Source organism: Proteus sp. HMSC14B05 (genome assembly GCF_001808035.1).
Classification (GTDB): domain Bacteria; phylum Pseudomonadota; class Gammaproteobacteria; order Enterobacterales; family Enterobacteriaceae; genus Proteus; species Proteus mirabilis.
In genome coordinates this window covers 1-115,343 of the sequence record NZ_KV791997.1, presented here as the reverse complement: position 1 = coordinate 115,343, position 115,343 = coordinate 1, and the positions used below count along the sequence as shown (strand labels likewise).

The window sequence follows — 115,343 nt, the reverse complement described above, 5'->3', positions numbered from 1 at the left end:
GGTTTATGGGGTAACCATCCTCGCCAACGGGCGCGCTTTTTCGAGAAAGGCTTAACACTAAAAATATCAGGATTGTGCTGCAAAATGCAGGCACTGCGTTTATGCGCCAATACATGAATACGCGCATTCGGCCAACGCTCTTTTAGTGCGTGGATCACCGGCGTGATCAGTAACGTATCACCAAAACGCGCAATTGCTATAACCAATATGTTTTTTGGATCCATACACTTTTTATTTAGTTTAAATGATACATTTACTTTCCAGACTATACACTAAAAAGCATTACAAATATTCATAAACAGAATGAAAATATAACATCAGATACAGGATAATTAGCCCTTAGCGACTTTATTGGATATCAATTATCGTGATTTATCTTTAAGGCTAATGGCGTTAATAAATATTTTTTCCATTTTATCTAGCATGTTATCTAAACCAAACTGAGCTTTGGCATGGGCTAATGACGCTTGCCCCATTTGTTGACGTAACTCATCAGAGGCCATTAATTTAGCAAGGTAATTAATTAAGGTTTCTTGTACTTTAGGTGCCAATGTAAAGCCGGTTTTACCATCAATCACCGCTTCACTAATTGCACCTACTGTGGTTGATACCACCGGTAATCCGCAAGCCATCGCTTGCATAATACCTTGTGGCACCCCTTCGTTACCAAAAGAGGGTAAGGCAAATACATCCATTGCATTTAAGCAATCCGGCACATCATTGCGGTTGCCTAAGAAAAAGACACTCTCTTCTAACCCTGCAAGTTTAACCATCGGTTGTAAATTTTTACGTTGTGGACCATCTCCGACGAGAAGTAGTTGCCAGTCAGGAAATTGTAGATGCAATGTTTTCCAAGCTTCTATTAGGTATTTATGTCCTTTCCATACCCGCATTGTTGCCACAATCCCTAATGTAGGTTTATTAGGCACACCTATTTTTTCTCGTGCTTGCTGTTTATTTTGTGGCGAGAATTTTTCTAAATCGATCCCCGTAGGAACTGAGGTCATTTGACTAAGCGGAAAACGATTATATTGATGTAAGGTTTGGCGTAATTTTTCACCAGTAGTGACAATATGGGCACTTGAAGACAGATAGAGCCAACGCGTGGGCAGTGAACGTGATACATCGGTAGATACATGGCGAGTACGTACTATGGCGGGAGAGTGGCGTAATGAAGCACAAGATAGCGCAACTAACCAAGCATCTGTCGAGCTATGGGTATTAATCACATCAAATTGCTGACGATGGACTTTTAACCAATTACGCAATGCCATCAGTGCAGATCCGCGTTTTTTTTCAATCGGTAATGTGACAACCTCAATACCATAGTCAGGGGCTGCTTTGGCAATTTTTGAGTTTGGACAGCAAACCAGTGTCACATGGTGCCCTCTTTGCACCATGCCTTGAGATTCTGTCAAAATGCGGATTTCTTGACCACCCCAACCACAAGACGACTCTGTATGTAAGATAGATAACACCGATTTACTCATCTGCAACTATTCACTCGATAGATAAAAAGGGCACTAGTATAACGAAAGAGTCAATAAAGATCATAATAGCTTTACTTTGTTATACTTAGCGCAAGCCAGATAACAAAAAACCCGACGCTAAGGTCGGGTTTTTTTTCAGAGAACTAAAATTATTTAATTTTAGCTTCTTTATAAGTCACATGCTGACGAACAACTGGATCGAATTTTTTCATTTCCAGTTTTTCTGGCATAGTGCGTTTGTTCTTCGTAGTGGTATAGAAGTGACCTGTACCAGCAGAAGAAACGAGTTTAATTTTCTCGCGAATACCTTTAGCCATTTTTCAGCTCCTTAGTACTTCTCACCACGGGCACGTAAATCTGCTAATACAGATTCGATGCCTTTCTTATCGATCACACGCATACCTTTAGCAGATACACGCAGAGTTACGAAACGTTTCTCAGACTCAACCCAGAAACGGTGAGAGTGCAGGTTTGGCAGAAAACGGCGTTTAGTCGCGTTTAATGCGTGAGAGCGGTTGTTTCCACTCACAGGACGCTTGCCGGTAACTTGGCAGACTCGGGACATGTCTATTCTCCAAAAATCTAATCAGCTCGAGCTTTAGTATCAGGTTTGGCCGCCTCGTCAGGCTTTGGAGCCCATCTCAGCAACTTTTAACGATTGAAAAACTGTGTAAACACCTCAGAAAAAACTTGCTGAGATAGGCTCTTCTCGCCAAACCCAAGATCCTCAAAGGTGGCGTAGTATACGCCCAATGGCCTCAACGCTCAAGACCCGTACAATAAAGATTGTCAATAATTTTAAAAAATATTGGCTATAACCAACCTCGCTCAGCAAAAGAAACACAGTTATCATGCCCTACCACAAGGTGATCAAGCACTTTTATACCGACTAATTGACAAGCTGTAAAAATTTTTTCTGTTATTTGCTTATCGGCAAGACTTGGCTCAGACAGACCTGAAGGATGATTATGGGCTAAAATAATCGATGCTGCGTTCTTTTTAATCGACTGGCGAATAATTTCTCTGGGGTGAACTTCAACACGATCCACCGTTCCTTTAAACATTTCCTCACAATCGATCATTTGGTTTTGGTTATCTAAAAATAGCACGACAAATACTTCTCTATCACGCCAATTAAGGCGTTTTTGCAAATAACTTTTGGTTTCTGCGGATGAGGAGAGGATATTTTTATGCATAAACTTTGTTTTAATAAAGCGTTGAGCCATCTCATTAATGGCTTGTAATTGGGTAAATTTACCCACACCTATCCCCTTAAAACAGCCTAATGTTTCATAATTCGCATTAATCACATGATAGAGAGAACCACACTTTCTAAGTAAGAAGTCGGCTAATTCTAATACCGATTTTTCATAGGTGCCTGTACGTAAAAAAATGGCCAATAACTCTGCATCCGTTAACGATTCTACACCATGCAACAGCAGTTTTTCTCTCGGTAAGAGTGTCTCTATGGTTGCGTTTTCCATTCTTTGTGCTCTCCCTTTTCGCCAAGCATTTAAACATCAATACGTTATAATTGGCCTATGTTGTTATTTTATCTTTCAATTATTTAATTTTATCTTTCATGCAATATTTATCACAAAACAACTGTTGTTATATACAGTTGATTTACTATAAACTGTACAAGTTGAATGAAAAAACCACAGATAAAATTTGTGCGAGGTAATACACAATAATTTATTTTATAAAACATCGTATTACATAGAATGCCTAACTCTGGCTTAGCTTGTGGTAAAATTATGGACATTTATTTATGCAATTAGGCATTTCATCATGACTACACTTCACGACAAAAAGATTATTCTGGGTATCAGTGGTGGTATTGCGGCCTATAAAGCGCCTGAGCTAGTCCGTCGTTTACGTGATAAAGGCGCTATTGTGCGCGTCGTTATGACGCCTGCAGCACATGCCTTTGTCACCCCGTTATCGCTACAAGCGGTATCAGGCTTCCCTGTTGCGGATGATTTGCTTGATCCTGCCGCAGAAGCCGCAATGGGACATATCGAACTAGGAAAATGGGCTGATCTGATTTTATTAGCCCCTGCTACCGCGGATTTGATTGCTCGTTTACGCATGGGGATGGCAAACGATCTATTAACCACACTCTGTTTAGCCAGTGCAGCACCTATTGCGATTGCCCCAGCGATGAATCAACAAATGTATCGTGCAGCAATTACACAAGAAAATTTAACGGCTTTGGCACAACGAGGTTGTCTTATCTGGGGGCCTGACTCTGGTAGCCAAGCCTGTGGTGATGTAGGACCCGGTAGAATGTTAGATCCTCTTGAATTGGTGGCATTAGCAGAGCAACAATTTGCGACTCAACACGATTTTAAAGGTAAAAAAATCACCATTACTGCAGGCCCAACACGTGAAGCCTTAGATCCAGTACGCTTTATCAGCAACCATAGCTCAGGAAAAATGGGCTTTGCTATTGCGCAAGCGGCCGCTCAACGGGGGGCAGAAGTGACACTCATTGCCGGCCCTGTCACATTGCCGACACCTGCTTGTGTTAAACGTATCGACGTCGAAAGTGCCCAAGAGATGTATCAACAAGTGATGGATATTGTGCCATCCCAAGATATTTTTATTGGTTGTGCTGCCGTTGCCGATTATCGAGCCAAACAGGTTGCCCCTGAAAAAATTAAAAAACAAGGTGATGAAGTAACGATAACTATGATAAAAAACCCCGATATTGTTGCCAGTGTCGGAAAAATGGTTGAGCATCGCCCATTTGTTGTCGGATTTGCAGCCGAAACCCAGAATGTGGAAGAATATGCCCGCCGTAAACGAGAACAAAAACAACTCGATTTAATCTGTGCTAATGATGTATCACTAAAAGATGCTGGTTTTAATAGTGATAACAACGCATTACACCTTATCTGGGCAAATGGAGAAACGCGTTTACCACATAGTAGTAAAACGCAACTGAGTCATCGCCTACTTGACGAGATAGCCAAACATTATGATGAAAAAAATTGACGTTAAAATCCTTGATCCACGAATTGGACAAGAGTATCCACTCCCTGCGTATGCAACAACAGGCTCTGCTGGTTTAGATTTACGTGCTTGCCTTGATGCTCCACTGGTATTAGCACCAGGACAAACTGAGCTGTTACCTACAGGTCTTGCTGTACATATTGCTGATGAAGGGTTAGCGGCAATGGTGCTTCCTCGCTCAGGCCTCGGCCATAAACATGGGGTGGTACTCGGTAACTTAGTGGGATTAATTGACTCTGATTATCAAGGTCAACTGATGGTATCGGTATGGAATCGTGGTCAACAAGCGTTCACTATTGAACCCGGCGAACGTATTGCCCAGATGGTTATCGTACCTGTTGTTCAAGCAGAATTTAATATTGTAGAAGATTTTACGGCAACAGAGCGTGGTACAGGCGGTTTTGGACACTCTGGTCGCCAATAAGCACGACGTCTTGCATTTATTTTAATATCAATGACGATATCACTCCCTTTGCACTAACACTTTTATTTAGTGCAAAGGTTTACTGATTTGTTTTGCTTTTAGCAGGGGCCTTATCAGTCATGGCAGAAGAAAAAGAAACCAAAAAGAAACGCAGAAATAGACGGGATGAAATACTACAATCGCTCGCTCAAATGTTGGAGTCTAGTGATGGTAGTCAACGTATTACTACAGCCAAATTAGCGGCTACCGTTGGGGTATCTGAAGCAGCACTTTATCGACATTTCCCCAGTAAAACAAAGATGTTTGATAGCCTAATTGAGTTTATCGAAGATAGCTTAGTTTCGCGTATCAACCTGATTTTAAAAGATGAGAAAGAAACTATCGCACGCATTCGCCTTATTCTTATCTTGATCCTTGGCTTTGCAGAGAAAAACCCTGGGCTATCTCGCATTCTTACCGGACACGCATTAATGTTTGAGCAAGATAGATTACAAGGGCGCATTAACCAATTGTATGAGCGAATTGAAGTACAACTTCGCCAAGTGATTAAAGAGCGTAAAATTCGCGAAGGAAGTGCCTTTTTACATGATGAAGCACTACTCGCTTCACAACTGCTTGCGTTTTGTGAAGGTATGCTAGCACGTTTTGTACGTACTGAATTTCGTTATCATCCTACACAGGAATTTGAAGCACGTTGGCCATTAATTCAGGCACAATTACAGTGAGCAAGTAACAATGAAAGAGTGGACTCGTGACTTAACTCAATAATTTGAAAATGACATATATGCCGTTTTTTTCTTATTTGTGTTAACATGCGCTCTATTGATATCAGAGTATCTAAATAGATTTACTGGGAATGGCACTAAGCGATCCCCAATCTGTGACAGTGGCAACGCGCCTTGTCCCTACTGTAAAAGTCCTTTTTATCTTTCAATATCTGTGATAATTATCGCAGAAAATTCATTGTACTACTCACCCCGCCCATTATTGGGCGAGGGCTTTTTTTTACAGCTATTGAGCGATTTTATTGTATTTTTGCTTTTTTAATTAATGCCATAACGTTCACGATAGGCTTTTACTGCTGGCAAATGTGCCGATAATGTCTCACTTTCAGTTAAGTAGCTAATTAAATCATCCAAAGTAATAATTGAATAAACTTGGCATTGATAATCGCGCTCTAATTCTTGTATTGCAGAAAGCGAACCATGCCCTTTTTCTTGTCTATCTAAACTAAGCAATACCCCTGACAGCGTCGCATCATGTTGTTTGATTATTTCCATCGATTCACGAATAGCAGTTCCAGCGGTAATAACATCATCAACAATCACCACATTCCCTGTTAATGGACTGCCGACTAATGTCCCCCCTTCACCATGATCTTTAGCTTCTTTACGATTAAAGCAGTAAGGAACATCCATATCATGATGTTCAACTAAGGCCACTGCGGTCGTTGTCGCGATGGGAATACCTTTATAAGCCGGTCCAAACAGCACATCACAAGGCACATGATTATCTATTAATGTTTGTGCATAAAACTGTCCCAATAAAGCCAAGTCACGCCCAGTATTAAATAAACCTGCATTAAAAAAATAAGGACTAACACGACCTGATTTCAGCGTAAACTCACCAAATTTTAATACATTTTTTGCTAATGCAAGTTCGATAAAGTGGCGCTGGTAGGCTTTCATTTTTTTCTCCTATTAAGATTGCTTAATGACAGATTTTAGACATAAAAAAAGCGACTTTTCAGTCGCCTTAAAAAATAGAATTTATTGCTTCAGCGCCTCTTTTTGCGCTTCAAATATCTTTTCCAATCCCCCTTTCGCAAGGGCGAGTAAAGCAAGTAACTCTTCATGACTAAATGGTGCACCTTCTGCCGTACCCTGTACTTCAATCATACGGCCATCATCGATCATCACCACATTCATATCCGTTTCGGCTGCGGAATCTTCAACATATTCCAAATCGCATAATGGTTGACCATCAACGATACCCACAGAAACAGCAGCTACCATTGATTTAAGAGGGCTCTTTTTCAGCTTACCTTCTGCAACCATTTTATTTAAAGCATCCACTAACGCGACACAAGCACCAGAAATAGAGGCGGTGCGAGTACCCCCATCGGCTTGAATAACATCACAATCAACCGTGATAGTAAATTCACCCAAGGCCTTTAAATCCACAGCGGCGCGTAGTGAGCGAGCGATTAAACGTTGGATTTCCATTGTGCGGCCAGTTTGTTTACCGCGAGCGGCTTCACGAGCATTACGACTGTTAGTGGCGCGAGGAAGCATGCCATATTCTGCAGTCACCCAGCCTTGCCCTTGTCCTTTAAGAAAACGAGGTACACCCTCTTCTACAGTGGCATTACACAAGACTTTGGTATCACCAAATTCAACTAATACAGAACCTTCAGCATGTTTTGTATAGTGACGAGTAATGGTAATCGGACGTACTTGGTCTGCTTGTCTGTCTGCTGGACGCATGGTGTTATCTCCGCTTTCTCTGACATATTGGGGGCGCATTATACGACCTAAAACGGCTTATGCCTATCCTTGTGTTGATACCTAGGGTTATAATCGTTACATCATTTACAATATTGAGACCCTATTATGATCCGTAGTATGACCGCTTTCGCTCGTCGAGATATCAAAAAAGAGTGGGGTAGCGCCGCATGGGAACTGCGTTCCGTTAATCAACGTTACCTTGAAACATATATCCGTTTACCTGAGCAATTACGTAGTTTAGAGCCTGTTATTCGTGAACGTCTACGTAATCGCTTAACACGCGGTAAAATAGAATGTAACTTGCGTTTTGAACTCAATGCTCACTCACAAGGTGAACTGACTTTGGATGAAAATTTAGCAAGGCAACTGATTGTTTCTGCTAACTGGGTAAAAAGCCAAAGCCATGAAGGTACTATCAGCCCATTTGATATTTTACGTTGGCCTGGGGTTATCTCAGCCCAAGAGCAAGATTTAGATGCCATTGGTAGCGAACTATTAGCAGAGCTTGATGTAGCTATCGATGCCTTTATTGCAAGTCGAGAAGCTGAAGGCCAAGCACTCAAAACGCTGATTGAGCAACGTTTAGATGCCGTAAGTGCTGAGGTCGTAAAAGTAAGAGCACAGATGCCAGAAATTCTCCAATGGCAACGTGAGCGCTTAACCAGCAAATTAGAAGAAGCACAAGTTCAAGTTGATAATAATCGTTTAGAGCAAGAATTAGTGATGTTAGCGCAACGCTTAGATGTCGCTGAAGAGCTTGATAGATTAGATGCCCACGTTAAAGAAACACGCAAAATTCTCAGTAAAAAAGAGGCTGTCGGTCGTCGCCTTGATTTTATGATGCAGGAGTTTAATCGTGAATCCAATACACTAGCATCCAAATCAATTAATACGGATGTCACCAATTCCGCTATTGAATTAAAAGTATTAATTGAACAGATGCGTGAGCAGATCCAGAATATTGAGTAAATTATCGCTTATATTTATTCAGTCTCACGACATCACCCAACGCAGTAAGCCAGTGTAAATGCTGGCTTTTTAAGTTACTTAAGTCATATTTTGATATCACTAAATAAAAGCGCAAGAGAATTTGGACGAGTTTAAAAAGCTTGTTTGGTTATACCTTAGCGCTGTAATCCCTCACCCAATATAAACTACATCAACAAATAGTTATCTCTGATCACTGAGTACAATTGCATATTTATTATTTAAAATGTACACTTAAGATGTACATTATAGGAGAAATATTATGCGTACATATACCTCGACACAAGCCCGAGCTAATATTTCAGAAGTATTAGATATTGCGACCCACGGTGAACCTGTTGAAATCACCCGCAGAGACGGTTGTTCAGCGGTTGTTATCAGTAAAACTGAATTTGAGTCATACCAGAATGCTAAGCTAGATGCAGAGTTTGATATGATGATGCAACGTCATGGACATACCGTAGAGGCACTGACAAATCGATGATATGGGTTAGCGCACAGGAAGTTATCGCTTTCCATGATCGTATATTACAACGTTTCCCAGGTGTGGCCGGTATGCCCGATCCTGGCAGAGCGGAAGCTCTTATTTACCGGGTGCAAAACCGTAAACATTATGAAGGCATTACAGATGTGTTTGAACTGGCAGCAACTTATTGGGTCGCTATCGCTCGAGGGCACATATTTAATGACGGTAATAAACGTACCGCATTTTTTGTGACCATGACATTTCTCTATCGTAATGGCATCAGGATCCGCGATACTGGCAATATGCTGGAAAACTTAACAGTAGAAGCAGCTACAGGTGAGAAAACCGTCGACCAGTTAGCAAAACATCTACAAAACTTGGTAGAGAAAACTAACTAAAATAGTTTTCATTAGCAAAATAAAGGCTCCTTTCAATATTTCATACCAAATATGACAAGGTGGCACAGCCCACTTCCCCTAAAATGAGATAGCTATAATTAGTTTTACCGCATTAAGGACAGCTAACAACTTTACCTCTCAATACCTCCCAATCCCAGTCCACTGAAAACTTAATTTTTACAATGTACACATTCAGCAAAAAAGCCTCTCCAGCACTGATTTCTGAAGTAACTTAATTTTACGACGCAACTGGGTAAAAGTGAAACTATAATTTCCTTATTCGATTAAAAATGAAAGCATTATTTCACTTTAATCTGTTTGAGAATATCGAACAGTCACTTTACTCAAAGCCAAAAGTGAAGCTATACTTTCACTAACTGAAGATTTAAGAAAATATAGTTTCACTATGAATACCATCGAATCAACAACAAAGCGCACTGCTGTCGTTTTTCCAAAACATAAAAAGGTGTTAAGCATTTTGGGCGAAAACTTAACTCTAGCAATGAAGCGACGTGGTATTACCCAAGAAATGATGCATAATCGAACAGGATTGTCTAAACCAACGCTACGAAAAATCCTAAAAGGCGATCCTTCCGTTTCGCTTGGTCACTATGTCAACGTATTAGCCTCCTTAGGCCTCTTAGAAGACTTAACCAAAGTTGCCTTTGATGACGAATTGGGAAGAAAGCTGCAAGACATCCAATTGCTGAAAAAAAAATAAGGGTATCGCATTATGGAAATCTACGTTTATGCTGATTGGACTGAATCAACTGACCCTGTATTAGTTGGTACATTACGATCATCAGAAATTAGAGGCAAAGAACATTTCAGCTTTAGTTATGACAAGACATGGTTAACCTCCGATTATGTCCGCCAGATTGACCCTTCTTTAAAACTATTCGTTGGCGAGCAACATGCGCAGGACGATAAGAATTTCAAAATATTTCTCGACTCATGCCCTGATCGTTGGGGTCGACTATTAATGCAACGCAGAGAAGCGGTGGTGGCTAGGCAAGAAAAACGGCGAGCGAAAAGCCTATATGAGACGGATTACTTACTAGGCGTTCACGATTCATTTCGCATGGGAGCACTGCGCTTTCGTACATCTCCAAATGGTCCATTTTTAGATGATAACCATGAGCTTGCAGCACCCACAATAACCAGTTTACCCGAGCTACAACATGCCGCCAATAAAATCGAATAAACTCCGGATTTAGATAATCCAGATTATCTGAAGTGGCTCAATATGTTGATCTCACCGGGATCATCACTAGGCGGAGCCAGACCAAAGGCATCAATAAGAAATCACGACGATAGTTTGTGGTTAGCTAAGTTCCCTAGCCGTCACGATGATTACGATATTGGCTTATGGGAGTTCATTGTTTATCAAATGGCTATTGAATCTGGGATCGAAATGGCTGAATCAAAAGCTGAGGCTATTGGCAAACATCATATTTTTTTAACAAAAAGATTCGACCGTACCAAAACAGGAAAGCGACTACACTTCAGTTCAGCGATGACTCAACTAGAGTACTTTGATGGTCAGGATAATGGCGCAAGTTACTTAGAGCTGGCTGAGTTTCTGATCCAAAACGGCTCGAATACTCAGTCAGATCTTGAACAACTTTGGACTAGAATACTGTTTAATATCATGGTATCTAATTGTGATGATCATCTTAGAAATCACGGATTCATTCTAGAGCCTACTGGTTGGCGACTATCTCCCGCCTACGATATTAACCCTATGTTATACGCCTATGGTCTACACCTTAATATTGATGACGTCAGCAATGCGCTTTCTACCGACTTGGCATTTGACGTCGCAGAGTATTTTCACGTTACCAAAAGTAAAGCGAAGTCCATATACCAAAGATTGTTCAAAGCAATTTCACAATGGGAAAGCCTTGCCCAACAAGCGGGTATCTGCAAAGAAGAAAGAGAATTATTGAGGGACTGCTTTCGACTCGACTAGAACGCCATCGCACTTTTATGCGCATAAAGTGTGAAATGCAAATTGATTACTGAACCATTCTTTTTACTAAACGGAGAAATACAGCGGCCAGAGATCTACACAAAGTTACTTTATAGGTAACAATTGATAGGGTTACTTCACGACACTCAGGCCTATTATTTTTTGGATACCAGAGTATTCATATTGCGCTTATTTCTATAAACATGGACATAAAATAAAGGATCCTTTCAATATTTCATACCAAATATGACAAGGTAGTAACATATTGAATTTTCGCTGATTAACATTGCGACGGATCACTCACCAATGCGAAGATAGCATTTATCATTCCGTTTAAAAGCAAATCTGTAACACTATCATTTAGCTAGAGCTTGTCTAATAAACCCTTTATTTTGCGCCAACAACTGTGTTGCTTGTTGTGCATTTACGCCGGCTAAAATCATCAAAATCGCTGTTTTACAATGACGTTGGCATTGTGATAGTGCGTGTTCAGCAGTAGCTCGATCACACTCTGTTGCTTGCATCACAATACGAATTTGGCGCTCAATTAATTTGGCATTAGTGGCTTCAACATCCACCATTAAATTACCAAACACTTTACCCATCTTTATCATGGCACCTGTGGTTATCATATTTAATATCAGTTTTTGTGCCGTGCCTGCTTTCATACGTGATGAGCCAGTTACCACTTCAGGCCCCACAATCGGCGTAATAGCAATATCGGCACGTTGCGCTATGGGACTATCAGGATTACAGCTAATTGCCCCTGTCACCGCACCTAGTGAGCGTGCATATTCTAATGCGCCAATCACATAAGGCGTTCGACCACTTGCTGCAATCCCAACTAGCACATCCTTGGCATTAAAATTAAGCTGGCGTAAATCTTCCGCCCCCAATTGGACATTATCTTCTGCATTTTCAACCGCTTGTAAAATGGCTTTGTGTCCCCCGGCAATTAAGCCAATCACCATATCATGGGGGGTTCCATAGGTTGGAGGACATTCACTGGCATCTAAAATTCCCAAACGACCAGAAGTACCTGCACCGCAATAAATTAATCGACCACCTTGAGAAAATGCTGTTACGACCTTATCCACCAGCCGTGCAATATGGGGTAATGTGGCTTCAACCGCAAAAGGCACTTTTTTATCTTCATTATTAATGACTTTTAGCATTTCAAGTGTTGAAAGTGTATCAATATGTTCACTGTGATGATTGCGACTTTCTGTCACCAGATGACCAAGGTCGATTGCCATTTTAAGTCCCTAAATTGCTATTTATCTGTTAATCTCAAAAAACATCAACGATTATACACCCAATTATGATAGGTGAGTTTTTCAAAATCATGACTTAGGCGACTTTACATGACATTGCGGCATGATATTTCGATATTTATCAGACTATAGATACATTTTTTCGTCTTTTTTATCTTACTATTTAAATTAAAAAATAAGATACATACTTTTATTGATACACAATATTTGCGTAAAAATAGAGAGTCACAATAATGACAATTTAAGATGTAATGTTATTACACTATTTTTGGGGTGCAATAATAAACCCAAGCAGGCGGTACATTTAACATCACACGTTTTTTCTCTAAATGAAAATAACGAGATAATGTTTTTTCATATCGAGTGGTATATTGAAACAACACAAAACAACCTTGGGTTTTTAATAATTCGCTATGTACTCGCTTTAAGATTTTTAACCCTAACCTTCTGTTAATAGACAAGAAAGGCAACCCAGAAATAATCATATTATAATGACTATCTAACTTTTCAGCCGACGCTGTATAGATGGTTAAACGGGGATCATTAATCTTATTCAGCTCATTAGCGAATGCTGGCTCTATCTCAAAAACATCTAATACCGAGTTTGATGACATACGTTTTAAGATCTGTTGCGTAATCACCCCAGTACCCGCACCTAATTCGGCGATTTGGATATCTTGTTGCCAATTTAATTTATTGAGCATTTCATAACATAACCAACGTGATGAAGGCGCAATAGTTCCCATTGTAGTAGGAGACAGTACAAACCGCTTTAAATATGAATAATAGGTTGATAATGGAAAGTAGGTTGATAAATCCATCTTGCGCCCCCTAAAGCTTTTATCTAGATAAAATAAAAATCAGATAAAATGAAGTACATTCATCGTTATTTTTTATTTATGAATTTATGTCATCTCACTAATGACGGATTTCAGTATAAAGCTTGGAGCTATCTCTAAGTAAATACGTTTTTCTTATATATTACACTATTTTACATTTTTCTATTTTTATCATTGTTTATTAGACAAGAATATAAATTTATTTATCAAAAAAATGAAATAAGTCATAACGGAATCATCTTAATCTTTTTTATAAATGATTTATGCTTAATGTTCACTTAATTAATGGCGCATTATTTTTAACAAATTCGTGATATTTGTTCGTTCTGTGGTTTCCTTTTGTTAACTCTATGCAGACTATTAGAAACACTTCTAATTCTTTGGTAAATAATCAATAAATTCACTTGCACCTCTCTCTATATTTTGTCAGGTTAGTGTGAAGTCTCTCACTATTCCTACAGACAAAGACAGGGTAATTACAATGAAAAATGTTGGTTTTGTGGGCTGGCGTGGTATGGTCGGCTCCGTTTTAATGCAAAGAATGGTTGAAGAACGTGATTTTGATGGGATAAACCCTGTTTTCTTCACCACTTCTCAATTAGGTGAAGCAGCACCTGCTTATGGCAATCATCGTAGTACACTGCAAGATGCTTATGATATTGATACGCTCGGCTCACTCGATATCATTATCAGTTGCCAAGGGGGTGATTACACCCATGATATTTATCCCAAATTACGTCAAGCGGGTTGGCAAGGTTATTGGATTGATGCAGCATCTGCACTACGCATGAATGATGATGCGGTGATTATTCTTGATCCCGTTAATGGTCAACATATCCAAGATAGCCTCAATAAAGGTATTAAAACCTTTGTGGGGGGGAATTGCACCGTAAGCTTAATGTTGATGTCTTTGGGCGGACTTTTTGCTAACGATTTAGTTGAGTGGGCTAGTGTCTCCACTTACCAAGCCGCATCCGGCGCCGGTGCGCGTCATATGCGTGAATTATTGTCACAAATGGGTGCATTACATAACCAAGTGGTTAAAGAGCTAGAAAATCCAGCTTCGGCAATTTTAGATATTGAACGCAAAGTCACTAACTTTACTCGCAGTGGTACTATGCCGACAGAGCAATTTGGTGTTCCACTGGCAGGTAGCTTAATTCCTTGGATTGATAAACAATTGGAAAATGGCCAAAGCCGTGAAGAGTGGAAAGGCCAAGCTGAAACCAACAAGATCTTAAACACCGGTTCAAATATCATTCCTGTGGATGGTCTTTGTGTTCGTATAGGTGCATTACGTTGTCATAGCCAAGCATTCACCTTAAAACTGAAAAAAGATTTACCGGTTAACGAAATTGAGCAATTGCTTGCCCAACATAATGATTGGGTAAAAGTAGTGCCGAACGATCGTGAATTAACAATGCGCGAATTAACCCCAGCAGCCGTAACGGGCACATTAAGTACCCCTGTAGGACGTATTCGTAAACTGAATATGGGACCTGAATTTATTTCTGCCTTTACAGTGGGTGATCAGTTGTTATGGGGTGCCGCAGAGCCACTTCGTCGTATGCTGAAGATTTTAGCTTAAAACACAACGAATATTATAAATATAAAAACCCGCTAACCTATTGAATTAGCGGGTTTTGTTTGACTCAAGAAAACGTTATTAGATATCGATATTTTCTGCTTTTAGTGCATTTTCTTCGATAAAAGCACGACGAGGTTCAACAGCATCACCCATTAAGGTTGTGAATAACTCATCGGTCGCAATCGCATCTTTCACAGTGACTTGCATCATACGACGTGTATCTGGGTTCATGGTGGTTTCCCATAATTGTTCTGGGTTCATTTCACCAAGACCTTTATAACGCTGTACAGCAAGACCACGACGTGATTCTTTGGTTAACCATTCCAGGGCTTCTTCAAAGCTTGAAATCGCCTGACGACGTTCTCCACGCTCAATATAGGCCCCTTCTTCAATCAGGTTACCAATAATATCACCCAAATTAGTAATACGTTGATATTCACTACTATGAATAAAATCGTAATCCAATTTATAGTCTGTATCGATACCGTAAGTACGAATGCGTAATACTGGCTCAAATAAACGATTTTCTTCGTTTTGTGTGATGGTATAGCTGTAAGTACTGCTTTGCTCTTCCGCGTTATTTAAACGGTTCACCAAGCCACTCATCCACTCTTCCACTTTCGCTTTATCAGAGAGATCATCTTCTGTCAGCGTTGAGTGATAGACCAAGCTATTTAACATACTCAGTGGATAGAGACGCTCCATACGACGAATAATTTTATGCGCAGCATGGTAGTCAACAACCAGTTTTTCTAATTGTGCACCATGCATAGCAGGGGCATGTTCACTGACGTAAAGCGCTGCACCATCAAGCGCAATAGACATCAGATATTCATCCATCGCATCATCATCTTTAATGTATTGCTCTTGTTTCCCTTTTTTCACTTTATAGAGAGGTGGCTGAGCAATAAAGATATGACCACGTTCGATAATTTCTGGCATTTGGCGATAGAAGAACGTCAGTAATAATGTACGAATGTGAGAACCATCGACGTCCGCATCCGTCATGATAATAATGCTGTGATAACGCAGTTTATCTGGGTTATATTCATCACGGCCAATACCACAACCTAATGCCGTGATAAGCGTTGCCACTTCTTGAGATGCCAGCATCTTATCAAAACGCGCTTTCTCAACGTTTAAGATCTTACCTTTTAACGGTAAAATCGCTTGCGTTTTACGGTTACGCCCTTGTTTTGCCGAGCCACCCGCAGAGTCCCCTTCCACTAAGTAGAGTTCAGAAAAAGCAGGATCACGCTCAGAGCAGTCCGCCAATTTACCCGGTAAACCGCCTAAATCGAGTGCGCCTTTACGACGCGTCATCTCACGTGCTTTACGCGCAGCTTCACGGGCACGAGCGGCATCAATAATTTTACCGACAACAATTTTTGCGTCAGTCGGATTTTCTAATAGATATTCCACCAGCTTCTCATTCATCAGCGTTTCTACCGCTGTTTTAACTTCAGAAGAAACCAGTTTATCTTTCGTTTGTGATGAGAATTTCGGATCAGGTACTTTAACAGAAATAACCGCAATCAGGCCTTCTCGAGCATCATCACCCGTTGCACTGATTTTCGATTTCTTATTAAAGCCTTCTTTATCCATATAGTTGTTTAGCGTACGAGTCATCGCGGTACGGAAACCAACTAAGTGAGTACCACCATCACGTTGTGGAATATTATTGGTAAAGCAATAAACGTTTTCTTGGAAACCATCATTCCACAGCATCGCCACTTCAACACCAATGCCATCTTTCTCTGTAGAAAAATAGAATACATTTTGGTGAATAGGCGTTTTATTACGGCTTAAGTATTCAACGAATGCTTTGATACCACCTTCATAGTGGAAATGATCTTCGCGGTTATCACGTTTATCAATTAAACGAATAGAGACTCCTGAGTTTAAGAAGGAGAGCTCACGCAGACGTTTCGCTAAAATATCATATTGGAATTCAGTCTCACCTTTAAAGGTATCAAGACTTGGCCAGAAACGAACAAAGGTTCCTGACTTATCTGTTTCACCAATCACTTTTAAGCGATCGTCAGGTACACCTGAACGGTAAATTTGTTGATGAATTTTACCATCACGATGGATAGTCAGTTCAAGTTTTTCAGACAACGCATTAACAACGGAAACCCCTACACCATGCAGCCCACCAGAGACTTTATAGGAGTTATCATCGAATTTACCACCCGCATGCAGAACCGTCATAATCACTTCTGCTGCAGAAACGCCCTCTTCTTCATGAATACCCGTTGGAATACCACGGCCATCATCGCGAACAGAGACTGAGTTATCTGAATGGATAGTGACAATAATCTCATCACAGTAACCCGCGAGGGCTTCGTCGATAGCGTTGTCGACCACCTCGAAGACCATGTGATGCAGACCGGTTCCATCATCTGTATCCCCGATATACATCCCCGGGCGCTTACGCACCGCATCCAGCCCTTTTAATACTTTGATACTTGAGGAGTCATATGTATTCGACATCAACGTTTCTCGCTTTATTCCTATGGTTTAACCTCTATTTTGCCATGTTCTACGCTAAATAGCCTGCTATTTACATCTAGCATATCTTTAACTTGCCCAGAAGTGATTGCACTGACAAACACTTGAGCTTGCGTAGACTTTAAACGCTCGGCTAACAACTGGCGCCGATTTGCGTCTAATTCAGAAGCAAAATCATCGAGCAGATACAGGCATCTTTGCCCATTCTTACGAGTGAAATATTCACCTTGTGCCAGCCTTAATGCACACATTAACAACTTAAGCTGACCCCGTGACAACATATCTTCTACCGGAGTGCCGTTAGCACGAATACGTAAATCCGCTTTATGAGCACCTAACGAGGTATATGATAACACTTTGTCACGTTCAAATTGACGTTCTAGCAACTGTGCATAATCGGTTTCTTTATCCCATCCTCGTTGAAAACTGACTTTCAAGGTAAATTCAGGGAGAAATAATTGGCACGTTTCTTCAATATCTTTGGCGATATCTTCTGTATATTCAGCTCGCCATTGGCTTATCTGTTCTGTCAGTAAGATAAGCTCTTTATCCCAAGGTAAGAGTTGTCGATAAGACGACGCTTGCCTGAGTGCTGCATTACGCTGTTTTAAGACGCGTTTTAAATCTGACCATGCAGCAAAAAATCGAGGCTCATTATGAAAACAACCCCAATCGATAAAAGCACGACGATATTTAGGCCCACCATTAAGTAATGTGAACCCCTCAGGGGTGATTAATTGCATCGGTAATAACTTCGCTAACTCTGCAATTTTATGCCCATCGCTACCATCAATACGTACCGTACTGTTACCCTCGCGATCTTTACTTAAACCAATTGAGTAACCGCGACTTTCTTCATCAAGGCCACTTAAACGCCCATGTAAAATAAACGCATTTTCATCATGCTGGATCACTCGATTCGCTTGGGCACTACGAAATGCTCGTCCATGGCCTAATGTGTAAATCGCTTCAAGTATACTGGTTTTCCCACTCCCGTTTGATCCTACAAGAAAATTAAAACCATCCGCTAATGGCAAATCAGCCTGTTCAATATTTCTAAAATGGCGGATCAATAAACGGGATAAAATCATATTAATCGTGATTACAAGCGCATCGGCATAACAACATAAGCTGCGGCTGCACTTGCCACATTCTCAACCTGTACACTTGAAACAGCATCAGTTAGTAATAATTTTACCTCTTCACACTTGAGTGTGTTTAACACATCAAGAAGGTAGCTCACATTAAAACCGATCTCCATCTCTTCCCCCTGATACTGAACATCGACAATTTCTTCTGCTTCTTCTTGTTCAGGGTTGTTAGCGGTAATTTTTAATTGTCCATTAGTGAGGTTAATACGCACCCCACGGAATTTTTCATTCGATAAAATCGCCGCACGAGAGAACGCTTGTTTGAGGATATCACAACCTGCGATAACTGTTTTAGTCGGATTTTTCGGTAATACGCGGCGATAGTCAGGGAAACGACCATCAACCAGTTTCGAGGTAAAAATAAAGTCGCCTACATGAGCGCGTAAATTATTACTGCCAATTTGTAACTGTAATAAACTCTCACCACTGCCATCAAGTAAACGCATCAGTTCAATAACACCTTTACGTGGCACAATAACAGAATGTCCGGGTAAAGATTGTCCAATATCCATGGCACAGACCGCTAAACGGTGACCATCAGTAGCAACCGTGCGCAATTCCGTGTTTTCCGTTTCAAATAACATACCGTTGAGGTAGTAACGCACATCTTGATGCGCCATTGAAAACTGTGTGGATTCAATCAAACGTTTTAGAGTGGCTTGTGGCAAAGTAAATTCAACCTCACTTTGCCAATCGTCTAAATTCGGGAAATCAGATGCAGGGAGTGTCGATAAAGAAAAACGACTTCTTCCTGAACGAACGAGTAAGCGATCACCGTCTAATTCTACGCTGATTTCTGCTCCCTCAGGTAATCCGCGCCAAATATCAAAAAACTTACGCGCAGGAACAGTCGTTGCACCGATTTCATGAGATTGGCTAAGACTCACTCTTGCCATCATCTCCATCTCAAGGTCTGTACCTGTTAGCGATAAGGTATTCTCCGTCACCTTAAGCAACAGGTTGCCTAAAATAGGTAAAGTTGGGCGACCGCCTAAAGGGCCGCTGACTTGTTGCAGCGGCTTTAGCAGCTGTTCTCGTTCAATGATAAATTTCATAGCGCTAGGATGATAATGTTCTGATTAAGTTAGAAAAATCTTCTTTGATATCGTGACTTTCTTCACGCAGTTGCTCTATTTTTCGGCAAGCATGCAGTACCGTAGTATGGTCACGACCACCAAAGGCATCCCCGATTTCAGGCAAGCTGTGGTTTGTTAATTCCTTTGCCAGCGCCATTGCCATTTGCCTCGGACGGGCAACCGATCGGGATCGTCGCTTCGACAACAAATCCGCTACCTTAATTTTATAATATTCTGCTACAGTTTTCTGAATATTATCGATAGTAACGAGTTTCTCTTGTAATGCGAGTAAATCACGTAATGCTTCACGCACAAAGTCGATGGTAATAGCTCGACCGGTAAAATTTGCGTTAGCTATTACTCGGTTTAATGCACCTTCTAGTTCACGGACGTTAGAGCGGAGTCGTTTAGCAATAAAAAACGCCACTTCATCAGGTAACTGGATTTGATTTTCGTCCGCTTTTTTCATCAAAATCGCCACACGCGTTTCTAATTCTGGTGGTTCAATGGCTACGGTCAATCCCCAACCAAAGCGCGATTTTAATCGATCCTCTACCCCGTTAATCTCTTTAGGATAACGGTCTGAGGTTAAAATAATTTGCTGATTTCCCTCTAACAAAGCGTTAAAGGTATGAAAAAACTCTTCTTGTGAACGCTCTTTATTGGCAAAAAATTGAATATCATCAATTAATAGCGCATCTACAGAGCGATAGTAGCGTTTAAAATCTTCAATAGCATTATTTTGTAACGCCTTTACCATATCTTGCACGAAACGTTCCGAATGCATATAAACAACTTTAGCATTGGCTTTACGTTCCATAATACTGTTGCCCACCGCATGCAATAGATGCGTTTTACCCAGACCCGTTCCCCCATATAAAAACAGTGGGTTATAAGCTCCTCCAGGATTATCAGCAACTTGTCTTGCGGCAGCTCTAGCAAGTTGGTTCGATTTACCTTCAACGAAATTATCAAATTTATGTTTAGGATTCACATTAGAACGATAATTAAGTTCAGGTAACTGGGATTGCGGTTGATTATCCCAGCTAGGACGCACAGGCTGGCTGTTAGTCGGTGTGGAATTAACCGCGGGATGTGTCACGGTTTTGGGAACACTCTCGGTGGTACGTGCTGATACAGGTTTATTCCCCACTTCAAAACGCAACGAAGGGACATCAGAACCACAAAAGTCGACTAATAACGCATTAATATTATTAATGTACTTTTCTCTTACCCAATCTAACACAAAACGATTAGGTGCATACAGTGCCAGCGTGTTATCGCTTAGTTCTGCCTGCAAGGGACGTATCCACATACTAAATTCAGTGGCAGGTAACTCATCCTGCAATCGGGCAAGACAATGCTGCCAAAGCGAAAGTGACACGGCGGACTCCCCTCAAAAACAAGACTAAAAAATAAACAGGAAAAATGTGATTAAACACTTAGGTACACAACACCGTTCCTCTTCAATTCTTAATAAGGAACAACTTTGATGACCACGATTTTTACATCGTGCTTCACGATCGCAGACTGGTTGTTCTGATCGTGACGGGGGATCATATCGCAAAATGAAACGAAGATCCTCTTTCTTTTACACAGTTTTTATGGTTTTTATCCACAGGCTTACCTATTTGTGATAATTCTCCGAAATAAATAGGTAAGGGAGTTCTAGTGTACTTGAGTCACCCTATAAATAGCAATTGGGGATAACTTTCTGTAGGTAAATTTCTGCTCTTCTTATAAAGGATGATCAATTATCTGCATGATGATCCACCAAAGATCCTTGCGCTTTCACCCTGAGTCCGTATAATCTTGCACCCTGCGTGCTTGTACCAACAATTCGCCCTTTATCTTCCCTTTTTAGGGTGTCGATAAGAGCGAGCGTTGCGCATAAGTAAGGATTGATAATCGGGTTTGCTAAAAAAGACGACAAAAATCGGTACTTAAAACGTCATCTTCATTGACGCATTTGAGTGATTTTATTACAATCCCGCATCTTTCCATCATTGATGCTGCGATTGAAGTACTGGTTTGTTTATTTATTGCACTCCTGTCTGTCAACGCATTTGCTGAATCAGTAATAATATAAAGTAGGTAGAAATCGCTATGAAACGCACTTTTCAACCGTCTGTACTGAAGCGCAACCGTAACCACGGCTTCCGCGCTCGTATGGCCACTAAAAATGGTCGTCAGGTTCTGGCTCGCCGTCGTGCGAAAGGCCGCGCTCGTCTGACCGTTTCTTCGAAATAATAAAAGCTAACCATTCCGTGGTTAAGCTCGCTTTTCCAAGGGAGTTACGTTTGTTAACTCCCAAGCATTTCAATTTTGTTTTCCAGCAGCCACAGCGTGCGAGTTCACCAGAAGTTACAATTTTGGGTCGCCAGAATGAGCTGGGGCATCCCCGCATCGGTCTAACTATCGCAAAGAAAAACGTTAAACGTGCTCATGAGCGTAATCGGATTAAACGATTAGCCCGTGAATACTTTCGTTTACATCAGCATCAATTACCTGCTATGGATTTTGTGGTATTAGTAAGGAAGGGGGTAGCTGAACTTGATAACCACCAATTGACGGAAGTGTTGGGTAAATTATGGCGTCGTCATTGTCGCTTGGCTCAAAAATCCTGATCTTGCTGATTAGGGGCTATCAACTGGGGATTAGTCCTCTGTTGGGGCCTCGTTGTCGTTTCAATCCTACGTGCTCTCATTATGGTATTGAGGCATTGCGCAGGTTTGGAATGATAAAAGGTAGTTGGTTAACAGTGAAACGCATATTAAAATGCCACCCTTTACACGAAGGTGGTGATGATCCTGTCCCACCTAGAAAAAACGACGATAACAGAGAAAATTAACGATGGATTCGCAACGCAATCTTCTATTCATCGCTTTACTGTTCGTTTCTTTCCTGATCTGGCAGCAGTGGGAGGGTGATAAAGTATCACAAAACACCACCACTACTACTCAGGTCTCGCAACAAGCGGACATGCCAAGCAGTGATAGTCTTGCTGTGACTGGTAACAGCAATGAGCAGGCAAAATTGATTACCGTAAAAACTGACGTACTTGATCTTCGTATCAATACTCAGGGCGGTACTATCGATGAGGCTGATTTGTTAGCCTATCCCGCCGAGCTTAATTCAAAAACCCCTTTCCGTTTACTGGAAACTACACCTCAATTCCTGTATCAGGCTCAAAGTGGCTTAATTGGCCCTGATGGTCCAGATCAGAAATCTCGCCCTGTCTACAGTGCCACACAACAAGAATTTATCTTAGGTGAAAACCAAGATGAATTACGTGTGCCTATGACTTTTGTGAATGAAGAAGGCGTGAAATTCGTCAAAACCTTTATTCTGAAAAAAGGTCAGTATGACATTGGTATTGAATACAAAGTTGAGAACCCAACAGATAAAACACTGACAATGAACTTTTATGGTCAGTTAAAACAATCTGTTAAGTTACCAGAACACCGTGATACTGGAAGTAGCAACTTTGCGCTACATACCTATCGTGGTGCGGCTTATTCATCAGATGAAACCAACTATAAAAAATATAGCTTTGGTGATATCGAAGATAAAAACCTTTCTATCACAACCAACAATGGTTGGATTGCGATGTTACAACAATACTTCGCAACCGCGTGGATCCCAGCTAAAGATAGTCAGAATAACAACTTCTACTCTATCACTTTAGATAATAAATCTATCGCACTGATTGGTTATAAATCAGCACCTATTACTGTTGCACCAAATAGCACACAGGATATCACTTCAACATTATGGGTCGGGCCTGAGATCCAGTCTGAAATGTCTGCAATCGCACCACATTTAGACCTATCTGTTGACTATGGTTGGTTATGGTTTATCTCTCAGCCACTGTTTAAGCTGCTGAAATTCCTGCACAGCTTTATCGGTAACTGGGGTTTCTCCATCATCATGATCACCTTTATCGTTCGTGGTATTATGTATCCACTCACGAAAGCGCAATACACCTCTATGGCGAAAATGCGTTTACTGCAACCAAAACTGGCGGCACTTCGTGAGCGTATTGGTGATGATAAACAACGTATGAGCCAAGAAATGATGGCGTTATACAAACAAGAGAAAGTTAATCCTCTTGGTGGTTGTTTACCGCTGATTATCCAGATGCCAATCTTCCTTGCCTTATACTATATGTTAATGGGCTCGGTTGAATTACGTCATGCACCATTTATATTATGGATCCAAGACTTATCAGCACAAGATCCGTACTATATCCTGCCATTATTAATGGGTGTGACGATGTTCATCATTCAGAAACTGTCACCAACAGCAGTCACTGATCCGATGCAACAAAAAATTATGACCTTTATGCCGGTTGTATTTACTGTATTCTTCCTGTGGTTCCCATCAGGTCTGGTTCTGTACTATATCGTCAGTAACCTAGTAACCATTATCCAGCAGCAGTTAATCTACCGCGGTCTGGAAAAACGTGGGCTACATAGTAGAGACAAAAAATAAGGTCACATCAGGAAAAACCTCTTCTTTGGTTACATTCAAAGAAAAGTGACATAAAATAGTGAAGGCGGTCTAATAGGCCGCCTTCTGTTTTTTTATTTTTATACGATTAATGATTATTCTGATTAAGCGAGTTCACCATGCATAGCACTGATACTATCGTCGCTCAGGCCACACCTCCTGGAAGAGGCGGTGTTGGTATCCTACGCGTTTCTGGCCCTAAAGCGGCTGTTGTGGCACAAACTATTTTAGGCAAAGTACCTAAGCCACGTTATGCCGACTATCTTCCTTTTCGCAATGAAGATAACTCAGTGCTTGATCAGGGTATCGCCCTTTTCTTCCCTAATCCTAACTCTTTTACGGGTGAAGATGTTTTAGAACTACAAGGCCATGGTGGCCCAATTATTCTCGACTTACTCTTAAAGCGTATTCTACAAATTCCCGGTATACGTATTGCTAAGCCCGGTGAGTTCTCAGAGCGAGCCTTCTTAAACGATAAACTCGATTTAGCGCAAGCTGAAGCGATTGCCGATTTAATTGATGCCAGTTCAGAGCAAGCGGCACGCTCTGCGATTAACTCTTTACAAGGTGCTTTCTCCTCTCATATTAATGAGATGGTCGAGTCCTTAACCAATTTGCGTATCTATGTTGAAGCGGCTATTGATTTCCCTGATGAAGAGATAGACTTTCTTTCTGACGGGGTGATTGAGGGCAAACTCAATACGGTTATCAGTCAATTAGACGATGTTCGTGCGCAAGCGCGCCAAGGCAGCCTATTACGTGAAGGAATGAAAGTCGTCATTGCCGGGCGCCCTAATGCCGGTAAATCAAGCTTATTAAATGCATTAGCGGGAAGAGAAGCGGCCATTGTCACCGATATAGCGGGTACGACACGAGATGTATTACGCGAACATATCCATATTGATGGTATGCCATTACATATTATCGATACAGCAGGTTTACGTGAAGCCAGTGACGAAGTAGAACGTATTGGTATCGAGCGTGCATGGCAAGAGATTGAGCAAGCAGATAGAGTCCTCTTTATGGTTGATAGTACCACCACCGAGGCGACGACACCGGAAGAGATCTGGCCTGAGTTTATGGCTCGTTTACCTAGCACACTGCCGGTCACCGTTATTCGCAACAAATCAGATTTAACGGGTGAACCTGCCGAGATCACCTCGCAAGGTGACTATCCGATGATCCGTTTATCTGCCCGTGATGGAATGGGCATTGAATTACTACGCTCACACCTTAAAGAAGCCATGGGCTTTAACAGCAATACTGAAGGGGGCTTCTTAGCGCGCCGTCGTCATTTACAAGCATTAAACACAGCCGCTGAACACCTACAACAAGGCTATCAGCAATTGGTTTATGCCAAGTCAGGTGAGCTATTAGCAGAAGAGTTAAGACTTGCTCAACAAGCATTAAGCGAAATTACTGGTGAATTTACATCGGATGATTTATTAGGGCGAATTTTCTCTAGTTTCTGTATTGGGAAGTAACGACCAAACTTTACCTGCTATAGCGTGTAAATATTACTTTACCGGTTATAGCAGGTAATTATAACTCTACACGCTATAACCATTAAATCTTGATCTACACGCTATAACCGGTATATTAGATATTAACGCCTATAACCGGTAGAAGATGATGATCATAATTAATGCCTATCAACTCAGTGTGCATCTAAAAGATGTCCGATTAACAAAAAAACTGTCTCAAAGTAAAGTCGCCCAAAAAGTAGGGATCCGACAAGATACCGTGTCCAATTTTGAACTTAATCCTAATTCCACCAAACTAGAAACCTTTTTCAAACTGCTCTCCGCACTAAATTTAGAGATGGAAATTCATCCTAAAGATGCTAAAAATAATTTAGCACACAAAAGTGAATGGAAAGAGGAGTGGTAAATGGCGAGTCTTGATGTATATATGAATGAATACTATGTGGGCATCTTTACTAAAAAAAGCTCAGGTGCGCATTCATTCCAATATACTGAAGATTGGGTTAATCAACCAGGAAGTCGTCCCATCTCTCTTTCGATGCCATTACAGCTTCAAGAATATCAAGGAGACTGTGTCTATAATTTCTTTGATAATCTGTTACCTGATAATACTGAAATTAGAAATCGTATTGTGAGTCGCTATAATGCGAACTCAAATCAACCCTTTGACCTATTAGCGGCTATCGGTGCAGATACTGTTGGTGCATTAAGGTTACTTCCTAGTGGCAGTACGCCTGCGGATATCAAAAAAATAGAATATCAAAAACTCAATGATACTGAGCTTGAAAAAATTCTACTAGGATATAAATCCAATACTCCACTCGGTATGCTTAAAGAATATACTGATTTCAGAATTTCCATCGCTGGAGCACAAGAAAAAACGGCATTACTTTTAAAAGATAATCATTGGTGTGTGCCACATAATAACACACCAACTACCCATATTATTAAACTGCCAATTGGTGTTATTGAAAGTCATTCTTATACAATGGATTTATCCAATAGTGTAGAAAATGAGTATCTTTGTACCTTAATTGCCAAAGAATTTGATCTTCCCGTCCCCCACTGCTCTATTATTAAAACAAAAAATGTTAAAGCGCTTGCTGTAGAACGTTTTGATAGAAAATATTCATCTGATAAATCGTGGATAATACGTTTACCTCAAGAAGATTTTTGCCAAATTTTAAATATACCTTCTGCGCTAAAATATGAAAATGAAGGAGGGCCTGGCATTATCGATATTATGAAATATTTACTTGGTTCATCAAATGCCGATCAAGATCGTTTTCATTTTATGAAGGCACAAGTGCTATTTTGGCTTTTGGCTGCAACGGATGGACACGCAAAGAATTTTTCTGTTTTTATCAACCAAGAAGGACGTTTCCATCTCACTCCCCTTTATGACATTATGTCCATCTATCCCAATTTCGGAGGACGAGGACTTAATCCACGAGATGCAAAACTTGCTATGGGATTAAAAGCAAGCCGAGGCAAAAAATACGCAATAGAACAAATTTTTCCTCGTCATTTCTACCAAACAGCTGAAGCTGTCGGTTTCGATCCTTCATTAATGAGCGATATTCTTCGTTATTTTTATCAAGAAATGGACGATGTCATACAACGCGTAAAACAGCAATTACCCGAGGATTTCCCTTCTGAGATTAGCAATACAATATTAGATGGAATGAAAGCACGCGCTGTTAGATTAGCTAACATTTAGCCATTTACCTGCTATAGCGTGTAAATATCACTTTACCGGTTATAGCAGGTAAAAATTGCATATATACGATATAAAGTTAGGTAATGCTTTTTTCAAAAAGAGTGTCATAAATTAATTATTTTTATTTCTTATATTATTTATATACTCGATTTTAATTAACCTATTAATAATATATATCAAACAACATACTTGGTTATTTTTTATTTAACGATAAATCTAATAAAGCAATCGTTTACTTTATCTTTTTATTTTTCAATAGATAAATAGATTTCAGATAGCAAAAAAATTGTTATTTAAATGATGATGTTTAATGATCTAAATATAGTAAATCAACTAATGACAATGCTAAACTTCACCTTTAGTTAACAGGGTAAATATCCCCACTACTTTTAAGAGTCTATCGTGAGAACGCTTTATTTTACTGCGCTGACAACAGGCATTCTTTCTGCCATTTGGGCATTTGTTGCTAGCCAATTTGACTTATTAAGTTGGGCTGGTTTTTTAGGTTGCACGGCTTATTTCGCCTACCCTAAAGAAGGTTTTAAAGGCTTAGTCGTGACGATTGCGACTATTATGAGTGGTGTTATTTGGGCATTAGCGATTATTTATGGTAGCCAACTGTTTAATGATAGTGCGATTTTTGGCTACGCCGTCACCGGTGTAATTGCCTTTGTAATGTGTGTGCAAGCTAAAAGTACATTACTGGCTTATATTCCGGGTACTTTTATTGGCGCATGTACTATTTTTGCCGCACAAGGTCATTTAACACAAACTATCCCTTCACTCATTCTCGGTATTTTATTTGGTTACTCGATGAAAATGAGCGGACTGTGGATCGCGAATAAATCACAGAAGAAAGCCATTTAATCAATTTACCTCACCATGAAAAAGCGGTAACTCTATAGGTTTTATTTCTAGAGCGCCGCTTTCTCTTTTTCACTACTTTCTCCAATGTTTCGCACAGTCCACTAATAAACTTTGCAATTGTAGTTTATGGCTATTTAGGTCAAAAAGGAGGCTAACCCATAAAAATGTAACAAGGAGTATCGCAATGACAACAACACAATCTACTGATTACAATATTATTGTCATGTCAGATCCACAACCTTGGCGTCTAGATCTAGATAATAATGACCCCAATAATGATCAATCCCGTTGGGAAACCACCGTAAAAAGCGTTAGAGACAGTATTCAAGCATTACACCGTGAAAAATCTTTTGCTTTTGGCATTATAAATGGTGACTTAACAGAATTTGGCCGTCGCTCCCAACGTGAAAGTTTTCGTGCACTGTTTGCTCCCTCACCTTTAGGATTTAATACCTATGTTGGACTTGGTAATCACGACTATCAAAACAATGTGGGGGACTGTGCAGAGCCGAGTAATGCCGATTACAGTATGAATGCCTGTGCAAGAGGCATGGTTTTTGATATGCACTACCGTATTGAAGAGTATCGTAATTATGCGACTTCAGGTAATTTTAGATACGATAGTAGCGAATATTCAGGTAGTAAGGCTTACTCTTGGGAATATGGTGATATCCATTTTGTGCAATTACAAAATTATCCCACTTATCATGTGGTGCTCGATCACTGGTCAGCTTCAACTATTAATGTCACAGATTCTATTGATTGGTTAGAAAAAGATTTAATTCAGGCGCGAAATAGCAATAAAACCATCATATTAAACTTCCATGATGGAAACCAACACTTCCCAGAAAAATCATCTCAAGAAGAGCTGACCTTCTTTAAATATATGCTAGAACATTACGGGGTAAAGGCGGTATTTGTTGGGCATACCCATTATGTTGGTCAAGATAACCGTTATGGTGGCAGTGAGATCTTCGGCGATGTCCCAGTTTATAATAGTGGTGCGCTATTTAAAGGAGATTATTTAGCCGTAGAAATCCGTGGTACAGAATTATCTATCACTGTTTATAACGGCTTATCAGGTACACCTCAATTAATAGAAAAATGGAATTAAATAATACTACGTCAGAGAAGGAGTCTCTTTTATGCATTTAAATCCGTTAAAAATATCAATAAGTCCTTCGTCACTCCCCTGCACTCAACCTTTAACCTGCATTGAATATGAGGACTTAAAGGATGGGATGTTAGATATGATTAATCGCAACAGTAATATATTACCCACTGTTGTGGATGAATTTAATCAACAAGATCCGCTTAATGCGCCTATTATGGTGGGTGAAGTGGTCGTGGGTCATATCATTGGTCTAATACCCGTTGTTGGGGGGGTACTTTCAAAAATTACTTCCGCACTTTTTGGCCTCATGAATAAAAATATGAAAGATAGCTCTTTAGCTGAGCAAATTATTGCCCATGTCTCTCGTATTATTGATGCTAAAATCACTGATAACAATATAAAAATCATTAAACTCACCACAGAAGGTATTAGCGACGTTTATCAATTATTTTCAGATTCTCTCGCTCGTTACCTTGACCCCAATGTGCATTATTCAGAAGAACAATTACGAGATTTACGGGAACAAGTTCTTAACCGTTTTGATGATGTGATTTCGACAATTATTGCTCAACAACCATTAGTATTAAATTTAGCACAATCAGCAGGATTGCCCTTTTATTGCCACTGTTGCGCACTTTTTGTCGCCGCCCATTGCGATATATTAACCAATAAAGAAAAACTTGCTCTGGAAGAGGATTATTTCAAAAATAATCTAAAAACATTAAGAAACAGCATTGATAAATTTAACGCCAATATTCATAAAGCCATTTATCAGCAGACCTCCCAAGTTTTTAAAGATGATTATAATAAATGTAATACTTTTTTAGTGGGTATCTATACTTCTGGTTTATCTTTCTATCAAACTTGGGTTAAACGTAGTTTTGAAATTGAATTTACAACCCCCTTTGCTCGTTGGAATAGCTTAGAGCTTTATGGAAATGACTATAGCCATGATCCAAAAATCAGTTATTACAAGACTTACGTTGAGATGGGAAAAGATATATTACATAGAACATCCATGCTACAAAGTATTGAATCCTACTCTCATATTGATGCAGTGATCCGTTTAAAACAGAACTACTTAACACCTGAAAAAGAGGTAGATAGTTTTCAATATGAAGGCTGTAATGGCGTGGCAGGAGATAGCCATGATGTTATAAAAAACGACACATTTTTTACCCCAGACAGTCAGAAAGCCTATCTGTCACCAACGCAAATTTTACCCTCCGTTCGCTATATTTCTGACACACCTTGGGGAGGGTTAAAATATATGGTACTTGATGATGTTAACAATAATAGTTTTACTATCGGTCAAGGTAATCGAGATAATAAATCGTATCTTAATATTCCTGGCTACTGCTTTAATGGCGTAAATCTTTATTTAAGTCGTCACAATGGAAAAAGCTGTCAAGCTAACTCAGGAGCTTGGTTAACCGAATCTGCACCTATATTTCGTTTTTATGATGGTTATGCATCCTTACCCCTTGACACTAAAAATCATTTACCCACAGCAAAAAAGAGCTATGAACTCGATTTAAATCATGGATTTATGACTCAACTAAGCAAAGCTCAATATGGCTATAGTGATATGTTAGTGGGGAAAAATTGTATTTTGTTAAATCACGATGCTTATTTTTGCTTACCATCAGAAGAGCCAATTGGCAAAGTGGGTTTATCACAAAAAATCACCTTGTTATTACAGTGTGCAATTACGCAGGAACAATCATTAGCTATAGTGGCAAGAACGGGCGATGCGACCCAAGGCACTATTATTGGTTCTGCTGAATTTAAGCTCACCACAGATCAAGATAATATTATTTATAAAATAACCCCATTACTTAATCATCCTATTTCCGATAATAAAAGTTATTTTTATACTTATCAAATTGATTTATCTTGTATTTTTAGTCAAGAAGATCAAAAAAATCTCTATTTTCATCTCTATTTTTTTGAGCCTAATACCTTGTTGGCTGATATGACTGTTTTATTCTAATGTTTTATTTCCATAAAATACCTAAGTGTAATATTGACTTAGGTATTTTTTATTCAATTTAATTGAAATTTTAACGAGATAGTTAAAGGATCAGATAAGTTATTAGGTTTCGGGCCAATTGGTTTTACCCGTTTTACCGCGGCAAGTGCAGCATTATCAAGAGATGCCACCCCTGAGGTCTGCTCAAGTACAACGGATGAAATATAGCCTTCATCGGTTAATGAAAAACGCACAACAACCAGCCCTTCATCTTGCATACGACGAGCTTGCGCAGGATAGCGCTTATGACGCTCAATTTCTCGGCGCAATAAACTGATATAGTGATTTTCAGACTCTCCCTGCCCAATACCATTTTCACTTAATGCACGACTGCTCCCTGCCAATGAACTCGCGGTATGCTGTGTTAAGTTTTCTGCTGATGGTTGTGATGTACTTTGAACTATGTTGTGATTTGTTAAATCAGGTAGTTTTATAGGTACTGTTTTGTCTACTACTGGCTGTTTTTTTACCTGTTTTATCGCTTTAGGTGTTATTGGGGCCGGTTGTTGTTGACGCTTTTTTGCGGGTTGTTTGGGCGCTTCAATAAATTCACCGTTCTCACTTCTTGGTAGTGCAATAGGTGGTTGTTGTGACTCGATCTTTATTCTCGGTTCAATCATGGTAGTAGATTGTTTAGGTGGCGAAAACATCACCTGATAGACCGATAATGTATTTTGCTGTTGCTGATCAATATGGTGCGCACTTTCTGTCATAGACCATGAATTAAGTACCCAACTCAATAAACTGATATAAACTAATGATATCGCAATGAGCCAATAATAAATATTAAGTGGCTGTCTGACAGAAAGTGCCAACATAAATAAAACTCCTATTTTATCCTTGTATTAAAATTGGGCTGTTACACCTAATCGCAAACTTCTTCCTGGTGCCGGCATACCAGAACGGGTCAGCGGATCAATGTAATATTCCTTTAATAAATTACTTCCTGTTATTTCAAAAGATAAGTTGGGGCTATATTGATAAGTTGCATAAGCATCAATAGTAAATACTTTTGCCCAACGCATCGGATTATTATTTATGCCAAAATAGCTATTAGGTAAATTTTCTTTAAGCCATTTCTCATCTTTATTTTCAACTTCTGATGAATAGAGCCAGCGACTACCTAATTCTAATTTATCATTTAGCCAGCGCGTGCCTAAATGTAGGTTAACTGAGTATTTAGGCTGCATTGAGGTGCGCAAAAATCCGCCAGGGTATCCCCCTGTCATACAGTTTTTAATACCCGATAATCCTGATGCATCAAGCTCATAAAAAGCATTTTCATCACAGACTTTATTTTTATGGCTATACACTAATGCGGTATCAAAGAAAATAAATCCATTATCAAACCGGGCTTGTAACTCTACACCTTCTAATATTTGTTTTTCTAACTGTCTAATTTGCCAATTAGCATCTCTATCAAATACATTTTCAATGTTCGTTTTAAAGTAATTAATTTTAATATCAGCATGGCGCTCTATATTCAACCAATGCGTAAAATCAACAACCACACCAAACTCACTGCTTTTGGCACGCTCTGGCTTTAACTTAAAACCATAATAGCGAGCTTTAGAGCCTGAAAAACCACTGGTATCTTCAAATAAGTTAGGCAAACGCAATTGCTCAGTATAACGGCCATAAAAACGCACCATATCGTTGGCATAAAGGGTGGCAGAGATTAAAGGGGAAAATGCGCCATGCTGATAGCTAGGCTCCAGTGCGTAGGGATCTTGAATATCTTCTGATAGAGAAAATGCCTGAGGATTAATAACATCTTTTTCAAAGCGATAAACTAACTCCCCCGTCACTGGATGAGGGACTTTTTCCTCCATATCAAGAAAACCATTAAGTAAAATATTCTTACTCTTAGATAGCACGCCATTTTCATCAAATAACCAAAGGCTAAACTCTCTTTTCATCGGGATAGCTTTAGCGTTTTTTATTTGCATCTTTCCATGGTTATTACGAAGAAAATCTTCATGCTCCATATCATGCTGTATTCTCTGAAGATATGGCCTAACTATCTGCTCCTTGATTTCCTCTAGCAAAGCGCCACCTTCAGGGTAAACTAAATCCGCTTGTTGAAAGTCTCTAATTTTTTTACTCAGCTCAGCAGAATTTCGGTAATTTTTTAACTCGTCAGGTAAAGTATCGACATCAATTTTATTAACCGCGCGATAGAGTAAATACTCTTCTGGCGTTAATACTCGTCGATAAGAGATCAGATAACCGCGGATAGGGGCTGTTTTCTCGTAATTTTTAACCCTATTCTTCCGTTTATTATTTAAAAAGGTATCCGTCAGATGATAGTAATGATATTTACCGCCAATATTCATCGCAAACCAGGGTAATGGTTTCCAATCTGTGGCTAACGCTAAATTGACTTCATGACGTTGCCCTGCTCGCCCCTCGGTCACGAAATCAAAACCCATGGGAAGTTCAAGCTCATGACTATCTAATTTTTCCAATTGATATTGACCGGAAAAAGAAATAGAAAACTGAGGTGATAATTTAAATAACGATGAAAAATCAACACCATAACGATTATTATCTTGATATAGAGAAGCTGTATCTAAAAAACGAGTATCAGTGTCATAACTCATACCACTTTCAGATTTTGATTTCATAAATAAATATCGATCAAAATCATTAGTTATATCTCTATTCTTAGGTTGTCGAGGTGCTCCTCCTCGAGTATTAGTATTTCCTGTCGTTAAATTGCCCCATAAACGCAGTAATAAATCTGTTTTTTTATCTTCTGGTTTATATTGATAGGTTAATATGCCTGCTTGTTGTGTAATATTTGCCAAAGGCCATTGATTAACTAAATTTTCTTCATAACGAGCCCAACTTAAACGTAATGGCATAATGTCGCCAAATAATAAATCGGTGTATCGATAATTAATGGAGAAACGATGCGCTTGTTGTGGAAATAGAGTTCCTTTTACTAAAAAAGAGCGGTTACGATTAGATGTATTTGGCACTTCATTACCAGGTCGATAAATATGAGCAATAAAAGGCACATAAGGTGTTAACCTGAATTTATGATCTGTAGCATGTATCTCATGCATGTAATCTGTTTTAAGATAATCGTCTTTATTTCTTTTACCTGCTAAATAATTTCCCTTTTCACGTAATGCATATGCAAAGAGTAAATTAAATTTTTCATTCTCAAATCCTATTCCAATACGAAACGCATAATCATTAAACTTTAAATCTTTATTTTTTTCAGGTGTTATTTCTAATGCGGGATCAGTTAAAAAAGAATATTTATGATAGAATTTTGGATAATTACGATAATCTTCAATCATATTGATATAAATATCTTTATAGCCTGTGGCATTATTACTAATATCCCCTTTAAAATTAATGCCAAAAGACTCACCAATGGGTACAATATCACGTATATCTAATGTTTTAATGGCAACCCCTCCGCCAATCCCTGTTTTTATATTAGGATTAAGTGAAGGGCCTTTTTCTATATAGATACTGCTTATCAAATTTGAATCAATATAGTTACGATTAGATGCACCGCTATAACCACGATAAACCGTAATCGCCTGCTCAGTACCATCCACAGTAACGGGGATACGCCCTTGGCCTTGAATACCACGAATATTCGGATCCAATGCTCCTCCATTACGGGCTTCACCACTATAAACACCTATCGCGCTTTTAAATAAATCTGCAGGCGATACCCCTTGATAACGTTCAATAAGGGCTTTACCTAAATAAATATTAGCCACATCCTTTTCATAGACTTGAGCATAACCTTGTTGATCTTTTTCTACATTATCTGCAACCTGAATTTGTCCAAGATCGGTTGTATTATCCTTAGTCTTGGAATAACTATTGAGAGAAAACAAGGAGAGTGAAACCATTATGGAGACTAACGTACGTTTGTGAAAAAGCACTACATGCATTGTGTTACCTACTTAATTAATAAAGAAGTCATGCATTAAATTAATTAAAATTGTTTTTCTAATTTAAATAAGACTTCATGCTGCTGATATTGATATAACCAATCCACATTGCTTAATCTACGGGTATAACTTAATTCTATTGCTGGATAAAAACCCCAGATAATAGGTGCTTTATTTTTAATAGTTGTTGTAAAAACAAAGCCATTATCTTCTCTTTTCTTATTTAATAATGGATTATAATTATTAAAACTTTTAAATTGATATTGTAAAAAAAGAGAAACTTGCCAATTTTTTGGTAATAAGTAATAAACACCCGTTTTTATATCATATTGTTGATAATTTAATAAAGTGTTTTTTTTACGGCTACTATAATAATTTAATTGATTAACTAATTGAACATTCTCTGCTAATTTATAGTAATAACTAATAGCATATAGCTGCTTATGATTATTTAAGTTTATTAATTCTTTATTATATTTCTTTATATAATAATTTATAGATAAATTAATAGAATGATATTTATTAATGGAGAAAAATAGCCCGGTATATACCCCAATAGATTGATACTCAAACGCCTTTTTAGGTGATTTTATTTCATAATAGGGGGATAAAGTCCACCGATAATCCTTTTTTTGGTACTGATAACTTAATTGAGTATATAAATGTGTAAAATTAGCTTGTTTATATGCAAAATAATCACGATAGCGTGCTGAAAAATAGCCTGATAGGGTATTATTAGCGTAAATAAAAGTGGGCTGATAGAAAGAAAAAAGATGACTAACCCCCATCGATGCTATAGGTTGAGCGCCTTTTCTGGTCATGATGACTTGCGTTGATTGCGAAACAATTTGCTCATCAAGATAAGGTGCATGATTAATATTATCATCATAAAAAAAACTGATTTGATAAAAACGCCTAGCTTTAAAATAATCGTTAAGCTGTTTCTGATAATAGATAATTGCTTGATTAATGGTAGGTGATAATCCCGATAAACGACTTAATTGATTTAGCTGGTATTGTGCTTTTTTATATTCTCCTTGAGAAAAGTAGAGCTGAATTAGGCCAGTTTGTGCCGGAATAAAATCTGCTTGCTGCTTAAGTTGCTGCTGATAATAAAATTCAGCTTGTAAGAAATTACCATTCTTCTGTGCTAATAGTGCTTGAGCATAATAGACTAATAAAGTTTCGTGTAATGGTAATTGCTGATAATTAACTAATAGTTTTTCCGCTTGATACCACTGCTGTTGCTGTAAATGATGATACAGTTGTTGACCTAATTGAGCGACCTTCTCTTTATTAAGCTGCTCTTGATTAGGTTGTGTTGCCGCCCCCTGTGACGAATGAAATAAGATATTAATAATAAATAATGACTTTATTAGCCTTTGATAATAACGCATGGTTTATCCTTATAATAACAATAGATCTATTCCTTACAATCCGTTTTTTAAGGCAAAAAAAAACAGATAACCGTATATTTGATTATCTGTTGCTAAAAACTAGCTTAATGACCACTAATACCACGTATGTAAAAGGACTAAATTGTTTTTAAGCTCCGAACTTAAAACCTAACGTTAAGAGGCTTCTGCACTATCTGTTACGCTATCTGTTGCAGTATCTACTTCAGCACTATTTTTGCTTCCCCCAAAACCAATATCTTTAGTATGATCGGTGTGGAAGACGACAATACCAGCCAATGTTTCAGCATTTTCACCAAAGAAAGCCCCTTCAACAATACCTGATGTAGTATCTTCTTTTGCATCTGCAGAGAAGGTTACTTGGTTATTTGCGGTATAAATATTGCCACGTTCTAACTCGACAGTACGTAGGTTATTAGCCAGTGAACCACCAATTGTCTTTTGTGAAAAATCAACATCAAAAGTACCAGACAGTAAATTATCACCACTATATTGACTGATACCTGTTACGGTATAAGTTGCACTGTCTGTCGGTAGCGTACTAGTAACCTCTTTACCTACATAATAAGACTGATGAGTGATATCTGTAACAGAGGCTGTTTTTGCCCAAGTACCAAAATAGACATTGGCATCAGTCACCTGTGAAAAATGAAAAACGCCAAGATTATTATGATGATGATTAGATTGGACAGTATAAACACCATGGCTATCCGCCCCACCACTCATATTATTTGGTGTTAATGACGCAAAACCAATTTTTTTCCCTCCATATAGATTAGAAATACCAACACCCGGCTCCCCACCTGCTGATTGATGAGGGCCATGAGTCACGGGATCACTCGCCCCCACACTCATGGTGGTTAAAGGGCCACTTTGATTAGAATGGATTTCTGCTTGTGCCATACTTATGCTAGATAAAACAAATAGAGTACCCGTAAAAATGTTTATTTTTGTCATAATAACTTCCTTATTATTTATTACATAAGATCATAATTTATTATCACTAATAAATTATCCATGAGAGAGATATTTTAATTCTCTCTTTCTTACTCAATATTAAAACAAGGCAAGTACCTTTCTTGAGTTGACTGCCCTTTGATATTAAACATTCTTATTTTATTGTAAATAGATCTTTTAAAGCACGCTAATTCCCATTAAATACATTTAACAAAACAAAAATCATTTAACTTAATGTTTTAAATTATTTTTTATCATAAAGCTTAAATAAAACCTTTATAAACTTATGTTTATTTTTTGTGAGAGTGATCTCAGTTGATTATTCCTATTTATTTTAAAACTAATTAATATTTAATAGAGACTAAAATTTGAAATATAATATTTATATTAAAAGAAATAAAGAAAGCTAATTGTTTATTTAATATCAATTTTTTCAGTAATTATTTTAATAAAAAGATCACGTTCTTTATTTTTAATATTACTATTCCAAATTACACCAATTTTCCATTGTGTGTATAACCCAGATAGAGGTAACAATGTGACTCTTTGTTTATCACAAATTAATTGCGCGCTTTTAGGCACTAATGCTATCCCTAATCCAGCCGCGACTAGCGCTAATTGGGTCTGAATATCTTGAGATTGCTGTAATAAACGCGGTGCTAGTTTATGCTGTTGTAAAAAAGCATGTATCTGCTGATACAGTTTTTTCCCTTTTTCTGGAGCAAGTAAAATAAGCCCTAATGAGTCGAAATAATGTAATGGGTTATAATCTGCCTCCAACACCGTAATATGTTGTGTTGCAATAGCTAACATCAGTTGCTCTTGTGTCAACGCTATCCCTTGTAAAGGGGGCATAACGGGTAAACGAGAAAAAGCCACATCAAGTTCACCCATTAATAATTTTTCTTCCATTTTATGAGAAGACATATCATCAATATTGACGCTAATATTTGGCTCAATTTGATTAAATCTCGCCAATAGTGAAGTAATAAAACTTAATGATGACAGACCGAATCCCGCATAAAGTGAGACTTTTTGTGGCTCAACTAATTGACGAGCTTGTTTTTCTAAAATATGGGATTCCCGTAATACCACTTGAGCTTGATTGAGTAAATATTGTCCTTCTTGCGTGAGCTTTGCACCATGGCGACCACGCTCAAACAACACGATATCCAGTTGTGATTCCAACGTTTTAATTTGTTTAGTTAATGCGGGCTGGCTAATACAAAGCTGTTTGGAGGCTTCACCAAAGTGCCCCGTATCAGCTAACACCACAAAAGCATTTAATAAACGTGTATCCATTATTTATCATCAAACCTATATTAGTTTCTTTTATTATTCTAACATAAAATAAATTAGTAAAATTAATATTAGGTGTTAATCTTTTGTCTGATAAATAATTATGCTCTTTTTATAATTATCTCTATTAGTCCTTGTTACCAAAACGAACGGAAATCGGATCTTGTTCATTACCTTGTCGAGTGGTGAGGATCTGATATAGCTCTGGTCTTCTGCCCGTTAACCAGCGTCTCCCTGTTGATTCAGGCAAAAGCGTTAAATCAATATCCGTGACGACCATATCGTCTTCTATCGCACAGCTTTCTTTTACAATACGTCCATAAGGATCGATAACCATCGCATTACCCGTTCTCACCTCTTCTTCATCACGCCCAACCCCATTACTGAAGATGATAAACATACCATTATCGTGAGCTCTAGCAGGTAACCAGCGCATTAGCCATCCTTTGCCATGTTCACCTTGAAAAGCAGCTTGTAACGCTTGTGGATCTTGCTGACGATTTTCCCACAACGCCATTGGAATAGGTTTCATGCTGTGTGGACTACGAGAGTGGGTTCCGCCAGTTTGATGAGGAGCCAATAAAATATCTGCCCCTAATAACGCCGTCGCCCGTGCGTTCTCAACTAAATTATTATCCCAGCAAATTAAAATACCCATTTTAATCCCCCATGGGGTATCAAATACGGTGTATTGATCTCCGCTACAAATAACCGGATGTTCAAATGCATGCAATTTACGATGTTTTTGTAATGAACCATCAGGCATACAAACAACCCAAGTATTATACAAATTATTATTGTTATCCCGTTCAATTAATCCAACACCAATAGCCATTGCATACTGTTGTGCTTTTTGTTTAATGGATTTTAATGATGCGCTATCAGCCAGTTTTTCACTTAATGCATAAACCTGTTGCGCCGGTAATTTAGGGACATGCCAGTATCCCGTGATACACATTTCAGGAAATACTAGAAGATTCACTTTTTCACTGGCAGCCATCTCAATAAACTGATGTATTTTGGCTAAATTATAATCTTTATCATTAGCCTTATGTTGTAGTTGTACGCTTGCAACACGTAATGTCGTTAATGGGTTCATAAACTGTTACCTCTACACTGTCTTATTTATCACCTTTTCACCTTTATTATCTAAACGTTTTTTTTGTCCAAAATATAATCAATTATTTTCTGTTTTTAATAACCTTTTGGAATGGAAAGAGATAAGCATCAGAAATGGCACGCTGTTATAGCGTTATTTTACGGAATAACACCCTAGTTTTCTGGCATCATAATAGTAATAAAAAGGAGTATTTATGTTGGCTAGAGCCTTGTTTATCCCTCTTTCATTCCCTTTACTCGCCTTATCTTGCTATTGTTGGGCAGGAAATGGTCTGGTGGATAGAACATGGACAGCTTCAGGAATGGATAGCTATAGTTATCGCCAAGCGCTAAGGCAGCCAACGGTTGGCTCACGTTATACTCTTTTTAATATTACACCCGATATGCCAACGCCAGGTGGCACGAGTCCTGTTGGTACTAAAGGAATTCGCTATATTGCGATGAAATATGGCCCTTATGGGCAACCTGAACACTATAAAACCTACCAAGTGATGTTCTCTCACTATTCCACCACCACCACACGTAAAGTTCGTTATTTAGGTGAGTTATATACCGTTGTCGGTGATATTTATTTAATCGATCCTGCTGCTACCACCAATGAATGGCAACGCGGTCGTAGCCAAATAGTTGAAGAGTATTATGAGATTTTAGATACACATGGAAATAGGACAGGCAAAGGATTGCGTTTTAACCGCTGGGATAGACCTATAAATATAACAAATTGGTCTACATATTAATATATATTTAATTTCTCATCTTTTTATTAATTCTCTCTTAATGTCAATATTGCTTTCTCTTCTATAATAGTTTTTTTATTCTATAAAGCTTATCTAGAAAGCCATTGATTCTATATAAAAAAATGATAATACAACAAAGAATATATCTGTATTCTTTTGTATTTTTGTTTTCTATAAATACATAAAAACATTAAGGCTAAATTAATAAAAAATTAATTTCTCCTAAGGCAAGATTATATAAATAAAAATTTATATTTATCTTACTTAAATATTTAAAATAAACAGTTGCATATGAAAATTTTAGAATATTATTTCAAACAATTACGCACGCTCGCACAGCCAGATCGTGTTTATCTAAAAAATAAATTTATTCGTAACTTAGGTTATCAACCTAATTTTCGCCACCCCATGTCATTGAATGAAAAAATCAATGCACGTATGTTATTTGATAGAGATCCTATCTATACACGCTTAGCAGATAAAATCAGTGTCAGGGAGTATGTAAAAGAAAAGATAGGCGAAAAATATCTGGTCAAAATCCTTAATACTTATCGCCATCCAAATGAAATCGAACTTAATACACTACCTAACCGTTTCGTATTAAAATGTAATCATGACAGTGGCAGTACTATTATTTGCCTTGATAAATCTCAATTTGATTTGGAGATGGCAAAAAAGAAACTTAATTTTCATTTAAAGAGAAATCTCTACCACGTTACTCGTGAATGGCATTATAAAAATATTAGTGCGCAAATTATCTGTGAAGAGTATATCGACCTTTTTGATACTCAATGTCCGATGATCCCAACTACATGCCGTATCCACTGTTTTCATGGTCAGCCTCATTATGCGGAAATTGATATTTCGGATACAAAGGGATGCGAGTATATCAATGTTTATGATACACAATGGCAATTACAGCCTTTTACTTTAGAAGATCCCAATACCCCAGAATATATTGAAAAACCGCTACAATTTGACAATATGCTCACATTAGCCAACAAATTAGCTAACGGTTTTGCCTATTGTCGGGTCGATTTTTTAATGTCAGAAACCACACTACTGTTTAGTGAAATGACCTTTACCCCCAATGCGGGGCGCATTCCCATTAAACCAAAAGAGTGGGACTATAAATTAGGTGAACTATGGACACGTATTGCTTCTTAACAAAAGGTATATGTATATCATGAATATATTTATCACCGATTTTTACCATCGCAACGATTTGTTAGATAAAGCAGAAGCCATGATAGCCAACCATTGGCCTGCTTTTATGATGGGAACTTCTGTTGATGATAGCTATTGGGAACGCTTATATGATGTGCCTTTTTCCCATTACCAATTTATGGCGGTATTAAAAACGCAAACAGAAGAAAAGGTTATCGGTGTAATTAACTCCATTGCGTTACCTTGGCAAACCAACTCTCTCAACGATTTACCGGATGAAGGTTGGGATCGTGTTTTTCAGCTAGGCATGGAGGCTGAAGAACAACAATTACCTTGCCATCTTATTTCTGCTTTGTCGGTTACTATCGATCATCATTATCGGGGGAAAGGTATTGCTCAACGCTTAATTAATACCTTAAAGGAGCATGCAAAAAAACAAGGTTACCTCGGTGTTGCTGTACCTGTACGCCCTACATTAAAACATTGTTATCCATTGCACTCTTTTGCTGAATATTGCCAATGGAAAAACGATAATAATGAGCCTTTTGATCCTTGGATACGTACACATTGGCGCTTAGGTGCCACCACGATCAAAATTGCCCCACAGTCTATGAAAATTGAAGCACCGACAGAAAAATGGCAACAATGGACTTCATTACGATTTCCTGTCAGTGGTGACTACACCATTCCTATGGGGCTGGCACCGTTAAATATCGATATTCAACGTCAATATGGTGTCTATCTGGAACCCAACCTTTGGATGTTTCACCGCATACGTTAATCAGTGAGTCGTTGTGGATGAGTAAAAACAGTTGCTCTTCCACGGCGACAAAAACCCACCAGCGTCAAATTATATTGATTCGCCACTTCAACGGCGAGTGAGGTAGCAGCGGAAACCGCAAATAAAATTTCGGCACCACACATTGCTGATTTTTGCACCATTTCATAACTTGCACGACTTGATACTAATATTGCACCCTCTGTCCACTTTTGTTGTGTTTTTAAGCCAATCAACTTATCAAGAGCTACATGGCGCCCGACATCTTCGCAACCGCCTTGTAATTGCCCCTCAGGAGATAGCCAAGCTGCGGCATGAGTACATCCTGTTAGCTCGCCAATTTCCTGTACGGTTTTTAGTTGCTCAAGTGCGTTATCAAGCAAAGAGAGTGAAAATGTTTGTGTAAAAGGTAATGGCGCTATAGGGCGAAAAATTTCTGCTAATTGTTCTGTACCACAAATACCGCATCCGGTGCGCCCCGCCATACTACGACGTCGCTCTTTTAATTGCATAAAGCGCCGACTTGATAATTCTATTTGTACTTCTGTGCCACCATGGCAACTTTCAACGATTTCAATACTGCGAATTTCGTTAGAAGATCCTATAATGCCTTCAGATAAGGAAAATCCGACAGCAAATAACTCTAAATTTTTAGGGCTTGCCATCATAACAACGTGAGATATTCCGTTGTACACTAATGCAACTGGAACTTCGAGTGCAATATAGTCCTGCTCTGCTTGGTTAAGGGAGCCTTTGTGTTGCACAGTTGTTTGATCTATGCCAACAATTACACGTTTAGTTAACAAGTTTGTCGATTTTGTTTCATCCATAAGATGAATTCCTAATTTTATTAATACATAATAACAATACGGGTAAAACGATTTTACACTACCTATCAGGCAATGAACCTGATCCTATTAAGGATAATAGGAATAAAAAAACAATCAGCTCCTGTTTTCGTGAAGAAAATCAGAGTCAGTAAAAGCAATATATGATGAGGAGAGACCCCATGCAGGTCAGCAGAAGACAGTTCTTTAAGATCTGTGCTGGCGGTATGGCAGGTACTACAGCGGCTGCCTTAGGTTTTGCACCCGCTGTTGCGTTAGCAGGCTCACGTCAGTATAAATTACTGCGTGCCCGTGAAACTCGCAATACCTGTACGTACTGTTCTGTCGGTTGTGGACTATTAATGTATAGTCTGGGCGATGGCGTGAAAAACGCAAAAGAAACCATATTCCATATTGAAGGTGATCCTGACCACCCAGTAAACCGTGGTGCACTTTGTCCTAAAGGTGCTGGTCTCGTTGATTTTATCCATAGTAAAGGCCGTTTACAATATCCTGAATATCGTGCTCCCGGCTCAGATAAATGGGTAAAACTTTCATGGGAAGAGACCTTTGATCGTATCGCACGCTTAATGAAAAAAGATCGCGATGCCAACTTCGAAAAATTCAATAAAGAAGGTGTTGAAGTAAACCGTTGGTTATCAACGGGGATGCTTTGTGCCTCCGCAGCAAGTAACGAAACAGGCTTTTTGACCCAGAAATTCTCAAGAGCACTTGGGATGCTGGCTGTCGACAACCAAGCGCGTGTCTGACACGGACCAACGGTAGCAAGTCTTGCTCCAACATTTGGTCGCGGTGCGATGACCAACCACTGGGTTGATATGAAAAATGCCAACCTTATCGTCGTTATGGGCGGTAATGCGGCTGAAGCACACCCTGTCGGTTTCCGCTGGGCAATGGAAGCTAAAATCCATAATAAAGCCAAGTTAATTGTGATTGATCCTCGCTTCACACGTACTGCGTCTGTTGCGGATTTCTATACGCCTATTCGTTCAGGTACAGATATCACCTTCTTATCGGGGGTTATCTTATATCTGCTCGAAAATAAAAAATATCAAAAAGAGTACGTTGAGGCTTATACCAATGCCAGCTTGATTGTGCGCGAAGATTACCATTTTGATGATGGTCTCTTTAGTGGTTACGATCCTGAAAAACGTCAATATGATAAAACCACTTGGAATTACGAGATGGATGAAAATGGTTTCGCTAAACGCGACACCACGCTTCAACATCCTCGTTGTGTCTGGAATCTATTAAAAGAACACGTTAGTCGCTACACACCTGATGTGGTCACTCAGATTTGTGGTACACCAAAAGAAGATTTCTTAAAAGTCTGTGAATATATTGCTGAAACAGCGGCGAAAGATAAAACAGCCTCTTTCCTGTATGCATTAGGCTGGACTCAACACACTGTTGGTGCACAAAACATTCGTACTATGGCGATGATCCAATTACTGTTAGGTAATATGGGTATGGCAGGTGGCGGTGTTAATGCTCTACGTGGTCACTCTAATATTCAAGGTTTAACAGATCTTGGTCTGTTATCACAAAGCTTACCGGGTTACCTAACCTTGCCTTCTGAAAAGCAAACATCGTTAGAAACCTATTTAGCAGCCAATACGCCAAAACCGACCGTCCAAGGGCAGGTTAACTACTGGGGTAACTATCCTAAATTCTTCGTCAGTATGATGAAGACATTTTATGGTGATCATGCTCAACGTGATAACGATTGGGGATTCTCACTATTACCTAAATGGGATAAACCATACGACGTTCTGCAATATTTCGAAATGATGGATAAAGGTGAAGTCAATGGCTATATCTGCCAAGGCTTTAACCCTGTAGCTTCATTCCCGAATAAGAACAAAGTGATCCGTTCATTATCAAAACTGAAATTCCTTATCACCATGGATCCGTTAAATACAGAAACATCTTGTTTCTGGCAAAACCACGGTGAAGAGAATGATGTGAAAACAGCAGATATCCAAACTGAAGTTTTCCGTCTACCTACGACCTGTTTTGCTGAAGAGAACGGCTCTATTGTTAACTCAGGACGCTGGTTACAATGGCACTGGAAAGGTGCTGATGCCCCAGGAATTGCACTGCCTGATGGTGAAATTCTCTCAGGTATTTTCCATCGTTTACGCCAACTTTATAAAGAAGAAGGTGGCGCAATGCCTGAGCAGGTGTTGAATATGACTTGGGATTACTTTGATCCTAATAATCCAACATCTGAAGAAGTGGCTCAAGAGAGCAATGGTAAAGCCCTTGTCGACTTAAAAGACGCTGATGGCAATATCATTTTGAAGAAAGGTCAGCAACTAAGCTCATTTGCTCAGTTACGTGATGATGGTACAACGGCAAGTGGCTGTTGGATCTTCGCGGGTAGCTGGACAGAAAAAGGCAACCAAATGGCTAACCGTGATAACTCAGACCCATCAGGTTTGGGTAACACATTAGGTTGGGCGTGGGCATGGCCTTTAAACCGTCGCATTATTTACAACCGTGCATCAGCAGATCCACAAGGTCAACCATGGGATCCAAAACGCAAGTTAATCGAATGGGATGGTAGCAAATGGACAGGTATTGATGTACCTGACTATAGCAATGCCGCACCTGGCTCTGATGTTGGTCCATTTATTATGCAACCTGAAGGTATGGGGCGTTTATTCGCTATCGACAAGATGGCAGAAGGTCCATTCCCTGAACACTATGAGCCAATTGAAACCCCATTAGGTACCAACCCACTGCATCCAAATGTTGTTTCAAACCCAGCAGCACGTGTGTTTAAAGATGACTGGAAAGAGATGGGTAAAGCAGAAGAGTTCCCATATGTAGGTACGACTTACCGTCTGACTGAGCATTTCCACTTCTGGACAAAACATGCGCTGTTAAATGCCATTATTCAGCCTCAACAATTTATCGAAATCGGTGAACGGTTAGCGGCAGAAAAAGGTATTTCTCAAGGTGATACCGTTAAAGTCAGTTCCAAACGTGGTTACATTAAAGCAAAAGCTGTAGTGACCAAACGTATTAGAACACTTGATGTTGATGGTCGCAAAGTGGATACCATTGGTATTCCGATCCACTGGGGTTTTGAAGGGGTTGCGGTTAAAGGCTTTATTGCTAATACCCTAACGCCATTCGTCGGTGATGCAAATACACAAACGCCAGAATTTAAAGCGTTCCTTGTTAATGTGGAAAAGGTGTAAGGAGATAAATTATGTCACTGCAATCACAAGACATTATTCGTCGCTCTGCCACCAATTCCCTTACTCCCGCACCACAAGTGCGGGATTACAAGGAAGAAGTGGCAAAACTTATCGACGTTACCACCTGTATTGGTTGTAAAGCCTGTCAGGTTGCTTGTTCTGAATGGAACGATATCCGCGATAAAATTGGTACTAACGTCGGTGTTTATGACAACCCAACGGACTTAACGGCTAAATCATGGACAGTGATGCGTTTCTCTGAAGTTGAAGAGAATGGCAAATTGGAATGGTTGATCCGTAAAGATGGTTGTATGCATTGTGCTGATCCGGGCTGTTTAAAAGCATGTCCTGCAGAAGGCGCTATCATTCAATATGCTAACGGTATTGTGGACTTCCAATCTGAGCACTGTATCGGATGTGGTTACTGTATTGCTGGTTGTCCTTTTAACGTACCGCGTATTAATGAAGAAGATAACCGTGCTTATAAATGCACCTTGTGTGTAGACCGTGTTGAAGTGGGTCAAGAGCCGGCTTGTGTTAAAACCTGTCCGACTGGTGCTATCCATTTTGGCTCAAAAGAGTCGATGATTAATCTTGCCAATGAACGTGTTACAGAGTTACAAACTCGTGGCTATGACAACGCTGGACTCTACGATCCACAAGGCGTTGGTGGCACACACGTTATGTACGTGCTTCATCACGCGGATAAACCCAACCTGTACCATGGTTTACCAGAAAACCCAGAAATTAGCTCAACGGTTAAATTCTGGAAAGGTATTTGGAAACCATTAGCGGCGGTTGGTTTTGCTGCTACATTTGCAGGTGCTATCTTCCACTACTTAGGTGTTGGCCCTAACCGCACCACCGAAGAAGATGAAGAAGCGGCACAAAAAGAGATGGAAGCATCTTCTAAAACACAGACCTCTGTGAATAAGGAGGAGCAAAAATGATGAAGAAGAAAGGTGATAAAATTCTTCGCCATACCGCATCAGAGCGAATTAATCACTGGGTTGTTGTGATTGTATTTCTATTCACAGCCATCAGTGGTTTGGGTTTCTTCTTCCCATCTCTGAACTGGTTTATGAACATTTTAGGTACGCCTCAACTGTCACGTTTACTTCACCCATTTGTGGGGAGTGCGATGGCGATTTTGTTTATCTTTATGTTCTTCAGATACCTGAAGTACAACTTTATTGATAAAGATGACTTAGTTTGGGCTAAAAATATTCATAAAGTGCTAAAAAATGAAGAAGCGGGTGATATTGGTCACTATAACTTAGGTCAGAAAGGCATTTACTGGGCATTATCTATCAGTTTGATCCTGCTGACGGTCAGTGGCATCATCATCTGGCGTCCTTATTTTGCTGAATATTTCTCCATTCCGGTGATTCGTATTGCATTGCTGGTGCACTCATTTGCCGCAATCTTACTGATTATTACCGTTATCGTTCACGCTTATGCAGCGTTTTGGGTGAAAGGCTCAATTCGTAGCATGGTTGAAGGTTGGGTGACTCGCGGTTGGGCGAAAAAACACCATCCTCGCTGGTATCGTGAAGTACTGGAAGAAGAGAAAAAAGAAGCCGAAAAGCAGTCACAGAAATAATGCACTAACGCTAATTTGCTGAACAAACGGAGGCTGACTGTTGCCTCCGTTTTTATTTTATTTACCCGATCATCTTCAAGCGTAAATAAACAAGAAATTGACTATATCCTTACCTGCTGTCATGGCTTCAAGTAAAATTTTGCATTATTCTGATGCCAATATTTGTAGGTAATACACTATGAAGGAAGATAGAACGTTATGAGTATTCGCATCGTTCCTAAAGAGCAATTAGGTAAAGAGCCATCAGAAAAAAGCATCAGCTTTATTCCACCGGTGTTATTCCCGAATTTAAAAAACCTCTACCAACGTCGTGCTGAACGTTTTCAAGCATTAGCCAAAGACAATCCTTTCGCTGATTATCTTGAATTTGCTGCCGAAATTGCCTTAGCACAAGAAAAAGCATTACATGATAACCCGCTTGAATTAGATTTAACCCCGTTACTTTCTCAACAAACGGGTATAGCGCCGTTAGATAAAAAGACCTTTAAGCGTAGTAAGCATTGGCATGCATTACTCGCCTCAATCATTGCGGAATTACAATCCGTTGTACCTGAAAGTGCTAAAATTGCCTTAGAAAATCTCTCTAAAGCCTCTGAAACCGAATTAGAAGAGATGGCAACAGCACTATTAAACGATGAATACTCAAAAGTTTCCGCTGATAAATCAGTGTTTATTTGGGCGGCATTATCACTTTACTGGGCGCAACTGGCGGCAAACATTCCCGGTAAAGCGAAAACAGAATATGGCGAAAATCGCCAATTTTGCCCCGTTTGTAACAGTATGCCTGTATCGAGTATGGTACAAATTGGCACCACTCAAGGACTGCGTTATTTACACTGTAATTTATGTGAAACCGAATGGCACGTGGTACGTATAAAATGTACTAATTGTGAACTAACGGGCAAATTAAATTACTGGTCTCTTGATAGTGAAAATGCGCCAGTCAAAGCAGAAAGCTGTGGCGATTGTGGTAGTTATTTAAAAATTTTATACCAAGAAAAAGATGCTAACGTCGATGCTGTAGCTGACGATTTAGCCTCCCTTATTCTTGATGCAAAAATGGAAGAAGAAGGTTTTGCACGCAGTAGTATTAACCCCCTTCTATTCCCCAATGAATAATAATTAGGTATTAACATGACACATGATACGCGTTCACTTTACAGTCAACTGTCATCGATAGACAGTTTGCTCCATCAGGTTGACATTCAAACTTTAGTTGATGGTTATGGGCAGACCTTTATCGTTGAACATTTACGCAAACTACAAGAAGAAGCGCGTATCATTATTCGACAAAATAATCAGTTACCGCAATGGCATGATAATTGGGCGGAAGAATTAAAAAATCGTATTGCATTACAACGAAAAGCCGCCATAAAACCGGTTTTTAATTTAACAGGGACGGTATTACACACCAATTTAGGTCGTGCGTTAATGGCAGAGTCAGCGATTGAAGCGGTAAGCCAAGTCATGCGCTCTCCGGCAACATTAGAATACTCCCTTGATGGTGCTTCTCGAGGACATCGTGATCGAGCCATTGCCGATCTGTTATGTGAATTAACTGGCGCCGAAGATGCTTGTATTGTTAATAATAATGCAGCTGCCGTTTTATTAATGCTGGCCACCGTCGCACCAGATAAAGAAGTGGTTGTTTCTCGTGGCGAATTAGTTGAAATCGGCGGTGCTTTTCGTATTCCTGATGTGATGTGCCAAGCGGGATGTCGTTTAAAAGAGGTGGGAACCACTAACCGTACCCATCTAAAAGATTACCGTAACGCGATTAACGAAAATACTGGGTTGCTAATGAAAGTTCATACCAGCAACTACAGCATTCAAGGCTTTACCGCTGAAGTTGAAGGTGCACAACTTGCTGCGCTGGGTAAAGAGATGAATTTACCCACCGCCATAGACTTAGGCAGTGGCTCTATGACCAATTTGGCTGCACTGGGTTTACCTAGCGAGCCGATGCCACAGGACTATTTGCAACAGGGTATAGATTTAGTCACTTTTTCAGGAGATAAACTATTAGGTGGCCCACAAGCAGGAATTATTCTAGGTAAAAAAGCGTGGATAGAAGCCATCCAACATCACCCTCTAAAACGAGCGTTACGTGTCGATAAAATGACATTGGCAGCATTAGATGCCACCTTAAGACTTTATCAACAACCTGAAAAAATGATCAAGGATATCCCGACATTACGTTTACTCACTCGTACACAAACCGAAATTCATGATATGGCGCAACGGTTACTTCCTCATTTTCAGGCATATTATGGCGATAACTACCATATCACAATATCCTCATGTGCTTCGCAAATAGGAAGTGGCTCGTTACCGATTGAAAGCTTACCCAGTGCAGCCCTTACCTTTGCTGCCAAAGATGGGAAAGGAAGTCAATTAGATGCCCTTGCGGCACATTGGCGTAACCTAGAAAAACCTATTATCGGCCGTATTACGGATGGTCGCTTATGGCTCGACCTACGTTGTCTTGAGGATGAAAATGCATTAATACAGGCTCTATCACTATGATTTTTGCGACAGCCGGTCACGTAGACCACGGAAAAACAACATTAATACAAGCGATCACCGGTGTAGATACGACTCACTTACCTGAAGAGAAAAAACGCGGTATGACCATCGATTTAGGTTATGCCTATTGGCCACAAACCGATGGATCAGTCATTGGTTTTGTCGATGTCCCCGGTCATGAAAAGTTTCTTTCTAATATGTTGGCAGGTATTGGGGGAATTTCTCACGCCTTATTAATTGTCGCTTGTGATGACGGTGTGATGGCACAAACTATTGAACATACAGCTATCTTACGTCTTGCCGGTTGTCCTAACATCACCGTGATCCTCACCAAAGCAGATCGTGTAGAGCCACCACGTATTGATGAAGTTAAACAGCAGATAACCACACACTTACTTAATCTAGGTTGGTCAGCACCACAAATCTTTGTCACTTCAGCCTCAACTGGCGTGGGTATCGCGCAATTACGAGACTATTTAGTTACCCTACATCAGCAAGAGCAACAACACCCTCAATGGCATAAGCGTTTTCGCTTAGCAATTGATCGTGTATTTAGTATTAAAGGTGCGGGTTTGGTGGTCACAGGTACTGCACTTGCCGGGCAAATTGCGCTAGGTGATACTTTTTGGCTAACCGGTGCAGACAAACCGGTAAGAATTAGGGCATTACATGCGCAAAATCAGCCAGTAGAACAAGCTGGTGCAGGTATGCGCATTGCGATAAATATTAGTGGTGATGTCAGTAAAGAAACGGTTTCTCGTGGTGATTGGTTACTATCACAAGCACCACTTTATCCTTCACACAAAATATTAGTCAGTCTAACAGCTGATGAACCTATTAAACATTGGCAACCGGTTCATATTCATCATGGTACACGCCATATTACAGGACGTATTGCACTATTAAATAATACCGATGAAACACCGCTATTAACAGAGCTTATTCTTGATGAACCCTTGTGGTTGGTGGATAACGATAGACTGATTTTACGCGATATCAGTGCACAACGAACTTTAGCGGCGGCCAAAGTGCTCTGCTTACACTCTCCTCGTCGGGGTAAACGACAAGCTGAATTTTTATCTTGGCTAAGTGCACTTGATAAAGCCAACACGGTGAGTGATAACCTCGCACTCTATTTACCCAAAGGTGAATTGTTATTGACACAATTTGCTTGGGCACAGCAACTGACGGAAACCGCACTTGATACGCTATTAACCACCTTTGATGTTATTTCTATTTCCGGCGTCGTCATTTCGAAAGCCAATGCCGAACAGGCCAAAGCAAAACTATTACGCACACTAGAAGAATATCACCAGCAACATAACGATCAAATGGGTGTGGGGCGTTCCCGTTTAAAACGTATGGCTCTTCCTACTTATCACGATGAGCTGGTTTATCACTTAATTGATCAGTTACGCCAAGAAGGTGCTATTAAGCAAACTCGAGGCTGGCTACATCTACCAACACATGGGTTAGCCTTCTCAGCAGAGCAAGAGGCACTATGGCAGATTGCCAAAAACTATTTTCAACAATCAGAGCCTTGGTGGGTTCGTGATCTCGCCCATGAAATGAAACATGATGAAAAAGTCATACGAAGCTTATTACGCAAAGCTGCTCAACTAGGTCTTATTATCCCCATTATTGCCGATCGCTATTATACTCATGATTCGATAGAAAAATTTGCCGCTATCATCGTAAAATATAACGAAACCAACGGCAGTGTGACCGCAGCCGATTTTCGTGATGAACTGGCCGTAGGTCGCAAACTTGCCGTACAAATTCTTGAGTATTTTGACCGAACAGGGTTCACTCGACGTAAAAAAGATCTTCATATCTTACGAGATAAAGGGTTATTCTAACTTAACTGGTTACTCTTTATGATTGGCTGGATGTGAGCATTCAGCCTATTAAGGTATTCTTCGCTTGTCTTTATCAATAAACTTTTAATCACTATGCTCGGAAGAGATATGAAAAAATTATCAGGGCGTATATATCTTGCGCTTGTTCTTATTGCTTCATTATTTATTGTCTTTGAGAAAGCTTCTCTAATTTATACCGCACTACTATCTGTCAGTGTTTATTTTATTATTTTTACGCTGTGTTTTGTTTTATCGTCCCGCGCGCTATTCTCGGCAATCACAACAGGGACACTCTTTATCATTATCAAGTTTATCAATCAGCTTAAAGTCCACTATTATAAAGAGTCACTGCTATTTTCAGATTTTAACCTTGCTTTTGATAGCTCAAATTTAGGCACCTTAACGCAGTATTGGGAAGCCGGTGTCGCGATTATTGCCATGGCTATTTGGCTAATCATTAATATGGTTACCGCGTGGCGTTTCTCCCGTAAATCACCTATTGCTACACGCCTAAGTAGCTTATTGCTCATTATTATTGGCCTTACAACTATTCATTTTACAGTCAATAAATGGCAATCGGAGTGGGAAGGTACGCTTCCCGGTGGTCGAGGAACTGTGACTAATCTAATTATGTCGGGTTATCAAACGGCTTATCATCCCCCTTACTATGCACAAAGTGCAGACTACTTTATCGAGCAAGCCAACCGTGTGGTCTTACCGGAAACACAAACCGAGGTAAAACCCGATATTGTTGTATTACTACAAGAATCTACCGTAAACCCAAGCATTTACCAATTTGATAAAAACGTGGATTTGCCCGATCTTTTTATGTTTAAAAAAGATGAAGGTGTCAGTGCCCAAAGCCCATTACGAGTACAAACCTTTGGTGGAGGAACTTGGCTTTCTGAATTCTCAGTATTAACCGGTCTAAATACCGATGATTTTGGTGCACGTAAAAACTCTGTGTTCTATTTTGTGGTTGATAAACTCAATGAAAGTTTATTCCGCCAACTCAAATCTCAAGGGTATTACACCGTACTGCTCACCCCTTTTAATCGTAACGCCTATCACGCGGGATATGCTTATGAAAAATTAGGGGTAGATGAGATTATCCAGCCACAAGAATTGGGTTATCCGGGGAGTTTAGAAGAGAATTTATGGACTATCCCTACCCAAGATATGATTAATTATCTAAAAGAAATCTTAAAAACACATACAGATAAGCCATTATTTATCTTTTCTTTAACTATGTATGAGCATGGCCCTTATAAAGGCTCACATAGTGATGATTATCAATTAGCTGGTCAGACAGAAAGCCCTGATGCACCGGGTAAATTTAGCCACTATATGGAAAAAATTATTGCCAGTGATCCGGCTATTGAAGATTTTTCTCACTTTGTCGCAAATAGAGAGCGCCCCACCCTGTTTCTTTATTTTGGTGATCATCAACCTAATATTGACCTAAAAAATTATCAATCACCTTTTAGTGATCCAGCACATATTACTCAATTCACCTTAAGGGATAATTTAACGCAAGGTGCAACCCTTTCTACTGGAGAATTAACGGATATTAATTTCTTAGGGGGAATGTTGTTAGAGCGCGCTCGTTTACCCTTATCACCTTACTATAAAGCGAATATTCAAATGCGCCATTTATGCCAAGGCAAATTAAATGATTGTGAGGATGAAAAATTAGTTAATAGTTATAAGAACTATATTTATGACAAATTAAACGTTGCCGGTGGCAAAGATAATTAATTTTCAAATTTACTGATAAAAGGTGATCGGGATTACTAATCTGTAACAACACGATTATTGACTCGTCCTGATATCGAACAAAAAAGAGGCTAATAACTGGCCTCTTTTTATTTTAATGGTTATATCCACCGGGGCTAATTAATAGTCATTGTGATTATTCTGCGCAAAGGCGGCTAATAAATGTAAGGCTGAAGAGTAATAATCCGTATCCTTAGTTAAATCGACATTTTCAATTGCTGTTTTCATTGTCAGATCTCTTACCGCCATCATACCTGGCGTTAAGTTATAATCGGCGCGCTCTTTACCATCAATGCTGATCCACGCAGGCGTCTTATCACGATCAAATTTTTGCCAATAATTCACAAAAGGTTGTAATGCGAGTTTATCTTGTGCCCATGCTAAATAAAGAGGAATGCGAATAGCATCAAAACTAAATCGTGCTGGCCATTTTTCACTCGGGGCAAGATGACCATCAGGGTATAAACTTACCCAATCACTTGGTAATTTATATTTACCAAAACGCATTTTTCTTAATAAGGATTGGCTATCGTTAATTAAATTTTTCCAGCGACTATCATGACTAACTCGATAGAAATCTTTCCATGCCGGAAAGATAAAATAGGAGGGGTTAATGATAATTTCTTCGGGGGTTTTAAAACCATTAATTCCCGGTAAGAGTACACTGTAGTTTTCTGTCTTCACTAAAGTGTGTTCAAGGATCGCATGCTGAATAGAATCTGACGCTGAAAGATAGCTTTCATCATGCCATTTTTCCCCGGCCTTTAATAATGCCCAAGCAATTAAAATATCACCATCTGTTGCATTATTAGGATCGGGTGTATGTTGGTTATTTTCGGGTTCATAACGCCATTTAAATAAGCCAAGATCACCACGATACAGCGACATTGCCGTCCAGTGCCATAATTGTGCAAAGGTTTGGCGATCGTCACTCATAACCGCCATTAACATGCCATATCCTTGACCTTCTGAGTGTGAAATATTTTGATTAGCACTATCAATGACACGCCCCTCGGGAGTAATGTAACGCGCTTTAAATTGTTGCCATCCTGCTTGGGTTTCTGTCGCTTGTGTCATTGGGGATATCATTAACATCACACTTAGTGTTAGCAAAATACCAAGTCGATGAGTCAATCGAGATAACTGTCTTATGGACATTGTCTCTTTCTCCTTCTTTTGCCGACCGCTAAATGAACTCGGTCGGCATACTACTGATTATTGCAAAATAGCCTCAAAAAATTGTCATCACACTGTTATCGACTTCTTTTAGTGTTGGGCGATTATTGGCCATAGTTTGGGATAATACATCTTTTGCATATAACTCTTGTATCCAATGAGCGAACTCTTCTTTCAGTTCGCTATTATGTAAACCATACTCAACAAAGGCTTTCATATAACCGAGTTTATTACCACAATCATGAGATTTACCAACTAAGGTGTAAGCTTCGGCAACCTCTTTTCTCAATAAGAGATCAATAGCATCCGTTAATTGGATTTCGCCACCAACACCCGCAGGCAACCCATCGAGTAACGGCCAGATTTCTGCAGAGAAAACATAGCGCCCCACCACAGAAAGATTAGAAGGTGCTTGTTCTGGATTAGGTTTTTCCACAATACGACGAATAGGCGCCCAGTTACCTTGTGGACAAAAAACACCTTGGCAATCAACAATTCCATATTGATGTACTTGAGTGAGTGCGACAGGTTCAACCATAATTTGGCTACGCTCTGTTTTTTGGAAGCGTTTGATCATGGCAGATAAGTTATCATGGCAAGGATCACAGTAGTGAGAATTTAATAGCACATCGGGGAGTAACACAATAAAAGGATTATCACCAATGACAGGGTGAGCACAACAAATGGCATGCCCTAATCCTAATGCTTGCCCTTGGCGAATTTGGATAATTTTTACATTTTCAGGACAAATAGAACGAACTTCTTTTAATAATTTATTTTTTATTCGTTGCTCTAACATATTCTCTAATTCAAAGCTGGTATCAAAATGATCAGCAATTGAATTTTTAGATGAATGTGTCACTAAAATAATTTCTTCAACGCCCGCTTGTGCACACTCTTCAACAATATATTGAATTAAAGGACGATCAACTATCGGTAACATTTCTTTTGGAATGGATTTAGTTGCAGGTAACATACGTGTGCCTAATCCAGCGACAGGAATAACAGCTTTCATCATAATATACTCCTCAAATAATTATTTATATAAAAACAATACATTGTTATTAATTGAAAATGATTTTCTTTTATTTTCTTTTCTAAAAAACTCTCTATTTAAAATATAAGTATCCCTCTCCAGATAAGGAGATTTTTATTTATTAATAATGATTTTTATTTGAAATATAGTGTTATTTAATACTCTGAATAAAAACCGTATTTATTTCCTCCTTTCTCTTTTATTGCATAAAGCTGTTTATCTGCTGACTTTAATAGTTCAGATAATGTCTTGCCATCCTTAGGGTATTCAGCAATACCTAAGCTAATAGAAGGAACGATTATTTTTTCTTTATTGATTTTTATCGGTTTTTCCATCCCTCGCCATAGCGATTCGATGATCTCCAATAACAATAAAGAGCAAGAACGTAATCCAGCAGGGAAAAGTACCGCAAATTCATCGCCACCAAGTCGCCCACAGTAAACCTGCTGGCGTTCTAAGGCTAATAAACGCTGCGCTATCTCACATAAAACATGATCACCAATAGCATGGCCATATTGATCATTAATCGTTTTGAATTTATCACAATCAATAATCCCAAGACAAAAAGATGAAGGTGTCGCAATATTTAATCGCTCCTGTTCAATTTTCTCAATAATACTTAGACGGTTAGCCATTCCAGTTAAAGAGTCAATATAGCTTTTATTTAATAAATCATTTCTTAACTTTACTTTATCCGTGATATCTAAACTTAAAAATGCATAATGAGAAATTAGATTATTTTTATCAAAAATTGGAACGATATTAATATCTTCCCATACTTCTTGTTTATTTTTATTTGGGTGTTTTGCCTCTAATCTTATTACCTCTTTATTATCACTAATGTTAGAAAACACATCTTGATTTTCATCAACTAAATAAAACAAGTTATATCTTTTATTTTTTATACTTTCAAAATTAATATGATTAAATTGGCAGTATTTTTTATTAGCGTAGATAATATTACCTTTTATATCTGTTACTATCATCATAAATACATAATTAGTAAATTGCTTCATTAATAAGTCATTAACAATATTATTATTAATTACTAATTCACTCATTTTTTCCTCCTATGCTTATCAATAAAGCATAGTTTTTATTATTTATTTGATGAACTATTCGCATAACGAAAAATAAAGGCATCTTTTGCATCTGTAGCTTGACGGTGCACATGCATTTTATCATTTCCCCCTTGATGAGTAAGCCAGCCTTCATATAGCCCTTCTAATACACTGGCACTCGCTGCACGCCAATTAGCTTCCTCTTCATTTGCTGAAAAATGTGGCCATGCACAGTGCACTAATAGCAACTCACTCATTGCTGGAGAGATAGTCACAAAGCCCCACTTAAACAGTGTTAAAACTTGATTGATATGTGATTCTAATGACTGGATATTTTCGCTATCAGGTAATGGGTAACGTTGAGCGATATCTTTCCCGATATCCCTTAATTTATTTTCGGCCTGCGTAATATCGTTATCACTAACTATTTGAAAAAATAATAGTTGTGTCAGATCTTGCCAACCGCTTTCAAAAGGTAACTGTAATATATCGCTATCATGTTGGTTCATTACTTATCTCCTTAATTATTTAGATAAAAAGTCTGGGGTGTATTTTAGATATAACCACATATTATCTTCAGCATAATCACCCGATGTATCATGAGATAAGCTGAGTCCTAATTCTGACTCTTTATTTAAATAATATTTAGCATCGAGCCCTAAACGATAGGTAATATTGGTTTCATCTTGCTCTTCATAACGAGATTTAATACGTGAGTCACTCGTATGACGTTTGTTTAACGCATTTTGCATATAAGCATGGGTTGGAAAATAATCACTCCCCTTTTGCTTGTAACTCTGTACCCCTATCGCACCATTTAGCGATACCTCTCCTTTTTCAAAACGACGGGTATAAGCAACAGGCAAAGAGACAGCGACATAATCTTGTGGGCTGAAGTACCCCCCATGCCCTAATGAGAAGTAATTTTGGTTGTTTTTAAAGTTCATATAGTCCACATGAACACCTGCTTTGACTTCTTGTTGCTCATCTTTGTAGAAGTTTGCATAAGAGCCAAGCCAAACTTTTACCTCTTCATTACTTTCAACACTTTTCCCTTGGTAGTTATAGTATCCCCCACCAATATAAGCACCGACTTTGCCATCATCCCATGCATATTGCGCTTTAGCACCATTACGCGTGACCTGTCCCCAGGTTTCTCCCGTTATAGGATCGGTACGTCCCATATAGGAAAGTAAGCTATCTTTAATCGCTCTACGCTCTGCGGTTAATGTTAACTGTCCATTTTGGCCAATTTTTGGTGAGTAAGTCAGTCCACCAACAATAGTGGAACTATCTTTATTCAAAGGTGTTGTTCCAACATCAAAACGTGTATTGTGATCAGATAAAACCAATCCTAATTCAACACCTGAAGCCCGCTGGCTTCCCGCATCATCTGCGTTTATTTTGTTCTTTTCATCATGATTCTCACTGTTTTTCGCAAAACGTTCAGCATGCTGCAATTGCCCCGAGCCAAAGCGATTAGCGCGCTCTCCAGAAGCCGTACCGCTGGTGATTGAAACGGGATTAATATTAAATTGCCAGCGCCAATCTTCACCAGGAACACTTGAGATAGAAATCGGTGCCGATATTTCAGTCAAATTTGATAATCCCTTATCACCATTACGATGACGAATAGCAATACCACCTTGTACCCAAGGAGATATCTGCTGCTCTAATTGACGAATGGAGCGTTGAACAGCAACCATCTGTTTATCTTCATTTATAGAGCCAGTCATCACACTATTTTCACTCTCTAGTGCCATTAACTGCCCTGCTGCGGTATTCACCGTACCTGTTGTGTTATTTGTCGTTTGCCATTGTGCGCTACGCAATAACGCCAATGCCTGACGATTTTCACCGTTTAATTGCGCTACTTGTGCTGCTTGTAATAGATAAGCAGGTTGTGAAGATGTCGGTATTTGTTGTAACAGTGTTTTGGCTTTACGACCGTCTTTTTGCGCCAAAGCAACTTCAATTTGTGCTTGAAGTAATTTGCTATCTCTCCCTTGCTGTTTTTCAAGGTAAGAGAGAATTTTATTTGACTGCTCTGGCATAGATTGCGCTAAATACACACGACTTAATGCCATTAATAAGTCTGGATCATCAGGACTTACCTTTAATGAGGTGACGAGAGTTTGATAAGCGGCTTTGATTTCACCTTTTTCCCGTAAACTATCCGCTTGCGCAACATTTGTCAGTATAGCTAAACGTTGTTTCTCGGCTGCTGGCGTTTGTTGCTGTAATGCGGGATCATTAATCAAGCTCGAGGCTTGTGCATAACGTCCTAACGCATTAAACACATTGATATGCCCTGCATAATTTCCCACGGAGCCTTTAGTCCCTTTAGCCAGATCATTTTCAATCAATTGCAGTGCTTCATCTTGTGCACCACTATTTACCAGTTTTTCAGCTAATTCCCCTACATCATTTGGATAATCAGCCACTTGGTTGATTAAAGGACGTAGCGTATTGCGCATCGCAACGAGATTGCCCGTTTTATAGTAACGCTCAGCTTGTGTCAGTTGACGATAAAAACGCGCTCTCTCTAATAACGCTTTTTCCGCCTCAGTTTGTTGAGGTTGATTGTTCAGTAGGGTAAAAACTTTATCCCACTGTTTTTGTTCAACATAAAAGAGAGCTGCAATATAATTGGCATCACGTGTTTGACGACGTTCAAGTTGTAAAATGAGCTGATCCGCTTGCGTTTTATCACCTTCGGCTATCATTAAACGGGCTAAATCAAGGTATACCCAATTATTTTGCGGGTTTTTACGTTGTGCCTGAGTTAATAATTGTCTTGCCTGAGTGCGATGACCATTTTCTAACGCCTTTTGCGCATCACGACGTAATCTTTCTGATGGATCAGTATTTGCCGTTAATTTTTGTCGTAAAGATGCGGGTTGTTTTGCTACTAACTGCTCAGCTTGGCTGTTTTTTCCTTGTTGAATAAGCAAGTAGTAATATGCGGAAATAACTTTTTCATTTTTACTATGCTGTTGATATAGTTCAGATAATAGCTGATAAGCAGCAGGTAAATTACCTTGTTTGCGCAATAAATCCGCTTGCAATAAATGTGCTGATAATCCTTTTTCACCCGATGAGTGAGTTAAAGGTAATAATTTATCCAGTGCTTGCTGAGTATTACCTTGCTTAGCTTGTCGTTGCACTTCTCGTAATTGAGAATAAAAACCCGCATCCTCTGCTTGTTGTTTCCATTTTTGCCCTTGTTCCCCCCCTGACTGAGAGGCTTGGTTTAATAACTTTTGTCCGGTTGCCAAATCACCTGAACGTAGAGCCACATAACCTAATCCTGCTAACGCTTGAGCATCTTGACTATCGACCGTTAATGCTTGTTTAAAGTAAGTTGTTGCTTGCTTTAGGTTGCCTGTGTTTAGCGCTTCATACCCCGCTTGTCGGGCATTACCTTGTATTGCTCCTTGGTAATGCTGTGCAATGGCTTTATCGTTAGGATTAGTTTGTAGATAAGATTGATACAGCCCTTCATCATCAGGACGTACATTAAGCCATAGTAAGGCTTGTCTTAATCCATTTTTCGCCGTTTCATCACCAGAAATCTTACTTAAAATAGCAATCCCTTCACGACGAGTTTCTTCGTTATAAGTTAATGTTAATCCTAATGCTTTTTGTGTTTCTTTATTATCTGGCATCCGCTGAGCACGTTGTTTTAACCCAGCAATCGCTTGTGGCAACATTGCCGGTATTCCAGCCATAGTTTGATAATATTCAAGTGATAGCGTATCAGGTGGTTCATGTGTGACAAATAAGCGCTGATAGGCTTTTATTGCCTCTTCATGTTGCCCTTTTTGAGCTAATTCTCTCGCGTAACCCAATTGCTGTTCACTAAATTGAGATGAGCGAATATTTTTTAATCCCGCAATACGCGGATCTTGAGGTGCAATCCGTGCCAGTTTTTCACGCCAATAGCTGGCTTGTTTTTCATTTCCTTGTTGCGCAGTAAAAAAAGCCATTAAATACAGCGCATCTTGATTATTATTTTCCATGATCAGCACTTTTTGTAGCGCTTCAATGGCTCGTTCATCATGCGCTTTTCCATGCCAGTAATTTGCTTGCTCTATTAACGAGCTGACAATATTCGCATCTGTTGCATTAGCAAGCGTGGAATGGGTAACGCCTAATAAGCAACTGGCATAAATCACTTTAACAATCATATTAAGTGTCTGTTTTTTCATTTTATTCCCCCTATTTATCAACATGACGCTTTGATATTTCACTCAGGCGACGCGTTGAGCGACGTTGTAACCAGCAATAAACCACGCTCCCTGTTAGCGCACAAAAACCGACTGCCAACATGCCAAGCAAATAGACATGTCTGGTGCAATACCAAAGAAATTGCTGTAATAGAGGCAGGTCTCCCTGTGAAAAATGTTCTCCTAAATGGAAGCTCATCACCGTATCTTGACCACTAATTAAAGTCAGATCCCCTTTAATAGCGGCATTGACATTTGCATGCTTCAAATCACCAATGATGTTTTTAATTGAGTCATTACCTTTTGCAGTCACTAAAACAACCACACGATCTTTAGCCCAAGGAGAGATAAAACTCATCATTCCCCGCCAATCATTTAACGGAGCAAGATAATTTGCCGCATCACTACTTGGTGATAATGGATCACCGGCTAACCAACTTTTAGCTTTATCTATCAATGAGGGAGATTGGATCTCAAGTTGGTTATTTATAAAAGAGAAGGTTTTTTGTGAAAAAGCACTTGGCAAAAAGCCGTTACTACCTAACTCTCCAATCGCCAAGATATCTTTTTGTGCTAACTGATTTTTTTCTAAGGCTTGCGCACCAAGAAAAACAGAAATATAAGAAACAGGTGTACCAGTTGAATAGCCCGATCTCGCCATTAAATTAACTAACGTATATAGCTCTTCAGTTGTGGGATTTTCTGGCAATAATAATGTGGTTTGAGAAAAATCTGCCCGGCGACTAAATGGGAATGATGCACCTGAAAAATAGGCTAAATTAGGCATTCTGGAATAGTGCCACGTATTTTTGAATTGTAAGGTTGATTGCGGATCAATACGACTAATCAATCCTTGGCCATCCGTTAAAATACAGGGGGCATCATCATACTCATGTAAATCAAAATAGAATTCTAATTGATTTTGACTGTAGATTTGTCGTGGATCTAAATAAAGCGTACTACTTTGCTGTGCACTCTCCATCCCTAACCACTGTCTTAATATTCCTAATGGCTCTGAACGAGAAGGATATAACGCACCAATAAATTGATGGTTTAAAGAGGCAATTAACGAAGAGCGACGGCTATTTATTTTATCTGAATGAGGAAAAACATATTGCAGATCTAAAGGTAGCGCATCTCCATCCCACCAAAAGAGATCGGGTGAGACACGAAACGAAAATTGATTAGGAGCATGATTTATTCCTTGGCGAGTAAAATCATCACGACCATGAGCTATCTCACCCAATGTTACAGGATGATTGGTATTTAACCAACGTGGGGCATCATAATCCTGACGTACCGGAATATGTTGAGCAGCAACCGTTAATTGGTCATTTGGTGGTAATTTGCCACTATTTAATGCCCATGCAGCTTGACGTAATGTTTTTTCATCATCACCGCTAATCAGTAATAATTTAAATACGGGATCAACAGGGTTATCGACTATCGTGAGCTGCCCATTTTTTCCTGATGGTAAGGTAATACCTGCAATAGTCTGTCCGGCATAACCAATTAAAACACCATCGCTATCAGGTAGTTGATTCATTAATACAGGTAAATCTATTTGTTTAATATCATGACTAAAACTACCAAACCAAGAAGCAGCAATAGCGGCAGCTGTTACCTGCCCATTATCTGGTTTATCGGCTAAAACAATAGGTAACGAGGTCGCTGTCATTCTGTCAGGATCAAAGAACGGTAGGGGCAGTCGTTCCAAGCTATACCCGCCATTAATCCAACGACCTCGATAATTTAATGATGAATCGGGCGAAATCACCAAACTTAACTCATCAGCTAAAGGAGGCATACACTGCTTTTCATCTAAAGCATCGCGACTGGCAAGGCGAAAACTCAAGTTGTTTACATTGGTCAACATCATTTCAGGGATCTCTAACATATACTCATGTTCTTGCTCACCTTCTTCTAAAGGCAAAAATCCCATAGGTTGACCATTTAGCATCAAATGTAACGTTTGATCGGCTTGCACTAATCCCGATGAAGCTTTCACTTTCATGGTGAGTGTCGCACTATCGATAAACAGATCATTTGCCATACGAAATGTCACGCCGGATAATAAACGTCGACCGGATAATACTATTGGTGATGGACTCCCCATTTGAGCTAATGTTAACTGCTCTTCAATATTACGTGCCTCGGAGAGTGCAACATTATCAAATAGTTGCGTACTTACTGTGGGTTGTAGTGGCGGATGAGTATAAGATGTTGGCTCTGGTAATACTTCACCATCTAGCTCTAGCATTCCTGTTGTCGCATAGCAAAAATGAATACTCGCCATGGCAATAACCGTCAGACTTAGTATTGATGTCAGTTTCTTTTTCATACCTAGTCATCCCCATTAATAGATTGCACAGAGAGAGAGGTTTTTGTTCTTTTTACCGGTGCTTTTACTTTTTGACGACGACCAAAGAACAACTCAAAAATACAGCCAGTGATAGCACCTAACTCTTTTAATGGTTTGTCTTGATATTGTGTTTGATGAACCCAAGCATCTGCTCGACCAAAGATCACCCGTACTAACTTACGGCGTAGATTTAAATCCATTGGTAAAAAAGCGAGACGTAACTGGCTATTTTCTAAACTGACCATTTCCACAGGAAGCGTAACAACATCACGTTGCACCATTAACGTAATGCTATTAACAGTACGCTGGCGTAATTCAGCTATTTTATTAATCGCAATACGCACTCCCCCCATAGAAATATCTTCGGTGGTAGTTTGTAATTCAGCGCCATCATCAAAATGTAAAGTGATAGGAAGTGATGCCTTAATGCGGGTATTTTTACGAATTTGGCGTGTTTCTTTACCTACTGCGATCGATGCCAACACAATAAATAAACTATAAGTTGCCCAAACCAAATTCAATACAATGACTAAAGGGTCGATGCCTTGAAAATCATTTAATAAATAACGAATGATGACCCATGAAATACCCATAACTAGAAGCAGTGCAGTAATAATCAAAGGTCGTACCGTTAGATAATCCATATAGCTTTTATCAAGCAAATCGCCTTTATCAGTGACATTAAATTTACCTAATTTAGGCGAGACTAAACTGAGCAATGTAGGCAGTACTAAACTAAATGCCATCACTGTTTCATAGATTTCTCCCCAGAAAGAATAGCGATATTTACCAATATTTCGTGAGTTTACATACACCGACATAATTAAATGTGGTAATGCAAAGGCAAAAATCATACTGGCAGAAGAGGCGATAATATTGAGGTTGAATAACATAAACAGTAAAGGTGCGGTTAAAAAGATAATCCGAGGCAACCCATACTGAAAATGCATCATCGCATTGAGATAACATAACCGCTGAGGAAACGTTAAGCCACGGCCTAACATAGGGTTATCAACACGAAAGATTTGTGTCATTCCTCTAGCCCAACGAATACGTTGATTAACATGTAATGCTAAACGCTCTGTTGCTAGACCTGCAGCTAAAGGAATATCAATAAATGCCGAATTCCAACCTAAACGTTGTAATTTTAATGCCGTATGGGCATCTTCTGTGACTGTCTCAACCGCAATACCACCAATTTCTTCTAGGGCGCTACGACGCATTACCGCACATGAACCACAGAAGAAGGTTGCATTCCAATTATCATTACCTCGTTGAACAGGGCCATAAAAAAGTGCACCTTCGTGAGGGCCGTTTTTGGCGGCACTTAAATTACGTTCAAAAGGATCGGGTGAATAGAAATAGTGTGGTGTTTGCACCAAAGCTAATTTTGGATCTTCAAGGAAATAACCCACCGTTGCCTGTAAAAATATACGGGTAGAGATATGGTCACAATCAAAGACGCAAATAAGCTCACCATCAGTTAATGCCATTGCGTGATTTAGATTACCTGCCTTAGCGTGATCGTGCTCTTCACGCTCAATATAAGTCACACCAACATCATTGGCGAATTGCTTAAACTCTTCACGGCTACCATCATCCAAAAGATAAATTTTCATTTTATCTTTTGGATAATCAATACCTTGTGCAGCTAAAACCGTATCACGTACCACATCTAAATTTTCGTTATATGTGGGTACATAAATATCCACTGTTGGCCATAACGAGATATCTTTTGGTAATGGCGCTATTTTTCTATTTAATGGCCAAGCTGTTTGGAAATAACCTAAAACTAAAATAATCCAAGAGTAAATCTCAGCTAAAAATAATCCTGTACCCAATATCCCTTCAATAGAGGTATTAAAATTAAGTGTGTGGGTTGCTCGCCAATACAGATAACGTGTAGACATTAACAATGATAAAAAAATCATTGTTAATAATCGTTTTTTTGATTTTTTAGAGCCAATAATAAATAACAGCAGAATATTAATTATACCAAATATATATTGTTGTTTAGCACTCATTGGCATAACAATAAGCGAAAACATTGTTATTAATAAAAAAGCTGTTATTAATAGTTTAAATAATTTATTCATAACCCCGTACCTTGCCATTGCTATTATTTTCTTTTTTAAGAAAAAATTCATTCTTGGTACGATAGACCAATAAAATTTTTTAAAAAAATAAAATACCAATAGCTATAAATTGACACAAGTCAATATCATTTATATATAAGAGCTTGTTTAATTAGCTGATGCAATAAATGAAAATATCTTTTGCAATGAGAGCTTTTCATTTACTTGGCACTTATCTGTGGTTTTTTTTTCAAATAACTGATTATCTAGCAAACACTTACTTTGCTTATTAACTCTATTTTTTTCTTTTACTTCCGAGGCTAAATCTTGTGAATAAGAAAGAGAAGTCGCTATATTAGCTGTTTGTTTTTGTCTCTTTTTAACTTTAGATATATTCAATAACTCTTCATTATCCCCTGATAGGGAGCCTTTATTATCCTGTTGATTTATAACACTATTGCCAATATTACAGGCTATATTACCTGTCGTTTGAGAAGAGAAATCTTGAAAAGTAAACCCCTCTTCCTGAAACTTATTTTTTAAATTATCTATATCATCATACATAATATGAACCCTTAAATAATCGCACCTAATACCTTGTCAAACAATTAAAAACCTCACCAAGATAAGGATACAAAAACAATTAAAATAAGCTTATTTAAAAGCTAACACCTAAGAGTTGCAGGACAACTTTCATTTATTTATACAAACCTAAATCAGGCAGAGTAATTTTACTTGTAAAATATTTCATCTAATAAAAAGGACACTGTCTAATTGTAAGTAATGATTATTTAATTTGAATTGTATAATTATTTTAATAGGAAATACAACGCCTTCAAAATAGCTATTTTTCACTCAGCTTGTATTTTATTTTATCTAACTGTGTATTTTTACTTAATACAATGTTAATGAAAAACACAAAAAAAAAAGTCTCTTTTTAACGTAAAAAAGCAGGTTAATTCCCCATCTAATAACGTAATAAAACTAATAACAAATTGTATAAATTTTATAAAAATAAAATCCTGTAATTATTACCTTGTAATATAATTTATTCTAAGAAGAAAAAACATTGAGAAAAGTAATATGAAAATTTTCAGCTACTGATCTTTTTTAAATGTAAAATATGGCTCACAAAGCAAAATGCGATGTTGTTTTTTTGTGTTGATCATCATCAAAAAAAGACACATTTTTATAAGCGAAAAGTGTATTTTTTTCATAGAGTAGCTAACACATTGTCATGCTATAAAAAGAAAATAACTTTATTTATTCAGACCCATTAAGATAATCTAAAAAAAATAACTTAAAAGAGATGATTTAATAACAATATTCTTTATTGTTTATTAATAGGAAAAACAACTATCATTAACCATAAAATCAGGATAATTAACTAAGATTATATTTTACGTATTAAATAATATTGTTAATAATACTTAATAAAAAGAATAAATATACTAGATACGAATACATTAATTAACTTTAACACTATAATAACAATAAATTTTTAACCAACTGATTTATAATAAATAATGCACACCTTGTAGATACTATTACTATATACACGTATTAATACGTATATTTTTGTTTTTTTATATCATTAAATAGCACTTAACTACGTTTTTATACTAATAAAAATACATCAAATAGCAACCATCTATTTTAGATGTGATGTTAACGATAACATTTTTAAAACCACTCCTTTTAAGAGTATTCCTATCATATTAATCCATATTTTCTTTATTAAAATCTAAAAACCAGTCATTTTATGATAGTTTTTCTATTAAAAATGGGGTTAGAAAAAACGTTTCACCTCCTGACAAGATCACAAAATGCGCTTATCTACGATTGTTTCTATGCTATCTTTAATAAATAGTGATAAATCTTATAATCTGTGGAAGTAATAGACAGAGAAAAAACGCATTAACTGAAGTGATGACCATTAAGCACCATAGCTTCTTCTCTATTTAATTAAGCTACGGATTACATTTACAGGATAACTAAGAGACTGATATGTATTATGGTTTTGATATGGGCGGCACAAAAATCGAGCTCGCCGTTTTTGATAAAGATCTGACTCAAGTATGGCAAAAACGTGTACCAACGCCAAAGAATGATTATCAAGCTCTATTAAATGTTTTTAAAACACTCACTTTAGAAGCTGATAATGATTTAGGCTGTAAAGGAAAAATAGGTATCGGTGTTCCTGGCATCGTCAACGCAAAAGAAGGAACTGTATTTACCACCAACGTGCCTGCTGCCAAATATAAACCGATGATCCACGATCTGGCTAATATTCTTGAACGCCCCGTCAAAGTTGAGAATGATGCTAACTGTTTTGCCTTATCAGAAGCATGGGATCCTGAATTTCGTCATTATCCTTCAGTACTGGGTTTAATATTAGGTACGGGTGTTGGCGGTGGTTTTGTCATTGATGGCAAAGTACTCTCTGGTAAAAATGGTATTGCCGGTGAAATAGGTCACATGAATCTTAATGTAGATGCTGATAATGTGATTGGTGAGACCATGCCAAAAATATTATGCGGTTGTGGTAGAAAAGCCTGCTTTGAGACTTATTTATCTGGTCGTGGTTTTGAACGTATGTATAAAGCCTTTAATGGTTCACCACAAAGAGCGGTAGATATCGTTGCACAATATTATCAAGGTGATGAACAGACCCAACAGCATGTTGACCGCTATATGAAAGTATTAGCCATTTACCTTAATAATATTCTGACTGTACTTGACCCACATTTAATTGTCATTGGTGGCGGTTTATCGCAATTTGACGCACTGTATACCCTATTACCCGATTATCTCTCACATTGCGTATACGGTAATACGCAAATTCCAACAATAGAAAAAGCACGTTATGGTGATGCGGGTGGAGCAAGAGGTGCTGCCTGCTTAAATTTATTAGACTGAATATAATAGAAGAAGAGCCATCTAACAGAAAGGCTCTTCTCTTTACAGTAGATTCAGAAATAAAGGTTATCACCTACAATAAAGGCTTATCGTTATGGATCGTCTCTGGCTAAAAAGAAGAATTTATATTCTCAGTGGTTTAACTATCCTTCTTTTCTTATTACAAATTATAGGGAGCCTCTTCCCAGTCCATCTTCTTCAATATGGTATTATTCCAAGAAGCAGCGAAGGTTTATTCGGTATCTTTATTTCACCTTTTATTCATGGCTCATGGTCTCACCTTTTTAGTAATTTATTACCTTTTCTTATACTTAGCTTTTTATTGATGACACAGTCATTACGAGAATATTGCTATTCAAGTATTTTTATCATTATCATCAGTGGGTTATTAGTTTGGTTATTTGGGCGTAACGCTATTCATGTCGGTGCAAGTGGGTGGATCTTTGGATTATGGTCACTGCTAATTGCCCATGCTTTTACTCGCCATAAAATTATCGATATCGTCATCGCCTTATTTGTGCTGTTTTATTACGGCTCTATGGCTTATGGATTAATCCCCGGGCAATTAGGAGTTTCTACAGAATCACATATCGCAGGCGTTATCTCTGGGTTGCTTTATGCTTGGTGTGCAAGAAAAATCATTCGTCGGAAAAGCCGTGTAGTAGAAATAATAAAATGAAATAATTACACCATCATTTATCAATAACAAGTTGATAAAATTGATATATTAATACCAATATTTACTTTAATATGCATTTTTATAGGAAGAATTGAACTAGAATTAATCTATCTCTAAGTGAATGTTTAAACCAATAAGCGAGCCTATTATGAAAAAAATACTAGTTTTATTAATTGGTAGTACATTGGCTTTTGCATCTCAAGCCAATTCAAACCAACAAAATAGTGGTGGTTTTGTTGCCCCACAAAGCGCTATCACCACCACAGAGCAAGGTGGATTTAAAGGCCCTTCAATTAGCGAAACGACCGTTGCTAAAGCAAAAACACTTTCAGATGATACTTGGGTTATCTTAACAGGCAAAATCACCAAAAAAATTGGTGATGAGCTTTATGTTTTTGAAGACACAACAGGTGCTATTAATGTTGAAATAGACCAAAAAAGATGGCGTGGTCAAACCGTTACGCCTGAGAATACCGTAAAAATTGAAGGTAAGATCGATAAAGAGTGGACAAGTACTGAAATCGATGTAAAACAACTGAGCATTGTTAAATAACTATACTCTTTAAAAAGACACATAAAGATTAAAACATTATGTGTCTTTTTATTTATTCCCTTCTTTTATCCTTATCCATTGATGCTTCCTTCATCAATTTACCATTGAACTATGAACAATATAGCGCCACCATTTTATTGTTATCTCCGCCACAAAAGCTTTTTTGATTGTTTTTATTTTAAGTAAGAAAAAATACTCAAATTACGTAATTATTAAATATTTTTTATAAAAAAACAAAACGCATCAAAAAATGACGGCTATAATTTGATAAATTACTATACCGCCATAGGAGGATGTATGTTTAAAAAATATTTATTAGCAATTTCTTTATTAGCATTATCCAGCGGTACTACTTTAGCAGCTAACCCTATTGCTAAATTAAAAATCACAGGAAGGATCAAGCCTCCGACTTGTACTATCAATAATGAAGAGCAAGAAGCCACAATCATCTACAACTTTGATATCACTCCAGGTCTTTTCCCTGAAAAGGGTGACTTAAAGTTAGCAGGTCAATCAAAAAACATTGTTATTTCTTGTGATTCAAGTACTTATTTAGCTTTTGTTGCAACAGATAATAGATTAGGAACACAGAGCCAAGAAAGTGAAGCCTTCTTTGGTTTAGGTCACTATCAATTTAAAAATAAAGATGATGGAAAAAATGCAGAAACAAAAGTAGGCTATTACACCATCAATATCAGCAATGCCACTGTCAAAAAAGAAGATGGTAGTAAGTTTGAAAAAGCTTATATCAAATCTAACAACGCCACGACATCAGTTCCTAATACATTAATTCATAAACAAAGTGAGTATGGTTGGGCTTTGCCTGGTAAGACATCTGTTGCAGGAAAATCTTTTGCTGCTGACTTTGAAGTCAAACCCGTCATTAATAGCCAAATGAAAAAAATCGAAGGCGAAGCTGAATTAGATGGCTTAGCCACTTTGACATTTCAATTTGGTATTTAATATTAATAAAGTGTAAGGTATTTAACAATTACCTTACACTTTTTATTATATGTTTTTTCATTCATTATAATAAGACTCGTATTTAAATACTCAAACAAAGAAAGTAATTTATTAATTATCTTATTTTGATTTAAATAACATTTAATGACTATCTTATTAAGATTAAAATATTTAATTCTTATCTTTTTTATGCATTTAAAGTTTATTTAATTATAAATACTATTTTTTATTTTTTATCAGCGTATAATTATTTGTAAGGTATTCTTATTAAGATAATAATATAAATAAGCAACTTAAAAAGTTGAGAGCATTTTATTATTTTTGAAAAAATAAAGTGCATTAAAAAGGTATATATGTATCGAATTAAGATATATATATACTTCCACTGGAGGATGTATGTTTAAAAAAAGTTTATTAGCTGTTTCTTTACTTGCTCTAACAAGTAGTGTTGCCTTTGCTGCTACACCTACTGCTAAACTAAAAGTTATCGGTACTATTCAAGCCCCTACTTGTACAGTTAATGGGGAAACAAGTGAGACTACTGTTGAATATAAATTCGATGTTAGCCCAGGCCTTTTCCCAGCAAAAGGTAATCTAACATTAGAACCAATTTCACACAACATTACTGTTACTTGTGATGCTAGAACCTATTTAGCTTTTGTTCCTACAGATGATAGAGCAGGTTCAGAATTAGAAGCAAATGCGGCTAACTTTGGTTTAGGTACACACCACGAAACAAACAAAGAGGGTGAAGCTGTAGATACTAAAGTAGGTTTCTATGGTATTACCATGAAAAATGCGACAGTAAAACCAACTGCTGATGCAGAAGAAGCTAAAGTTTCTGTATTCTACAATGGTGCTGTAAACAGTTCTCAAAGTCTTCAAAAAGAAAAAGTGTTTGCGTGGGCTAAAAGCTCTAGCGATTTCTCTGCCGGTGAAGTATTTGCAGCTGATTTCGAAATCAAACCAACTATCAATAGTGAACTAAAAAATAGCGGAGGTGAACCTAAATTAGATGGTTTAGCAACTCTTGCTTTCCAATTTGGTATCTAATTTAATTAAATTAATCTAAATTAATTTAAAATAGAATGTAAGAAATTAAACAAATTTCTTACATTCTTATTTTCCACAAAAACAACCTTCTCGATAATATCAAAAAAAAACCATCAAGAAAAAATCTATATTTTAGGTATAAAATATAGAAACACCATCAAATAAAGAAAATCATTTTCTGATAAATTATATTATATTTAATCTTTTGTTAAATTATTAATTCAAAAAATTTAACCAAGGGTGTTAATATTTATATATACGAGTATAATATATAAATGCAATCTTATTTAGATGATTTTTATATACTTTGAGTCACTCTAAAAACTTGAGATTTTTATTATTTAAAATCAAACGATATGAGAGGTTATAAATAATCTTTTTAAGATAGTTTTATATCGCTCATGGAGGATATATGTTCAAAAAAAGCTTATTAGCTATTTCTTTACTTACTTTATCAAGTAGTATCGCTTTCGCTGCGACACCAACCGCTAAATTAAAAGTAAGTGGGGATATCCAACCACCAACTTGTACAATTAATGGCGAAACAAGTGAAACTACTGTTGAATATACTTTTGCTGTAACTCCTGGCCTTTTCCCTGCAAAAGGTGATTTAACATTAGAGCCTCAATCAAAAAATATTGTCGTAACTTGTGATGCAAAAACTTATCTAGCTTTTACTCCTACTGATAATAGAGCTGGGACAGAAAAAAAAGAAGGTGATTCTTATTTTGGTTTAGGCAGTTATAAGATGGCAGTCGATGGAAAAGAGGCTGTTGATACTAAAGTAGGTTACTACACAGTTTCAATGAAAAATGCCACAGTAAAAGAAGATTTGACTAGTGAAGAAAAGAAAGTCTATGTAATGGATTCTAGATATGGCAGATCTACTTCTAAGACACTAGTAAAAAATGATTCATTAGGTTGGGCTCGTAGTAATGCTAATGATTATGCTGACGGTCAAGTATTTGCGGCAGATTTTGAAGTCACACCAACCATCAATAGCGCACTAAAAAATAGTGATGGTGATGCTAAGTTAGATGGTTTAGCCACATTAACATTCCAATTCGGAATTTAATTAAAAAAAACGTAAGAAATCATTTGGGTTTCTTACGTTTTTATTTAAATATTTTTATAAATTATCAGATATAGAAAGTCTTTTATTAATTATCTTATATAGACTATATATTTTAGAGTAGCCGATTTGATATAGAATATAAAAACCCATTTTAAAATCACCAATTAAATTACAAGACTGTTTTTTATTTTCTATAAGCGTATAATTAATTAAAAATTATTATAAAGGTCGAATTAGTTAAATACATCAGAAAAAGAAACTACACTAGCTGGCTTTAGGTTATTATGAATATTATAAAATCTTTTTATTTTACCTTACCATTTTTAAGTATTTCATTAGTATCAACATCTGCTTTTGCAGATATTTATAACGATCTAGCACCATCATTTAATGATGATTGTTTTGTGTCACAAAAAGATATAACCATAGAGTATCATAATCTTAAAGCTTATATGTTTAAATCTAATGAAAATAATAAGTTAGATGATCGTTATACATTAATAAATATAAGCTGTCCTTCACCTGTTTCACCTGTACTATTTTCAATAAAAGCAGATGAAAAAATGGGAACAACCACAGATAATGATCAAACTCATTTTGGCCTTGGCACTATAAATACAACAGGTAAGATTGGTTTTTTCCAGGTATCTATTGAAAAAGCAACAGTAGATGGCATTGATGTTAATATTTATGAAACAGATAACGAAAATAATATTGGAATAATAAAAACAAGCCCACAATTAAAAATAGGCACTCTAAACGGATTTAGTCAAGATGGTGTAACACCTTCGAAAGGGAATAACTATCAATTAAAGTTAAAAATTTCACCAACAATTTATAGTTTAAAAGAAACAAATGGCCCTCTTGTCGATGGTGGAGAACTTTCAGGCTCTCTATTATTCGATTTTTCATTTGGATCTTAAAATTTAAAAACGCGACGTTTTACTATGGGGTTCATTATGCATTTTCGATATCGTAAAATGATATTTTTATTATTAGCTTATCTAATTAACAATAATTTAGCATTAGCTGATAATAAAAATATCGAGTTTGATATTGACTCACTTAAATCTCTTGGTTATGGCAGTGAAATCGCTGATTATTTTAAAGAAGGAAGTCATTTTCTTCCTGGTTATCATGATGTAACAATTATAGTAAATAGTAGCCTTAACTATTCTGATAATATTCTTATTAATGAATCAGGTAATCTTTGCTTAAATAATCAATTAATAGATAAGCTGAAATTAAAAAAAAAGAGATAAATTCAGATTGTGCTGATTTTTTAGAGATATATCCTAAATCAGATATTACCTATCACCCAAATAACAACTCTATTGATATCACTATTAATGATGATTACTTCGATCAAAGTGCCTATGGTAATGAATTAACCTATGGTGGCTTAGGGGTATTCAACAACTATAGAATCTATGGTATGAAGTTAAATGGCTCTAATAATAGGAATTTTTATCAAGGTGATTTTAAAACAGGTATAAATTTTTATAATTGGATTTTACGTAATAACAGTAGCTTTTCTTCAGGTGATGGGAAAACTTACTATAGATTTAATGAAACAACGCTTTCACGTACAATAGAACGCATCAAAGCCATTTTACAATTAGGCCAAATTACATCTAATAGTGAGTTATTAGATAGTGCTGATGTGAATGGTTTTCAATTATATTCAGATAGTAGCTATCAAAACAGTAAGTTGACAGTTCCTATTACTGGGATGTCTGAAAAACCGGCTACCGTTGAAGTCACACAAAATAATCGATTGTTATATAGAACGATAATACCTGCAGGCCCTTTCCAATTAAATAACATTAGTGGTGTATCATCAAGTCAACCATTACATGTCAAAGTTATTCAAGATGATGGTACTATTCAAGAATTTGATGTTATTACATCAAATAAAGACTTAAAAAATCCACAGAGTAGTACCAGCTTTAACTTTTTTATGGGGAAATATAGAAAAAACTCAAGTGATGAACGCATACATACTCCTTTTATTACCGGTTTTGAAGGTGGCATTAATTATTTAAATCATAATTTTCTAGGGGGTATGGAAATATCATCAAAATATAAGTCCATTGTAGGTAGCGTAAATAGCGTTTTTGGTGAACATCGTCCTTTATCTACTGGCTTTGGTATTAAATATGCATCTTCTTCTAATAAAGGTGATGGCTTCCAAGCAAATGCTAATTTAAGTTTACCTGTATCAGTATTCTCTCTAGGCTTATCAACAATATATCGTTCACGCAACTATTCCACACTCTATGAATCTCTACAAATAGATAATATAGAAGACCCATTAGATGATAATCTTGCTAATAATCAGACAAAAACATCAAGCTCATTATCTCTAAGCTTAGGAAATCAACGTTATGGATCACTGAGTTATAGCCTTAGCTATAGCCAATATTATGGTGATAAAAAAGACAATTATTCAAATACCATTTCTTATGGAAAAAGATTTCCATTTATGTCTTTTAATATTAGCTATCAAAAAAGTAGTAATTTTGAAGATCGTACATTTGTAAACATCAACGTACCTATTAATAATTCATCATCATTTAGTACTCAATACCAACATTATAAAACATCATCTTTAACAACAAATTATAGTAATTATCATAATGATTTATTTAGATATTCTATCGGGGCAACTGCTGATAAAGACAGTAAAGATAAGAATATTAGCGGTAATATCAATGCAACAACCGCTTACAGCCAAATTAGTGCGACAGGCTCCTTTAGTAATAGTAATCAAAAATCGGCGATGCTGACAGCATCTGGTGCTATTGCTTATAGTGATGGATTTTTTGCTACTTCTCCTGTGGAGTTAGGAGATACTTTCGGTATTTTACGTGTTCCAGGACAATCTGGTATTTTAGTTAACTCTATGGGTGGTGGTACGACAATAACTAATCACTTTGGTACCGCCGTTATTCCTAACTTACCTGTAAATAAAAAAACAACTGTTCTATTAAATACTAAAAATTTACCACTCAATGTTATGTTAGGCACAACATCCTTTGATATTGCATTGGCAAAAGGTACTGTTTTTTCTCGTGAGATCCCTGTCAATACAATGAAGCAAGTTTTATTAGAAATAAAAAAACCAGATGGTAAACCTGTTAATACAGCAAATAGTGTTATTGATGATAAGGGAAATCTAATAGGTGTTATTATGGGGGACGGTAATGTTATAATAAGTAATGAGCAAATCGGTAAGCCACTAAAAGTAAAATCAGATAATGGTGACATCTGTTCTGTTGATTATTCAGTTCCAGAAGAATTTAATCCAGACTTTTTATATGAAAAAGTTGATGCAATTTGTAAGTAATACAAAGAGGATAGTCTAATTATGAAAATACTAAAAGGAATGATTTTTCTCATTCTATTAATAAGTCATTTTTCTCATGCTAGTTTTCAATTGGAAACCATGACTGTTATTTTAGATTCAGAAGAACCAAGAAAGATTTTTAATGTTAAAAATACGGGTAGTGAACCTATTTTATTATCAACAAAAGTCAGCGATTTAGATAAACAACACGAAATAGCAAAAAATATTATTATAACTCCACCTATTACAAGAATAGAGCCAGATCAAAGTCAGAATATTAATTTTATTTTAAAAGACGGTATTGAATTTGATGATGAACAAATTTTAAAAGCCTCTTTCCAAGGTATTGGTGTTGCAAAGGTCAATTCAACAAAAATGCCTATCAGACAAGATATTGCGATGTTAATTATTCCAAAAGGGTTAACCATAGAACGTGAACCTTGGAAAAATCTAGAAGTAAAACAGGTCAATAATCAATTAATATTAAAGAATAATGGTAAACAAGTTATTCGTATGGCTCCCGCTTTTAGCTCTTTACCAAGCAATAACGGTTATAGTATTGGTCAATTTTATATTCGTCCTCAAGAAGAAATTAAAGTTGATGTAAAAGAAAAGTTAACAGAAATAAAAATATCACCTTTAAGTCGTTATGGATTTAAATTAGCAGGTGACATTAAAATGAAAGTTAATAATTAAAATAATTAATATATAAAGCCTTGATATGTTATATCAAGGCTTTTTTATTTATGTAGACATTTATATTATTAACCCTATATATTTATTTTTACAAAAATCTACACGCTTATACTTTATTTGAATTGACCTTCCTGTAGGGGGAAAGATTATTGTTCTCTGTATTCGTATCTATAAGGAATACATGATGAAAAAATTACTTTTTCCCTCTCTCTTAGTATTGTCAACGGTTAGTGGTACTGTACAAGCGGCAAATCATGCTGTAGTTGAAGTTTATAAAACCGAAAATTGTGGTTGCTGTAATTTGTGGGCTGATGGTGTAAAAGAAGCGGGCTTTGATGTTAATGTCAATATTGTCTCTGAAACAGAATTAATGCAAAAATATCAGCAAGCAGCAGTCCCTGATAATTTATTAAGCTGTCACTATGCAACATACCAAGGCAAAGACTTAGTCGGACATATTCCTATCGATAGCTTAAAAAATATAGACTTAATGGATAAAAAGCAAACAGGCATTGCTGTTGCAGGTATGCCAGCGGGTAGCTTAGGTATGTATGCAGGGGACTATAAAGAACCTTATCAAGTCATTGCTTTTGATAAAGCAGGTAATCAATCACTATTTAAATCATACAATTAATTTTTACGCTCATCATATTGATGTAACAAGAATATTTCTCTCCTATTATATTATTCTTATTTTATTTTCTGCCTGTACTAAAACAGGCAGTTTTTTATTTTACTAGCCTTGGGACTACCGGATTTTCTGGTGACGATTTTAAAAATGACATACAAAGAGCACCTAAAATAACCAAGAGCATAATCAAATCAAAACCATCAATAAAAGAGGCAACATGTGCTTCTCTTATTACTAATGCCATCGTTGTTTGATAATGTTCAGCAATATTCCCTGCTAATTTTTGCTCACCAGTTTGTATGTATCCTCTTAACAAATCATAATGAGTATCATATGAGATCCTCAAATATGTATTGATAATAGCTCCTGCAAGGGCTGGCATTAATACTCTCGCTATCGAAATATATGCCCCTAAATGTAACGCTTCTTGTGGCTTGATATTAGTAACAAATGAGGCAATTAATCCGATAAGTAGCAAACATTCCCCCATTGCTTGCATAGATATGACAATAAAGAAATCATTAGCTCGCCACTGATAATCAATTTGATGACCGATTAAACATGCTCCTCCAATAATCATAATACCTATTAACATCATTAATCGTGGCTCTAAACGCCGTGCAAGAAAAATAGCTATTGGACTACATAATAGATAGATAAAGAAGGCAAGATTGGTAACTTGACCTATTTGTAGTGGTTTCAACCCACCAACAACACTCAAAAATGAAGGTATAAATAACGAATTAGGTAACATCAAAAAGCCATATAAACAGGCAATAATAAAGCAGAGCCGTAAATTACTATCTTTGATCCAATTTAAGTGGCCAAAGCTTTGTTTATAAATACAAGCTCTAATAATAAATGTCCCCATCAGTATAGCGCTACCGATTAAGCAAGACACGACCAGCCCAGAATCCCACCAACCTAACAATTCACCTTGAACGACACCAATATATAATAGCGTTAATCCTAAGCATTTAAGCGCCATTCCTCCCCAATCACTTTGAGCGAGCAATGATTTATTAATAGGTGAGAGTGGCATTCCCCACCAGGTAAAAAATAGGATGACTAAGGTGAAAATAGCGGATAACCAATAAATCCAACGCCAATTCAATATTTCAACAAATTCTCCTGAGATCCCTACTCCCGCATCCATTCCTACAGAAACACGTAAGCTATAAGCCGCCATAACGATTAGCCAAACACTGGGATTTAAACTTTTTAAGGCTAATGAAATCGTCATCGGCAAATAGACTCCGATACAAAATCCAATCATAAAATGAGCAATAAAAAGTCCGCCAAAACCAATCTGTTGTCCTATTATGGGAACCGCTAATCCACAACAAAAAAGGATAAAACTCGCACTGATTAATATTTTTTCTGCGCCATAAACCACCATAAACCAAGGTACAAGAGTCATACTGATCAATTGAGCTATATTAAGAGCCACATTCAACCAAGATCCTTGGGCAACATCTAAACCAAACACGCCTCTTAAATCCGCTAACGAGATAGAAAACATACGTACAAAGAGTGTTGATAAAATAGCCCCGGTAAAAACAGCCATAACAACAAAAATAGGACGATGATTTTGTGCTGCTGATAATAATTTAATCACTGCGCTCCCCCTCCTCTACAGGAAGGCTTTCTGTGTCAATTTTCACTTGCACAGACATACCCGCTCTTAATTTAGCTAAGTGTCGGTTATCACTATTGAGCGTGATATAAACCGGAATACGTTGTACTACTTTAGTAAAATTACCACTGGCATTATCAGCAGGAATAAGTGCTGATTCACCACTACTTTGTGCGCCGATATATCTCACTTTTCCTGAAAAAACATCGGTAGGAAAAGCATCAACTTTGATAGCAACAGATTGTTCTGGCTGTACTTTTTTTATTTGTGTCTCTTTTAAATTGGCAATAATGTATACATCGTTAATCGGTGTTAAAGTCACAATTTCGCTACCCGCAGTCACAAGGCTACCGATATTGACTTTTATTTTATTTAATTGCGCATCGAAAGGAGCCTTAATAGTCGCGTATGAAAGCTCCGTTTCAGCCTGCTGATACTGTGTTTGAGCGATATCTTTTTGTGCCAGACGTATTTTTTCTTGAGATTTTAGTAATACCAATGCTTGTTTAGCCTGATCCCACTCATTTTTCGCAGCACTTTGTAATTTCATTAAACGTTGCAAATCAGATTGAGCATCTAAATAATTTTGTTGTGTGATTGCCCCACTATTAATTAAATCTTTACGCAACATTGGACTGCGCTTAGCTTGGGTAACATCAATAACTGATGCTTGATAACGATTAGCTAATTTCTCAATATTTAATTGATATTCTTTAATTTCTTCAGTGAGATTATCTAAAGCTAATTGGGCTTTTTGATACTCTGCTAATGCCGCTTGCCGATTTAATATTTGTTCTTTCTTATTAATTTCAGCAATGACCTCACCACGTTTTACTACTTGGTAATCCTCTTTATTAATCTGAGAAATAAACCCAGTCATTCGTGATTTCAATATCGTTGAGTCCGCTTTTATGTAAGCGTTATCTGTTGTTTGATAACGAGCATCACTCCACCAGCGATCCCAATCTGCAGTCGCTATACCAATAAACGCAACAACACATATCACAGTGATCCAAGGTGTATAAACCATAACTAACTGCATGATTTTTTCTTTTTTTGATTGAATATTTTCCATCTTTCTACTCCTAAGCGAAGCTTAGTGATATTTAACTTTTGCTTTAATCTAACATTGTTAGGTTTGATAAATATGTTAAACTAACATTGTTAGATAGAAAAGAGGAAAATGAGAATTATTTATGAAAAGCCCTAAAATTGATCGATTAAATGTGTTGGATACGGCGCTTTCTTTGCTGGAAAAAGAAGGGATTGAAGGCTTAACAATGCGAAAACTGGCAGATGCATTACATATAAAAGCCGCCTCTCTCTACTGGCATTTTGATAATAAACAAACGCTTATTGAGGGAATGGCAGATCGTATAGTCAGTGAAGTCGCTGTTGATTTTCACTATAGCCAAGATTGGAAAGCGGATCTAAAACGTCTAGCAACAGAGCTAAGAGAAGCTTTTTTACAACATCGTGATGGTGCTAGAGTTTTTGCCGGAACCTATGTGATTTCTGAGAATGTGTTACGTATAAACAATACGCTTATTACTTTAATTATGCAGTCTGGTGCATCTGCTGAATTAGCGAGCAATATGTCGATGACCTTACTCTATTTTATTTTAGGGTGTTGCATTGAACAGCAAGCTATCACGCTTATTGATAGTGAAATTTTAATGCAAAAACGACTCGCTTTTGAACAAATTGTACGTGATAAATACCCTCAAACTTGGCAAGTAAGAGAAATTCTTTTTGCTGATGATTTTGCCATGCGTTTTAATTTTGGCTTAGAGCAATTAGTCACAGGGTTTGAACACCAATTGATGACACCATGAGGTTGGTTTAAAAAGGCCGTTTGTAACTAAACAAACGGCACTTTATTTATACTTAATAACCTATTTATCGTTAATAATCCGTTAGTACAAAGCTACACTGGTCCATAACTTATTGCGGTAGCAATACCAATTGCAGCCATACCTATCACGACCCAAATCATTAAAATAGGGAATACAAATTTAACCCAACGCGTCCACGGCACTTTACCTACCGCCAGTACCGCCATAAGTACACCTGATGTTGGGGTAATAATATTGGTAAAGCCATCACCGAGTTTTAAAATAAGGACACCGGTTTGACGTGTAAGATCAAGAATATCGAGAATAGGCACCATAATAGGCATAACAATCGATGCTTGTCCCGTTCCTGATGTGACTAGCAAGTTAAACAGTAAATTAAAGAAATAAAGTAATTGAGCGCCCCAAAAGTGAGAGGTTTGCTGTAATGGCACTAATGTGGCTTGTACAATAGAATCAAGCACTCGTCCTTCATCTAAAATAACAATAACCGCTCTGGCGATCCCCACCACCAATGCCCCATACACTAAAGATTGAGCACCTTTCATAAAGGTTTTGATATAGTCATTAGGGGCAATTTTAAACATAGCCGCCACAACAATGCTCATCATAATAAAAATGGCTGATAGATGTTCAATCCCCCATTTATATTCAAAAGCGCCATATAAAAACAATCCTATAAACGCTATAAATACCACCAAACTCAATTTTTGCCTCAATGAGAAGGTGCTATCTAATGATTGAGTGTGTGGCTGTTCATAATCAGGATCATCTTTAGCTATTCCATACATATAACTGGTCGTTGGATCATTCGCAATACGTCTGGCATACCAGACAATATAGGCAATAGTGACAACAATTAAGATAGCGAATAATACAACTCGAAAAATAACACCAGAAAAAAGAGGAACTTCAGCTAATGTTTGTGCAGTACCTAAAATAGTTGGATCTAATACACCAACCGCATTACCTGCATAATAGCCTAAATAAACAACTGCAACCCCCGTAATAGCATCAAGTTTCATTGATCGCGAAAGGGCTATTCCTATAGGGATAAACGCAATAACGGCATTGGCCGCAAGCCCAAGGGATGACAACATACCAAAAATAAAAGCAACCGTAATAATAAGAGCTTGATAATTACCTTTGGTTTTAACAATAAGCGCATTAATACCTGAATCAATAGCACGGGTGCGATCATAAATGGCAATCGCGCCACCAATCATAAAGATCAAGAAAATAATACTGGCAGATTGTTTTAACCCTACAGGGATTGCATAAAACACATCCATCAATGAAGCTGGATTTTGTGCAACATAATTAAAGCTATTAGGGACAACGCGGTTTAATCCATTAACGGTTTCCCGCTGATAACTTCCCGCGGGGATCAAATAGGTGGCGATGGCCGCTAAAATAACGATGCCAAAAATAATAATAAAGGCATCAGGCATAGCCCATTTTATTTTTTTACTCTTTTCCATACATTCACCTTATTGAGACAGACGCTTAATAACATTTGCAAATAGCACTGTCCTTTCGGTCAATGACGGTAAATCGAGATATTCTTTATCACTATGTTGATAGCCACCAATAGGGCCTAAACCATCAACACTTGGCGTACCGACACCGGCAGTAAATGAGGCATCAGATCCTCCCCCGGTTGAAATATCTTCAATAGCTAAGCCAATTAAATCCGCTTGCTGTTTAATGATTTCTATTAAATTGGCACTTTCAGGTGTTTTCACCATTGGAGGGCGATTAATGCCACCTTTTAGCGTTAATTTAACCCCCGCTAACACAGGTTGACTACAAACTTCTCTGACTTGCTTATCAATTTCAATACCCTGCTCATCCGTTGAAATACGCACATCGATTTCAGCTCGTGCATGGGGTGCAACCGTATTGACAGATGTACCACCAGAAATCAGTCCGACATTAACGGAAAGACCTTCATCATGGCGAGAAAGCGCATGTAGGGCCTGAATTTTGTATGATAGCTCTTGAATAGCACTAATTCCTGCTTCTGGTGCAATACCTGAGTGAGATGCTTTACCTTCAATCAACAGCTCATAAGTTCCAACACCTCGACGAGCGCTAACAATGGCACCATTCGCACGAGCAGGTTCCATAATTAATGCATAAGCTTTACTTTTGGCATATTTTTCAATTAAATGACGCGATGTTTTTGACCCTATTTCTTCATCACAGTTAAGCAATATTTCAACATTTTGATAAGAGAGATCGCCACTTTGTTTGAGTGCATTAATCGCATAGTAAGTTAAAACATGGCTAGCTTTCATATCAATAACACCGGGGCCATAGGCACGGGAGCCATCGATACTAAATGGACGCTCTGCTACTGTTCCTTTAGGAAATACGGTATCTAAATGTGCAGCAATAAAAATTTGTGGGTTTGTGGCATCTTTATGAACTAAACGGTAGTTATTCCCTAGTTGTTCATTTTCAAATACTTCAACAACAAAACCTAATTTTTGGTAGCGTTGAATTAAAAGATCAGCGACTGCATCAACCCCTTGTTTATCATAAGAGCCGCTATCGATATTCACTAACTCCTTTAGAAAATCAACCATTTCATCATATTGTGAATTAATTGTGTGTTGCATTTTATTTACCTCTTGTAATTATAATTTGTCTTTTTTAGCTAGATATTTAAATCAAGATGGCCTTTATCAACTGCAATAAAATGCTTGATAAAAAGCATTAGCCTTAAAATAAAATGTGGATTTATTTATCAATAATATCACATTAAACTTTACATATATTTAATATGATTGCATCTATTTTTTAAAACCATAATAACAATTAATTAAATAGAATAAGATCTGCTAGAAATCACATGATAGAAATAGATAAAATAATCTAAAGCTAATAAGAACATTGAAAAATAGAAAAGAGGTTTAAGATAAAATACTTTTTACTATTTTATCTTGTTTTTAGAGAGCATTATTTTAAATAGATTTATTTTATTTTTTGATAAAACCTAAAAAAACAAAATAAAACCAAATTATTTTTTATCAAACAAACAATAAAACCAATAAAATAATTTTTTAACACACTGGATTAAGAAAAATCGCTCTATTATTAAAATAAAAACATTTATTTTCAATTTTATTTGATAAAAGAACAATACAATAAAACTCGGTAATAAATTTATCATACAATATAAAATATGTATGATAATAAAAGGTATTTTATCTTATCTAATAAAATTTATTGATTAATAAATAAAACCACTCTTTTTTTTATGCGTTAAATGATGATCTTAAAATCGTGTTTTATATTAGTTTTATTTACTTTTTTTAGTATCTAATGTTGAGAGCCAAGCTGCTTTTGCGGTGGTATTTATTGTGATGACATACCTATGTCATAAATCCCCCTTAAAATTGACATCACAATAACCCATTTTTTTAATGGTAGGATGTTCTACATTCTTCCCATTCGCCGTTAATAATGATTTCACATAGTAGGTCTAAACATATGAATAAATCGGTTGAAGCAGTAATTTTAGATTGGGCTGGTACAGTAGTCGATTTTGGCTCTTTCGCCCCCACACAAATTTTTGTCGATGCCTTTGCTCAAGCCTTTAACTTTAAAATAAGTTTATCAGAAGCACGAGGGCCGATGGGGATGGGGAAAATCGATCATATTCGTGCTTTACTTAACGAGCCTAATATTCGCACTCGCTGGACAGCCCAATTTGGTCACCCACCAAGTGAAGAAGAGGTACAACACATTTATCGCACCTTTATGCCGTTACAAATTGCACAAGTGGTACATTTTGCTAAACCGATTGAAGGAGCACTTGAGGCTATCACGACCATAAGAGCACAAGGAATTAAAATCGGCTCTTGCTCAGGTTATCCTAAAGCCGTCATGGATGTATTAGTACCGAAAGCCGCTGAATATGGTTATCAGCCTGATTGCGTGGTTGCTAGTGATGAAATTGCCGCCGGCTCTCGCCCAGGCCCTTGGATGGCGTTAAAGAATGTGATTGAACTGGGTGTAATGAGTGTAGCACACTGTGTTAAAGTCGATGATGCAGTAACAGGTATTGCCGAAGGGTTAAATGCCGGTATGTGGACTGTCGGGTTATCTGTTTCAGGCAATGAGTTTGGTGCCACCTTTGAACAATATCAAACAATGGAACAGGCAGAAATAGAAAACCGTAAGCGCATTGCTGAAAATAAACTACGTACCGCTGGTGCTCATTATATTATTGATACCCTTGCCAATTTACCTGCGGTGATAGAAGATATTAATCAGAGGATCGCTAATAATCAAAAACCGTAACTATTATCCAATACCAACGCCCAATAAAGCAGTAATGGGCGTAATTGGTAAATAGAGAATATAAAGATATATCTAGGTATTCTTTAATATGAAAATAATACTCCGCACTTTTATATTTCTATATTTTATTTTTTTATTAATATTGATTAATATTCTTTCCATATCTGACTATGAATGGATGATTGGTGAAGGTGATATTGATAATCTTTGTCAACTGCCACTCAATGGTAGATATGTTATTGAACCTATATTGATATTAATACCTTGTATTACATTACTTTTTTTAGAAAAAAATAAAAAGCTAAGATGGGGTTATGTTACAATCACTGTTATGTATATCATATGGTCATTTTATTTACGTTTTAATTTTTGCTGAAAACTGAAAAGTAGGGAAACTTTAGTCATGGTTAAAATAAACTCTCTAAAAATGTATTTAATTGCAATATTCCTTTTTTCTTTAGCTTTGTTTTGTTTCTATGACTCCATAATCTACTACAAAAACTATTTTATGATGAAAGATAGAATTCTATTCTCATTTCAAACAGGGTTGTTTTTTTTGCGGCCCCTTTGATTATCTATTTTTCTTATCTAATTTTTATTTGTGGATACACAAAAAAAACACAAAGAATGAATAATAAAGTAGCGGGTATATGCGCAGGAATAGCAATAGTTGGTATCGTTTTTAGCTTTTTCTTTTCAATTTATGTCGCTCTCGATTTAACCTCTAAAGGCTATTTTAGTTGTTATAAATCATCTGCTTTTGCACCAAATGAATATGTTATTGCAAAAGAGATGTGTAAAAAATAGACATCTCTTTTTTATTCTCTCTTCGTAACCTGTACATTATAATTAAAAAATAACTTCACATCCCTAATGCAAGATTAATCAAATAGTTGACGAATATTTTGTTCACCTAAACCAGGCCCAACACTCATTCCTAAACCCGTTCGCATCAATACTGCAGTGACTTTTTCACTCGGCGTTAAAATTGAAATCGGCTCCTTTCCTTTTGCCCCATAAACCCCTTGCCAACGCTCTTTTACTTGAACCGAACAACCTAATGTGTGCTCAGCTAACTCTATCAGGAGGTTATCAACCTCTTCGCTGTTAAAGGGCTGTGCATCTAAGCTATATTCGTGAGAATCACCAATAATAAGATCGCCATAAGGAGTCGGGGTAATTAATAAATGAATACCATACTGCTCAATCAACGGCGATTGCATTTTAATTTCTTTCGCTAAAGCCTGTGCCTCAGGTAAATCGGCAAATGCACCATAGTGAGTACAACTTAATCCCGTCATTAGCGCATGCGCCAATCCAATATTTTGCTCTGCTGTCACTCGCAACATCTGTAAGCGGCAAACTATAGGATCAAGCTTTTTTATTTCGTCAGCCAATAATGTTTGATAATCGTGCCCTGAGCAGACAATGATCTTTTCTGCACTAAATGTTCCATTACTGGTGATCAATGTCCCTGTATCTACATCAATATCCCGTACTAATGTGGAAAAATAACTCGTTACATTAGCTAAGCTGCCTAGATAAGCCGCTAACTGTGGGATCGCTTCTCGCGAAAATAGCACCTGATCTTCTTTGCCATGCAACGCCGCTTTATGGTGTTGTAATTGACCACCATAAACCATGGCTAATTGTGTTTTAGAAAGTAATTCACAATCATAACCATAGGTTTTAGCTCGACCATCGACAAAAGCTTCAAGAACAGCTTGCTCAGATTGTGTACGTGCTAATAGATAAGTCCCTTTTTGACGCGTTAAAAATTTAGCCTGTTTGGCCATAGTTGCCCAAATTTCACGACTATTTTTCGCTAAATCTAGCATTTTTCCCGGCGCTTGACCCAAAATTAATCCGTGACCAAAATTACGTACAGAAGCGCCCACAGGCGTGTAACTGCGCTCAAAAATAGCAACACGTAAACCTCGCTGAGCCGCTGCATACGCATGAGATAAACCAATAATGCCCGCACCAATAACCGCAATATCAAATTTCATATGACACCCTAAACCAGATAGAGTGCATCGCACCCTATCTATTAATTAATAAAGTAAAAAATAATTATTTTGCACTCTTACCGTCATAGCGCTTACGCCATTCAGTTAAAATGGTGTCGCGCTTTTCAGCAGCCCAAATAAAATCATTTTTAATTAAACGTTGAGCATAATCGCGAGGTAATTCTGTTTGGCTTACGGGTACACTGGTATTGGCTAATACAGCAAAATTAGCACTATAAAGCTTCATCGCTTCCTTTGAGGCGGAAAAATCAGCCAATTTTTGCGCGGCATCTCGCTTATTAGTTCCTTTGATTATCGCCGTTGCTTCAATATCCCAACCCAATCCTTCTTGCGGTAATATGATGTCTAGTGGTGCCCCTTGTCGTTTCAATTGGATCGCCGGATATTCAAAGGATATGCCTATCGGGTATTCCCCCGATGCAGCCATTTTGCAGGGTTTGGAGCCAGAATGAACATATTGACCAATATTCTGATGCAACTTGTCCATATATGCCCAACCCTCTTGTTCACCAAATATTTGTAACCAAGCACTTACATCTAAAAACCCAGTGCCTGATGATGCCGGATTTGGCATAACGATTTTGCCTTTGTATTCAGGCTTAGTGAGATCTTGCCAAGAAGTGGGTTTAGATAACCCCAATTTTTGTGCTTCTATCGTGTTGTAGCAAATCGTTGCCGCCCAGACATCCATACCAACCCAAGTTGGCGGGTTGTTGCTATCACGAAATTTCACATCAATATCATCTAACTGCGCCGGAGCATAAGGCTCAAGCATATTTTGCGCTTTTAATATTGCTAAACTTGATGCAGCTAATCCCCACACAACATCGGCTTGAGGACGATCTTTTTCTGCTAATAATTTAGCGGTGATAATCCCCGTTGAATCTCTTACCCATTTTATTTTTATATCGGGATATTTAGCCTCAAATGCTTGTTTATAAGCTTGTAATTGTTCACTTTCTATTGCGGTGTATACCGTAATTTCAGTCGCTGCAAAGACCGTTCCCGCAGAGAATAATAAGCTGGTGGCAAGTATCAGTTTTTTTAACATCATGCGATTTTCCTAGTATTGCTATGTGAGAGAATTAAACCTTTAAATTTATTGCTTAGCTTCACGCTGATGCCACGCTTGTGTTCGGCGAATAACACCTTGCGAAGCAATAGATAACAATATCGAAACCCCTGCCGAGGTGGTTAAAATCAATGTCGACATAGCCGCCGCGCCACCAATATTGCCCGCATCATCCATATTCAATACCGCAACCGCGGCTAAAATAGTGTCTGGGCTATAAAGGAAGATCGCCGCGGAAACCGTTGTCATAGCAGAAACAAATAGATAACGATAAATATCTAATAATGCCGGCAAACAAAGAGGAATAGTGATACGCCAAAAGTGACGATATAAAGGCGCTTTTAAGGATAATGAAGCTGCCTCGAATTCTTTATCTAACTGGCGCAGTGCCGTGCTCGCAGTCATATAGGCAGTAGTGAAAAAGTGTGCAATGGAGCACAGCACTAATAACACCATACTGCCGTATAAAAAGTTCAGTGGATTATTCGGTAAGTTAAAGAAAAATACATATCCTAATCCCAACACTAACCCCGGAACAGCCATCGGTACAAAACTTAGCATACGTAACAGATTGTTAAGCCAAGAGTGAGAAGCCGTTTTCTCTATTAAGTAAGCGCCCATAAAGATCAGAAAGCAGCCGATAGTGGCAGTGTAAAATGCCAAAATAATACTGTTGGTATAGGCGAGCCATCCCCCGGGCAATCCTTCAAAATTATAATGACGTAACGAAAACGATAAGTTATAAGGCCAGAACTGAATAAAAGAGGAGTAAATGGCCGTACCGAATACCAATAAAAATAGCGCGCAAATAAGCATCACAAATATTAGATAAAGCGTGTCACGCTGAAAATTAGCTTTTGGTAAATAGAATTGGGCACGCGAGCTCATTGCATCACGTTGACGTTTACGTAACCAAACATCGACACCGAAGGTCAACAATGCAGGTAGCAATAACAACATACCGATTAAAGCACCGCGGCCAAATTGTTGCTGACCAAGCACGGCTTTATAGGCTTCTAACGCCAGTACTTGATAATCTCCGCCGACGACAACCGGAATACCAAAGTCAGTAATAGTTAACGTAAATACCAAGCACAATGCTGCGAAAATCCCATGTCGGCTCGATGACCAAGTGACACTACGAAAAGTGCGCCAAGAAGAGGCCCCTAAGCTAGATGCAGCATCAAATAAACGAGCATCAGACATGGATAATGCGGAGAGTAAAATCATTAGCGCATGAGGAAAAGTGTAGATCACCTCACCAAGCACTAATCCCCAATAACCATAAATACTCTCTGTGAGTAAGCTACGCAATAGCCCTTGGTTACCAAATAGATAAACCAATGCAATACCCGGTAGCATAGAAGGAGCGAGTAAGGGTAATAGTGATATTCCACGCCACAAGGATTTAAAAGGGATCAAGGTGCGATGTAGAGCATAAGCAAACAGGTAAGCCAGTGGCACTGTAATAACAGCAACGCTTAACGAAACACTAATACTGTTACCCACCAACCATAGAAAATTAGCACTGGTGAACAAATCAATTGCGGCCTGAAAACCACCACCTTGTGATATATCAGGCGTAAAACCTCGCCAGAAAATAGCCAATAAAGGCAATAAAACCCCAAGAGTAAGTAAGCAAATAATAAATAACTTACCACCAGCAACAAACAAACTATCTAAACGATTAATAGATTTGGTAGGTACTATCACTGACATTATCTCGCTACCTTACGCAAATATGTGTAGTTCATTAGCCGGTAAAGTCACTTTAACTTTACCGTTTTGAATACTATGTAGCTCAGCAGCAGAGATCTCGGCTTGTAATAAATGTCCCGGTAAATGGTCTAATTCAAACTTCATAATGCAACGACTTCCCAAAAACACCACATTTTGTATATTGGCATCGTATTGATTATGTTTGTTTTGTATTGGGTTAATTTTGATTGATTCAGGTCGACAAAAGAGACGCCCTTGATTATGAGGTATTGCAGTATGTTTTAATTGGACTTCTCGTGAGCCAATCATCGCCTCACCGTGCTGATTTCTATTGAAAGGTAACCAGTTACCTTTTCCTACAAACTCTGCAACAAATGGTGTTTGTGGATGGTTGTAAATCTCTTCACTACTGCCGTACTGTTCAACCTTGCCGTTATTCATTACAGCTATCCTATCGGCCATCAGCATGGCTTCATCTTGATTATGAGTGACCATTAGCGTAGTGATATTTAAGCTTTGCTGTAAATTACGTAGCTCCACACACAAATGTTCACGCACTTGTGCATCTAATGCCGACATTGGCTCATCCAGTAATAGTAAAGAAGGGGCAGGAGCCAAAGCACGAGCCAATGCCACGCGCTGTTGTTGACCGCCAGATAATTCTCCTGGATATTTTTTCTTTCGATCTTGTAAACCAACTAACTCCAGCATTTCATTAACGCGATCTTTAATCACATTACGAGGCTGACCGGCTAAACCATACGCAATATTTTGCTGTACCGTCAGGTTAGGAAATAATGCATAGGACTGAAATAAGATCCCATAGTCACGGGCTTGAGGGGGAAGGTGTGAGATGTTGTTATCGTAATTAAAGATACTACCGTGATCTTGTGTTTCTAATCCTGCAATACAACGTAATAATGTGGTTTTTCCACATCCAGAAGGCCCTAATAGGCAGACTAACTCGCCTTGTTTAATCTCTAAAGAAACACCATCTAAAGCAATAAATTGATTAAATCTCTTTTGAATATTCTCTACACGAATATGTGGCATTGAGCCATTTTGTGAGTTTATATTGAACTGTAACATATCGCTTACCACGCCAATTTATGATGATTGACTAGAGATTAAGCGACAATGATTAAAGTTTTATGAAAATTTAAAACTGATTTATATTTTTTTAAATGGCTAGTCACTAGACTATTATTACAAAGATAAAATATAGATTTTAAATTTATATTGTAGAAAGATTATTAATAACATCTCTATTATTTTTAGACGTTACATTAAAAAGACACCTTATTTATTTTAATTTTCATCGATATATTTATAGTAATAATATATTTATCTGATAAAAATAAAAACTTACGTGATTTTTAATCTATTCACTTTTTACACTCGTATTTATCTTTGTAATGTTTTTTAATAACAAAGAACTTAAAAATAATAGTGAGTTAAAAATGCCCCGCACCTAAAATTAAGATACGGGGCAAAATTGGCAATAAACTATTAAATAATATTACTCAACAGTCACTGATTTAGCCAAGTTACGAGGCTGATCGACATCAGTCCCTTTAATTAACGCCACATGATAAGAAAGTAACTGTAATGGTACAGTATAGAAAATTGGCGCAATTAACTCTTCAACATGAGGCAGAGAAATTAGTTTCATTGTTTCACTTTCTTCAAAGCCAGCATCTTGATCGGCAAACACATACAGTAAACCACCACGAGCGCGCACCTCTTCAATATTAGATTTTAATTTCTCTAATAATTCATTATTTGGCGCTACGATGATAACGGGCATATCAGCATCAATTAAAGCAAGAGGTCCATGTTTTAATTCACCAGCCGCATAAGCTTCTGCATGAATATAAGAGATCTCTTTTAACTTTAATGCGCCTTCTACCGCTATTGGATATTGATCACCACGGCCTAAGAAGAGTGCATGACTTTTTTCTGAGAAGTCTTCTGCTAAAGCTTCAATCACTTTATCTTTCGACAACATACTTTCAATACGGCTAGGTAGTGCATGAAGCGCCATTGCAACTTGTTGTTCAAGGGCTTCAACACCTTTAATGCGTCCCATATAGGCCACTAGCATTAATAAAACGGCCAGTTGCGTTGTAAAGGCTTTGGTTGAGGCAACTCCAATTTCAGCCCCTGCTTTAGTCATTAACACAAATTCAGATTCGCGAACTAAAGAAGAGCCAGCCACATTACAAATTGCCAGCGATGATAAATAACCTAACTCTTTTGATAAGCGTAATGCTGCTAGAGTATCTGCCGTTTCACCTGATTGAGATAAGGTTATCAGTAAACTATTGCGACGAGTCGCTGGTTTGCGATAGCGATATTCTGATGCAATTTCCACATCACAGGGGATCCCCGCTAAAGATTCAAACCAATAACGCGATACCATACCTGCGTTATAAGATGTACCGCAGGCAACAATTTGAATATGTTCCACTTGAGATAAGATCTCTGGTGCTTTAGATCCTAACTCACTAAGATCAATACTTTCTGCTTTTAAACGCCCTTCAAGGGTGTTTTTAATGGCTAAAGGCTGTTCGTAGATCTCTTTTTGCATATAGTGACGATAAATACCTTTGTCACCCGCATCATATTGCACATTCGATTCAATAATATCACGATTAACTTCTTCGCCATTAACATCATAAATATGCACATGACGACGAGTAATTTCGACAATATCGCCTTCTTCAAGGTAGATAAAGCGGCGAGTAACAGGCAATAAAGCCAGTTGGTCAGAAGCAAGGAAGTTTTCCCCAACACCAAGACCTACCACCAGTGGGCTTCCTGAGCGTGCTGCCACTAATAGCTCTGGTGTACGACTATCCATAATGACAGTACCGTAAGCACCACGTAATTGAGGGATCACACGCTGTACGACTTCACGTAATGTGCCGCCTTGGCGCTGTTCCCAATTGACTAAGTGAGCAATAACTTCAGTATCAGTTTGAGAGGCAAACTGATAACCCCGGTTAATTAACTCAGCTTTTAGCTCTTGGTAGTTTTCAATAATCCCATTATGTACCACGGCAATAGTGCCTGAGACATGAGGATGAGCATTATCTTGACAAGGTTCACCATGGGTTGCCCAACGGGTATGAGCAATACCTGTACCACCAATAACTTGTGTTTTTTCTGCTTCTTCTGCCAGCATCTGTACTTTGCCAACTTCACGCAGACGTGTCATATGACAATCATTATCGACAACAGCTAACCCCGCTGAATCATAACCGCGGTATTCTAAACGACGTAAACCTTCAATTAAGATTTCTGCGATATCGCGTTGTGCAACTGCACCTACTATTCCACACATTGTGTTATTCCTAAAACTGTGCGTTTTTCGCACTTGATGTCTTTATACCTGATTATTTTGTTCCCCAAGCCATGGTAGAAAACGGGGATATTTTTGTTTTTAGAATAATAGCGTACAAGAAAAGGGCGATAATGAAATATACGCCCTTATCTTAAAATTATTGTTTTTTCTTCACCGGACGTTTCCAGCCAGAGATATGTGTTTGCTTCACTCGGCTAATGACTAATTCGTTTTCGTTGACATCTTTTGTCAATGTTGTACCCGCACCAATTGTTGCGCCATTGGCCACGCAAACGGGGGCAACAAGTTGAGTATCAGAGCCGATAAACACATCATCACCAATGATAGTTTTAAATTTATTTGCACCGTCATAGTTACAAGTGATAGTGCCAGCGCCAATATTCACATTAGCACCCACTTCAGTATCACCTAAATAAGTAAGATGGCCCGCTTTAGAGCCAACGCCTAAACTGGCTTTTTTCATCTCAACAAAGTTACCAACATGTGCTTTGTCTGCCAGCTGTGCGCCGGGGCGAAGACGAGCAAAAGGCCCAACAGTACACTCTTGCGCTAAATTTGCATCCTCGATCACCGTATAAGGGCTGATAATCGAACCATCACCGATCACACAGTTTTTCAGTACACAACCCGTACCAATTTCAACGTTATTACCTAAAGTGACTTCACCTTCAATAATAACGTTAGTATCAATCACCACGTCTTTTCCGTGAGTTAGCGTACCACGTAAATCAAAACGAGCCGGATCAAGTAACATTACCCCTTCAAGTAATAAGCGTTCAGCTTGTTCTGTTTGATAAATACGCTCTAATGCGGCAAGTTGTAAGCGGTTATTAACCCCTTCCATTTCGCTATGACGAGTAGGGTGAGCAGTTTCGATTTTACGACCTTCTTGGTGTGCAAGCGCAATAATATCAGTAATGTAGTACTCTTTCTGAGCATTGTTATTATCAAGCTTCGCTAACCAGCGTTTTAAATCGCCCCCATTAGCAACCAATATACCAGTATTGATCTCTTTAATTTTTAATTGTTCTTCAGAGGCGTCTTTTTGCTCTACGATACCAACAACATCGCCATTTTCGCGAACAATACGGCCATACCCCATAGGGTTATCTAAAATAACGGTTAATAAACCAATGCCACCAGCAGGTTTTACCGCAATTAAACGCTCTAAGGTTTCTTTAGTGATAAGCGGTACATCACCATAAAGCATTAGGATATCTTCATCATCAGCAAAGAAAGGTGCGGCTTGTTGCATAGCATGACCGGTACCTAATTGCTCAGCTTGTAGCACCCAATTGACAGGTTGTGAACCTAATGTTTCTTTCATAAGTTCACCACCGTGCCCATAAACAAGGTGGGTTTGTTGAGCACCAAGGGATTTTGCAGTATCAATGACATGTTGCACCATGGATTTGCCCGCAAGTTTATGAAGAACCTTAGGTAACTGTGAATACATACGGGTACCTTTTCCCGCAGCAAGAATAACAACACTTTTAGCTGAATTAGACATAATTAACCTGATAACTCCCGTAAAGAATGGCAAGTAAACCTGTTTATGCCAAATAATACTACATATTTCGTTACACAAAATATTTCTGAAAGCAAAAAAGCCAGTTAGCTATAACTAACTGGCTTTTTATTCATGGACTGCCTATTTACATTAGCGTCTAGTCAATTCGATTACACGTAGTTTTGCAATCGCTTTGGCTAATTCTGCTGATGCTTGAGCATAATCAACATCACCATGAGAGGATTGAATGTGTTCTTCAGCTTTACGCTTAGATTCCAACGCTTTCGCTTCATCCAAATCACGACCACGGATAGCTGTATCTGCCAGTACAATGACGCCTGTAGGCTGAACTTCGAGAATACCACCTGAAAGGTAGATAAACTCTTCTTCACCCGATGTTTTTACGACACGTACCATGCCCGGTTTTATGGCAGTTAATAACGGGGTATGCTGCGGATAAATACCGAGCTCACCTTCGCTACCAGTTACCTGAATATGTTTGACTTCGCCGTCATATAAATGCTTTTCAGCGCTGACAACTTTCAGGTGGAACGATGTATCGGCCATATCAACCTCCCGTCAGCCGTATTAAAGCTTCTTAGCTTTTTCTACTGCTTCTTCGATAGTACCAACCATGTAGAACGCCTGCTCTGGCAGGTGGTCATAATCACCGTTCAGAATACCTTTAAAGCCACGGATTGTGTCTTTTAGGGAAACGAACTTACCTGGTGAACCGGTAAATACTTCAGCAACGAAGAATGGCTGAGATAGGAAGCGCTGGATCTTACGCGCACGCGCAACAACCAGTTTATCTTCTTCTGACAGTTCATCCATACCTAAGATAGCGATGATGTCTTTCAGTTCCTGATAACGTTGCAGGATAGACTGAACACCACGAGCAACATCATAGTGCTCTTGGCCAACTACCAGTGGGTCTAACTGACGACTGGTTGAATCCAGTGGGTCAACCGCAGGGTAGATACCTAACGAAGCAATTTGACGGCTCAGTACCACTGTCGCATCTAAGTGAGCAAAGGTGGTTGCTGGGGATGGGTCAGTTAAGTCATCCGCAGGTACGTATACCGCCTGAACAGAGGTGATAGAACCTGTTTTGGTTGAAGTGATACGCTCTTGCAGAACACCCATCTCTTCAGCCAATGTTGGTTGGTAACCTACCGCTGATGGCATACGACCTAACAGTGCTGATACTTCTGTACCGGCTAAGGTGTAACGATAGATGTTATCGACGAATAACAGTACGTCACGGCCTTCATCACGGAATTTCTCAGCCATAGTCAGACCAGTCAGTGCAACACGCAGACGGTTTCCTGGTGGCTCATTCATCTGACCGTAAACTAACGATACTTTGTCAAGAACGTTAGAATCTGTCATTTCATGATAGAAGTCGTTACCCTCACGAGTACGCTCACCAACACCAGCAAATACAGAGTAACCTGAGTGCTCGATCGCGATATTACGGATCAATTCCATCATGTTAACTGTTTTACCAACACCCGCACCACCGAACAGACCGACTTTACCACCTTTAGCAAATGGACAGATTAAGTCCATAACTTTGATACCGGTTTCAAGCAGTTCTTGAGAGTTTGATAACTCTTCGTAAGTTGGTGCTTCACGGTGGATTGACCAACGCTCTTCGGTTTCAATCTCACCTTTCATATCAATAGGTGTACCCAGAACGTTCATGATACGTCCTAAAGTCGCTTTACCTACTGGTACTTCAATTGGGTGGCCTAAATCTTCAACTTTTAAGCCACGGCTTAAACCGTCTGATGTACCCATTGCGATACAACGAACGATACCACCGCCTAACTGTTGCTGAACTTCCAGCACCAGTTTTTCTTTACCATTCATAACCTCAAGAGCGTCGTATACTTTAGGGACGCTATCCTGAGGGAACTCGGCGTCCACTACGGCGCCGATTACCTGGACAATCTTTCCAGTAGCCATCTTGAATCCTCTACGTAATTCGTAAACCTAGCTGTTATACCGCGGCTGCACCAGATACAATTTCTGTCAGTTCCTGAGTAATGCTTGCTTGGCGTGCTTTGTTGTACACCAATTGCAGTTCTTTAATCAGATTACCACCGTTATCTGTAGCGGCTTTCATCGCGACCATTCGTGCTGCCTGCTCACTCGCTAAGTTCTCTACGACGCTCTGATAAACCTGCGATTCAATATAACGACGCAGTAAAGTATCCAGTAACGTCTTAGGATCAGGTTCGTACAGATAATCCCAAGATTTTTCTTTCAGTTCTTCATCATCACCTGGTGGTAATGGTAAAACTTGCAGAATTTTAGGCTCTTGGGCCATGGTATTGATGAACTTATTTGCCACCACATACAGTTTATCTAAACGACCTTCGTCATAAGCCTGCAACATGATATTGACTGGGCCGATAAGGTCAGATAGTTGCGGATCATCACCCATACCTGTTACTTGACCGACAACATTCCCACCTACAGAGGCAAAGAATGAAACGGCTTTAGAACCAACAAGGGCTAAATCTACTTCTACACCTTTATCAGACCACTCTTTCATGTCTGCCAGCAGTTTTTTGAACAAGTTAATGTTCAAACCACCACACAAACCACGGTCGGTCGAAACAACCAGGTACCCGACACGTTTAACTTCACGCTCTTCGAGGTATGGATGTTTATATTCCAGATTCCCTAACGCAAGGTGACCAATCACACTGCGCATGGTTTCTGCATAAGGACGGCTGGCTGCCATGCGTTCCTGCGTTTTACGCATTTTCGACGCGGCGACCATCTCCATCGCTTTAGTGATCTTCTGTGTGTTTTGCACACTGGCGATCTTCGAACGTATCTCTTTTGCGCCGGCCATTTCTGCTTCTCCTCATGAACCAGACGGCCTAATGATCATTATTAGGCCGAATAGTTATTACCAGGACTGAGTCGCTTTGAAGTTGTCTAGCACGCCTTTCAGCTTCGCTTCGATTTCTTCGTTATAAGTACCGGTCTGGTTGATTTCTTTCAGTAAATCAGCATGTTCACGAGAAGCATAAGCTAATAAAGCCGCTTCAAATGGCACAACTTTTGAAATTTCAACATCTTCCAGATAACCACGTTCTGCAGCAAACAGAGATAAAGACTGTTGTGCGACAGACATTGGTTCGTACTGTTTCTGTTTCAGCAATTCAGTCACTTTCTGACCGTGGTTCAATTGTTTACGGGTAGCATCATCCAGATCTGAAGCGAACTGAGAGAATGCTGCCAGCTCACGATACTGCGCAAGTGCAGTACGGATACCACCAGAAAGTTTCTTCATAATCTTAGTCTGAGCTGCACCACCTACACGAGATACGGAGATCCCTGGGTTAACAGCTGGACGGATACCTGCGTTAAACAGGTTAGATTCTAAGAAGATCTGACCATCGGTAATAGAGATTACGTTCGTAGGAACGAATGCAGAAACGTCCCCTGCTTGCGTTTCGATAATAGGTAACGCAGTCAGTGAGCCGGTTTTACCTTTAACTTCACCGTTAGTAAAGTTTTCTACATACTCAGCGCTAACGCGCGCTGCGCGCTCCAATAAACGGGAGTGCAGATAGAAAACGTCACCAGGGTAAGCTTCACGTCCAGGTGGACGACGAAGTAACAGTGAAATTTGACGGTATGCGACAGCCTGTTTAGACAGGTCATCATAAATAATCAGAGCATCTTCACCACGGTCACGGAAGTATTCACCCATTGCACAACCCGCATAAGGAGCAAGGTATTGCAACGCTGCTGATTCTGATGCAGAAGCAACAACAACAATGGTGTTTTCTAACGCGCCATGCTCTTCTAATTTACGAACAACGTTCGAAATAGTCGATGCTTTCTGACCGATAGCGACATAAATACATTTAATGCCAGAGTCACGCTGATTAATAATCGCATCGACAGCCAGAGCAGTTTTACCTGTTTGGCGGTCACCGATGATCAATTCACGCTGACCACGACCAATTGGGATCATGGCGTCAACGGATTTATAACCCGTCTGTACAGGTTGGTCGACTGATTGACGGTCGATAACACCTGGAGCAATCATCTCAACAGGTGAGAAGCCATCATGCTCTACAGCACCTTTACCATCAATAGGTTCACCCAGTGTGTTAACTACACGACCAAGTAGACCACGGCCAACTGGAACTTCCAGAATACGACCTGTACATTTAACTTTCATGCCTTCTGCTAAGTCAGCATAAGGACCCATCACAACCGCACCAACAGAGTCGCGCTCTAAGTTTAATGCGATAGCGAAACGGTTACCCGGCAGTGCGATCATCTCACCCTGCATAACTTCGGCTAAACCGTGGATACGAATGATACCGTCACTAACGGAAACAATCGTACCTTCATTGTGAGCTTCACTCACTACATTGAACTGAGCAATGCGCTGCTTGATCAGTTCGCTGATTTCAGTGGAATTCAGTTGCATATGCTCCAGTCCCCTTAAGACTGCAAGACGTCAGTTAATCGCTCTAAACGGCCACGAACACTACCGTCGATGACAAGGTCACCGGCGCGTATAATCATGCCTGCGATAACGGACTTATCAATTTTGCAATTCAGCTTCACTTTGCGTGATAGACGTTTTTCCATCGCTGCAGAAATGTTAGCTAGCTGCTGTTTAGTTAGCTCAATGGCAGAAGTGACTTCAACATCAACCGTTGACTCGAGTACTGCGCGCAATTGAATAAATTGGCTCAATACTTCCGGCAATGTTGATAAACGGTCATTCTCAGCCATAACACGAATTAAGTTCTGAGCATGTTCATCAATTTGATCGCCACAAAGGTCGATAAAGATGTCAGCCAGTTTTTCTGATGCTAAAGAACCAGAAAGTAATTCGGTTACCTGCTCATTGCGTGCAACTTCAGCGGTGAATGCCAGCATAACCTGCCATTTATCGACAGCCTGGTTTTCCACAGCAAAGTCAAAAGCTGCTTTGGCGTAGGGGCGAGCTACCGTTGCTATTTCAGACATGCCCCTCCCTCCTTACAGTTCAGCGACCAGTTTATCAACGATGTCGCTATTAGCAGCTTCATCCACGGAACGTTCAATAATTTTCTCGGCACCAGCGATAGCCAGCATAGCGACTTGTTTACGAAGTTCTTCACGAGCACGTTTACGCTCTGCTTCCAATTCGGATTGAGCTTGTGCAACGATCTTACTACGTTCTTGCTCTGCTTCAGCTTTAGCTTCTTCAATCATTTGAGTGCGTTGTTTATTCGCAGACTCAATGATTGCTTGTGCTTCAGCTTTTGCTTTCGCTAACTGTTCGCCTGCATCGGCTTTCGCTAAATCTAAGTCCTTTTTCGCACGTTCTGCAGAAGATAAACCGTCAGCAATTTCTTTTTGACGTTTTTCAATGGCCGCCATAATTGGTGGCCATACATATTTCATGCAGAACAAAACAAACAGGACAAATGCGATGGCCTGGCCGAGGATTGTTGCATTTAAATTCACAGCACAATACCTCTTTCTTGGTTATTAACTAACTTGATGTTTTTACTGCTCATCACCATCATTAGGCGACAGCAAACATCACGTAAAGGCCCAGACCCACAGCAATCATTGGGATGGCGTCAACCAGACCCATAACGATAAAGAACTGTGTACGCAGAAGAGGGATCAGATCAGGCTGACGAGCAGCACCTTCTAAAAATTTGCCTCCGAGGATTCCGATACCGATTGCAGCACCGATTGCAGCTAAACCCATCATAATAGCGGCAGCCATGTACAGCAGATCCATACTCAGGTTTTCCATGACAGTCTCCAGTTTGTTTCAGTTATTTCTTTAAAGAGTTAATAATTAATGTTCTTCAGATGCCATCGACAGATAAACAATCGTTAGAACCATGAAAATAAAGGCTTGTAACGTAATAATCAGTATGTGGAATATCGCCCAAGGTAGGCTTAATAACCACTGTGACCACCACGGTAACAGACCAGCAATAAGAATAAAGATCAGTTCACCCGCATACATGTTACCAAACAGTCGAAGACCGAGTGAAACAGGTTTTGATAGCAGGCTTACCCCTTCCAGAATTAAGTTGATTGGAATAAATACAGGGTGATTAAAAGGCTGTAACGTCAGCTCTTTAGTAAACCCTTTTACGCCCTTCATCTTAATGCTGTAGAAGAGAATCAGGATAAATACACCAATTGCCATCGAAAGAGTGATACTCACGTCAGCAGTCGGAACGATGCGTAACGCTGGTAACCCTAAGATGTGTTCACCGATATACGGGATAAAATCAATTGGTAATAAATCCAGGGCATTCATTAACAGCACCCAAACGAACACAGTCAATGCCAAAGGTGCAATGACTTTGCTCTTCCCGTGATACATATCACGAACGCTGCTATCAACGAAACCAATGACCATTTCTACTGCAGTCTGGAATTTTCCCGGTACGCCACTGGTTGCTTTTACTGCTACTTTTCTAAATATCCATAGGAACAAAAGCCCCATGAGTACAGAGAAGAAAAGTGAGTCAATATTTAACACCCAGAATGATGGCGTATTTTCAGCATGGGGATTGACCAACTCGAAAGTACGTAGGTCCAACTGAAGGTTATTCAGATGTCCACCTATGTAGTCTCTAGTGGTTAATGCTTCTCCTGATGCAGACATGATGCCAATTACCCTTTTGTTGTTAAAAACGCTAACCGTTTATGACGGCTGGTGCAACGACCTGCATAACAAGCACCGCTAAGTAGGTCATGACCAGTGGTGCAAATGCCGCTTTAAACACTCCTAAAGCAACTATCAGCAAGGCTATTGATAATATAACCTTCAACCCTTCACTGAAAGCAAAAAGCCAGTTTATGCGAACTGAAGCTTCATTTTCATCTACTTTTTGTAAGCGTAGTAATAATAAAAATGCAATATTGGGTAACCAACATGCAATTCCACCTAAAAAAGCAGAAAAGCTCCAGTCTGTACTCTTAAAGTAGAAACCCGCACTGAGAATAACAAAAGTCATAAACTGCAAAAATAACAGTTTCAGTGCAACTTTCCCGCTGTAGAGGGAGACAGACATGACGTTTGTATTCTCCAGACTCGCTATCGTAAAAGGTATTACTGAATAATGTATCAAACTGTCTTTGCTATAAAGTGTCAAGTGACAAAAACGAGCAAATTATACGGGGCGTGGCAATGAATTCAATCAATAAGTAGCGAAAAAGTGAAGAATAATTTAAATTTTTTATGAAGGTTCCATTTATGGAAAATGATTAGCAACAAAAAGCGCAAAAATAATCAGCATAAACAGAAAAAATAATGTGATCTAGAACACACAAAATAGTATATAAATAAATTTTATTTCATAAAAATTATAATAGAGTTAACAAATAACTGCCTTTTTCTGAACAAAAACAGCCAAAAAGAAAAATAATTAATGATTTTTCAATTAAATAAATTAAATATTTTTGAGAATGCATAAATTTATTAATTTATTTTAGAAAGAAAAATAAAAAAATGAGGGGAATACAGGCAATTAAATAAAAAGATAATTATTTGTTACTTAATTGTAAAATATGGGTAAATATGGAATGACGCTATTTTATCCCTTAAAGTAAATAGCGATAACATTGTAAATGTTATCGCTAAAGCACAAAAAATGAAAAAAAAAGCCGATGAATAGCCGTCTACAGTTTAAAAAATAACCAGATGACGCTGTTCATTCAATTCGGGGATCGCTAAATTAATCACCTTTTCAGGCATCTTTAAACCATTTTCAGAAAGCTCATCAAGTTCTTCTTGATGAATCTGCCCTTTTAATGCATAAAAATGCCCGTGTTCTTCAGTGACTAAATGTGAACACCAAGAAAGCATATCTTTCATCGAGGCAAAAGCACGACTAATCACACCATCAAATGGTTTTTCTACTTGATACTCTTCAACTCGATATTGCACAGGTTCGATATTATGCAGAGCTAATTCATGCTGAACTTGTTTCATAAAACGAACGCGTTTACCTAAGCTATCAAGTAACACAAAGTGGTGATCGGGACGCATTATTGCTAAAGGAATACCGGGCAATCCTGGCCCGGTACCAACATCTATAAAGTTGTTTCCTTCAAGGTATTGACTCACAACTATGCTGTCTAAGATATGACGAATAAGCATCTGTTGAGGATCTCTGACAGAGGTCAAATTATATGCTTTATTCCATTTATCGAGCATAGCAACATAAGCGGTTAATTTTTGAGCTTGAACATCAGTTAACTCAATATTGGCTTGCTTTGCCAGCTTTTTTAACCGATTAAGTAAGTCACTCATGATGCACTCCGGCGTAATAAACCTTGTTTTTTTAACCAAACAAGTAAAATTGAGATAGCTGCAGGTGTCACACCGGAGATCCGCGATGCCTGACCTATTGAAGTTGGCTTGTGATCGTTTAGTTTGGCAATAACTTCATTTGATAATCCACTCACCTGTTTGTAGTCGATATCAATAGGCAATGCAGCACTTTCATTACGCAGTTGTTTTTCAATCTCTTCTTGTTGACGATTGATATAACCTTCGTATTTTACTTGGATCTCAACTTGCTCTGCCGCTTGTGGTCTCGAATCATCAATACCAGGAGCAAAACGAGGGATCTTTTTCAAAATCTCATAGGTCATTTCAGGACGACGTAATAAGTCTTCCCCATTCGCCTCTTTAGACAGTGGCGTTTTAAGTAATTGATTGATTTCTTCTAGGTTATCCGCTTTTGGATGAACCCAAATATCTCTTAAACGTTGACGCTCTTTTTCAACTAATTCGACTTTTTCACTAAATTGCGCCCAACGGTTGTCATCAACCATACCAAGTTCACGACCAATTTCAGTTAAACGTAAATCAGCATTGTCTTCACGTAACATCAAGCGATATTCAGCACGTGAAGTAAACATTCGGTATGGCTCTTTCGTACCTAAGGTACAAAGATCATCAACTAATACACCAATGTAGGCTTGATCACGACGAGGGAACCAACCTTCTTGATCAAAAGCATAACGTGCCGCATTAAGACCTGCTAATAGACCTTGCGCTGCTGCTTCTTCATAACCGGTAGTGCCATTAATTTGGCCAGCAAAGAATAATCCGTTGATAAACTTACTTTCGAGTGTTTGTTTAAGATCACGTGGATCAAAAAAGTCATACTCTATCGCATAACCAGGTCGGATGATCTTGGCATTTTCCATACCTTTCATGGAATTTACTATTTGCATTTGAACATCAAAAGGTAAGCTTGTTGAAATACCATTAGGGTAAATTTCATTGCTTGTTAAGCCTTCAGGCTCTAAAAAGATTTGGTGTGAATTGCGATCAGCAAATCGCATCACTTTATCTTCAATTGATGGACAATAACGAGGGCCGATACCTTCAATAACCCCGGCATACATAGGACTGCGATCGAGGTTGTTACGAATTATTTCATGTGTTTGCTCATTAGTATGAGTAATATGGCAAGGCATCTGTTCAGGATGTTGATCCACATTACCTAAAAATGAGAAAACAGGCATTGGATTATCACCTAACTGTGGCGCTAATTGACTAAAATCGATAGTTCTTGCATCAATACGAGGTGGTGTACCTGTTTTTAAGCGACCTACACGTAAAGGTAATTCTCTTAATCGATGTGATAAAGAGACTGATGGTGGATCACCTGCTCGGCCACCACTGTAATTTTCTAAACCAATGTGGATTTTTCCATCAAGGAAAGTTCCTACGGTTAAAACTACCGCTTTAGCACGGAATTTTAATCCCATACGAGTGACTGCACCCGTTACTTGGTCATTTTCAACAATGAGATCTTCAACAGGTTGTTGGAAGATCATTAAATTAGGCTGATTTTCAAGTGTTGTACGAATAGCTTGGCGATACAGTACGCGATCGGCTTGTGCTCTTGTTGCTCTTACTGCTGGCCCTTTACTTGCATTAAGGGTTCTAAATTGAATACCAGCATGGTCGATGGCTGTGGCCATTAATCCACCCATGGCATCGATCTCTTTTACCAGATGCCCTTTACCAATCCCACCAATAGCTGGGTTACAAGACATTTGGCCCAAAGTATCAATATTGTGGGTCAGTAATAGGGTTTGACGCCCCATACGAGCTGCAGCCATAGCGGCTTCTGTACCGGCGTGACCACCACCGATGACAATGACGTCAAAATGTTCTGGATAAAACATGTGTGAACCTTAAATGTTACGAAATGCTGAATGTGTTGCATTGGGAAAACGAATTCTACTCAACTTTTTGACAGATACAAGTGAGCATGATCCGCAGGTAATTATTTAAAGATCTTTTTATTTAAAGATCTCTTTATTAGATCTTTTATTAAGGAAGCGATCCTCTGTGGATAAGTGGATTTTCTATTTAAAGATCATAAAAGTGTAAAGGATCATATACTGTGAATGATCCGTGATCTAGATGCTGATAAGCTGGGATCAAAACAGCGAGTTATACACAGGTCATTTCTGGATATAGGCTTATACAATGGATAACTACGGGTTAACCCCTGCTTTTAAGCATAGTTATCCACATCTGACTGCTGTTTTTTTGTTCGATTTAAAGTAAATTTTTCCAAGTTGTAAGCCATTCCTCTGCTGGATCTTCCGGAATGTCGTGTTCTTGTATATCTATTTCTAGGCGATCACCTAATCGAACAGCCCCTTTTTCTATTAGTTTTTGATCTAATGTTCTGATCGCACCACAGAAAGTGTCATATTCACTACTTCCTATACCTACAGCACCGAAAGAAACTTTACTTAGATCAATGCCGTCTGCTGAGATTTCGTCAGCAAATGGCTGGAGGTTATCTGGGATCTCACCTGCACCGTGTGTGGAAGTGATCACCAACCAGATCCCTTCTTGCGGAAGATCATTAAGAGAAGGCCCATGGTGTAGATCTGTCTCAAATCCCTCTTTAGATAAGATCTCTTCGAGGTGTTCGGCGACATATTCAGCACTACCCATGGTGCTGCCACTAATTAGCGTGACTTTTTTCATTCATGATCTCCTTATGTTCAAGACGCGCTATTGTACGCTGTGAATCACTTGGGATCTACCTGTGGATAATGTGGTTATAAAAAAAATAGTTTTTTTTCGTTATGGCTTGATTGTCCTTGTTATCGGGTTTTGCAAAGAGATCAAGGTTTCTGTCGATTGGATTTCATCAATAGTCTGAATTTTGTTGATAAGTACGTCTTGAAGCGCTTCGATGCTTTTACACATTACCTTAATAAAGATACTGTATTGACCTGTTGTATAATAAACCTCAACCACTTCATCTAACTTATCTAGCTTATCTAATGCGGTATGGTAGTCTTTGGCACTTTTTAAAATGATGCCAATAAAGCAGCAAACATCAAACCCTAGTTGTTTTTCACTTATATCTACGCGTGTCCCCGTAATAATTCCTGCTTGCTTCATTTTTTCAACACGAACATGAATTGTGCCCGGACTTACTGCAAATTTTTTAGCTAATTCAGCATAAGGTGTTCGAGCATTCGCCATTAAAGCGTGAAGTATGTCACGATCGAGATTATCGATCTGATAAATATTGTCCATAAAATCCCCCTGTTTTTAATGATAATTCATTTTTATAGTGTTTTTTTTAACGATTTTAAATAGGCAAGGCTATTTTTAATGAAGTATATTGAATTTACCCCCGCTTTTGTTGCTTAATCTATCTCAGCAAAACACAACATCGCCACTAGGGATATAAAAAATGGAAAAATCATTCATTCAGACTCAACAACAAATTAGCTTTGTTAAATCATATTTTTCACGTTTATTAGAAAAAGAATTAGGCCTGATTGAAGTTCAAGGACCGATCTTAAGTCGCCTTGGTGATGGAACTCAAGATAACTTATCTGGTCATGAGAAGGCCGTACAGGTTAAAGTGAAATCTTTACCTGATTCTACCTTTGAAGTTGTCCATTCATTAGCAAAATGGAAACGTAAAACATTAGGTCGTTTTGGATTTAGTTCTGGTCAAGGTCTTTATACACATATGAAAGCCTTGAGACCAGATGAAGATCGCTTAACGCCAATCCATTCTGTCTATGTTGATCAGTGGGATTGGGAAAAAGTGATGGAAGGTGAGGAGCGTACACTACCTTACCTTAAGCAGACAGTGGGTAAAATCTATCAGGCTATAAAAGAAACTGAAAAAGCCGTCAGCGATGAATTTGGTCTGACACCGTTCCTGCCAGATCAAATTCAATTTATTCACACTGAAGAACTGTTACGTCGCTACCCTGATCTTGATGCTAAAGGTCGTGAAAAAGCGATAGCTAAAGAATATGGTGCTGTTTTCTTAATCGGTATTGGTGGAAAACTATCAAGTGGCGAAGCTCATGATGTAAGAGCGCCAGATTATGATGACTGGACAACACCTAACGAAGATGGCTTTGCTGGGTTAAACGGCGATATTTTAGTTTGGAACCCAGTATTGCAAGATGCTTTTGAAGTGTCATCAATGGGTATCCGCGTTGATCCAGAGACATTAATGCGTCAGCTAACTTTAACTGATGATACTCAACGTCTTGAGTTAGATTGGCACAAAGCATTAATGCATGGCGATATGCCACAAACAATTGGTGGCGGTATAGGTCAATCACGTTTAGTCATGCTACTTTTGCAAAAAGAGCATATTGGACAAGTACAATGTGGCGTTTGGCAACAAGATACCCGTTTAGCTTTTGCGGATATGCTGTAATTATTGACGCCAACGTCGTAGTAATCGACTTTTTAACCCAGTGTCAAAACGCCATATGTGGTCGAAAATTTTCATAATACTGGGTTTACCATAATTGGATAGGGTAACCGCATGGAAGCGATTATGCTGTTGCTGTTGGACTTTTTTGATTTTATTGATTAGGTTTTCGGGTAACCTTTGGGCAACAAAGTCAGAAATAACAACAGCATCAGCGTCTTTCCATGTCGGGGTATTAAGCTTATCTGCTACCTCATTTAAACAAGATGCTAAATCAGTTCCACCTCTAAATGTTTGATTCAAAAATTTAACAAGTTCTTGTAATCCATCAGAAGAAGATAATTGGTAATGGATCATTTCTGTTGAAAACAGCATGACATGACAGGCACGGTTATCCGCTAGTGCTATTTTCATTAGTGCTAAACCAAAGGCTTTAGCACATTGCTCATTAAATCCCCCCATAGAGCCAGAAGTGTCGATACAAATGATAAAAGGGCCTCTTGGCCGTTCTTCATCAAGGTGATGAGTGACTGGGCGTAATACTGTGCGTTCCTGCCAACTATCACCTTGTAAACGATAAGTATTGAGCTGTTTTTCAATGAGTTTACGATAAAACTCATACTCAACTTCATTTATGCCTAATAAAGCTAGTTCAGCAGGTAATAAACGTAAAATATCATCACTTAAGCCTATACCATTTACTTGCTCTGGCGTGGTATCCGGTGCTTTTTCAACGATTGTTATTGATTCAAAAATAACACTCTCTTCAGGAAGCGATTTCGCCGTTTTACTTCGCCCCAGTAAGCTGGCCAATTTATGTAATTCAGGTTGTTGATTTAGAAAGTCACTATAACGTTGAATAATTTTCTCATCATAGGGGGTTTTGGTAATAACGCCTTTGCTCATATCCCATAAACGGCCTGCAGCCCGTTCATTTTCAGAAAATGTATTACTTAAACTGCCACTTAATGCTAAGCGTTCTTGTAATTCTGCAAGTAACTGCTCTTGCTCTTGTTCAAACAGTGCTTTATGTAATGTCGTGACTTGAAATATTAAACTAATGCGCCAGCGTTGAATAAATAGAGCTTGTTGAGCTGGAGAAAAAGGTTTATTTGTTTTTATTAGTTGTGTTGCTTCTATAACAAATGAAGAATCAAGCTGATTTAGTTCTGTAAGAATATTGTCCACTTGCTGATTAAAAACAGCATTACATAATGATTGCGTTTGCTGATAAAGTGCAAATTCATCTGCGATGATGGTCGGCACCAGTGTTTCTTTCACTTTTTCTTGTAAGCTTTTTTTCCATTGATAAATGTCTTTTAGTAATGCTTTTTTTAATCTTGGATGTTTTTCAAAAAAAACAGCTAATTGAGGAGAAGCTAATAAAGTGATAATCACTTCTTCTATAAGCTGTCCTTCGTTTATCGCTAAAAGCATATCGATGGTAGAAAGTGTTAGCATGGCATGGTCACTTTATTTGACTTCTTAATTGAGATAATTTTTCATTTAATTGCAAAAAGCTTTGTTCTATAGAAATGAGCCAATCATTATCAATAAAGATATTGGGTTGATGATGATTAAAATTTTCTTGTTCAGAATAAATCTCTTGGGTGAGATCTTTTAATTTATCTAACCATTGTTGATTATCTTCAATAGGCTCTGTTTTGATGCTTTCTGACTGTTGGTATAACGACGTTGTTCGGCGACTAACATCCAACACCTCTAAGACACCATCTTGACGAATTTGTGCATTAATAGATTGTGGGAAACCAATACCATTTAATCTGGCAGAGAGTTCATCACCTTTATCTAAGAAAGTTTCTAATGCTTTTTTCTCAACAGTTATAAAGTTAACTTGAATACTATGTATATGCAGTGGAATATGTAAAAACAGCGTAAATTTATCAGACTGCATTTTTTCTGATAATTTGAAATGTATATTTCTACCAAACATACTACTTTGTTTTTCAAAGCGAAATGCTTGTTGATCTTGTTTGCTTCTTGTCGATTGCATCCATTCAGCCCACAGATTTTCTATTTTCTGTAAAAGTGTTAGCTGGTGGTATGCTTGTTCTGTTAATAGTGTTTTTAATAAGTCATTTAGCAGCGCAAAAGAAGCTTGATCATGCCAAAGGCAATCTTTTAACAGAATAAGATCTAAAGGTGATATAGCACTACGACCATTAAAAAAAGCACTGGCCTGTAATAGACGAACCGCTTTTTTCCAACGTCTGTCTGAAACATAAGGTGCTGCATCACTTTTATCGAGTGAGTCGCGAAGTTGATAAATTAATTCGAATAAGTGGTCATTCAAAGTAATTTTTTCTAACTCTGTTTGCCAAAGTAAAAATTCGTCTGTTGTAATTTGTAGTTGTTCAGGAATACGAAAAGCGCTGACCTCTTTATTAACTAATAACGCCCGGAAGTTTTTTTTATCTTGTACTTTTGATAACCAAATTCTAATCAGCATTCGATCATAAAGCGCTTCAAGACTGCTGTCTGAATCAGGTAGTTCATTAGAAGCCGAAACTAACAAACGCATGGGAATACTTACTTCGTTTTCGCCATTGCGAAATTTACGTTCATTAATTGCTGTTAATAAGGTATTCAAAATAGCGGGACCGGCTTTCCATATTTCATCAAGAAAAACAATTTCGGCGTCAGGTAAATAACCTTCGGTTAAACGTTGGTATTTTCCTTCATCTTTTAATGCTTGAATGGATAGTGGACCAAAAATTTCTTCAGGTGTTGAAAAACGGGTCATTAAATATTCAAACGCTTTAGCGTGTTTAAATGCCTCTTTCATTCTTCTCGCAATTAAGCTTTTAGCAATACCTGGAGGACCTAGCAAAAAAACGCTTTCTCCACTTAAAGCCGCGAGTAAGCAAAGCCGTATCGCTGATTGACGTTCATAAAGCCCAGTTTCAAGGTATTGGCTAAGTTGTGAGATCCGTTCTGCAAGTTGCATAAAGGCTCCTAATTAGGGTACTTATTTTCGTTATAGAGATGAAACTATCAAAAAATGAGTAATGACATATAGTCAATTATTCAATTAGTACACAATTCGTTTATAACAAAAATCGATTCAGCTTCCTACTGCTTCTTTTGGTTCTTTTTTGTTTTACTGGCGAAACGTTTCGATGGTGATCACGTTTTTTCATTAATGTTGCTGAGATGATCGATTTAAAATACGACATGTCATCAATTAATGGCATTAAAACATTATCACTTGATAGTAAGGAAATATCATGGAAGCGAAGAAATTAGTGATTTTAGGTAGTGTTAATGTCGATCATATTCTTAATGTTGCTCATTTTCCGCATCCTGGTGAAACTATTTCCGGTAATCAGTATCAGATGGTTTTTGGGGGTAAAGGTGCAAATCAAGCCGTCGCTGCAGGGCGTTGTGGTGCTAATATTACCTTTTTAGCTTGTCTTGGAAATGACGATATTGGTCAAAGTGCTAAAGCTCAGCTGATCACAGATAAAATAGATACAGATTGTATTGAATTAATTGATGATGAAGCCACGGGTGTTGCGTTGATTTTTGTTAATCAGCAAGGTGAAAACGTTATTGGTATACACGCTGGAGCCAATGGAAGGTTAAACAGAGAATATGTTGAACGTTATAACTCGGTGATTAAAAAAGCAGATGCTTTACTTATGCAATTAGAATCACCTCTAGATTCTGTATTAAAAGCGGCTCAAGTCGCTAAACAAGAAAGTGTGCAAGTTATATTAAACCCAGCACCAGCACAGGCTTTACCTGATGAATTATTATCTCTCGTTGATATCATTACACCTAATGAAACAGAAACTGAATACCTCACGGGGGTAAAAGTTATTGATGATGAAAGTGCTCAACGTGCATCTAATATATTACATGATAAAGGGATAGAAACCGTTTTAATTACTTTGGGTAGCCGTGGTGTTTGGGTTAGTCAAAACAATCAAGGAACGATGGTTCCGGCATTTAAAGTGACCGCAATAGATACTATTGCTGCAGGAGATACATTTAATGGCGCTTTTATAACGGCTTTATTAGAAGGTTTACCAATGATGAAGGCGATTAAATTTGCGCACGCAGCCGCCGCTATCGCTGTTACTCGTGCAGGAGCACAACCGTCAGTACCTTGGCGCCATGAAATTGAAGCTTTTTTGTCGCAGCATGACTAGCGTAAAAATAAGATTATCGCTATTTAGAGTGGCGTATAAAAGAGAGCTATAGGCTCTCTTTTATTTTTATATCTCAACTAATTAGTTTTCATTTTTCTTCTTATTAGTAAGGTTATCACCATCATGCTTATTAAGTAATAAGAAGACAAATGAAGAGAGTAGTGTAATAGCGCCGACAGTAATAAAAGTATAATGGAAGTTATCTACTGTAGAGCCGGCATTTTCTGCATCAAAATAATTTAAGATAGAAGCACTTACTGCAATACCAAAACTAATCGCTAGTTGTTGAGTAACGGCTAAAACACTATTGCCTGAACTGGCATTATTGTCAGTTAAGTCAGCGAGTGAAATAGTATTCATCGAAGTAAACTGAATTGACATGACAACACCTAATAAAAAGAGTGGTAATACTAGGTAATAAATAGACATATCAGGTGATTGTAAGGAAAACTGTGCAATCATCAGACCTATAATAATGGTTATTCCAAATAGTGTCCGGCGATAGCTAAATGTCACTAAGACTTTTGTCACAAAGGATTTGGCGAGTATAGAGCCCAAAGCCATTGGTGCCATCATCATACCTGAGATAATAGCAGGATAGCCAAAACCTACTTGTAACATCAGTGGCATTAAGAAAGGAATGCATCCTGTTCCTAAGCGCGTTGCGATATTACCCGCAATACCGACAGAGAAAGTCCGTGTTTTGAATATATTTAATGGTATTAAGGGTTGCTGGTGGCGTTTAGCGTGATTGATATAGAGACCAAGTAAAAAGAAACCACCTAAAATCACCGCAAGAGGGATATATCGAGAGATGTTTTTATCGCCAAAAAGATCGAGGCTGACGGATAACATGACTAAACCAAAACCAAAGAAAATAAAACCGAGTAAGTCAAATTTACGTTTTGGCATCGTAAAATTAGGCATATGTTTTATGGCGTAAAAAATACCAAGTAAGCCAATAGGAATATTAATAATAAATATCCAATGCCAAGAAGCATAGGTGACAAGGATCCCTCCCAATAATGGACCCGCAATTGGCCCCACAAGCCCCGGCATTGTGACAAAGTTAAGAATGGGAAGGAGTTCGCTACGAGGATAAGCTCTTAATAAAGCAAGACGAGCAACCGGCATCATCATTGCACCACCTATTCCTTGTATAACCCGCGAAATTACCAAAAAAGCAAGGTTAGGAGAAAGTGCGCATAATAATGAACCGCCAGAAAAGAGTGAAACGGCGATAATGAAAATCTTGCGAGTCCCAAATCTATCAGCTAACCATCCACTTACAGGAATTAATAAAGCTACCGTTAAAGTATAGCTAATTACGGCTGATTGCATGGCGAGAGGGGAGTGATTAAGACTTTTAGCTATATCAGGGAGTGCCGTATTTAATATAGTCGCATCTAATGACTGCATAAAAAAAGCCATTGCAGCGATCCAGGGCAACCCTGACATATTTTTGGCGGATTTTAACATGTAACAGATACCGTCTTTCTTTTATATTTAGCTTATTAGCCAGTATAAACAAAAAGACAATAAAATCGTATTAAAAATACTCAGTCATTTATTAATAGTATTAAACAAAGATCACGCGCTCTATTTCCATCTCCTTCTATAATCGCTTGTACAATTTGATTATGAGTTTCAGGCTGTACTGTTTCATTGCCAACAATTAAATCAAAATATTTTTTGTAGGCAGATAGAAAAAGAGAACCAAAAGAAGCAAAAAATGGATTGCCACTGGCTTGATAGATTAGATAGTGAAATTGTGTATCAATATCTAACCAATGCTGACGGTTAAAGTTATCTTTGAGTAGCTGCATTTCTGTAGCTAGAAATAATAGCGACTCTTTTTGTGTCTCTGAAGCATGTAATGCAGCTAAATAACAGGCTTGAGGTTCTATTGCTAAACGAACATGATGGAAATAATGACTCACCTTATTAAATTCACCGCTATCTATCCACCAATTAAGTAAATCATTATCTAATAGATTCCAATTTTGCATTGGCGTAACTCGAGTACCTATTCTTGGGCGAGGTAGTAACATACCTTTTCCAGCAAGCATTTTTATTGCTTCACGAATAACAGTTCGACTGACTGAAAGTAGTTCAGCGAGTTCTATCTCACCAGGTAATAAAGATTCAGGTTCGTAGTATCCAGAAAGTATTTGTTTACCTAGCTTTTCAGCAACAATATAAGAAAGATTTTTTTGGGATGCTGAGCGTTGTTCGCTTAGTTGCATAATAATAGTTACCTTTACCATAATTTGCTTTCTATATTACGTGAGTAATAGCAATAAAGCTGTTTGGATTTTAATCTATCAGTGTAAAATTAGAGCATTTTCATTCGTTTTGTTGAAAAATAGAGCGAACAGAAAAAAAAATGAAATAAATACTTGCGCTAATCTGAGAAGCCCC

Annotated in this window: 100 protein-coding genes and 1 pseudogene (1 of these 101 running past the window's edge); 46 read left to right on the top strand and 55 right to left on the bottom strand. The window is 38.2% G+C overall.

What is annotated here, in order from left to right; all coding sequences use genetic code 11:
• From HMPREF3129_RS13410 to radC, 5 genes are all read right to left on the bottom strand, one after another.
• On the bottom strand, positions 1-224 hold the 5' portion of the coding sequence (locus tag HMPREF3129_RS13410; protein WP_012368652.1) for a glycosyltransferase family 9 protein. Its footprint begins 778 nt before the window's first position; 224 of the gene's 1,002 nt are visible here — the first part of the coding sequence; it begins with the start codon at positions 222-224; its stop codon lies beyond the left edge, outside the window.
• Between the two features lie 138 nt (positions 225-362).
• Positions 363-1,490: a glycosyltransferase family 4 protein gene (locus HMPREF3129_RS13405; RefSeq protein WP_004249755.1), complete on the bottom strand. Its 1,128-nt coding sequence runs from the start codon at positions 1,488-1,490 to the stop codon at positions 363-365.
• A 149-nt stretch (positions 1,491-1,639) separates the two neighbouring features.
• On the bottom strand, positions 1,640-1,807 hold the full coding sequence (gene rpmG, locus HMPREF3129_RS13400; protein WP_004246483.1) for a 50S ribosomal protein L33: 168 nt from the start codon (positions 1,805-1,807) through the stop codon (positions 1,640-1,642).
• A gap of 11 nt (positions 1,808-1,818) precedes the next feature.
• Positions 1,819-2,055 carry a 50S ribosomal protein L28 gene (gene rpmB, locus HMPREF3129_RS13395; RefSeq protein WP_004246485.1) on the bottom strand — a complete coding sequence of 79 codons (237 nt, stop codon included), beginning with the start codon at positions 2,053-2,055 and terminating at the stop codon, positions 1,819-1,821.
• A gap of 247 nt (positions 2,056-2,302) precedes the next feature.
• Positions 2,303-2,974, bottom strand: coding sequence for a RadC family protein (gene radC, locus HMPREF3129_RS13390; protein WP_036919449.1), 672 nt, complete (start codon positions 2,972-2,974; stop codon positions 2,303-2,305).
• A gap of 307 nt (positions 2,975-3,281) precedes the next feature.
• On the opposite strand from radC, the gene coaBC reads away from it, so the two are divergent.
• From coaBC to slmA, 3 genes are all read left to right on the top strand, one after another.
• The gene (gene coaBC, locus HMPREF3129_RS13385; protein ID WP_036919447.1) at positions 3,282-4,490 is read left to right on the top strand and encodes a bifunctional phosphopantothenoylcysteine decarboxylase/phosphopantothenate--cysteine ligase CoaBC; all 1,209 of its coding nucleotides are present in this window, start codon (positions 3,282-3,284) and stop codon (positions 4,488-4,490) included.
• Positions 4,474-4,932 (top strand): dUTP diphosphatase, encoded by a 459-nt coding sequence (gene dut / locus HMPREF3129_RS13380; protein ID WP_004246490.1) that lies wholly within the window; start codon positions 4,474-4,476, stop codon positions 4,930-4,932. Before coaBC ends, dut begins: the two co-directional genes overlap by 17 nt.
• 119 nt (positions 4,933-5,051) lie before the next feature.
• Positions 5,052-5,657: a nucleoid occlusion factor SlmA gene (gene slmA / locus HMPREF3129_RS13375; RefSeq protein ID WP_004246491.1), complete on the top strand. Its 606-nt coding sequence runs from the start codon at positions 5,052-5,054 to the stop codon at positions 5,655-5,657.
• Between the two features lie 318 nt (positions 5,658-5,975).
• On the opposite strand, the gene pyrE is transcribed toward slmA, so the two are convergent.
• A complete protein-coding gene (gene pyrE / locus HMPREF3129_RS13370; protein WP_036919444.1) occupies positions 5,976-6,620 on the bottom strand; it encodes an orotate phosphoribosyltransferase in 645 nt (214 codons plus the stop codon).
• An 81-nt stretch (positions 6,621-6,701) separates the two neighbouring features.
• Positions 6,702-7,418, bottom strand: a complete 717-nt coding sequence (rph, locus tag HMPREF3129_RS13365; RefSeq protein WP_004249946.1) for a ribonuclease PH — start codon at positions 7,416-7,418, stop codon at positions 6,702-6,704.
• A 126-nt stretch (positions 7,419-7,544) separates the two neighbouring features.
• Here rph and HMPREF3129_RS13360 point away from each other — a divergent pair, with 126 nt between their 5' ends.
• The 5 genes and pseudogenes from HMPREF3129_RS13360 (at position 7,545) to HMPREF3129_RS19175 (ending at position 11,262) form a co-directional block, all read left to right on the top strand.
• Entirely contained in the window at positions 7,545-8,408 is an 864-nt protein-coding gene (locus tag HMPREF3129_RS13360) for a YicC/YloC family endoribonuclease (protein ID WP_004249947.1), read from the top strand.
• 280 nt (positions 8,409-8,688) lie between these two features.
• Entirely contained in the window at positions 8,689-8,910 is a 222-nt protein-coding gene (locus HMPREF3129_RS13355; protein WP_004246496.1) for a type II toxin-antitoxin system Phd/YefM family antitoxin, read from the top strand.
• Positions 8,907-9,290, top strand: a complete 384-nt coding sequence (locus HMPREF3129_RS13350; protein WP_017826987.1) for a type II toxin-antitoxin system death-on-curing family toxin — start codon at positions 8,907-8,909, stop codon at positions 9,288-9,290. Before HMPREF3129_RS13355 ends, HMPREF3129_RS13350 begins: the two co-directional genes overlap by 4 nt.
• Positions 9,291-9,696: 406 nt before the next feature.
• Positions 9,697-10,011, top strand: a complete 315-nt coding sequence (locus HMPREF3129_RS13345; RefSeq protein WP_004246498.1) for a helix-turn-helix domain-containing protein — start codon at positions 9,697-9,699, stop codon at positions 10,009-10,011.
• Between the two features lie 12 nt (positions 10,012-10,023).
• A pseudogene (locus HMPREF3129_RS19175) lies at positions 10,024-11,262 on the top strand (type II toxin-antitoxin system HipA family toxin).
• 356 nt (positions 11,263-11,618) lie between these two features.
• Here the strand turns inward: HMPREF3129_RS19175 and murQ are convergent.
• Both murQ and HMPREF3129_RS13330 read right to left on the bottom strand, forming a co-directional pair.
• The gene (murQ, locus tag HMPREF3129_RS13335; RefSeq protein ID WP_036919439.1) at positions 11,619-12,518 is read right to left on the bottom strand and encodes an N-acetylmuramic acid 6-phosphate etherase; all 900 of its coding nucleotides are present in this window, start codon (positions 12,516-12,518) and stop codon (positions 11,619-11,621) included.
• A gap of 275 nt (positions 12,519-12,793) precedes the next feature.
• The gene (locus tag HMPREF3129_RS13330) at positions 12,794-13,357 is read right to left on the bottom strand and encodes a class I SAM-dependent methyltransferase (RefSeq protein WP_012368640.1); all 564 of its coding nucleotides are present in this window, start codon (positions 13,355-13,357) and stop codon (positions 12,794-12,796) included.
• A 499-nt stretch (positions 13,358-13,856) separates the two neighbouring features.
• On the opposite strand from HMPREF3129_RS13330, the gene asd reads away from it, so the two are divergent.
• Entirely contained in the window at positions 13,857-14,963 is a 1,107-nt protein-coding gene (gene asd, locus HMPREF3129_RS13325; RefSeq protein ID WP_036919437.1) for an aspartate-semialdehyde dehydrogenase, read from the top strand.
• Between the two features lie 78 nt (positions 14,964-15,041).
• Here the strand turns inward: asd and gyrB are convergent, their stop codons facing one another.
• Genes gyrB through dnaA form a run of 4 tightly spaced genes read right to left on the bottom strand, consistent with a single transcriptional unit; the run spans position 15,042 to position 21,085 of the window.
• Positions 15,042-17,456, bottom strand: a complete 2,415-nt coding sequence (gene gyrB, locus HMPREF3129_RS13320) for a DNA topoisomerase (ATP-hydrolyzing) subunit B (protein WP_004246504.1) — start codon at positions 17,454-17,456, stop codon at positions 15,042-15,044.
• A 20-nt stretch (positions 17,457-17,476) separates the two neighbouring features.
• Positions 17,477-18,565, bottom strand: a complete 1,089-nt coding sequence (gene recF / locus HMPREF3129_RS13315) for a DNA replication/repair protein RecF (protein WP_036919434.1) — start codon at positions 18,563-18,565, stop codon at positions 17,477-17,479.
• Positions 18,566-18,576: 11 nt separating this feature from the next.
• Positions 18,577-19,680, bottom strand: coding sequence for a DNA polymerase III subunit beta (dnaN, locus tag HMPREF3129_RS13310; RefSeq protein ID WP_004246506.1), 1,104 nt, complete (start codon positions 19,678-19,680; stop codon positions 18,577-18,579).
• A 4-nt stretch (positions 19,681-19,684) separates the two neighbouring features.
• Complete coding sequence (gene dnaA / locus HMPREF3129_RS13305) at positions 19,685-21,085, bottom strand: chromosomal replication initiator protein DnaA (RefSeq protein ID WP_004246507.1); 1,401 nt, start codon at positions 21,083-21,085, stop codon at positions 19,685-19,687.
• A 722-nt stretch (positions 21,086-21,807) separates the two neighbouring features.
• On the opposite strand from dnaA, the gene rpmH reads away from it, so the two are divergent.
• From rpmH to HMPREF3129_RS13260, 10 genes are all read left to right on the top strand, one after another.
• On the top strand, positions 21,808-21,951 hold the full coding sequence (rpmH, locus tag HMPREF3129_RS13300; protein ID WP_004246509.1) for a 50S ribosomal protein L34: 144 nt from the start codon (positions 21,808-21,810) through the stop codon (positions 21,949-21,951).
• Positions 21,952-21,968: 17 nt separating this feature from the next.
• Positions 21,969-22,328 (top strand): ribonuclease P protein component, encoded by a 360-nt coding sequence (gene rnpA / locus HMPREF3129_RS13295; RefSeq protein WP_004246510.1) that lies wholly within the window; start codon positions 21,969-21,971, stop codon positions 22,326-22,328.
• Positions 22,292-22,552 carry a membrane protein insertion efficiency factor YidD gene (gene yidD / locus HMPREF3129_RS18370; RefSeq protein WP_012368639.1) on the top strand — a complete coding sequence of 87 codons (261 nt, stop codon included), beginning with the start codon at positions 22,292-22,294 and terminating at the stop codon, positions 22,550-22,552. The genes rnpA and yidD overlap by 37 nt, the downstream gene beginning before the upstream one ends.
• A 2-nt stretch (positions 22,553-22,554) precedes the next feature.
• A complete protein-coding gene (yidC, locus tag HMPREF3129_RS13290; protein WP_004246512.1) occupies positions 22,555-24,195 on the top strand; it encodes a membrane protein insertase YidC in 1,641 nt (546 codons plus the stop codon).
• A gap of 137 nt (positions 24,196-24,332) precedes the next feature.
• Complete coding sequence (gene mnmE / locus HMPREF3129_RS13285; RefSeq protein ID WP_004246513.1) at positions 24,333-25,697, top strand: tRNA uridine-5-carboxymethylaminomethyl(34) synthesis GTPase MnmE; 1,365 nt, start codon at positions 24,333-24,335, stop codon at positions 25,695-25,697.
• A 148-nt stretch (positions 25,698-25,845) separates the two neighbouring features.
• Entirely contained in the window at positions 25,846-26,103 is a 258-nt protein-coding gene (locus HMPREF3129_RS13280; RefSeq protein WP_004249771.1) for a helix-turn-helix domain-containing protein, read from the top strand.
• A complete protein-coding gene (locus tag HMPREF3129_RS13275) occupies positions 26,104-27,417 on the top strand; it encodes a type II toxin-antitoxin system HipA family toxin (RefSeq protein ID WP_004249772.1) in 1,314 nt (437 codons plus the stop codon).
• A gap of 402 nt (positions 27,418-27,819) precedes the next feature.
• The gene (locus HMPREF3129_RS13270) at positions 27,820-28,284 is read left to right on the top strand and encodes a DUF1097 domain-containing protein (protein ID WP_004249773.1); all 465 of its coding nucleotides are present in this window, start codon (positions 27,820-27,822) and stop codon (positions 28,282-28,284) included.
• Between the two features lie 184 nt (positions 28,285-28,468).
• Complete coding sequence (locus HMPREF3129_RS13265; protein WP_004246518.1) at positions 28,469-29,398, top strand: metallophosphoesterase; 930 nt, start codon at positions 28,469-28,471, stop codon at positions 29,396-29,398.
• Positions 29,399-29,429: 31 nt separating this feature from the next.
• Entirely contained in the window at positions 29,430-31,391 is a 1,962-nt protein-coding gene (locus tag HMPREF3129_RS13260; protein ID WP_036919429.1) for an insecticidal delta-endotoxin Cry8Ea1 family protein, read from the top strand.
• 53 nt (positions 31,392-31,444) lie between these two features.
• On the opposite strand, the gene HMPREF3129_RS13255 is transcribed toward HMPREF3129_RS13260, so the two are convergent.
• The 6 genes from HMPREF3129_RS13255 to HMPREF3129_RS13230 form a co-directional block, all read right to left on the bottom strand.
• Complete coding sequence (locus HMPREF3129_RS13255; RefSeq protein WP_004249775.1) at positions 31,445-32,248, bottom strand: energy transducer TonB family protein; 804 nt, start codon at positions 32,246-32,248, stop codon at positions 31,445-31,447.
• 27 nt (positions 32,249-32,275) lie between these two features.
• Positions 32,276-35,353, bottom strand: coding sequence for a TonB-dependent receptor domain-containing protein (locus HMPREF3129_RS13250; protein ID WP_036919426.1), 3,078 nt, complete (start codon positions 35,351-35,353; stop codon positions 32,276-32,278).
• Between the two features lie 44 nt (positions 35,354-35,397).
• On the bottom strand, positions 35,398-36,750 hold the full coding sequence (locus HMPREF3129_RS13245) for a surface lipoprotein assembly modifier (RefSeq protein ID WP_036919422.1): 1,353 nt from the start codon (positions 36,748-36,750) through the stop codon (positions 35,398-35,400).
• Between the two features lie 174 nt (positions 36,751-36,924).
• Positions 36,925-37,725 carry a Slam-dependent surface lipoprotein gene (locus HMPREF3129_RS13240; RefSeq protein ID WP_036919418.1) on the bottom strand — a complete coding sequence of 267 codons (801 nt, stop codon included), beginning with the start codon at positions 37,723-37,725 and terminating at the stop codon, positions 36,925-36,927.
• Positions 37,726-38,139: 414 nt separating this feature from the next.
• Entirely contained in the window at positions 38,140-39,027 is an 888-nt protein-coding gene (locus tag HMPREF3129_RS13235; protein ID WP_004246524.1) for a LysR family transcriptional regulator, read from the bottom strand.
• 124 nt (positions 39,028-39,151) lie between these two features.
• On the bottom strand, positions 39,152-40,123 hold the full coding sequence (locus HMPREF3129_RS13230; RefSeq protein ID WP_004246525.1) for a nitrilase family protein: 972 nt from the start codon (positions 40,121-40,123) through the stop codon (positions 39,152-39,154).
• Positions 40,124-40,337: 214 nt separating this feature from the next.
• On the opposite strand from HMPREF3129_RS13230, the gene umoA reads away from it, so the two are divergent.
• The 3 genes from umoA (at position 40,338) to HMPREF3129_RS13215 (ending at position 42,828) form a co-directional block, all read left to right on the top strand.
• The gene (gene umoA / locus HMPREF3129_RS13225) at positions 40,338-40,880 is read left to right on the top strand and encodes a flagellar biogenesis regulator UmoA (RefSeq protein ID WP_004246526.1); all 543 of its coding nucleotides are present in this window, start codon (positions 40,338-40,340) and stop codon (positions 40,878-40,880) included.
• A gap of 291 nt (positions 40,881-41,171) precedes the next feature.
• A complete protein-coding gene (locus HMPREF3129_RS13220) occupies positions 41,172-42,047 on the top strand; it encodes an ATP-grasp fold amidoligase family protein (protein ID WP_036919416.1) in 876 nt (291 codons plus the stop codon).
• Between the two features lie 19 nt (positions 42,048-42,066).
• Positions 42,067-42,828, top strand: a complete 762-nt coding sequence (locus tag HMPREF3129_RS13215) for a GNAT family N-acetyltransferase (RefSeq protein WP_036919413.1) — start codon at positions 42,067-42,069, stop codon at positions 42,826-42,828.
• Here the strand turns inward: HMPREF3129_RS13215 and fdhD are convergent.
• Complete coding sequence (gene fdhD / locus HMPREF3129_RS13210) at positions 42,825-43,655, bottom strand: formate dehydrogenase accessory sulfurtransferase FdhD (protein ID WP_004246534.1); 831 nt, start codon at positions 43,653-43,655, stop codon at positions 42,825-42,827. The genes HMPREF3129_RS13215 and fdhD overlap by 4 nt on opposite strands.
• Before the next feature lie 179 nt (positions 43,656-43,834).
• Between fdhD and fdnG the strand changes: the two genes are divergently transcribed.
• From fdnG to HMPREF3129_RS13170, 7 genes are all read left to right on the top strand, one after another.
• Positions 43,835-46,882 carry a formate dehydrogenase-N subunit alpha gene (gene fdnG / locus HMPREF3129_RS13200; RefSeq protein ID WP_083297157.1) on the top strand — a complete coding sequence of 1,016 codons (3,048 nt, stop codon included), beginning with the start codon at positions 43,835-43,837 and terminating at the stop codon, positions 46,880-46,882.
• Between the two features lie 11 nt (positions 46,883-46,893).
• A complete protein-coding gene (fdxH, locus tag HMPREF3129_RS13195; protein ID WP_004246537.1) occupies positions 46,894-47,832 on the top strand; it encodes a formate dehydrogenase subunit beta in 939 nt (312 codons plus the stop codon).
• Positions 47,829-48,485, top strand: coding sequence for a formate dehydrogenase cytochrome b556 subunit (gene fdoI / locus HMPREF3129_RS13190; protein WP_004246538.1), 657 nt, complete (start codon positions 47,829-47,831; stop codon positions 48,483-48,485). Before fdxH ends, fdoI begins: the two co-directional genes overlap by 4 nt.
• A 198-nt stretch (positions 48,486-48,683) precedes the next feature.
• Positions 48,684-49,604, top strand: coding sequence for a formate dehydrogenase accessory protein FdhE (fdhE, locus tag HMPREF3129_RS13185; RefSeq protein WP_004246539.1), 921 nt, complete (start codon positions 48,684-48,686; stop codon positions 49,602-49,604).
• 15 nt (positions 49,605-49,619) lie between these two features.
• Positions 49,620-51,011 carry an L-seryl-tRNA(Sec) selenium transferase gene (gene selA, locus HMPREF3129_RS13180; protein ID WP_004249787.1) on the top strand — a complete coding sequence of 464 codons (1,392 nt, stop codon included), beginning with the start codon at positions 49,620-49,622 and terminating at the stop codon, positions 51,009-51,011.
• On the top strand, positions 51,008-52,870 hold the full coding sequence (gene selB, locus HMPREF3129_RS13175; protein WP_070487066.1) for a selenocysteine-specific translation elongation factor: 1,863 nt from the start codon (positions 51,008-51,010) through the stop codon (positions 52,868-52,870). Before selA ends, selB begins: the two co-directional genes overlap by 4 nt.
• Positions 52,871-52,978: 108 nt before the next feature.
• Positions 52,979-54,628 carry an LTA synthase family protein gene (locus tag HMPREF3129_RS13170; protein ID WP_012368625.1) on the top strand — a complete coding sequence of 550 codons (1,650 nt, stop codon included), beginning with the start codon at positions 52,979-52,981 and terminating at the stop codon, positions 54,626-54,628.
• A gap of 138 nt (positions 54,629-54,766) precedes the next feature.
• Here HMPREF3129_RS13170 and HMPREF3129_RS13165 read toward each other — a convergent pair whose 3' ends face one another.
• The 8 genes from HMPREF3129_RS13165 to HMPREF3129_RS13130 form a co-directional block, all read right to left on the bottom strand.
• Positions 54,767-55,804, bottom strand: coding sequence for a family 8 glycosyl hydrolase (locus tag HMPREF3129_RS13165; RefSeq protein WP_036919408.1), 1,038 nt, complete (start codon positions 55,802-55,804; stop codon positions 54,767-54,769).
• Between the two features lie 73 nt (positions 55,805-55,877).
• Positions 55,878-56,840: a UTP--glucose-1-phosphate uridylyltransferase GalU gene (gene galU, locus HMPREF3129_RS13160; RefSeq protein WP_020946490.1), complete on the bottom strand. Its 963-nt coding sequence runs from the start codon at positions 56,838-56,840 to the stop codon at positions 55,878-55,880.
• Between the two features lie 173 nt (positions 56,841-57,013).
• A complete protein-coding gene (locus tag HMPREF3129_RS13155) occupies positions 57,014-57,919 on the bottom strand; it encodes a sensor domain-containing diguanylate cyclase (protein ID WP_049194458.1) in 906 nt (301 codons plus the stop codon).
• A 38-nt stretch (positions 57,920-57,957) separates the two neighbouring features.
• Positions 57,958-58,428 (bottom strand): cellulose biosynthesis protein BcsD, encoded by a 471-nt coding sequence (gene bcsD / locus HMPREF3129_RS13150; RefSeq protein ID WP_017628733.1) that lies wholly within the window; start codon positions 58,426-58,428, stop codon positions 57,958-57,960.
• 15 nt (positions 58,429-58,443) lie between these two features.
• Entirely contained in the window at positions 58,444-62,130 is a 3,687-nt protein-coding gene (locus HMPREF3129_RS13145; RefSeq protein WP_036919405.1) for a cellulose biosynthesis protein BcsC, read from the bottom strand.
• Positions 62,131-62,140: 10 nt separating this feature from the next.
• A complete protein-coding gene (gene bcsB / locus HMPREF3129_RS13140) occupies positions 62,141-64,489 on the bottom strand; it encodes a cellulose biosynthesis cyclic di-GMP-binding regulatory protein BcsB (protein WP_070487064.1) in 2,349 nt (782 codons plus the stop codon).
• Positions 64,490-64,491: 2 nt separating this feature from the next.
• Positions 64,492-66,606: a UDP-forming cellulose synthase catalytic subunit gene (gene bcsA, locus HMPREF3129_RS13135; RefSeq protein ID WP_052124576.1), complete on the bottom strand. Its 2,115-nt coding sequence runs from the start codon at positions 66,604-66,606 to the stop codon at positions 64,492-64,494.
• Between the two features lie 147 nt (positions 66,607-66,753).
• Positions 66,754-67,149 (bottom strand): hypothetical protein, encoded by a 396-nt coding sequence (locus tag HMPREF3129_RS13130; protein WP_036919401.1) that lies wholly within the window; start codon positions 67,147-67,149, stop codon positions 66,754-66,756.
• A gap of 1,443 nt (positions 67,150-68,592) precedes the next feature.
• On the opposite strand from HMPREF3129_RS13130, the gene nagK reads away from it, so the two are divergent.
• The 11 genes from nagK to HMPREF3129_RS13075 all read left to right on the top strand — a co-directional run bounded on the left by nagK (position 68,593) and on the right by HMPREF3129_RS13075 (position 78,506).
• Positions 68,593-69,504, top strand: coding sequence for an N-acetylglucosamine kinase (gene nagK, locus HMPREF3129_RS13125; protein WP_036919399.1), 912 nt, complete (start codon positions 68,593-68,595; stop codon positions 69,502-69,504).
• A 94-nt stretch (positions 69,505-69,598) separates the two neighbouring features.
• Positions 69,599-70,183 carry a rhomboid family intramembrane serine protease gene (locus HMPREF3129_RS13120; protein WP_004246556.1) on the top strand — a complete coding sequence of 195 codons (585 nt, stop codon included), beginning with the start codon at positions 69,599-69,601 and terminating at the stop codon, positions 70,181-70,183.
• Positions 70,184-70,331: 148 nt separating this feature from the next.
• Positions 70,332-70,736, top strand: coding sequence for a YgiW/YdeI family stress tolerance OB fold protein (locus HMPREF3129_RS13115; protein WP_004249797.1), 405 nt, complete (start codon positions 70,332-70,334; stop codon positions 70,734-70,736).
• Positions 70,737-71,033: 297 nt separating this feature from the next.
• The gene (locus tag HMPREF3129_RS13110) at positions 71,034-71,699 is read left to right on the top strand and encodes a fimbrial protein (protein ID WP_004246559.1); all 666 of its coding nucleotides are present in this window, start codon (positions 71,034-71,036) and stop codon (positions 71,697-71,699) included.
• Between the two features lie 396 nt (positions 71,700-72,095).
• A complete protein-coding gene (locus HMPREF3129_RS13105; protein ID WP_004246560.1) occupies positions 72,096-72,752 on the top strand; it encodes a DUF1120 domain-containing protein in 657 nt (218 codons plus the stop codon).
• Between the two features lie 412 nt (positions 72,753-73,164).
• Positions 73,165-73,827: a DUF1120 domain-containing protein gene (locus HMPREF3129_RS13100; protein WP_004246561.1), complete on the top strand. Its 663-nt coding sequence runs from the start codon at positions 73,165-73,167 to the stop codon at positions 73,825-73,827.
• 284 nt (positions 73,828-74,111) lie between these two features.
• Positions 74,112-74,750, top strand: a complete 639-nt coding sequence (locus HMPREF3129_RS13095; RefSeq protein ID WP_004246562.1) for a hypothetical protein — start codon at positions 74,112-74,114, stop codon at positions 74,748-74,750.
• Positions 74,751-74,786: 36 nt separating this feature from the next.
• Positions 74,787-75,089 (top strand): hypothetical protein, encoded by a 303-nt coding sequence (locus HMPREF3129_RS13090; RefSeq protein ID WP_223232002.1) that lies wholly within the window; start codon positions 74,787-74,789, stop codon positions 75,087-75,089.
• A gap of 173 nt (positions 75,090-75,262) precedes the next feature.
• A complete protein-coding gene (locus HMPREF3129_RS13085; protein WP_036919396.1) occupies positions 75,263-77,176 on the top strand; it encodes a fimbria/pilus outer membrane usher protein in 1,914 nt (637 codons plus the stop codon).
• 21 nt (positions 77,177-77,197) lie between these two features.
• Positions 77,198-77,872 carry a fimbria/pilus chaperone family protein gene (locus tag HMPREF3129_RS13080; protein WP_004246565.1) on the top strand — a complete coding sequence of 225 codons (675 nt, stop codon included), beginning with the start codon at positions 77,198-77,200 and terminating at the stop codon, positions 77,870-77,872.
• Between the two features lie 184 nt (positions 77,873-78,056).
• Positions 78,057-78,506 (top strand): DUF411 domain-containing protein, encoded by a 450-nt coding sequence (locus HMPREF3129_RS13075; RefSeq protein ID WP_004249975.1) that lies wholly within the window; start codon positions 78,057-78,059, stop codon positions 78,504-78,506.
• 94 nt (positions 78,507-78,600) lie between these two features.
• Here the strand turns inward: HMPREF3129_RS13075 and HMPREF3129_RS13070 are convergent, their stop codons facing one another.
• Both HMPREF3129_RS13070 and HMPREF3129_RS13065 read right to left on the bottom strand, forming a co-directional pair.
• Positions 78,601-80,121 carry an MFS transporter gene (locus tag HMPREF3129_RS13070; protein ID WP_036919393.1) on the bottom strand — a complete coding sequence of 507 codons (1,521 nt, stop codon included), beginning with the start codon at positions 80,119-80,121 and terminating at the stop codon, positions 78,601-78,603.
• Positions 80,114-81,214, bottom strand: coding sequence for an HlyD family secretion protein (locus HMPREF3129_RS13065; RefSeq protein ID WP_036919391.1), 1,101 nt, complete (start codon positions 81,212-81,214; stop codon positions 80,114-80,116). Before HMPREF3129_RS13065 ends, HMPREF3129_RS13070 begins: the two co-directional genes overlap by 8 nt.
• A 121-nt stretch (positions 81,215-81,335) precedes the next feature.
• Here HMPREF3129_RS13065 and HMPREF3129_RS13060 point away from each other — a divergent pair, with 121 nt between their 5' ends.
• Positions 81,336-81,974: a TetR/AcrR family transcriptional regulator C-terminal domain-containing protein gene (locus HMPREF3129_RS13060; protein ID WP_004246569.1), complete on the top strand. Its 639-nt coding sequence runs from the start codon at positions 81,336-81,338 to the stop codon at positions 81,972-81,974.
• Between the two features lie 92 nt (positions 81,975-82,066).
• On the opposite strand, the gene HMPREF3129_RS13055 is transcribed toward HMPREF3129_RS13060, so the two are convergent.
• Together HMPREF3129_RS13055 and HMPREF3129_RS13050 are read right to left on the bottom strand one after the other, a co-directional pair.
• A complete protein-coding gene (locus HMPREF3129_RS13055) occupies positions 82,067-83,473 on the bottom strand; it encodes a YfcC family protein (RefSeq protein WP_004246570.1) in 1,407 nt (468 codons plus the stop codon).
• 9 nt (positions 83,474-83,482) lie between these two features.
• Positions 83,483-84,616, bottom strand: coding sequence for a M20 family metallopeptidase (locus HMPREF3129_RS13050; RefSeq protein ID WP_036919388.1), 1,134 nt, complete (start codon positions 84,614-84,616; stop codon positions 83,483-83,485).
• An 874-nt stretch (positions 84,617-85,490) separates the two neighbouring features.
• On the opposite strand from HMPREF3129_RS13050, the gene phnX reads away from it, so the two are divergent.
• The 3 genes from phnX (at position 85,491) to HMPREF3129_RS19000 (ending at position 87,110) form a co-directional block, all read left to right on the top strand.
• A complete protein-coding gene (gene phnX / locus HMPREF3129_RS13045; protein WP_004249806.1) occupies positions 85,491-86,303 on the top strand; it encodes a phosphonoacetaldehyde hydrolase in 813 nt (270 codons plus the stop codon).
• 88 nt (positions 86,304-86,391) lie between these two features.
• Entirely contained in the window at positions 86,392-86,679 is a 288-nt protein-coding gene (locus HMPREF3129_RS13040; RefSeq protein WP_041701435.1) for a DUF2645 family protein, read from the top strand.
• A gap of 191 nt (positions 86,680-86,870) precedes the next feature.
• Positions 86,871-87,110, top strand: a complete 240-nt coding sequence (locus HMPREF3129_RS19000) for a DUF1240 domain-containing protein (protein WP_230506956.1) — start codon at positions 86,871-86,873, stop codon at positions 87,108-87,110.
• A gap of 74 nt (positions 87,111-87,184) precedes the next feature.
• Here the strand turns inward: HMPREF3129_RS19000 and HMPREF3129_RS13030 are convergent, their stop codons facing one another.
• From HMPREF3129_RS13030 to asnC, 19 genes are all read right to left on the bottom strand, one after another.
• The gene (locus HMPREF3129_RS13030) at positions 87,185-88,312 is read right to left on the bottom strand and encodes a TIGR03364 family FAD-dependent oxidoreductase (protein ID WP_017628743.1); all 1,128 of its coding nucleotides are present in this window, start codon (positions 88,310-88,312) and stop codon (positions 87,185-87,187) included.
• Between the two features lie 64 nt (positions 88,313-88,376).
• On the bottom strand, positions 88,377-89,387 hold the full coding sequence (locus tag HMPREF3129_RS13025; protein ID WP_004246580.1) for a putative 2-aminoethylphosphonate ABC transporter substrate-binding protein: 1,011 nt from the start codon (positions 89,385-89,387) through the stop codon (positions 88,377-88,379).
• A 45-nt stretch (positions 89,388-89,432) separates the two neighbouring features.
• A complete protein-coding gene (locus tag HMPREF3129_RS13020) occupies positions 89,433-91,124 on the bottom strand; it encodes a putative 2-aminoethylphosphonate ABC transporter permease subunit (RefSeq protein ID WP_036919385.1) in 1,692 nt (563 codons plus the stop codon).
• Positions 91,125-91,136: 12 nt separating this feature from the next.
• Complete coding sequence (locus HMPREF3129_RS13015; RefSeq protein ID WP_004249814.1) at positions 91,137-92,213, bottom strand: putative 2-aminoethylphosphonate ABC transporter ATP-binding protein; 1,077 nt, start codon at positions 92,211-92,213, stop codon at positions 91,137-91,139.
• A 430-nt stretch (positions 92,214-92,643) separates the two neighbouring features.
• Entirely contained in the window at positions 92,644-94,470 is a 1,827-nt protein-coding gene (gene glmS, locus HMPREF3129_RS13010; RefSeq protein WP_004246586.1) for a glutamine--fructose-6-phosphate transaminase (isomerizing), read from the bottom strand.
• A gap of 157 nt (positions 94,471-94,627) precedes the next feature.
• Complete coding sequence (glmU, locus tag HMPREF3129_RS13005) at positions 94,628-96,001, bottom strand: bifunctional UDP-N-acetylglucosamine diphosphorylase/glucosamine-1-phosphate N-acetyltransferase GlmU (RefSeq protein WP_004246587.1); 1,374 nt, start codon at positions 95,999-96,001, stop codon at positions 94,628-94,630.
• A gap of 150 nt (positions 96,002-96,151) precedes the next feature.
• Positions 96,152-96,568, bottom strand: a complete 417-nt coding sequence (locus HMPREF3129_RS13000; RefSeq protein WP_004246588.1) for a F0F1 ATP synthase subunit epsilon — start codon at positions 96,566-96,568, stop codon at positions 96,152-96,154.
• 21 nt (positions 96,569-96,589) lie between these two features.
• A complete protein-coding gene (gene atpD / locus HMPREF3129_RS12995) occupies positions 96,590-97,972 on the bottom strand; it encodes a F0F1 ATP synthase subunit beta (protein WP_004246589.1) in 1,383 nt (460 codons plus the stop codon).
• A 34-nt stretch (positions 97,973-98,006) separates the two neighbouring features.
• On the bottom strand, positions 98,007-98,870 hold the full coding sequence (atpG, locus tag HMPREF3129_RS12990; protein WP_004246591.1) for a F0F1 ATP synthase subunit gamma: 864 nt from the start codon (positions 98,868-98,870) through the stop codon (positions 98,007-98,009).
• A gap of 57 nt (positions 98,871-98,927) precedes the next feature.
• The gene (gene atpA / locus HMPREF3129_RS12985; protein WP_004246592.1) at positions 98,928-100,469 is read right to left on the bottom strand and encodes a F0F1 ATP synthase subunit alpha; all 1,542 of its coding nucleotides are present in this window, start codon (positions 100,467-100,469) and stop codon (positions 98,928-98,930) included.
• Positions 100,470-100,483: 14 nt separating this feature from the next.
• A complete protein-coding gene (atpH, locus tag HMPREF3129_RS12980; protein ID WP_004246594.1) occupies positions 100,484-101,017 on the bottom strand; it encodes a F0F1 ATP synthase subunit delta in 534 nt (177 codons plus the stop codon).
• Between the two features lie 12 nt (positions 101,018-101,029).
• The gene (gene atpF / locus HMPREF3129_RS12975) at positions 101,030-101,500 is read right to left on the bottom strand and encodes a F0F1 ATP synthase subunit B (RefSeq protein ID WP_004246595.1); all 471 of its coding nucleotides are present in this window, start codon (positions 101,498-101,500) and stop codon (positions 101,030-101,032) included.
• Positions 101,501-101,561: 61 nt separating this feature from the next.
• Positions 101,562-101,801 carry a F0F1 ATP synthase subunit C gene (atpE, locus tag HMPREF3129_RS12970; RefSeq protein WP_004246596.1) on the bottom strand — a complete coding sequence of 80 codons (240 nt, stop codon included), beginning with the start codon at positions 101,799-101,801 and terminating at the stop codon, positions 101,562-101,564.
• A 45-nt stretch (positions 101,802-101,846) separates the two neighbouring features.
• The gene (atpB, locus tag HMPREF3129_RS12965; protein ID WP_004246597.1) at positions 101,847-102,671 is read right to left on the bottom strand and encodes a F0F1 ATP synthase subunit A; all 825 of its coding nucleotides are present in this window, start codon (positions 102,669-102,671) and stop codon (positions 101,847-101,849) included.
• Between the two features lie 31 nt (positions 102,672-102,702).
• Complete coding sequence (atpI, locus tag HMPREF3129_RS12960; protein WP_004246598.1) at positions 102,703-103,080, bottom strand: F0F1 ATP synthase subunit I; 378 nt, start codon at positions 103,078-103,080, stop codon at positions 102,703-102,705.
• Between the two features lie 614 nt (positions 103,081-103,694).
• On the bottom strand, positions 103,695-104,321 hold the full coding sequence (gene rsmG / locus HMPREF3129_RS12955; RefSeq protein ID WP_036919382.1) for a 16S rRNA (guanine(527)-N(7))-methyltransferase RsmG: 627 nt from the start codon (positions 104,319-104,321) through the stop codon (positions 103,695-103,697).
• Positions 104,318-106,216 (bottom strand): tRNA uridine-5-carboxymethylaminomethyl(34) synthesis enzyme MnmG, encoded by a 1,899-nt coding sequence (mnmG, locus tag HMPREF3129_RS12950; protein ID WP_004246600.1) that lies wholly within the window; start codon positions 106,214-106,216, stop codon positions 104,318-104,320. Before mnmG ends, rsmG begins: the two co-directional genes overlap by 4 nt.
• 379 nt (positions 106,217-106,595) lie before the next feature.
• Positions 106,596-107,036: an FMN-binding protein MioC gene (gene mioC / locus HMPREF3129_RS12945; RefSeq protein ID WP_004249871.1), complete on the bottom strand. Its 441-nt coding sequence runs from the start codon at positions 107,034-107,036 to the stop codon at positions 106,596-106,598.
• Between the two features lie 99 nt (positions 107,037-107,135).
• Complete coding sequence (asnC, locus tag HMPREF3129_RS12940; RefSeq protein ID WP_004246603.1) at positions 107,136-107,597, bottom strand: transcriptional regulator AsnC; 462 nt, start codon at positions 107,595-107,597, stop codon at positions 107,136-107,138.
• Between the two features lie 160 nt (positions 107,598-107,757).
• Here asnC and asnA point away from each other — a divergent pair, with 160 nt between their 5' ends.
• Positions 107,758-108,750 (top strand): aspartate--ammonia ligase, encoded by a 993-nt coding sequence (asnA, locus tag HMPREF3129_RS12935; protein ID WP_004246604.1) that lies wholly within the window; start codon positions 107,758-107,760, stop codon positions 108,748-108,750.
• Here asnA and viaA read toward each other — a convergent pair whose 3' ends face one another.
• Both viaA and ravA read right to left on the bottom strand, forming a co-directional pair.
• Positions 108,751-110,208 carry an ATPase RavA stimulator ViaA gene (gene viaA / locus HMPREF3129_RS12930; protein ID WP_004246605.1) on the bottom strand — a complete coding sequence of 486 codons (1,458 nt, stop codon included), beginning with the start codon at positions 110,206-110,208 and terminating at the stop codon, positions 108,751-108,753.
• Positions 110,209-110,215: 7 nt separating this feature from the next.
• Entirely contained in the window at positions 110,216-111,715 is a 1,500-nt protein-coding gene (gene ravA, locus HMPREF3129_RS12925) for an ATPase RavA (RefSeq protein ID WP_004249869.1), read from the bottom strand.
• Positions 111,716-111,995: 280 nt separating this feature from the next.
• Here ravA and rbsK point away from each other — a divergent pair, with 280 nt between their 5' ends.
• Positions 111,996-112,922, top strand: a complete 927-nt coding sequence (gene rbsK / locus HMPREF3129_RS12920) for a ribokinase (protein WP_004246607.1) — start codon at positions 111,996-111,998, stop codon at positions 112,920-112,922.
• An 81-nt stretch (positions 112,923-113,003) separates the two neighbouring features.
• Here rbsK and mdtD read toward each other — a convergent pair whose 3' ends face one another.
• Positions 113,004-114,401 (bottom strand): multidrug transporter subunit MdtD, encoded by a 1,398-nt coding sequence (gene mdtD / locus HMPREF3129_RS12915; protein ID WP_012368605.1) that lies wholly within the window; start codon positions 114,399-114,401, stop codon positions 113,004-113,006.
• Between the two features lie 80 nt (positions 114,402-114,481).
• Entirely contained in the window at positions 114,482-115,168 is a 687-nt protein-coding gene (locus HMPREF3129_RS12910; protein WP_004249867.1) for a FadR/GntR family transcriptional regulator, read from the bottom strand.
• Between the last annotated feature and the right edge of the window lie 175 nt (positions 115,169-115,343).

Bases quoted from the DNA above. Each gene is read 5' to 3' on its own strand.
- murQ (WP_036919439.1), bottom strand. From the start codon at position 12,518: ATGGCAATCGACCTTGGTCATCTGGTGACAGAAAGTCGCAATCATCAC.
- HMPREF3129_RS13105 (WP_004246560.1), top strand. From the start codon at position 72,096: ATGTTTAAAAAAAGTTTATTAGCTGTTTCTTTACTTGCTCTAACAAGT.
- HMPREF3129_RS13120 (WP_004246556.1), top strand. From the start codon at position 69,599: ATGGATCGTCTCTGGCTAAAAAGAAGAATTTATATTCTCAGTGGTTTA.
- atpA (WP_004246592.1), bottom strand. From the start codon at position 100,469: ATGCAACTGAATTCCACTGAAATCAGCGAACTGATCAAGCAGCGCATT.
- HMPREF3129_RS13015 (WP_004249814.1), bottom strand. From the start codon at position 92,213: ATGTTACAGTTCAATATAAACTCACAAAATGGCTCAATGCCACATATT.
- fdoI (WP_004246538.1), top strand. From the start codon at position 47,829: ATGATGAAGAAGAAAGGTGATAAAATTCTTCGCCATACCGCATCAGAG.
- HMPREF3129_RS13115 (WP_004249797.1), top strand. From the start codon at position 70,332: ATGAAAAAAATACTAGTTTTATTAATTGGTAGTACATTGGCTTTTGCA.
- fdxH (WP_004246537.1), top strand. From the start codon at position 46,894: ATGTCACTGCAATCACAAGACATTATTCGTCGCTCTGCCACCAATTCC.
- HMPREF3129_RS13250 (WP_036919426.1), bottom strand. From the start codon at position 35,353: ATGCATGTAGTGCTTTTTCACAAACGTACGTTAGTCTCCATAATGGTT.
- mnmE (WP_004246513.1), top strand. From the start codon at position 24,333: ATGCATAGCACTGATACTATCGTCGCTCAGGCCACACCTCCTGGAAGA.
- bcsD (WP_017628733.1), bottom strand. From the start codon at position 58,428: ATGAACCAACATGATAGCGATATATTACAGTTACCTTTTGAAAGCGGT.
- glmU (WP_004246587.1), bottom strand. From the start codon at position 96,001: ATGTCTAATTCAGCTAAAAGTGTTGTTATTCTTGCTGCGGGAAAAGGT.
- HMPREF3129_RS13075 (WP_004249975.1), top strand. From the start codon at position 78,057: ATGAAAAAATTACTTTTTCCCTCTCTCTTAGTATTGTCAACGGTTAGT.
- HMPREF3129_RS13030 (WP_017628743.1), bottom strand. From the start codon at position 88,312: ATGAAATTTGATATTGCGGTTATTGGTGCGGGCATTATTGGTTTATCT.
- HMPREF3129_RS13055 (WP_004246570.1), bottom strand. From the start codon at position 83,473: ATGGAAAAGAGTAAAAAAATAAAATGGGCTATGCCTGATGCCTTTATT.
- HMPREF3129_RS13090 (WP_223232002.1), top strand. From the start codon at position 74,787: ATGCATTTTCGATATCGTAAAATGATATTTTTATTATTAGCTTATCTA.
- galU (WP_020946490.1), bottom strand. From the start codon at position 56,840: ATGATGAAAGCTGTTATTCCTGTCGCTGGATTAGGCACACGTATGTTA.
- asd (WP_036919437.1), top strand. From the start codon at position 13,857: ATGAAAAATGTTGGTTTTGTGGGCTGGCGTGGTATGGTCGGCTCCGTT.
- slmA (WP_004246491.1), top strand. From the start codon at position 5,052: ATGGCAGAAGAAAAAGAAACCAAAAAGAAACGCAGAAATAGACGGGAT.
- HMPREF3129_RS13060 (WP_004246569.1), top strand. From the start codon at position 81,336: ATGAAAAGCCCTAAAATTGATCGATTAAATGTGTTGGATACGGCGCTT.
- HMPREF3129_RS13245 (WP_036919422.1), bottom strand. From the start codon at position 36,750: ATGCGTTATTATCAAAGGCTAATAAAGTCATTATTTATTATTAATATC.
- HMPREF3129_RS13360 (WP_004249947.1), top strand. From the start codon at position 7,545: ATGATCCGTAGTATGACCGCTTTCGCTCGTCGAGATATCAAAAAAGAG.
- HMPREF3129_RS13355 (WP_004246496.1), top strand. From the start codon at position 8,689: ATGCGTACATATACCTCGACACAAGCCCGAGCTAATATTTCAGAAGTA.
- HMPREF3129_RS13025 (WP_004246580.1), bottom strand. From the start codon at position 89,387: ATGATGTTAAAAAAACTGATACTTGCCACCAGCTTATTATTCTCTGCG.
- mdtD (WP_012368605.1), bottom strand. From the start codon at position 114,401: ATGTTAAAATCCGCCAAAAATATGTCAGGGTTGCCCTGGATCGCTGCA.
- HMPREF3129_RS13235 (WP_004246524.1), bottom strand. From the start codon at position 39,027: ATGGATACACGTTTATTAAATGCTTTTGTGGTGTTAGCTGATACGGGG.
- asnC (WP_004246603.1), bottom strand. From the start codon at position 107,597: ATGGACAATATTTATCAGATCGATAATCTCGATCGTGACATACTTCAC.
- HMPREF3129_RS13350 (WP_017826987.1), top strand. From the start codon at position 8,907: ATGATATGGGTTAGCGCACAGGAAGTTATCGCTTTCCATGATCGTATA.
- mioC (WP_004249871.1), bottom strand. From the start codon at position 107,036: ATGAAAAAAGTCACGCTAATTAGTGGCAGCACCATGGGTAGTGCTGAA.
- radC (WP_036919449.1), bottom strand. From the start codon at position 2,974: ATGGAAAACGCAACCATAGAGACACTCTTACCGAGAGAAAAACTGCTG.
- HMPREF3129_RS13260 (WP_036919429.1), top strand. From the start codon at position 29,430: ATGCATTTAAATCCGTTAAAAATATCAATAAGTCCTTCGTCACTCCCC.
- recF (WP_036919434.1), bottom strand. From the start codon at position 18,565: ATGATTTTATCCCGTTTATTGATCCGCCATTTTAGAAATATTGAACAG.
- HMPREF3129_RS13000 (WP_004246588.1), bottom strand. From the start codon at position 96,568: ATGGCCGATACATCGTTCCACCTGAAAGTTGTCAGCGCTGAAAAGCAT.
- HMPREF3129_RS13215 (WP_036919413.1), top strand. From the start codon at position 42,067: ATGAATATATTTATCACCGATTTTTACCATCGCAACGATTTGTTAGAT.
- rpmH (WP_004246509.1), top strand. From the start codon at position 21,808: ATGAAACGCACTTTTCAACCGTCTGTACTGAAGCGCAACCGTAACCAC.
- HMPREF3129_RS13275 (WP_004249772.1), top strand. From the start codon at position 26,104: ATGGCGAGTCTTGATGTATATATGAATGAATACTATGTGGGCATCTTT.
- HMPREF3129_RS13165 (WP_036919408.1), bottom strand. From the start codon at position 55,804: ATGTCCATAAGACAGTTATCTCGATTGACTCATCGACTTGGTATTTTG.
- ravA (WP_004249869.1), bottom strand. From the start codon at position 111,715: ATGCAACTTGCAGAACGGATCTCACAACTTAGCCAATACCTTGAAACT.
- rph (WP_004249946.1), bottom strand. From the start codon at position 7,418: ATGCGTCCAGCAGACAGACAAGCAGACCAAGTACGTCCGATTACCATT.
- umoA (WP_004246526.1), top strand. From the start codon at position 40,338: ATGTTGGCTAGAGCCTTGTTTATCCCTCTTTCATTCCCTTTACTCGCC.
- HMPREF3129_RS13345 (WP_004246498.1), top strand. From the start codon at position 9,697: ATGAATACCATCGAATCAACAACAAAGCGCACTGCTGTCGTTTTTCCA.
- nagK (WP_036919399.1), top strand. From the start codon at position 68,593: ATGTATTATGGTTTTGATATGGGCGGCACAAAAATCGAGCTCGCCGTT.
- HMPREF3129_RS13265 (WP_004246518.1), top strand. From the start codon at position 28,469: ATGACAACAACACAATCTACTGATTACAATATTATTGTCATGTCAGAT.
- HMPREF3129_RS13100 (WP_004246561.1), top strand. From the start codon at position 73,165: ATGTTCAAAAAAAGCTTATTAGCTATTTCTTTACTTACTTTATCAAGT.
- atpH (WP_004246594.1), bottom strand. From the start codon at position 101,017: ATGTCTGAAATAGCAACGGTAGCTCGCCCCTACGCCAAAGCAGCTTTT.
- atpG (WP_004246591.1), bottom strand. From the start codon at position 98,870: ATGGCCGGCGCAAAAGAGATACGTTCGAAGATCGCCAGTGTGCAAAAC.
- rpmG (WP_004246483.1), bottom strand. From the start codon at position 1,807: ATGGCTAAAGGTATTCGCGAGAAAATTAAACTCGTTTCTTCTGCTGGT.
- dnaN (WP_004246506.1), bottom strand. From the start codon at position 19,680: ATGAAATTTATCATTGAACGAGAACAGCTGCTAAAGCCGCTGCAACAA.
- HMPREF3129_RS13110 (WP_004246559.1), top strand. From the start codon at position 71,034: ATGTTTAAAAAATATTTATTAGCAATTTCTTTATTAGCATTATCCAGC.
- HMPREF3129_RS13255 (WP_004249775.1), bottom strand. From the start codon at position 32,248: ATGTTGGCACTTTCTGTCAGACAGCCACTTAATATTTATTATTGGCTC.
- gyrB (WP_004246504.1), bottom strand. From the start codon at position 17,456: ATGTCGAATACATATGACTCCTCAAGTATCAAAGTATTAAAAGGGCTG.
- HMPREF3129_RS13330 (WP_012368640.1), bottom strand. From the start codon at position 13,357: ATGGATTTATCAACCTACTTTCCATTATCAACCTATTATTCATATTTA.
- glmS (WP_004246586.1), bottom strand. From the start codon at position 94,470: ATGTGTGGAATAGTAGGTGCAGTTGCACAACGCGATATCGCAGAAATC.
- fdhD (WP_004246534.1), bottom strand. From the start codon at position 43,655: ATGGATGAAACAAAATCGACAAACTTGTTAACTAAACGTGTAATTGTT.
- yidD (WP_012368639.1), top strand. From the start codon at position 22,292: ATGGCGTCGTCATTGTCGCTTGGCTCAAAAATCCTGATCTTGCTGATT.
- pyrE (WP_036919444.1), bottom strand. From the start codon at position 6,620: ATGAAAGCCTACCAGCGCCACTTTATCGAACTTGCATTAGCAAAAAAT.
- HMPREF3129_RS13240 (WP_036919418.1), bottom strand. From the start codon at position 37,725: ATGACAAAAATAAACATTTTTACGGGTACTCTATTTGTTTTATCTAGC.
- asnA (WP_004246604.1), top strand. From the start codon at position 107,758: ATGGAAAAATCATTCATTCAGACTCAACAACAAATTAGCTTTGTTAAA.
- HMPREF3129_RS13145 (WP_036919405.1), bottom strand. From the start codon at position 62,130: ATGAAAAAACAGACACTTAATATGATTGTTAAAGTGATTTATGCCAGT.
- HMPREF3129_RS13405 (WP_004249755.1), bottom strand. From the start codon at position 1,490: ATGAGTAAATCGGTGTTATCTATCTTACATACAGAGTCGTCTTGTGGT.
- atpE (WP_004246596.1), bottom strand. From the start codon at position 101,801: ATGGAAAACCTGAGTATGGATCTGCTGTACATGGCTGCCGCTATTATG.
- atpD (WP_004246589.1), bottom strand. From the start codon at position 97,972: ATGGCTACTGGAAAGATTGTCCAGGTAATCGGCGCCGTAGTGGACGCC.
- HMPREF3129_RS13065 (WP_036919391.1), bottom strand. From the start codon at position 81,214: ATGGAAAATATTCAATCAAAAAAAGAAAAAATCATGCAGTTAGTTATG.
- rpmB (WP_004246485.1), bottom strand. From the start codon at position 2,055: ATGTCCCGAGTCTGCCAAGTTACCGGCAAGCGTCCTGTGAGTGGAAAC.
- HMPREF3129_RS13155 (WP_049194458.1), bottom strand. From the start codon at position 57,919: ATGAGTGAATTAGTAATTAATAATAATATTGTTAATGACTTATTAATG.
- mnmG (WP_004246600.1), bottom strand. From the start codon at position 106,216: ATGTTTTATCCAGAACATTTTGACGTCATTGTCATCGGTGGTGGTCAC.
- selB (WP_070487066.1), top strand. From the start codon at position 51,008: ATGATTTTTGCGACAGCCGGTCACGTAGACCACGGAAAAACAACATTA.
- rbsK (WP_004246607.1), top strand. From the start codon at position 111,996: ATGGAAGCGAAGAAATTAGTGATTTTAGGTAGTGTTAATGTCGATCAT.
- HMPREF3129_RS12910 (WP_004249867.1), bottom strand. From the start codon at position 115,168: ATGCAACTAAGCGAACAACGCTCAGCATCCCAAAAAAATCTTTCTTAT.
- HMPREF3129_RS13020 (WP_036919385.1), bottom strand. From the start codon at position 91,124: ATGTCAGTGATAGTACCTACCAAATCTATTAATCGTTTAGATAGTTTG.
- HMPREF3129_RS13095 (WP_004246562.1), top strand. From the start codon at position 74,112: ATGAATATTATAAAATCTTTTTATTTTACCTTACCATTTTTAAGTATT.
- rsmG (WP_036919382.1), bottom strand. From the start codon at position 104,321: ATGAGTGACTTACTTAATCGGTTAAAAAAGCTGGCAAAGCAAGCCAAT.
- bcsB (WP_070487064.1), bottom strand. From the start codon at position 64,489: ATGAAAAAGAAACTGACATCAATACTAAGTCTGACGGTTATTGCCATG.
- HMPREF3129_RS13230 (WP_004246525.1), bottom strand. From the start codon at position 40,123: ATGAACCCATTAACGACATTACGTGTTGCAAGCGTACAACTACAACAT.
- HMPREF3129_RS13085 (WP_036919396.1), top strand. From the start codon at position 75,263: ATGAAGTTAAATGGCTCTAATAATAGGAATTTTTATCAAGGTGATTTT.
- HMPREF3129_RS13280 (WP_004249771.1), top strand. From the start codon at position 25,846: ATGATCATAATTAATGCCTATCAACTCAGTGTGCATCTAAAAGATGTC.
- HMPREF3129_RS13040 (WP_041701435.1), top strand. From the start codon at position 86,392: ATGAAAATAATACTCCGCACTTTTATATTTCTATATTTTATTTTTTTA.
- HMPREF3129_RS13050 (WP_036919388.1), bottom strand. From the start codon at position 84,616: ATGCAACACACAATTAATTCACAATATGATGAAATGGTTGATTTTCTA.
- phnX (WP_004249806.1), top strand. From the start codon at position 85,491: ATGAATAAATCGGTTGAAGCAGTAATTTTAGATTGGGCTGGTACAGTA.
- yidC (WP_004246512.1), top strand. From the start codon at position 22,555: ATGGATTCGCAACGCAATCTTCTATTCATCGCTTTACTGTTCGTTTCT.
- dut (WP_004246490.1), top strand. From the start codon at position 4,474: ATGATGAAAAAAATTGACGTTAAAATCCTTGATCCACGAATTGGACAA.
- selA (WP_004249787.1), top strand. From the start codon at position 49,620: ATGACACATGATACGCGTTCACTTTACAGTCAACTGTCATCGATAGAC.
- HMPREF3129_RS13130 (WP_036919401.1), bottom strand. From the start codon at position 67,149: ATGTATGATGATATAGATAATTTAAAAAATAAGTTTCAGGAAGAGGGG.
- HMPREF3129_RS13220 (WP_036919416.1), top strand. From the start codon at position 41,172: ATGAAAATTTTAGAATATTATTTCAAACAATTACGCACGCTCGCACAG.
- atpB (WP_004246597.1), bottom strand. From the start codon at position 102,671: ATGTCTGCATCAGGAGAAGCATTAACCACTAGAGACTACATAGGTGGA.
- coaBC (WP_036919447.1), top strand. From the start codon at position 3,282: ATGACTACACTTCACGACAAAAAGATTATTCTGGGTATCAGTGGTGGT.
- HMPREF3129_RS13170 (WP_012368625.1), top strand. From the start codon at position 52,979: ATGAAAAAATTATCAGGGCGTATATATCTTGCGCTTGTTCTTATTGCT.
- HMPREF3129_RS13080 (WP_004246565.1), top strand. From the start codon at position 77,198: ATGAAAATACTAAAAGGAATGATTTTTCTCATTCTATTAATAAGTCAT.
- fdhE (WP_004246539.1), top strand. From the start codon at position 48,684: ATGAGTATTCGCATCGTTCCTAAAGAGCAATTAGGTAAAGAGCCATCA.
- atpI (WP_004246598.1), bottom strand. From the start codon at position 103,080: ATGTCTGTCTCCCTCTACAGCGGGAAAGTTGCACTGAAACTGTTATTT.
- bcsA (WP_052124576.1), bottom strand. From the start codon at position 66,606: ATGAATAAATTATTTAAACTATTAATAACAGCTTTTTTATTAATAACA.
- viaA (WP_004246605.1), bottom strand. From the start codon at position 110,208: ATGCTAACACTTTCTACCATCGATATGCTTTTAGCGATAAACGAAGGA.